Genomic DNA, 113,053 nt, shown 5'->3' on the forward strand with positions numbered 1-113,053 from the left:
ACTGAATTGAGCGCCGATTCGCTTCGTCATCCAGAAAATTTGAAGCCATCTCGCCTGCAACTTCGGAAGTTGGTCCATTGATCAGCGTTTCCCTAACTCCGTCTCGCCGCCAAGAGCAGTCTCAAAGAGACCTATCGTGCTGTAAGACACGAGATCGGGGTCAGGCGAGTCCGCGACTGAGAGTACGTCGACCGCCATGGGCAAGTCATCGTGCAGATATTCCTGCACCTTGGGCATGCCGTCGAACACCGACAAGGCGTGCCGCCCCACAGCTTTTCGGCCAGCAGAAATTGGGCCTTTTGTCATGTCATGATTCGAGATGAGCGCTCACGGTTGAAGCACGATGCGTAAACGAGATAGACTAAATCTCTTCAATCACAACATCCGCTTTATTCTTCAGCGCATCATCAAAAGCTTCAATCAACAGATCAAACAAATCGCGCCCCGTACTAGATACAAAGTAATTGCCCATCGAAGTAATATCTGAACTAATATCCGCCCCCCAAGGAGGTTGCTTGGTTCGATCTTCATAATCCCATATTACCGAAGAGGGCGGAAAATTATTCAACTCTTCACGAATTTTCTTCAACTCCTCTAGCGCCTGCCCAACGTGCTCCGCTGGCACACGCCCCTCATAAAACTCTTTCGATATAACGGGAAACTTGGTTCCCGGACCGTTGGACTCCAAGAGCCCCCAGATTGTGGAAAAGAACGAGTTAAAAAAGCTCGATGCTCCGACCTCGTCAACTATCGATCCGACTCGTACGCCAACTGACATGTGCTACCTCAATATGGTAATGTTACTTGGCTGAATTATACCGTTACTGCGCGTGGAAATTGACTGAATAACGTTTTGCAGCTCACCACGACTGACTACTTGACCACGAATGTCTACAAAAAGCGATTGGACGGTATCCGGAGGCAATTGTTGCGCACGATAGATCGCCTGATTCGATACGTTATCGATCAATCGTTCCTGGCCTGCCGGCGTCTCAATATTGTAGTTCTTCACTTCAACGCTCGAACCATCTTTATACCAGTCAGGACGTGTGCTTCCTTTGGTGCCATAGGGAACCTCTTTCCCGTCCTTGAAGGACCTTTGTTCTTTGTATCCTTGCCCGAGCTTTTTCCCTACATCCTTCTCACTCTGCCTCCAAGACGGCCTCTTAGGCTTGGCTTGGACTTTCAGTCCATCTCCCGCAGGTTTTGCGTTGGCCTCCCCTGCGGCTTTCGCTGCATCAGCGGTCGCCTCGGTTGTCTCGCCTCCCTTCGCCGCCGCACCTCCAATGTCAGAGGCCTTGCCTGCTTGGCCAGCCGCCTCGGCAACCTCGCCAGTCTTCCCAGCCGCGTTCGCAACCTCTCCCGTTTTTCCCGCGACATTTGCAACGTCAGCAAGCTCGCCTGCCTTTCCGGCAACATTCACCGCCTCGCCAACCTTGCCTGCCACATTCCCCGCTTCGCCGACCTTGCCGGCAGCACCAACACCACCAACAAACAATCCGCCGATGTCGACCGCGCCGCGCCCCAGCGCCTCACCATAGTTGCCCTGGCTCCACGCCTCCATATACGGCTTGGTGATGCCATCGACGATCGCGCCAGGATGATCGTAGATCGCCTGCGCCGTCTTTCCGGCTGAGTCCAACGTCTGCGAGTACCCGTGGTAGTCGTATAACCCTGTCAGATCAGACAGACCCTCAGCAGCCTGCGACACTGGCGATAGCTTGGCCGCTCCGACCGCCAGCCCGCCCAAGCCCTTCGCCATGTCCCACACCGCGCCGCCGGCCCCCTTGAAGAACCCGCCAACTTGATGCATGACGCCCTTCTCGGGTGGCGGATTAGCATCCCCCACGACGTTCCCGCTCACATCCACCGAGCTACCCGGCGCGGGCGCAGTTACGTAAGTGCCCGTACAGTTGCCGGAGTTCATCGTGCACGGGTCACCGTCACGAATAACGGGATGGCCACCCGCGCGAACCGTCGTGCTTCCCTTCGTCGGCTTGGTCTCGCCTCCCACCGTGCCGGAACGTACCCCATCGGCTGAGCCCGCTTCGTCGCCCGTACATGTCGGGACCACGCTCTGATCGAGCACGTACGCCGGCTTGCCGTTGAATCGCACGCTCGGCACGACGCCCGACGACCCGCTCAGATCCGACACGACCTGATAGGGTACCGGTGGTGTCGAGCTGCCCATCGGAGTCTTGCACACATCGGGCGTGCTACTCACGGCCTTGAAGCTGCCGTCCTGCCTCGACGCAATCCGATTGCCCTTGGAGAAGTGATCGGACGGCTGCGCCTGATCCTGCGGCTTATAGACGCCCGTTTCAAAGCGCCTCTGGACTGACTTCCCCGCTTCATCGAATATATCGCGCAGGTCCGGGCGATCGCTCCACGGATTCGGCGTATTCCACAAAGAGTCGAGATTTTTTACTGCGTCACGAGCCTGCTCCACACTCTGGATGTTGAAATGCTCCCGAAAAACGTCACCCGCATCTCCGGTGATGGTGACCGTTAGTGGTTCAGCCATGCCGCACCTCCGCCGGATCGACCGCGTTACCCGACGATGTCGCGGCAAGCCGCTCCAGCCCCGCCCGGTCGACAAACCTTGCCTCGAAGCGCTGCGCACGCACGGATTTCATCAGCGTTGCGCGCCACGCCAACGTCACCACGGGGTTCGCTGCGTCCGACACATCAACTGACAACGTATCGAGCAGCAGCGGCGCGAACTTGAGCGACTGGTCGGTGTAGACCCATCCCATCGGTAGATGGCCTGGCAAGGCGATGCGCAGGATCGTATTGCCCCGCTCGCCGACGGTCGATCCGGGCGTGCCAACTGGAACAAGATTCGTCAGCACGATCGTCTCGTCACCCTTCAGGTGCGGCACCTGCATCTGTGGGTGCGCGCCATTCCAGTACCTGAACTGAAAATCGTCCGGCAAGCCCGGATGGCGCTCAGCGAGCCACTGGTCATCGTACGTGCCAGCAAGCTCACGCCTCGATTTCCACGCCTTCCCGACGATACCGACGCCAGCCGGATGCAGCGACGGAGGCGCCTGCCCATTCACAGCTGCGAGCCACGCTTGTATCGAGATGGGTTCGCTGCTGGCTTCGATCTGCGGAGCAGCGACCCGCTGCAGCTTCGTCGCATCAAGGAACCAACGTTCAGCAAATCCCAGACCGATGGGATTGTTTTCGCAGGCCGTATGCGCCACCGGGACGTTATCTTGATCGGGATGCGCAGCCTGCTGCTTGTCATCGAGCCGAGATGCCTTCGGCACACGTTTCGCGGCCGGATCCTGCGCGTCGATCCGACACTGCCCGCCCCATGCATATTCGTAACGCATAGGCAGCGCTGCGATTGGCTCAGGCGGCGTCAACCACCAGTCGATGGGACGCACGATGCCGAGCGAGGCGATCTTCACGAGTCGGTTCATGCTTCGACCAAACGTCGATCGTCGAGCAAAGTACCTTGGGCCGGTCACGAACAACCTACGATCTAGCAGGACTTTCGTCGTCGGCACACCCGTGTCGTTGTTGGATCGCATGGGTGCCGACACAATTCGAATGCCCGCTGCGAATCGCGGCAACGATCGCCCCTGCGGCGCATAGGCCGTCCCGTTTATGAGTACATCGCAAAGCGGTTTATATGGCGCGAGATCGCTTTCCTCTGCCACGCTGGACTGATTCGGCTCGCCGTGGAAACGATCTGATGTCGCGAGCGGTCTCTGCTCCTGCGCAAGCATCAACACGCCGTCTCGCAGCTCGAAAGTCTGGCGCAAGACAACGGTATGGAACGATGCGCCGTCCGGCGCAAACGACTCGAACGCCAATGCCGGGAAAGGCGTGTGATTGGAGAACTCCATCGCCGCTCCCGTCAATTGACGTCAACATCCTTGCCGTTGATCTGCACCGGCCCTGAGCCCTCGATTAGCAGTTGCGTGCCGCGCAGCGTGATGTGTCCGTTGCTCTCCATAATGAGCACCGAGCTACCGGTCTTGAGCTCGATACGGTCGCCAGCCGTGATCGTGTACGTCTTGCCGACCATCGTGGTCTTCGACAGGCCGACTTCTTCAGCGCTAGCCAGCCCCGCCGATGTGTTGACTGCGCCGGCCACTGTCACCTGATAGCCGCCGCCCACGGTCAGGGCTTTCGCCAGCCCCACCGTCTCCGTCGACGTCAGCGCAATCAGGAGATTCTCCATCCCTTGGATGGTCTCGTTCCGGTTGCCACCGACCGTCAGCGTCTCGTTGTTACCAACGGTCTCGGTGCGATCCACCCCAACGTGAATCGTCTCGTTGTTGTCGACCGTTTCCGTACGATCGTGACCGACGTGCACCGTCTCATCGTGATCGATATTCTTGGTGCGGTCGTTACCTACCCAATGCGACTCATCGTGCTCGACCTCGATGCGCTGATCCTTCTCGGCGTGTAGCCACACCTCTTCCTCGCCCTTCTTGTCCTCGAAGCGGATCGCATTGGCCGTATTGACGTTACCGGTCTTGGTCGAGCGCGTCAGAATCCCGCTCTGTGTCGCGTTGGCTGGCAACGCCCACGGCGGCATGTTCTGCGAGTTGTAAACGCGCGACGTCACGAGGGGACGGTCCGGATTTCCATCAAGGAAACTCACGACCACCTCATCCCCGATTCGCGGGATCTGAATCATCCCGAAACCGCTACCCGCCCACGGCTGGCTCACGCGCACCCAGCAGGAACTCCCTTGGTCACGTTTGCCGAGACGATCCCAGTGGAACTGCACCTTCACCCGGCCGAGACTATCCGTATAAATCTCCTCGCCTTTCGGACCTACGACGATCGCCGTCTGCGGCCCGACGATCGTCGGACGCTCGCCCTCGAATGCCGGACGGTACGGAATTTTCTTGCGAATGCAGGTGAAGCTGCACGAATACGCCGAACTCCCCTCACCGGGCTCATAGTTGTTCGTGCCGGTGTGTGACACAGTCAGCAACAGGAATTGCCGGTCTTCCTGTTTGGTACTGGCGTGATCGTAGTGGTCGTCCAGCTCGAAGTATCGGCACGGCATCATCCGCCGGCCCGTCGTCACCCCAACGAACGTTTTGCTGTGTGCAGCCAGCGCTTCCGTCCGGAAGCGCGCGAGCTCTTCGCCCCGATCACTGTCAGCGAAACCATGCTCGCCGAGGTAGTCGTAGATCTCGTAGGACGGTACGTCGCCTTGATTGACTTCCGTGCCGCCCGACACGAATCGTCGGGCATGGGGAATCTTGTAGTCGAACGTTTTCAGTCCAACCGTGTCCGGTGCAAGCTGACGCTGCGCTTGAAATGACGTGATGACGGCAAGATTGTCCATCGCCTCGCCCTGGTTGTATTGCAGCGATGGACTGCGCCCGTCGATCGGCTTCGCGGTCACCGAGTTATCGGCAATGATCAGCTTGTGCCCATCCTTCGCATGCTCGAAGTAATAGAACAAGCCATCCTCTCGCATCAGCCGTTCGACGAAAGCAAGATCCGTCTCACGGTACTGCGTGCAATAGCTGCGATTCTGCGTTCCTTTCGACAGACGGAACTCAAACGATGCCAGCTTGCCGTACTCGCGAAACACGCGGGAAAGAATCGCCTCCGTATTCTCTTCCTGAAAGATCCGAATGTCCTGTCGGCGAGAAAGCATCCAGAGCCACGGCAGGATCGTTGCGCTGTACATCGCAAAACCGCCATCGGTATCCAGATGCGAAAACGCCGCGACGTATCCGTGGAAGTAACGCTCTTCCGAGCTGGCGAGCGCATCGGTCAACTGCAACGTGATTGTCACAGGTTGGCCGATCAACTTCTTCAGCTCGATATTCTTGTCTTGCGACGCGAGCCGGACATGCATCTCGAAATTCTGAGATAACCCCTCGGTACAATGGAAATCGACAAGCACGAGATCCGATCGACCTTTCAATGGCGTTTCAATCGTAAACAGGCGATTGCTCTGGAGCTGGAAGAAGCTCGCAATTTCGGACATTTGCATATATAGCCTCGGAATCTCTCAGCGGAGGGGCAATTTTTTGTCGGCGCGGCCATTTTAATATGCCTGCGCGCCATTTTGACTAGATGTCGGCTCCGGAAAACGGGGACCGATTATCGCGGATTATTGAATATTGCAGCGAATGGACCATCTGCTGTCACATTACGAACGTGAAGTCGGACTGCTTGCACGCAGTCTGGCGGACTTTGCTCGACGCTTTCCGAAGATTGCAGCACGCCTCGGCATGTCTGGTGGCCACGTCGAAGACCTGCACGTCGACCGAATGGTACAGACGTTCGCGCTGCTAGCGGCTCGTGTCGATGCGAAGCTTGATGACGATTACCCGCAATTCACCGAGGCACTTCTCGAAATTGCCTATCCGCAGTATCTGCGCACGGTCCCGTCATGCGCGGTTGTCTCGTTCGACCCATCGGTTCTGTTCGGTCAGCTTACCGAACCGCTGACGATAGCGCGCGGCACGATGCTGGACGCCAATGCCGCACCGTGCCGCTTCCGTACACTCTACGACGTCACGTTATCGCCGTTGCGTATCTACTCGGCACGCTATTCATCAGCGACGCTCGCGCCAGCAGCGGCGCGCATCCCGACAGAAGTGACGGGGATCATTTCGATTACCTTTACAAGCGAATCCGCGTCGCAAGCATTCGATGACGCCATCCCGTCCGCCCCAGTGCGGGTACATCTGTCCGGAGAGCGGCCGCTCGTCGCCGCGCTTTCCGATACGCTGTTGCTTCGTGCATCGGCCGCCTACGTGGAGGTGGACGAAAGCGGACGCTGGACCCGCTTGTCGAAAGCCCCCATTGAGGCGGCCGGCTTTGCCGATGACGAGCGATTGTTGCCGAACCAAGACGATACAAGCGCACAATCGTTCAGGCATCTGATCGAGTATTTTGCCTTCCCCGAGAAGTTTGATTTCGTCGACATCGACCTGGGTCGAATGCGTCGCGCCGCGCGCGCCGAAGCAGCTCGACGACTGACGCTTCACGTCGCCGTGCAAGGCACCGCCCATGATTCCGGCACCGCTCAGATCCTGGCAACGCTGAACACCAGCACGTTCCGATTGTTTTGCACACCGGTCGTCAACCTGTTCGAACGCGCGGCAACGCCTATCCAGCTAACCAGTCACGATGCCACCTATCCGATCACGCCGACCCCGTTGGCAACCGGCATTCCGCTGAGCGTCTACTCGGTTGAGGCCGTGTATCTGGGCGAGCGTACGAAGTCGGGCGAAGACAAGGCCGCCATCGCTTCACATGCGGCACCGCGCACGCAGGTGTGGCCGTATCGTGCATTCAGTCACGCGCGGCCCATGGATTCGTCCGCCATCTATTGGCTGGCCTACCGAGATCCGGAGGCCATGCCGGACGGCGCGCTGGCGGAATCGCAACTGGCGTTGGTCGACTTAAAGGGCCAAACCGCTCATCCGCGACACCCTCAGGTCGATGTCGATGTCCTGGCAACCAACGGAGCAATGCCGTCCCGGTTGCCGATCGGGGCCCCCGATAGCGATCTTCTGTACGAGGGTTCGGCATTGGCGTGCCCGATCATGCTGCTCTCCCGCCCCACCTTGCCGGCTGCCTTGCCGCGGGGCGGTGCACTTTGGCGCGTCCTGTCGGCACTGGCGCCGCATCCGCTCGACCTGACGCGGACCGGACTACCCGCGCTGAAGGAGTTTCTCCGTTTCCATGCTCCGCGTTCCAGCGTGGTTGCCCAACGCTGCATCGACGCGATCGCATCTCTCGACTGCAAACCAGCGATCAGGTGGATGTCTCTCGACAATCACTTCCCGTCATTTGTTCGCGGTGTGGAGATCCTGCTTTCGTTCTCCGAGGCGGCGACACGAGATGTCAGCCTGCATCGGTTCTCGGCTGTCATGGACCGATTCTTCGGCCCGTACGCTCAGTCAAACAGCTACGTTCAACTCGTCGTGTTGTCGGCCGAGAGCGGCAAGGAGCTGTTGCGATGCGCTCCACGCCCTGGGACACAACCGCTGGTATAGGTCAGTGGAGATAGCCAGCCAGAATCCCCCCACCCACACCAGCTTGAAAGCCGGCCGTTCGACCGTGCATATATAGCAGCGCCGGAGCATTCGCAACGGCGTCCGCCAAAATCATCGACATGGCCGGGCTTGTCAAGCCCAACGCAAGCATTGCCGGATTGATGCCCAACAGCATCACAGTCGCTCCCTGTGCGACAACCACCCCACCGTAACCGTCGAGATAAACGGTTCCGCCTTGCAAATCCGACCGCGTAAGTTCACTGCCCTTGAATGCACTGGTCATGTAAACGGTCCCATGACTCGGGAAATCATACGTCGAGCCAGCAGCACTTGCATCATGGCTACCGAAGTTCGGCAATTTCAATTCTGGGATTGTGAACCTCGGCAATTTGATTTTCGGAATCCTAGCGCCCCAGCCGTAACCAATACCCACACCACCGTAGTAGAAGCTTTGCGAATGTTTCTGTGGATCAGTGAGAATGATATTCCCCCCCGTCGCAACTACGATGTCAACGCTCACCCCACCGCCCGCGCCAGTGTCATATTTCCACTTGCTCTTTCGAAGATACGACATACGCCATCTCTCTTCTGCTTCTCGTTATGTTCGTGACGGCAGATTCATAATCCCGCACACGATTGCAACTGCACCCATGAAGGCAAAAACAATCGTCGAATCCCAGATCGCAGCGAAGACATTCATCGTTGCGCTGCCATCAGGATCGTCGGCCTGGTACCGCACCTCGACTCGCTGACCGAGCTCCACTTTCGTGACAATCCCGCCTTGCGGATACGAAATCTGCTGTCCTGTCTTGGTGGTGAATTGAATCTCGGGATGGTATCCGCCAGCATTGAGCTTAACGACGAGGCCCGGTACCACAATCGATGTTCGAAGAAATTCTCTAGTCGACTGTGCGCTGATTGCAGCAGCGACAAGAAGGCCCACCCCAATCACAATGGCACTGATGCCCTTAAACATGACGCCCTCGTTTACATTCATTACAATTATTCGGGTGCTCCATGCTGATCGTATCAGCCTGCCAAATTCTAAAACATCCTCACCTGGACGCCAGACTGTCCGCCTGGTGCGCTATCAGGCCTTGGTCGGCAAGTGGCGCGCTTGCGAATGGTCTCCGAGATCGAGGATGGGTTGTGTTCATTTCGGGAGCCGTAAGTTGGTTTGGAATTGGGCAAGCAGCGCTCCACTACAAATCGTGGCAAGTGGCGCCCTTCGCCTGCCTAGCCGGTATCGGCCTTGCGATGTGCATAGCCGTATTTAGGCCAGACCCAAGACGGGACACTGTGTTTTATGGCATCCGACGTGACGCCCGGAAATCGTTCTGGCAGCGAAAGCGCAATGACATCCTCGCTAAATTGATAGCGGCCGTCATGGGCGCAGTACAGGGCGTTGGAGGAACACTGCTAACCCAAGCGCTCAACAGATGATGACGCGGCCTCCGGCAAAGTATCGGGCGGTCATCGGGTGGAATTCATTCACACTCCATTCACACCGAACGGCGAAGGGAGCCAACTTGACAGCAGTCGCTCGCGTGACTAAGTGACTGAATAAGCGAAGAATCCTGGCCCGCCCTACACGATTCGAACGTGTGACCTACGGCTTAGAAGGCCGTTGCTCTATCCAACTGAGCTAAGGGCGGTCAAAGAGAAAAGACACGGTCTGACACGGGCCGCATTCGGCATCGGGTTTGAGTCACGAAGCAGCAGCGACGCCGCCCCAAACAACTCGAAACCCCGAAACAAAACGGGCCCGGCACGAAGCCGAGCCCGAAATTATACCCGATCATCGCGCCAGATCACGGAGACCGGCGCTCGCAGCATCAAACCGGCTGCGGATGCAGCATGAACCAGCCGAGGCAGAACACGCCGGCGATCACGCAATACACGCCGAACGACGCGAGCCGGCCGCGCCCTTCGAAATAGCGCATCAGGAATCGCACGCTCAGGTACGCGGCGATCGCCGTCAGCACGCCACCGAGCAGCGCATCGGCGAGCTGGTCGCGCGCATGGAACAGCTTCGGCAATTCGAGCACGCCCGCGGCAAAGATGATCGGCGTGCCGAGCAGGAACGAGAATTCCGCCGCCTTCTCCGCCGTCAGCCCGGCCGCGTTGCCGGCGATCATCGTCAGCCCGCTGCGCGAGAAGCCCGGAATCAGCGCGCCGATCTGCGCGAGGCCCACGAAGAACGCCTGCTTGAACGTCATCTTCTCGGGCGGTTGATGGGCGCGGCTGCGCTGGATGCGATCGCCGAGCCACAGCAACACGCCGTTGACGATCAATGCGATCGCGACGATCCGCAGATCATGAAACACGCGCTCGATGCGCTTTTCCAGCAGCAGGCCGACGATGCCGGTCGGGATCGTACCGATGATCAGCGCCCACATCAGGTGCCCGTCGTCGTTCTTGCGGCCGCCGAGCTGCGCGAAGAAACCGCCGATCAGTGCGATCCAGCGCGCGCGGAAGTACCACAGCAGCGCCAGCGCGGTGCCGAGGTGGAGCGCGACGAGGAAGGGCAGCAGCTGCGGCGCGTGCTTGTCGATGTGCATGCCGAACAGCGCCGGCACGAGCAGCGTATGGCCGAGGCTGCTCACGGGGAAGAGTTCGGTGACGCCCTGCAGGACGCTCAGGAATACCAGAAACCAGAGGCTCACGCGTCGGTCCTTTTAGTGAAGATTAAGCGGGAAGGAAGGCGGACGACGCGATGCGCGTCCTGAAAAACGCGCCCCGATTATGCCGAGCCAGGATTACTGCGCCAAGGCATTTGGCAGGATATTGCGGCAATGCACACAAACACTTGCAATTTGTAAGCGCGCAGAAAGCAAAAAGCCCGCCATTTGCATGGCGGGCTTGTCCACTTCGGCAGGAATTGCCGTCAGCGGCCGAGCTGATAGAAAAATAATACCGTGCTGCCGGTAAACATGCCGAACAGTGCGATACCCATTGCCATTGCCAGATCCATGGCCCCCTCCACGAAGTGTCATGACCCGGCAACATCACCGGTTTAGAGGCATTATCCAGACCGTCGACAGTGTTAAAAACTCGCAATTTCCCGAGAAGGGTTTTCCCCGAGCGGTCGCGGCCCGATAATGGAACGCACGTTGCTCCCCTCACCCGCCCAACCCGATTCGCCATGCCGATCTTCCAGCAACACGACATTCACGAACTTCACGCCGGCCCGTCGCTCGTCCGGGTCGCCCCGCAATTCGGTGGCCGCCTGCTGTCCTGGCACGTCGATGGCGAACCGGTGATCTTCTGGCCGGAAACCGCCGACTGGAGCAACCTCGCCCGCGTGCGCGGCGGCAATCCGCTGCTGTTCCCGTTCCTCGGCCGCCACCGCGTCGACGGCGAACTCGGCCGCTGGCGCGACGCCGCCGGCGTGGTTCGCGACCTGCCGATGCACGGTTTCGCGCGCGATCTGCCGTTCGACGCGCAGCCGTCGGCCGACGGCGCCGCGTTGTCGATGACGCTCGACGCGAACGACACGCTGCGCGCGAGCTATCCGTTCGATTTCCGGTTCGAAACGACCTACCGGCTGGCGGACGCCCATACGCTGGAAGTCGCGCTGACGACGACCAATCGCGGGGACACGCCGCTGCCCTACTACGCCGGCCACCATTTCTATTTCGCGCTGCCGCACGGCGAGCGGGCCGACACCCGCCTCGAGTTGCCACCGACCCGCCGTTGCCACCAGCGCGCGGACGGCTCGATCAGCCCGCTCGAACCGGGCGAGGTCCGTTACCGCCTCGACGATCCGGAGATCCTCGACCGCTTCCACTGCCTCGACGGCGAGCCGTCCGCACCGGTGCGCATCGTGATGCCGGGCCGCCACCGCACGATCGAGATCGCACTCGACGTGCCGGGCTCGATCCCGTGGTACGCGGTCACGACGTGGACCGAAAAGCCGGATTCGGACTTCTATTGCGTCGAGCCGTGGCTCGGCCTGCCCGATGCGATCCACAACGGCCGCGGCCTGCGCATGCTCGCGCCGGGCGCGACTGAAACGGCCACGCTGCGGATCCGTGTCGCCCCGCTCGCCGGCTGATTCGACACGCACCGAACCGGGGCACGGCGGCCCCGGTAGCGACCGAAACTGCGGTGCGCGGGTCGAACCCGTTAAAATCGGACGTTTTGTGTTGCCTGCCGCGTCACGCGCGGCAGGGTTTTGCGAGGTTCAATGTTCGGAACAACAACGAAGCGACTCTTCGCAGCCGCCTGCGCCGCCCTGCTCGTCGCGTGCGGCTCCGCGCCCGTCGGCCCCGGGTTCTATCGCGTCGAGCGTGGCGACACGCTCTACAAGATCGCGCGCGACAACCGCACGTCGGTACAGAGCATCGTGCGCTGGAACCAGATGACGAACCCCGATGCGATCGAAGTCGGCCAGGTGCTGCGCGTCGCGCCGCCGCCCGGCACGACCACCGCATCGACCACCGGCACCGGCAGCGCGGGCCGCGCACGCCCGGCCCCTTCCGCGCCGGTCGAATCAGCCGTGAAGCCGGCCACGAGCATTGCGCTGATCTGGCCGGCGGCCGGCAACGTGGTACGCACGTTCGACGGCTCGAAATCGAAGGGCATCGACATCGCGAATTCGCCGGGCACGCCGGTCGTCGCGGCCGCGCCGGGTGTCGTCGTCTATGCCGGTAACGGGCTGCGCGGCTACGGCAATCTGATCATCCTGAAGCACAACGCCGATTACCTGACGGCCTACGCGCACAACCGCGCGCTGCTGGTGAAGGAAGGCCAATCGGTCACGCAAGGGCAATCGATCGCCGAGATGGGCAACAGCGACAGCGATCGTGTCGCGCTGCATTTCGAGCTGCGCTATGGCGGCCGCTCGATCGATCCGTCACGCTACCTGCCGGCGCGTTGAGCGCACGACAGACGGCACGCGATGCCGGCACGCATCGCGTGCCGTCGCGGCGAAAACGGAAAAAAGTCGCGTCAGCGCTTGCGCAGACGTCCGGTGACACGGCCGGACAACGGATCGACATGACGAGCAAACGCCACCAGCACACCGATTCCGATCAGGCTGAACCCCGCAGCTATCAGAAGCAAATCCATGGTCACACCACTGTTTTGTCTTGATCTTATGCGTCATTGTGAAATCGTGCACTGAGGCTCGCCTACTGGACGAGTCCGAACATTCCCTATCAGCAAACACCATTGTGGATTCGTCTGCGTGAAATCCTGATGTAAGCCGCTCACCGGACGCCCCGCTCGACATCAGGAGACCACGCGATGCTGCCCGCCGCCGACCGCTACGATCACCTCCTCGCCCGCTTCCGGTGGGACCTTCCGGCGCGCTACAACATCGGCGTGGACGTGTGCGACAAATGGGCCGACGGCAGCGGACGCCTCGCGCTGATCCACGAAACGGCGCAAGGCGACGTTTCGCGCCTCACGTTCGACGACCTGAGGAATGCTTCTAACCGGCTCGCCAACAGCTTCGCGCGTGCCGGCCTGCGGCGCGGCGACCGGATCGGCATCTTTCTCGCGCAAGGGCCCGAAACGGCCATCGCGCACCTCGCCGCGTACAAGTTCGGCGCGATCGCGGTGCCGCTCTTCACGCTGTTCGGCGTCGACGCGCTCGAGTACCGGCTCGCGAACAGCGAGGCGGCCGCGCTCGTCACCGACGCGGCCGGCTACGCGAAGATCGCGCCGCTGCGCGCGCAACTGCCGGCGCTGCATACCGTCTACTGCATCGGCGACGATGCGCCCGACGTGCCCGGCGTGTTGCGCTACGACGCGGCGCTCGCCGCCGAAGCGCCGGATTTCGTGCCGGTGGATACGGCCGCCGACGATCCGGCCGTGATCATCTACACGTCCGGCACGACCGGCAAGCCGAAGGGCGCGCTGCATGCGCATCGCGTGCTGCTCGGCCACCTGCCCGGCGTCGAGATGTCGCAGCAGTGCTTCCCGCGCGACGCGCGCCTGTTCTGGACGCCCGCCGACTGGGCATGGATCGGCGGGCTGCTCGACGTGCTGCTGCCGTCATGGCATCACGGCGTGCCGGTGCTCGCGCGCCGCTTCGAGAAATTCGACGGCGACGCGGCATTCGCGCTGATGGCGCGGCACGGCGTCACCCACGCGTTCCTGCCGCCCACCGCGCTGAAGCTGATGCGCGCGGTCACGGCGCCACGCGAACGTTACGCGCTGTCGCTGAAATCGGTCGCGAGCGGCGGCGAATCGCTGGGCACCGAACTGACGGCGTGGGGCCGCGACGCGCTCGGCGTGACGATCAACGAGTTCTACGGGCAAACCGAGTGCAACATGGTGCTGTCGTCATGCGCGGCGCTGTTCGATGCGCAGCCCGGCGCGATCGGCAAGGCGGTGCCCGGTCATGCGGTCGCGATCGTCGATGCGGACGGCACGCCGCTGCCGCCCGGCGTCGAAGGCCGCATCGCGGTGCACCGCCCCGACCCGGTGATGTTTCTCGAATACTGGCGCAACCCCGACGCGACGCGCGACAAGTTCGCGGGCGACTACCTGCTCACCGGCGATACGGGCACGATCGACGCCGACGGCTTCGTGCGCTTCGTCGGCCGCGACGACGACGTGATCACGAGCGCCGGTTACCGGATCGGCCCCGGCCCGATCGAGGACTGCCTGCTCACGCATCCGGCGGTGCGGATGGCGGCCGTCGTCGGCGTGCCCGACGCGACGCGTACCGAGATCGTCAAGGCATTCGTCGTGCTGAACCCCGGCCACGTCGGCGACGCAGCGCTCGTCAGCACACTGCAGGCCCACGTGCGCACGCGGCTCGCCGCGCACGAGTATCCGCGCGCGATCGCGTTCGTCGACAGCCTGCCGATGACCGCGACCGGCAAGATCGTGCGGCGCGCGCTGCGCGACGCGTGAGCGCACTGTCCCCGCTCGGCCCGCCCGGCCGGATGGTTTATAGTGGCGCCACGCAGTCTTTCCAAGAAACCGATGTCCTCTGATCAACACGCCGCCGCGGGCGCGTCGCACAGCCCGCTCTACGCCAAACTCCTCGGCGAAACCGCCAAGATCGACTGGTGCGATCTCGAGCGCTTCTTCGCGCAGGGCAAGCTGCTGTCCGTTGCGCGCGACCTCGATCTCGTCAGCGTCGCGGAAGCGGTCGCCAGCGACGACACCGAACAGGTCACGCGCTGGCTGTCGTCCGGCCTCGTCGCGCGCATGCCGGCCGAGACCGCCGCCGACTACGCGGCGCGCAATCCGGAGCTGTGGGCGGTCGTCGTCTCGCCGTGGGTCTGCGTGCAGGAACGCGCCTGACGCGTCCACCATGTCCGAATCCGCCTTACCGCACGGGGCCGGCAGCGCGTCGGCCGCCGTCACGCATCGGCGCGTTCTCGCGCTCGCGTTCCCGATCGTCCTCGCGAACCTGACGCAACCGATCCTCGGCGCCGTCGACACGGCCGTCGCCGGCCACCTCGACGGCGCGCAATATCTCGGCGGCGTCGCGCTCGGCGGGCTGTTCTTCAATTTCGTGTTCTGGGGCTTCGGCTTCCTGCGGATGGGGACGACCGGCCTCGTCGCGCAGGCGCATGGCGCCGGCGACGCGGCCGGGATCCGCCTGAACCTGCTGCGCGCGCTGATCGTCGCGTTCGCGCTCGGCGCCGCGGTGCTTGCGCTGCAGGTGCCGCTGCTGTCGTTCGCGCTGTCCGCGCTCGGCGGCAGCGAGGCCGTCCGCGCGACGGCGCTCGGGTACAGCCACGCACGGATCTGGAGCGCCCCGTTCGCGCTCGCGAACTACGTGGTGCTCGGCTACCTGCTCGGCATGCAGCGCGTCCGACTCGCGCTCGTCGCGCAGGTGTTCATCAATGCGGTGAACATCGGTGCCGTGCTGCTCTATGTGTATGGTTTCGGCTGGGGGATCGCCGGCATCGGCGCCGCGACCGCCACCGCGGACGCGTGCGGCTTCGCGCTCGGTGCATGGATGCTGTGGCGGCTGCGGCCGCGCGGCCTTGCACCGCTCGCGGTACGCGCGCTTGCCGACCGTGCGGCGCTCAAGCGGCTGATCGCGCTCAATCGCGACATCTTCCTGCGCACGCTGTGCCTGCTCGGCGCCTTCGGATGGTTCGCGCATCTCGGCGCGCAACAAGGCGACGCGACGCTCGCCGCGAATGCGCTCTTGCTGAATTTCCAGACCTTCATGGCGTACGGCCTCGACGGCTTCGCGCATGCGGCCGAGGCGCTCGTCGGCGCGGCGGCCGGCGCGCGCGATCGCCGCGCATTCCGGCAAGCCGTGCGCGTCACGCTGTTCTGGTCGGCACTCGGCGCGCTGCTGTTCGCGCTCGTTTATTGGGCCGCAGGCGGCTGGATCGTCGCGCGCCTGACCGATCAGGCCGAGATCCGCGCCGTCGCACTGCGCTACCTGCCGTGGGCCGCGATCTCGCCGATCGTGTCGGTCTGGGGTTTCCTGCTCGACGGCGTGTTCATCGGCGCCACGCAGACGCAATCGCTGATGCGCGCGATGGTCGCGTCGTTGTCGATCTTCGTCGCGGCCACGCTCGCCGCCGTCGGCACGTTCGGCAATCACGGCCTGTGGTTCGCGCTGCTGCTGTTCATGGCGGCGCGCGGCGCGACGCTCGCGCGCTATCTGCCGGCGCTGTTGCGGCGGGTCGGCGCCGACCCGCAGGCCGCATCGGCAGCCCGCGCGTGACAGCGGGCCCGGCCGACCGTTACTGCGACTGCACGGGTTTCGGCGACGGCGCGTCGAGCATCGACGGCGGCGTCATGTCGGTCGGCACGCCGTGATAGTCGGCCGGATCTTCCGGCGGGTGGCCACGGCGCGCTTGACGGGGATCGCTGCTGCAAGCGGCAAGGAGGGATGCGGCCAGCACGGCCAGCACGAAACGGGTCATCAGGTAGGGCTCCGGAAAACGGCGCGCCGAACGCACGCCGAGACCGCGCCGAGTCTAGCGGAAATCGGGTTTCGGGGTTGCGCCGCGCATGTCCTACTATGTACGCATGGCGCTGTGCCGTTGAAAGGAGGCTGCCATGTCGTCTGAAGAAATTGCGGGCCTGATCGGCCTGTTCATCGGTCTGATGGTGCTCGTCGCGCTGTCGTACTTCGAGTCGCGCGAATACAAGCGCAGCCATGAAGGCGAAGGGATGATCCACCACTGGATGGCGGAACACCACCTGCTCGACTGGCGGCGCAAGCACTGAGCGCGTCGCTGCCGTCCGGCCCGTCCCGGGGGCCGGTGCGAACGTGCCGCTCGGCGGCACGGTGATCGCCGCATGTCGCCGAAATTATCGGGGCCCGATACACACACATCGACCGGATACACGAACGCCGTCGCGTGACGTCTGCCACGCGACGGCGTTCGCTTGCGCGCAGCGCGCCCTCAGAGGGCGCGATGCGATTCGGACCGCTCAGCCCAGGAAGTGGCGGGCGTAGCGCGCGTTGATGTCCGACAGGCGGAACAGCGTCAGGAAATCCGCGCAGTTGAAGTCGGGATCCCAGGCCGGTGCGCCGCAAATCTTCGCGCCAAGACGCAGATAACCCTTGATCAGCGGCGGCGGCGCGACGACGGTGCCCGTCTGCAGTTCGTCGACCGGCAGGGCCGTGTGCGGGAACGCGCGATACTCGGGCGCCGTCAGCGAGCCGGCCGACAGCGACTGGTACAGGTTCGCCGCGTAGTGGCCGCCGTCGGCCATCGACACGCTCGCGCAGCCGAGCATCGTCTCGTAGCCGTTCTGCATCATGTACGCGCCCAGCCCGCCCCACAGCGCCATGATGACGGCGCCGCTGCGATAGTCGCTGTGCACGCACGAGCGGCCGACCTCGACCATCTTGCCGCGCAGGTGCGTGAGGCGCGACAGGTCGAATTCGCCTTCGGCGTACAGGCGGCCGACCCGCGCCGCCTGGTGCGGCGGCAGCACGCGGTACGTGCCGACGACTTTCAGCGTGTCGAGATCGCGGACCAGCAGGTGGTCGCAATACGCGTCGAACGGATCGACGTCGAGACCGGACGGGCCGCTGACCTGCGCACCCATCTCTTCGGCGAACACGCTGAAGCGCAGGCGCTGGGCTTCGCGCAATTCGTCTTCCGTGCGCGCCCATGCGGCGCGCAGGCGATACTCGGATGTGACGGTTTCACTGGCGCGCGGCAGGTGGCGCCGCGACGTGTCGAGGGGCAGCGAGGCAAAGGGGAGCGTAGGCGTCGGCAGTTCTCGCATTAGGCTTTCCTGGTCGTAAGGAATAGGACGACATGCCCGCCAATGTAGTAATCGGCCGTGACCGTTATGTGGCACGACCGTGTCCTTTCAATGACGTGTCGCCGAATTGACTTTAGCAGAAAGCTTGCGAAACCGTATGATCAATCCCTTCAAACCTATTCAGACGGGGCTTTACACCAGTTCGGGCGTCAGTACCGCCCGCAGCACGGCCTGCCGGTTGCCGTCGCGCGTGCGGCTCGCCAGCCACACGATTCCGCCCTTCTTGACGCTCCAGCTGTCGTCGCCGCCGGCGACCAGCTGCGCGGCGACGCTGCCGAGCGTCGGCTGGTGGCCGACGATCACGACCGTCGGCGCGATGCCTTCCGGCCAGCCGGCCGCCGTCAGCACGTCGTCGACGCCGCCGCCCGGCGCGAGCGCGTCGACGGTCCGGTACTGGTCGGTCAGCGCCTCCACGGTCTGCACGGTGCGCGCCGCCGGGCTCGCGAGAATCACGGTATTCGTCTCGAGCCGCCCGCGCAGCCATTTGGCCATCGCCTGCGCGTCCTTGCGGCCGCGCACGGTCAACTGGCGCGCGAGATCGCTCGTTGCGTAATCTTCGGCTTCGGCGTGACGCCACAGGATCAGGTTGATCATGATGTTCTCCTTGCTTCGGCGAGCGCCCGCGCGCGCATGCGTACGGGCCGGCCGATCGTCCCGTGAATTGTCGCAAATCGCGGACCGCTCGCCGCCGCGGCATTTACCCGCATATCGTGATTGACCGAATCGGCCATTCGACGTTATTATCTTTGGCTCGTCGGAGCGTAGCGCAGCCTGGTAGCGCATCTGATTTGGGATCAGAGGGTCGAAGGTTCGAATCCTTTCGCTCCGACCACAGGAATCAAGGGGTTACGGTTGAACACCGTAGCCCCTTTTCCGTTTACGGGCGCTTTTTACCGGCCCTGGAATCGCCTACCCATTTCCCGCAGCGCGCGGCGGCCCGGGTACGGGCCCGCCACCACGTCGATGCGCCCGCGCATCCGCCGTCAAGCCCGCGCACGAAACTTGCTGGAACACGCGATAATACGTGTGAAACAACCCGGCAACCGCGCATGAAAAACAACGTTCTCAAGCCAGCCCTCTGCGCGTCGCTGCTCATGCTCGCGACCACCGCCGCCGGCACCGCGTCGGCGAAAGCGCTCGACGACGCGCTCGACTGCCATTCGACCGGCCACAAGTTCGTCGCACCGTTGCTCGCCGCCGGCGACATCCAGTCGGAGCCGATGCACGTCGAATCGAACTCGGTCAATGCGTTCCGCACGAACCACCCGCTGACGGCCTACGGCTTCGGCGTCTATGTCGTGCTCGGCTACCAGGCGAACGACCCGATCTTCCGTCCGGGCGACGGCACGCCGATCGGCGACTGGGCCTACGGCGTCGTCGTACGCGGCACGAAGGGCTCGGTCGAGGAAGCCGTGCGCAAGGCCGGCAGCGACGCCACCGTCAAGCAGGCATTCCCGTTCCTGACCGCGATCGTCTGCTCGTCGGACTGAGCGGGCCGCCAGCACGAGCGTGCGGCCGCGCCGAACGGATGGCGCAGCATACCGCCCACCCGGCTCGTGGCATCCCGAAACACCTTCCGGGCCCGCTATCGCCCCGTCACGCGCCGGTATACACCACGCGATACGGGATACCGACCTTCTCCCACTCCGCCGCCTCCTGGCTGAGGCTGTAGTCGGTCAACGGGTTCTGCTCGACCCACGCGTTCGGCAGGCGCACCTCATAACCGCCCTTCTTCATCTGCGAGACGGAAATATCGGGGAGCCCCGCATCGGTCCGGCGCCGGCACAGCAGCGCCGCGAGCCGCAGGCAGAACAGCAGCGGCCACTCGACCTCACGCGACTGCGACAGCTTGCCGAGCTTGCCCGCATGGCCGAGCACGAGCGCGGCGAGCCGGGCCTGGTCGGTGCGCGAAAAACCCGGCATGTCCGCATTGCTCGCGATATAGGCCGAATGCTTGTGATACGCGCTGTGCGAGATCGACAGGCCGATCTCGTGCAACGCAGCCGCCCAGCCGAGGAACATCCGCCCTTCCTCGCGCGCTTCCTCGTCGTCTTCCTCGAGCTCGTCGTAGAAACGCGCCGCGAGCGCCCCGATCCGCTCGGCCTGCGCGCGATCGACGCCGTAGCGGCGCGTGAAACCCTCGACGGTCACCGCACGCATGTCCTCGTGCTGCGTCCGGCCGAGCAGGTCGTACAGCACGCCGAGGCGCAGCGCGCCGTCGGTCGTGTCGACGTAGTCGACGCCGAGTTCCTCGAACACCGCCAGCATGATCGCCAGGCCACCCGCGAGCACCGGCACGCGGTCGGGCTTCAGCGCGATCAGCTTCAGCCGGTTGACGTTCTCCGACTTGATCAGCGCGCGCTTCAGCCGCTCGAGCCCGCCGCGCGAAATGCCGTGCGTGATGCCCGGATCGTTGAAGCCGTTCGCCTCGACGAGTTCCGCGAGCGCGCGCGCGGTGCCGGACGAGCCGATCGCCTGGTCCCAGCCGGCCTTCTTGTACTCGCTCGAAATAATCTGGATCTCGCGCTTGGCCGCGAGTTCGGCCTGCCGCATCGTGTACTCGTCGACGTTGCCGGCCGGGAAGAACGTGCGGCTATGGCTCACGCAGCCGATATAGAGGCTCTCCATCACGATCGGCGTGTAGTGCGAGCCGATGATGAATTCGGTCGAGCCGCCGCCGATGTCGACGACGAGCCGCTTGCCGGCGCTCGCCGGCACCGAGTGCGCGGCGCCCGCATAGATGAGGCGCGCCTCTTCGCGGCCCGCGATCACTTCGATCGGGAACCCGAGCGCCGCCTCGGCCTCGCCGAGAAATTCCGCGGCGTTCTTCGCGACACGCAGCGTGTTGGTCGCCACCGCGCGCACATGATCGGGATGAAAATCGCGCAGGCGCTCGCCGAACCGCTTGAGCGCCTCCCAGCCACGCTCCTGCGACGCGCGGTCGAGCATCTTGTCGCTCGACAGGCCCGCGGCCAGCCGGACCGGCTCGCGCAGCGCGTCGACCGGATAGATCTGGCTGCCTGCCGGCGTTTCCTCGACGCGCCCGACGATCAGCCGGAAGCTGTTCGAGCCGAGATCCACGGCAGCCAGCAAGTGGGGAGTTGTAACCATCAGAAGGGGGCTCCGTGCGCGTTCTTCCGCGGCAGCCGTTCCGGCAACCGAGGGCGATCAATCAAAGGCGACATTTTAAGCGTGGAACGCTTGCCGTTGCCACGCTTCACGGGCATGCACACTGCTCGATTCCATATAGCCGAAACATTTATGCGACGAAAGGGTTACGGCGTAGAATTTCCCGATATAAAACCATTATTGTCATCAGCACGTCATCGTACCGTGAGAGTTTCCGAGCGTCCTTTCGAATCATCGCCTGAATTACCCCCTACTCTGCCGATGTCCGTCCGTTACCCGCTTCTCAATCGTGAACTCGGCATCCTCGGTTTCAACGAGCGCGTGCTGGCCCAGGCGGCCGATCCGCAAGTCCCGTTGCTCGAGCGCCTGCGCTTCATCTGCATCACCAGCAGCAACCTCGACGAATTCTTCGAAGTCCGGATGGCCGGCCTGCAGGAGCAGATCCGCGACAACCCCGGCGCGCTGACGCCCGACGGCATGTCGTTACAGCACGCTTACGATCTCGTCGTCGAACGCGCGCAGCGGCTCGTCCATCGACAGTACACGATGCTGCACGAAACCGTGCTGCCCGCGCTCGAACAGGAAGGCATCTACTTCCACGCGAGCGACACGTGGAACGACGAGCAGCTCGAATGGGCGCGACACTACTTCCTCGACGAGCTGCTGCCCGTGCTGACGCCGATCGGCCTCGATCCGGCGCACCCGTTCCCGCGCGTGCTGAACAAGAGCCTGAACTTCGTCGTCGAGCTCGAAGGCCGCGACGCGTTCGGCCGCCAGGCCGTGATGGGCATCGTGCAGGCGCCGCGCGCGCTGCCGCGCGTGGTGCGCATGCCGCACGCGCTGTCGGGTTTCAAGCACGGCTTCGTGCTGCTGAGCTCGTTCATGCAGCGCTTCGTCGGCGAACTGTTCCCGCAACTCGTCGTGAAGAGCTGCAACCAGTTTCGCATCACGCGCAACAGCGAGCTGTTCGTCGACGAAGACGAAATCACCAACCTGCGTGTCGCGCTGCAGGGCGAGCTGCCCGCGCGCCACCTCGGCAACGCGGTACGCCTCGAAGTGTCGGCGGACACGCCGCTGCACATCGTGCGACGCCTGCTCGAGGAAAGCGAACTCGGCGACAAGGACTGCTATCGCGTGGCCGGGTCCGTGAACCTCGTGCGCCTGATGCAGATTCCCGATCTCGTCGATCGACCCGACCTGAAGTTCACGCCGTTCACCGCGTCGACTCCCGCGGCAATCGCCAACGCGCCGACGATGTTCGATGCGATCGACGCCGGCGACCTCCTGCTGCACCACCCGTACGAGAGCTTCCAGCCGGTGCTCGAGCTGCTGCAGCAGGCCGCGAAGGATCCGAGCGTCGTCGCGATCAAGCAGACGATCTACCGCACCGGCACCGACTCGCCGCTGATGGACGCGCTGATGGAAGCCGCGCGCAACGGCAAGGAAGTGACCGTCGTCGTCGAGCTGCTCGCGCGCTTCGACGAGGAAACCAACATCAACTGGGCGTCGCAGCTCGAAGCCGTCGGCGCGCATGTCGTGTACGGCGTGGTCGGCCACAAGTGCCACGCGAAGATGATGCTGATCGTGCGGCGCGTCGTGCAGGCCGGCAAGGCATCGCTGCGCCGCTACGTGCACCTCGGCACCGGCAACTACCATCCGCGCACCGCGCGCCTCTACACCGACTTCGGGCTGATGACGGCTGACCAGAAGATCTGCGAGGACGTTCATCACGTGTTCCAGCAACTGACCGGCATCGGCGGCGAACTGACGCTGCACGAGCTGTGGCAGTCGCCGTTCACGCTGCATCCGCGCATCATCGATTCGATTCGCGCGGAGATCGACAACGCGCAGGCCGGCAAGCGCGCGCGCATCGTCGCGAAAATGAACGCGCTGCTCGAGCCATCGGTGATCGCTGCGTTGTACGAAGCGTCGCAGGCCGGCGTCAAGGTCGACCTGATCGTGCGCGGCGTCTGCGCGCTGAAGCCCGGCGTGCCGGGGCTGTCGGAAAACATCACGGTGCGCTCGATCGTCGGCCGCTTCCTCGAACACCACCGGATCTACTATTTCCACGCAGGCGGCGCCGAGGACGTCTACCTGTCGAGTGCCGACTGGATGGACCGCAACCTGTTCCGCCGCGTCGAAGTCGCGTTCCCGATCCGCGATCGCAAACTCAAGCGGCGCGTGATCGCCGAGGGGCTGTCGGTGTGCCTCGGCGACAACCAGTCGGCATGGCAGATGCACAGCGACGGCCACTATCGCCGGCGCCGCGCGGGCAAGACGATTCGCAACGCGCAACTCGGGCTGCTCGCGAAGTTCTGTTCGTGAGCCGTCGGTGCGATGCGGGCGACGTACTGCATCGCCATGAAAAAAGCAGCCCGCGGGCTGCTTTTTTAACGCCGGAACGCGACGCGATCATGCTTCGTAGGCGGCCGGCCGGATCGCGATGATGCGCGAGCCCGGGAACCGCGCGGTGAACGTACTGCCGCGCCCTTCCTCGCTCTGCACGTACAGATGCGCATCGTGCCGCTGCAGCACGTGCTTGACGATCGCGAGGCCGAGGCCCGTGCCGCCCGTGTCGCGCGAACGGCTGCGATCGACGCGGTAGAAGCGTTCGGTGAGCCGCGGCAGGTCGGCGGCCGGAATCCCGAAGCCGCTGTCCGTGACGGAAAACACGCCCTGCGCGCCCTCGCGCCGCCACGACACGACGATCTTGCCGCCGTCCGGCGTATAGCGGATCGCGTTCGTGACGAGATTCGCGAACGCGCTGAACAATTCCGTCTGCGCACCGGTGACACCGAGCGTCTCGTCGATCGAGAACGCGATGTCGTGATGCCCGCTCGACAGCGTCTGCGCATCCTCCTTCAGATGGTCGAACACCGCACGCATGTCGATCGCGTGATCGACCGGCGGCTTGCTCTCGCCTTCCAGCTTCGCGAGCACCAGCAGGTCGGTCACGATGTGCCGCATCCGCGACGCCTGCTGCTCCATCATGTCGAGATAGCGCGCGCGGTCCTCCTCGTTCAGCGGCAGCTCGCGCATCGTCTCCAGGAAGCCCGACAACACGGTGAGCGGCGTCTTCAGCTCGTGCGACACGTTCGCGACGAAGTCACGCCGCATCGCGTCGGTACGCTCGAGCTCGGTGATGTCCTGCGTGAGCAGCAGCTTGCGGTTCTCGCCGTACGGAAACACCTGCACGGCCAGCACGTTCTGCCGCGAGTCGCCCATGCCGCGCATCAACAGCGTCTCGTCGTAATGCTGCGCGTTCAGGTAGCGGACGAAATCGGGATGGCGCACCAGGTTCGTGATGTGCTGGCGCAGGTCGCGCTTCGCATCGAGGCCGAAATGCACCTCGGCGATCGCGTTGCACCACTCGATCTGGTCGTGGTCGTCGAGCATCGCGACGCCGTTCGGCGACGCCTGGATCGCCTGGATGAAGCGCGAATGCTGCTGTTCGACCTGCCGCACCTGCGCATGCCACTGTTTCGCGAGCTTGTGCAGCCGATAGTAGATCTCGCCCCAGATGCCCGGCGCGCTCGGCACTTCGCCGTAGACGGGCGCATCGAGCAGGCGCCACAGACGCTGCGTATGGAAGGTGCTGAAAAAGCCCTGCGCGACCAGCATCACGACCACGAACACGAGGCCCGCGGTCGGGCCGGCGAAGACGCCGACCAATACGCCGATCAGCACGAGCAGCACGAGCGACACCAGGAAGCGCGCCCAGATGATGTTCATGATTCAGCGTCCGAAAGAAGGAACGGCATGCCGCGGCACACGGCATGCCCGGATACGTTACGCGTGCTTGGCGAGGCGGTAGCCGCTGCCGCGCACGGTTTCGATCATCGCATCGCAGCCGGCCGGTTTCAAGGCCGCGCGCAATCGTTTGATGTGCACGTCGACGGTACGCTCCTCGACGAACACGTGGTCGCCCCACACCTGGTCGAGCAGTTGCGTGCGGCTGTGCACGCGCTCCGGATGCGTCATGAAGAAATGCAGCAGGCGGAACTCGGTCGGGCCGAGATCGAGCTTGATCTCGCTGCCGTCGCCGTGCGCGGCGACGCGATGCGTGGCCGGGTCGAGGCGCAGCCCGTTGATCGACACGACGTCCTCGGTCAGCTGCGGCGCGCGGCGGCGCAGCACGGCCTTGATCCGCGCCATCAGTTCCTTCGGCGAGAACGGCTTCGTCACGTAGTCGTCCGCACCGATTTCGAGGCCGAGCACCTTGTCCTGCTCGTCGCCGCGGGCGGTGAGCATGATGATCGGGATGTGTTTGGTCCGTTCGTTGTTGCGCAGGTCGCGCGCGAACGCGATGCCGGACTTGCCCGGCAGCATCCAGTCGAGCAGCACGAGATCGGGCAGCACGTCGCTGATCAGGTTCTGCGCCTGTTCGGCGTTGTACGCACGGATCGGGCAGTGACCGGCGTGCTGGAGATTCACCGAGATCAGTTCGGAAATCGCGGGCTCATCTTCAACGACGAGAATGTTGCTGGGCATCGGCACCTCTGTTCTTCCTGTACGGAGTCGATTAACTGTTGGCTTCGCGATCGAGCGTGTCGCGCGGCTGGTGCCGCACGTCGGTGCCCTTCACGATGTAGATGATGAATTCGGCGATGTTCTTCGCGTGGTCGCCGATCCGTTCGATCGCCTTCGCGATGAACAGGTATTCGAGGCCGACCGAGATCGTGCGCGGGTCTTCCTGCATGTACGACACGAGCTTGCGCACGAACGCGCGGAATTCCTGGTCGATTTCCTTGTCGTCCTTGACGATCTGCGCGGCGGCCACCGTATCGAGGCGCGCGAACGCATCGAGCGCGCGGCGCAGGATCGTCACGGCCATCTCGCCTGACACCTTGATCTCGGCGATGTTGACCGCGCGCGCGGCCGGCTCGTCGATCAGGCGGCGCACGCGCTTCGCGATCTTCTCCGCTTCGTCGCCGGCACGCTCGAGGTTCGTAATCGTTTTCGAGATCGACATCAAAAGACGCAGGTCACGCGCGGCAGGCTGTCTCCGCGCGATGATGTTGCCGCATTCCTGGTCGATGTCCACTTCCATCGCGTTCAGCGTTTCCTCGGCCGCGATCACCTTCTCGGCGCGCTCGCGATCGAATTCGTTCAGCGCGTGCATCGCGCCGACGATCTGCGACTCCACGAGTCCGCCCATTTCCAGTACTTTCGACGACACGGCATTCAGGTCCGCGTCGAACTGGCTCGACAGATGTTTATCCGACATGACTGTTGTTCTCCGTCATCAGCCGAAGCGGCCGGTGATGTAGTCTTCCGTTTCCTTGCGCACCGGCTTGATGAAGATCTTTTCGGTTTCGCCGAACTCGATCAGCTCGCCCAGGTACATGTAGGCCGTGTAATCCGAGCAGCGTGCGGCCTGCTGCATGTTGTGCGTGACGATCACGACCGTGTAGTCGCTCTTCAGCTCCGCGATCAGCTCCTCGATGCGGCCGGTCGAGATCGGGTCGAGCGCCGAGCACGGCTCGTCGAGCAGCAGCACTTCCGGACGGATCGCGATGCCGCGCGCGATGCACAGACGCTGCTGCTGGCCGCCCGACAGCCCGTAGCCGCTCTGGCCCAGCTTGTCCTTCACTTCGTTCCACAGCGCGGCCTTCGTGAGCGCCCACTCGACGCGGTCGTCCATTTCCGAGCGCGTGAGCTTTTCGAACATCTTCACGCCGAACGCGATGTTGTCGTAGATCGACATCGGGAACGGGGTCGGCTTCTGGAACACCATGCCGATCCGCGCGCGCAGCAGCGAGATGTCGCGCTTCGTCGTCAGCAGGTTCTCGCCGTCCATCAGGATTTCGCCTTCGGCGCGCTGCTCCGGATAGAGCGCGAACATCTTGTTGAACGTGCGCAGCAGCGTCGACTTGCCGCAGCCCGACGGGCCGATGAACGCCGTCACCTTCCCTTCGGGAATGCGCAGGTTGATGTTCTTCAGCGCGTGGAACTTGTTGTAGAAGAAGTTGAGGTTGTTGACCTCGATCTTCGCGTTCAGCGGCGCGAGCGGACGGCCGTGCGCCGCGTCTTGCGTGCCGGCGGGCGCAGCGGTGCGCTCGACGGGATTCAGGTGGCTTTCTGCCATATTCATCGGATTGCTCCGCCGTTACTTTTTCGAGAAGATCGAGCGCGCCAGGACGTTCAGTCCGAGCACCCCGAGCGTAATCAGGAACACGCCCGCCCATGCGAGCGACTGCCATTCCGCGAACGGGCTCATCGCGAACTTGTAGATCGTGACCGGCAGGTTCGCCATCGGCTGGCTCATGTCGACCGAGAAGAACTGGTTCGACAGCGCGGTGAACAGCAGCGGCGCCGTTTCGCCGGCGATCCGCGCGACCGCGAGCAGCACGCCCGTCACGATCCCGCCGACCGACGCGCGCAGCGTGATCTTCAGCACCATGCGCCACTTCGGCGTGCCGAGCGCGACGGCCGCTTCGCGCAGCGCGTTCGGCACGAGCTTGAGCATGTTCTCGGTCGTGCGGATCACGATCGGAATCTGCAGCAGCGCGAGCGCGATCACGCCGGCCCAGCCCGAGAAACGCCCCGACTTCGCGACGACGATCGCGTACACGAACAGGCCGATGACGATCGACGGCGCCGACAGCAGGATGTCGTTGATGAAGCGGATCGTGCTGGCGAGCAGGTTCTTCTGGCCGTATTCGGCGAGATAGACGCCCGCGAGGATGCCGATCGGCGTGCCGACCAGCGTGCCGAAGCCGCACAGCAGCAGGCTGCCGACGATCGCGTTCGCGAGACCGCCGCCTTCCGTGTTCGGGGCCGGCGTCGACTCGGTGAACAGTTGCAGCGACAGGCCGCCGACGCCGAGGTGCACGGTCGTGTAGAGAATCCACACGAGCCACAGCAGGCCGAAAGCCATCGCGCCGAGCGACGCGGTGAGCGCGATCGCGTTGACGACCTTGCGCTGGCGCTGCAGACGATTGCGCATCGCGTCGAGCACGGCGCCGTCCGGCCCCGGGAAATTCATGATGGGCTCGCTCATTTCTTGCCCTCTCCCTTCTCGAGACGAAGCAGCAGCAGTTTGGAGATGGACAGCACGATGAACGTGATCACGAACAGGATCAGGCCAAGCTCCATCAGCGCCGACGTATGCAGGCCCGGCTGCGCTTCCGCGAATTCGTTCGCGAGCGCCGACGTGATGCTGTTGCCCGGCGCGAACAGCGACACGCTGTCGAGCAGGTTCGTGTTGCCGATCACGAACGTCACGGCCATCGTTTCGCCGAGCGCGCGGCCGAGGCCGAGCATCACGCCGCCGATCACGCCGGTCTTCGTGTAGGGCAGCACGACCTTCCACATCACTTCCCAGGTCGTGCAGCCGATCCCGTATGCCGATTCCTTCAGCAGCACCGGCGTGACTTCGAACACGTCGCGCATCACCGATGCGATGTACGGGATGATCATGATCGCGAGGATCACGCCGGCCGCGAGGATGCCGATGCCGATCGGCGGGCCGGACGTCAGCGGGCCGAGCACCCACACGTCCTTGAACAGACGGCCGAGCGGCTTCTGGAAGTATTCGGCGAAGATCGGCGCGAACACGAGCAGGCCCCACATGCCGTACACGATCGACGGGATCGCGGCGAGCAGCTCGATCGCGATGCCGAGCGGACGGCGCAGCCACACGGGCGCCAGCTCGGTGAGGAACAGTGCGATGCCGAAACTGACCGGCACCGCGATGACGAGTGCAATGATCGACGTCACGATGGTGCCGTAGATCGGCACGAGTGCGCCGTACACATCCGAGTTCGGATCCCACTCGGATTGCCACAGGAAGCCGATGCCGAACTTCTGGATGGTCGGCATCGACGCAATGATCAGGGAAACGATGATCCCGCCCAGCAGCAGCAGGGTCACGATCGCGGCGAGCCGTGCGAGGCCGCCGAACAGGACATCCCCGAGACGGCTCGGCGCGCGCTGCTGCGCACTGTCGGGCGATCGGGAGGACGTGTATGAAATATCAGACATGGGTGCCTGCTTTTGATCGCCGGGCGCCGTGACGCCCGGCTTTACCGCACACACTGCCCGACCGGCACGGCCGGGCAGCGAACCGCTGGATGGCTTACTCGGCGGCGACCGGCTTGCCCGAAGCGTCCGTCACCTTCGTCTTCCACTGCTTGCGGATTTCCGTCTCGACCGTCGCCGGCAGCGAGATGTAGTCGAGGCTGTCGGCAGCCTTCTCGCCGTTCTTGAACGCCCAGCTGAAGAACTTCAGCGTTTCCGCGCCCTGCTCCGGCTTGTCCTGTTTCGCGTGCAGCAGCACGAACGTCGCACCGACGACCGGCCATGCTTCCTTGCCCGGCTGGTTCGTCAGGATCTGGTAGAACGACTTCGACCAGTTCGCGCCGGCTGCCGCGGCCTTGAACGTTTCCGTCTTCGGCTCGACCACCGTGCCCGTCGAATTCTTCAGGGCCGTGTAGGTCATGTTGTTCTTCTTCGCGTACGCCCACTCGACGTAGCCGATCGCGCCCGGCAGACGCTGCACGAAGGCCGCGACGCCGTCGTTGCCCTTGCCGCCCGTGCCCGTCGGCCAGTTGACCGTCGTGCCTTCGCCGATCTTCGACTTCCACTCGTCGTTGACCTTCGACAGGTAGTTCGTCCAGATGAAGCTCGTGCCCGAACCGTCAGCGCGGCGGACCACGGCGATGTCCGTATCCGGCAGCTTGACCTTCGGGTTCAGCGCGGCGATCGCCGGGTCGTTCCACTTCTTGATCTTGCCGAGGTAGATGTCGCCGAGCACCGGGCCCGACAGCGTCAGTTCGCCGGCCTTCACGCCCGGCACGTTGACGACCGGCACCACGCCGCCGACCACCGTCGGGAACTGGAACAGGCCTTCCTTCGCGAGCTCTTCATCCTTCAGCGGTGCGTCCGAACCGGCAAAATCGACCGTCTTCGCGACGATCTGCTTCAGGCCGCCCGACGAGCCGATGCCCTGGTAGTTGACCTTCGAACCGCCGGACTGCTGGTAGTCCGCGGCCCATTTCGTATAGATCGGCATCGCGAACGTGCTGCCTGCGCCCGTGATGTCGGCAGCGTGGGCGGCGACGGCGAAAAGCGCGCCAGCCAGGCCGGCAATCGCGGTTTGCATCAATTTCATGAGACCTCCAGTGTGTGAGCGGATGACTACGGCACCGCGAAGGTTAGGGGCTGCTCATGACGGTAATGTGACAATCGATGAAACTGGCGTGACAGTAACATGACTGGTTGAAAGGGAGTATCGGGTGGCGCGTCGGGGCGCCGGAGCGGCGCTGGCGGCAAGAATTGCCTGCCTCGGAGGGACGGGGTGAACGCCCGTTTTCAAGGGCGTGCGCGCGCATCGTAGCGCAGGGTCGGCCGGAGGGGGAGCCCGGTCCGGCGGCAGGCGTGATTCCGGGGTCGGATGCCTGAATTGATCGGAAGAATGCGTTTGGCGAAGGACCCTTCTATTAGGTGTCGCAAACCTTTGCGTCCGACAAAACCGCGGCGCCCGAGGGCGCCGCATGCACATTCACCGAAAACGGGCGCGCAAGCGGCCGGGCCGCCGCGCGCCCTGTCCCGGTCAGGTCGTCGCCGCCCGCACCGCGTCGGCGATCGTCTCCGCATGGCGCACCGCGTCGGCCGCCTGCTGCGCCTCGACCATCACGCGCAGCACGGGCTCCGTGCCCGATGCGCGGATCAGCACGCGGCCGCTGCCGGCAAGCGCGGCTTCGGCTGCGTCGATCGCCGCGCGAATCGACGCGCTGCCCTTCCAGTCGGCGCCCGGCTTCATCCGCACGTTGATCAGCTTCTGCGGGAACAGCGTGACGCCGTCGAGCATCTGCGCGAGCGTACGGCCGCTGCGCTTGAGCGCGGCCAGCACCAGCAGCGCCGACACGATGCCGTCGCCGGTCGAATGCCGGTCGAGCGACAGGATGTGGCCCGACCCTTCCGCGCCGAGCTGCCAGCCATGCTCGCGCAACTGCTCGAGCACGTAGCGGTCGCCAACCGCCGCACGGACGAACTTCACGCCCTCGCGCTGCAGCGCGACTTCGACGGCGAGGTTGGTCATCAGCGTGCCGACCGCGCCTTCGACCTTGCCGTCGGTGACGATGCGGTCCTTCACCAGCACGTAGAGCAGCTCGTCGCCGTTGTACAGGCGGCCGGCCGCGTCGACGACCTGCAGGCGATCGGCGTCGCCGTCGAGCGCGATGCCGAGATCGGCGTGGTTCGCCCGCACCGCGCGCACCAGCGCGTCCGGCGCGGTCGCGCCGACGCCGTCGTTGATGTTGAAGCCGTTCGGCGCGACGCCGATCGGAATGACGTCAGCGCCGAGTTCGTGAAACACGTGCGGCGCGATCTGGTACGCGGCGCCGTGTGCGCAATCGATCACGAGCTTCAGTCCGCGCAGGTTGAACGCGGCCGGGAACGTGCTCTTGCAGAATTCGATGTAGCGGCCGGCTGCGTCGTCGAGGCGGCGCGCCTTGCCGAGCCCGTCGGACGCCGCGCATTCGAGCGGCTTGTCGAGCCACGCTTCGATCGCGGCTTCGGTGTCGTCCGGCAGCTTGTTGCCGTCAGCCGAGAAAAACTTGATCCCGTTGTCGTGATACGGGTTGTGCGACGCGCTGATCACGACACCGGCCGACAGGCGCAGCGCACGCGTCAGGTACGCGACGCCGGGCGTCGGCATCGGGCCGGCCAGCATCACGTCGACGCCGGCTGCCGAGAAGCCGGCCTCGAGCGCGGCTTCGAGCATGTAGCCCGACACGCGCGTGTCCTTGCCGATCAGCACGGTCGGACGCGAGCCTGCCGCGACGTCGGCCGAGCCGGCCAGTACCTTGCCGGCCGCATAACCGAGACGCAATACGAAATCCGGCGTGATGGGCGCGTCGCCCACCGTGCCGCGAATACCGTCCGTGCCGAAATATCGACGTCCCATGGGGTCCTTCCTCCTTCGTTTTCTGACTTATCGTTGCCGCGCGGCTGCGCGCACGGCGTTCCAGACGCTGAGTGCATCGACCGTCGCCGCGACATCGTGCACGCGCACGATCGCGGCGCCACGCTCGACAGCGCACAACGCGGCCGCCACGCTCGCCGCGACGCGCTCGAGCGGCGGCTTGCCGCCGATCACCGCGCCGAGCATCGACTTGCGCGACATGCCCGCGAGAATCGGGTAGGCGCGCCCGTCGGGCCGCGCGGGCGCCGTGTCCGGCAACGCGGCCAGCAGCGCATAGTTGTCGTCGACGACCGCCTTGCCGAACCCGAAGCCGGGATCGACGCAGATGCGCTCCGCCGCCACGCCGGCGTCGCGCAACGCCTGCGCGCGCGCGGCGAGAAAATCGCGCACGTCGGTCACGACGTCGCCGTAGTCGGGCTCGCCGACCTGCATCGTCTGCGGCTCGCCGAGCATGTGCATCGCGCACAGGCCGCTGTTGCCGTCGCGCACCGCGTCGATCGCGCCCGGTTGGCGGAACCCCCAGATGTCGTTGATCAGGTCCGCGCCGGCGGCCAGCGCCGCGCGCATCACGGCCGGCTTGTAGGTATCGATCGACAGCGGCACGTTCAGCGGCCGCAGCGCCTCCACGAGCGGGATCACGCGCGCGAGCTCTTCGTCGAGCGGCACGGGCGGCGCACCGGGGCGCGTCGATTCGCCGCCGATATCGAGCAGGTCGGCGCCTTCGGCAATCATCCGCTCGGCCCGGCGCAGCGCATCGTCGCGCGCGAGGAAGCGGCCGCCGTCGGAGAACGAATCGGGCGTGGCGTTGAGGATGCCCATCACGAGCGGGCGTTCGAACGTCAGTTCGAAGCGGCCGCACTGGAGCGGCGCGGGAAGGAACGGGGACACTGCGGAGTCGGACACGAGCAACGGATGTGGATGAATGCAAAACGGGCCGGTGTGAAGCCACACCAGCCCGTGAACGGCGTTAAAGCGGAGATTATGCCGCCGGCGTGGCCGGCGCCGGCGCGTTGCCGGGTTTCACCTCGGCGCTGCTGCCGCCGCCCGACGAATCGCCGCCGACAGCCGGCGAACTCTTCGGCGAGCGCGGCGGACGGCCTTCCATGATGTCGTTGATCTGATCGGCGTCGATCGTCTCCCACTCCATCAGTGCGGCCGTCATCGCTTCGACCTTGTCGCGGTTCTCTTCGAGCAGGCGGCGCGCGAGGCCGTACTGTTCGTCGAGCACGCGGCGGATTTCCGAGTCGACCTTCTGCTGCGTCGCTTCCGAGATCGTGCGCGTGAAGCCCCGGCCAAACGGCGACGCATCGTTCTCGTCGTCGACATAGACCATCGGCCCGAGCGCGTCGGTCATGCCGAACCGGGCGACCATTGCACGCGCCGTCTGCGTGGCCTTGTTGAAATCGTCCGATGCGCCGGTGCTGACCAGGTTCATGAACAGCTCTTCGGCCACCCGGCCACCGAACAGGATCGCGAGGCGGTCCAGCAGGTAATCCTTCGAATACGTCTCGTTGTCATGCTCCGGCAACTGCCACGTCACGCCCAGCGCGCGACCGCGCGGGATGATCGTGACCTTGTGCACCGGGTCGGCCTTCGGCAGCAGCTTCGCGATCACCGCGTGGCCCGACTCGTGATAGGCGGTTGCGCGCTTCGCTTCCTCGCGGATCACGGCCGACTTGCGCTCCGGACCCATGAAGATCTTGTCCTTCGCGTCCTCGAAGTCCTGCATCTCGACGATGCGCTTGCCACGACGTGCGGCGAACAGCGCGGCCTCGTTCACGAGGTTCGCGAGATCGGCGCCCGAGAAGCCCGGCGTGCCGCGTGCGATGACTGCCGCGTCGACGTCGTTCGCGATCGGCACCTTGCGCAGGTGCACGCGCATGATCTGCTCGCGGCCGCGGATATCCGGCAGGCCGACATAGACCTGGCGGTCGAAACGACCCGGACGCAGCAGCGCCTTATCGAGCACGTCGGAACGGTTGGTGGCGGCAATCACGATCACGCCGGAATTCGCCTCGAAGCCGTCCATCTCGACGAGCATCTGGTTCAGCGTCTGCTCGCGCTCGTCGTTGCCGCCGCCCATGCCGGCGCCGCGATGACGGCCGACCGCGTCGATTTCGTCGATGAACACGATGCACGGCGCATGCTTCTTCGCCTGCTCGAACATGTCGCGCACACGGGCCGCGCCGACGCCGACGAACATTTCGACGAAGTCCGAACCCGAGATGCTGAAGAACGGCACCTTCGCTTCACCCGCGATCGCGCGGGCGAGCAGCGTCTTGCCGGTACCCGGAGGGCCGACCAGCAGCACGCCGCGCGGAATGCGACCGCCCAGTTTCTGGAATTTCTGCGGATCGCGCAGGAAGTCGACGAGCTCGGACACTTCTTCCTTCGCTTCGTCGCAGCCCGCGACGTCGGAGAAGTTCACCGCGTTGTTGTTTTCGTCGATCAGCCGCGCACGCGATTTCCCGAACGAGAATGCGCCGCCTTTGCCGCCCCCCTGCATCTGCCTCATCATGTAGAACCAGAACACGATGATCAGGATCGTCGGCCCGAGGTAGTACAGCGCGGACATCAGCGCGTTCGGCTCGTCGTCAGCCTTGCCGCTGACCTGCACGCCGTACTTCATCAGATCGCCGACCATCCAGATGTCGCCGGGCGACACGATCTGGTATTTCTGGCCATCAGCCGGAGTGACGGTGAGGTTGCGCCCCTGAACGATGACGTTCTTGACCTTGCCGTTCTTGGCGTCGTCCATGAACTGCGAATAGGACACGCCTTCCTGGACGCGGGGCTTGTCGAACTGCTTGAACACCGTAAACAGCACCAGTGCGATCACCAGCCACACCGCTGCCTTCGAAAACATATTGTTGTTCAAAGCACCACTCCTTCACTCGTAGACGAGCGCCTACATTTTCCTTGCGGCGCCCCTCGGTCATTCTAATCCAGTCCGACCACCCCCGCCATAAGCATTGACAACCGGGGCGATAGCGCTTCGCTTGTCTGGCAAGGGCCGGAGCCCGTTTGCGGCACCGCACTCCGCATCAGCGCGGATGCTTCAGCTGCCGACCCAAAATGAACGTTTCGGACGATTTGTCGCGGGATGCCTTGGGCTTGCGCGGCGCGACAACCTTAAACTGCTGTTTGAATTTCTCGACGATCTGGCTGTAGCCGCTGCCGTGAAAGCACTTCACGAGCAGCGCACCGTCCGGCTTCAGATGGTTCTGCGCGAATTCGAGCGCCAGATCGCAGAGATGCTCGATGCGCGCCGCGTCCGCCGAGGCCACGCCAGAGAGGTTGGGGGCCATGTCGGAAATAACAAGGTCCACCGCGCGGCCTTCGAGCACTTCTTCGAGCTGGTGAAGGACGTCGTCCTCGCGGAAATCGCCCTGCAGGAAGTGGACGTCGGCGATCGGCTCCATCGGCAGGATGTCGAGCGCAACGATCGTGCCGTCGATGCCGCCTTCGCGCTCCGCGTCGCGCTTCTTGCCCTGCGCGAGCTTGTTGCGGGCATACTGGCTCCAGCTGCCCGGCGTGGCGCCGAGATCGACGATCACCTGGCCCGGACGGATCAGCTTGTCCTGCTCGTCGATTTCCTTCAGCTTGTACGCGGCGCGCGCGCGATAGCCCTCCCGCTGCGCCATTTTGACGTACGGGTCGTTGATGTGGTCGTGCAGCCAGTGCTGGTTGAAGCGGTTTTTTGCCATTCGAGAGAGAGATTGCTGCCAATTGCTTCGTGAAGCCGCGCTTTTAGCGGATAATACGCGTCTTCTTCGCGCGGCTGCGGCCCCTTTTCAGGCCCAAGCCGCGATTTTACGTGGTTTCGGCGCACGGCTGACGCGGCAACGTCCCGCGATCGCTTTTCAGCCAGCGCGCCCTTATTTAGATTTCGACATTTCCATGCCCGCCCTTTCGCTTTCTCCCGCCGAGCGCTCCGCGCTGCGCTCCCAGGCCCATGCGCTCAAGCCCGTCGTGCTGATCGGCGCCGAAGGGCTGACCGACGCCGTGCTGAAGGAAATCAAGGTGCACCTCGATGCGCACCAGCTGATCAAGATCCGCGTGTTCGGCGACGAGCGCGACACGCGCATCGCGATCTACGACGAGATCTGCGACCGCCTGAACGCGGCGCCGATTCAACACATCGGCAAGCTGCTGGTGATCTGGAAGCCCGAGGCCGCGGTTGCGGCGCCGGCCCGCGGCCGTCGTGCCGGTGCGCTGCCGAGCGCGGCAGAAGCCGCGGACGACAAGAAAGGCCGTGCACCGCGCACCGTCAAGGTCGTCAAGGTGTCGCCGAACGCGAGCCCCGTGCGCCGTCCGCGGCCGGTCAAGGTCACGGTGCGCGGCAACGAACGCGTGACGGCAGGCGGTACCGTGAAGCGCGCGAAAAAGCGCCAGGCCAGCACCAAGCGGCCGTTCCAGGACAAGTAACGCGCCGGTGCGGCACGGATTGCCGTGCCGCCCTGCCCCGTCGTTGCGCAACGCGCAGCGACGGGCGTTCAGGCGTCGCGCGCCGGCAGACGCCAGATCAGCATCAGCCCCAGCACGCTTTCGACGAGATAGAACACGCTCGAGACGCCGTGCAGCATCCCGAAGCGGCTCGCATACGGCGAATTCGCGATATCGGTGCCCGCATCCATCGCGGCCACGCGCAGCGCGTTCATGAACGGCTGCAGCGCAAAATACCCGACCAGCACGCATACGACCATCGCGGCGACGATCCAGCGCACGCGGCGATACTCGCTGCTGCCGCGCCGCACCTGCTGATTCGACAACGCGAGCAGCAGTACGCCGCACACGACGCCGAGGATCGCCTCGATGCGGAACAGCTGGGCGGCGACCGAACCGGCCGTCATCCGCTCCAGCGTCTTGAACAATACGGGCGCGACCGCATACCCGATCGTCAGCAGGCTGCCGACCCACACGGCCGACAGCAGACGGAACACGCGATGCGGCATCACGTCGCCCCGCTTCAGATGTAGCTGACCGAGATGATTTCGTACTCGCGCACGCCGCTCGGCGCCTGCACGGCCGCGACGTCGCCTTCGGACTTGCCGATCAGCGCACGCGCGATCGGCGAGCTGACCGAGATCAGGCCGTGATCGATATCGGCTTCGTCGTCGCCGACGATCTGGTACTTGACGGTGTCGCCCGACTCGAGATCCTCGAGTTCGACCGTCGCGGCGAACACCACGCGGCCATCGGCGTCGAGCACCGTGGGATCGATGATTTGCGCGGCGGACAGCTTGGATTCGAGTTCCGCGATGCGGCCCTCGATAAAGCCCTGCTTTTCCTTCGCTGCGTCGTATTCGGCGTTTTCGGACAGATCGCCCTGTGCGCGGGCCTCCGCGATCGCGTTGATCACGGCCGGCCGCTCGACGGACTTGAGGCGCTGCAATTCATCGCGCAGTTGCTCTGCGCCACGCTTTGTCAACGGAATGGTGCTCATAAACGGCTCAATCGCTAAAAACGGCTATAAAAAAAATCACCGCGATTAAGCGCGCTTCCGATGCACTGGAAACACCGCCTAATCGCGGCACGTGTTGCTTCGACAGGTAACTGACCGCTTAGTTTAGGCGAGCGTGAAGACCTTGTAAATCATAGACTTCCAGATCCTTCAGGTAGCGCAGGCCTTCGACCGCCGCGCGCGCGCCCGACATCGTCGTGTAGTACGTGACCTTGTGCGCCTGCGCGCTCATGCGGATCGAGCGCGAATCGGCGATCGCCTGGCGCGTCTCGTCGACCGTCGTGAACACGAGGGCGATCTCGCCGTTCTTGATCATGTCGACGATGTGCGGACGGCCGTCCTTCACCTTGTTCACGACCTTCACCGGCACGCCGGCCGCTTCGATCGCGGCTGCCGTCCCCTTGGTCGCGACGATCGGGTAGCCGAGGTCGTGCAGCATGCGCGCGACTTCGACGGCCTTCGGCTTGTCCGCGTCCATCACGGTCAGCAGCACCGTGCCCGACTCCGGCAGGCGCGAACCGGCCGCGAGCTGCGACTTGAACAGCGCTTCGCCGAACGTCTGGCCGACGCCCATCACCTCGCCGGTCGAGCGCATTTCGGGCCCGAGGACCGGATCGACGGTCGGGAACTTGACGAACGGGAACACAGCTTCCTTCACGCTGAAGTACGGCGGCTCGACTTCCTTCGTCACGCCCTGCTGCGCGAGCTTCTGGCCGACCATCGCGCGCGCCGCGATCTTCGCGAGCGGCAGGCTGGTCGCCTTCGACACGTACGGCACCGTGCGCGACGCGCGCGGGTTCACTTCCAGCACGTAGATGATGTCCTGCTTCGAGCCGTCCGCCTGCGGCACCTGCTGGATCGCGAACTGCACGTTCATCAGGCCGACCACGTTCAGCGCCTTCGCCATCGCGCCCGTCTGGCGCTTCAGCTCGGCCACGGTTTCCTTCGACAGCGAGTACGGCGGCAGCGAGCATGCCGAGTCGCCCGAGTGGACGCCCGCCTGCTCGATGTGCTCCATCACGCCGCCGATGAACACCGCTTCGCCGTCGCAGATGCAGTCGACGTCGCACTCGATCGCATCGTTCAGGAAGCGGTCGAGCAGCACCGGCGAATCGTTCGACACCTTCACGGCCTCGCGCATGTAGCGCTCGAGGTCGCGCGGCTCGTGGACGATTTCCATCGCGCGGCCGCCGAGCACGTACGACGGGCGCACGACCAGCGGATAGCCGATTTCGTCGGCCAGCGCGAGCGCTTCGTCTTCGGCGCGGGCGGTACGGTTCGGCGGCTGGCGCAGGCCGAGGTCCTGCAGCAGCTTCTGGAAGCGTTCGCGGTCTTCGGCCGCGTCGATCATGTCCGGCGACGTGCCGACGATCGGCACGCCGTGCGCCTCGAGGTCGAGCGCGAGCTTCAGCGGCGTCTGGCCGCCGTACTGGACGATCACGCCGACCGGCTTTTCCTTGTCGACGATCTCGAGCACGTCCTCGAGCGTCAGCGGCTCGAAGTACAGGCGGTCGGACGTGTCGTAGTCGGTCGACACCGTTTCCGGGTTGCAGTTGACCATGATCGTTTCGTAGCCGTCCTCGCGCATCGCGAGCGCCGCGTGCACGCAGCAGTAGTCGAACTCGATGCCCTGGCCGATCCGGTTCGGGCCGCCGCCCAGCACCATGATCTTCTTGTTCGTGGTCGGCTGCGCCTCGCACTCTTCCTCGTAGGTCGAGTACATGTAGGCGGTTTTCGTCGCGAACTCGGCCGCGCACGTGTCGACACGCTTGTAGACCGGGCGCACGTTCAGTTCGACGCGACGGCGGCGGACGTCTTCCGGCGTCGCGCCGAGCAGCTTCGCGAGGCGGCGGTCGGAGAAGCCGCTCTGCTTCAGGTAGCGCAGCTCGTCGAACGTCAGCGACGCGAGCGTGCGGCCCGACAGCGCCTTTTCCTTCAGGATGATCTGCTCGATCTGCTCGAGGAACCACGGGTCGATCGCGGTTTCCGCGAAGATTTCCTCGGCCGTCATGCCGATGCGGAACGCATCGCCGACGTACCAGATGCGGTCCGGGCCCGGCTCGTGGATCTCGATCGCGATCTCGTCGCGGTTGGTCGACTTCTCGTCGAGGCCGTCGACCCCGACCTCGAGGCCGCGCAGCGCCTTCTGGAACGATTCCTGGAACGTGCGGCCGATCGCCATCACTTCGCCGACCGACTTCATCTGCGTGGTCAGGCGCGAATCGGCTTCGCGGAACTTCTCGAACGCGAAACGCGGGATCTTCGTGACGACGTAGTCGATCGTCGGTTCGAACGACGCCGGCGTCTGGCCGCCGGTGATTTCGTTCTTCAGCTCGTCGAGCGTGTAGCCGACCGCCAGCTTCGCGGCGACCTTCGCGATCGGGAAGCCGGTGGCCTTCGACGCGAGCGCCGACGAACGCGACACGCGCGGATTCATCTCGATGACGACCATGCGGCCGTCCTTCGGGTTGATCGAGAACTGCACGTTCGAGCCGCCCGTGTCGACGCCGATCTCGCGCAGCACCGCGAGCGATGCGTTACGCAGGATCTGGTATTCCTTGTCGGTGAGCGTCTGCGCCGGCGCGACCGTGATCGAGTCGCCGGTGTGCACGCCCATCGGGTCGAGGTTTTCGATCGAGCAGACGATGATGCAGTTGTCGGCGCGGTCGCGCACGACTTCCATCTCGTATTCCTTCCAGCCGAGCAGCGACTCTTCGATCAGCAGCTCGCGCGTGGGCGACAGGTCGAGACCGCGCTTGCAGATCTCCTCGAACTCTTCGCGGTTGTACGCGATGCCGCCGCCCGAGCCGCCGAGCGTGAACGACGGACGGATCACGACCGGGTAGCCGCTGCCGCCGGTGGCCGCCATGATCTCGGCGTGCACCTTGGTCGCTTCTTCCATCGAGTGCGCGATGCCCGACTTCGCGGAGCCGAGACCGATCTTGGTCATCGCGTCCTTGAACTTCTGGCGGTCTTCAGCCTTGTCGATCGCTTCCGGCGACGCGCCGATCAGTTCGACGCCGAACTTCTCGAGCACGCCGTGGTGGTGCAGGTCGAGCGCGCAGTTCAGCGCGGTCTGGCCGCCCATCGTCGGCAGGATCGCATCCGGGCGCTCCTTCTCGATGATGCGTGCGACGACTTCCCACGTGATCGGCTCGATGTAGGTCACGTCGGCCGTGTTCGGGTCGGTCATGATCGTCGCCGGGTTGCTGTTGACGAGAACGACCTTGTAGCCCTCCTCACGCAACGCCTTGCAAGCCTGCGCGCCCGAATAGTCGAACTCGCACGCCTGGCCGATGATGATCGGGCCGGCGCCGATGATGAGGATGCTCTTGATGTCTGTGCGTTTTGGCATGGCTTGTGAATTCAATAAGTAATCGTTGTCGTGGGTCGGCCGGCGGCGCTCAGCTCATGGTCGCGAGCGCCAGCTTCACCGAGAAACCGATGAACAGGCCGCCCACGCTGCTCGCCGCGCCTGCCGCGAGCTTGCGGCGGCGGCGGAAATGCTCGGCGAGCCGCGCGCCCGCGAAGATCAGCGTGCTCAGGTACAGGAAGCTCGCGCATTGCGCGATTGCCCCGAGCACGACGAACGACAGCGCGGGATGCGGAAATGCCGGGTCGACGAACTGGATGAAGAACGAGATGAAGAACAGGATCGCCTTCGGATTCAGCAGGCTCACGATCAGCGCCTTGCGGAACGGACGTTCGCCGTCCACCGCCTGCGGCGCATCGACCGGTGCATCGCCGCGCGCGCGCAGCTTGCTCCACGCGCTGCGCAGCATCCCGGTGCCGATGTACAGCAGGTACGCGGCGCCGCCGTACTTGACGACGGAGAACAGCAGCGGGTTCGCCTTCAGCAGCGACGCGACGCCCGCGGCGGACAGCACCATCAGCACCGTATCGCCGACGAACACGCCGCAGGCCGCGCGGTAGCCGGCCTTCACGCCGCGCTGCGCGGCGAGCGACAGCACGTACATCGAGTTCGGCCCCGGCAGCAGGATGATGAAGATCACGCCGAACACGTAGGTCCAGATATCCGTGATGCCGAGTGCGTGGCCGAACATGATGTGAATCTCCCGTCCTTCGGTTGCGTCAGTGACTTAGGCGTTGCGCTGCTTCGCCGCATCCATCAGCGCGGTGAAACGGTCGAACAGGTAGCCGATGTCGTGCGGGCCGGGCGACGCTTCCGGGTGGCCCTGGAAGCAGAACGCCGGCTTGTCGGTCAGCTCGAAACCCTGCAGCGTGCCGTCGAACAGCGACACGTGGGTCACGCGCGCATTGGCCGGCAGCGAATCGGCGTCCACCGCGAAGCCGTGGTTCTGCGACGTGATCACGACCCGGCCGTCGCCGAGGTCCTTCACCGGATGGTTCGCGCCGTGGTGGCCCGTCTTCATCTTGAGCGTCTTCGCGCCGACCGCGAGGCCCATGATCTGGTGGCCGAGGCAGATGCCGAAGGTCGGCACGCCGCGCTCGATGAATGCCTTCGTGGCCGCGATCGCGTAATCGCACGGCTCCGGATCGCCGGGGCCGTTCGACAGGAACACGCCGTCCGGATTCAGCGCGAGCGCATCTTCCGCGCTCGCCTGCGCCGGCAGCACCGTCACATGGCAGCCGCGCTCGGCCAGCATGCGCAGGATGTTGTACTTGACGCCGAAGTCGTACGCGACGACGCGGTACTTCGGCGCTTCCTGCATGCCGTAGCCGCCTTCGAGACGCCATTCCGTCTGCTTCCACTCGAACGGCTTGGTGGTCGACACGACCTTCGCGAGATCCATGCCGGCGAGGCCCGGGAACGAGCGCGCCAGCTCGATCGCCTTCGCTTCGTCGTCGGAGCCCGTCAGGATGCAGCCGTTCTGCGCGCCCTTGTCGCGCAGGATGCGGGTCAGCTTGCGGGTATCGATGCCGGCGATCGCGACGACGCCTTCGTCGCGCAGGTAGTCGCCGAGCGTGCGGTCCATGCGGAAGTTCGATGCGAGCGTCGGCAGATCGCGGATGATCAGGCCGGCGGCATGGACTTTCGTGGCTTCGACGTCCTCGGCGTTGACGCCGACGTTGCCGATATGCGGATAGGTGAGCGTGACGATCTGGCGCGAGTAGCTCGGATCAGTCAGGATTTCCTGATAGCCGGTGATCGCGGTATTGAACACGACTTCGCCGATCGTATGGCCTTCGGCCCCGATCGAATAACCACGAAAGACCGTGCCGTCGGCGAGTGCAAGCAAGGCGGGAGAAAAAGACGGCAACACGGGAGGCTCCTTGGGGAACACCCTGCTGCCGACCTGTTTACCCTGCCGCGCGAGCGCCGCGCTGCGTGGGCGCGCGTGGTCGCTAGCTGGACGCGGCCTGCGTTGTCGAGACGCGAACCCGGCGCGTGGCGCACGAGGCTTCGCGGCATCGCCCGGCAGGCGGCGTGCGGCGGATGAACGGGATGAATGAGGTAGGCGCTAGGGTGCGAGGTTGATCAGCACAAACTTTCAAATTATAGCCTGAAAATGGGCCTATCTTCAATCGATATGGCCGTCCGATCGTGCGCGCGCCGCGCCCTGCCGCCCGGCGCGACGTGCTGCGGCCCTGTTTTCGCGGCCGCCCTGCCCGTCAGCGTACCGCCGGATCAGTGCGCTTGGCCAGCGCCGCGCGCGGGCCACACATACCAGACCGCGCTCGCGAGCTGCAGCGCGAGCAGCACGCCCCAGGCGGTGAAGTGCGCGGCGGCCGGATAACGGCCGTCGACCGCCGGCCAGTGCGACAGCACGGCGCCGACGCCGATCTGGAACGCGAAGATCAGCAGGAAGATCACGAGCGTGAGCGTCGTGTTCGCGCGGCCGATCAGATGAGCGGGAAAGTGGCCGGCCATCACCGCGTAGGTCAGGATGCCCACGCCGCCGAACACTCCGTAGGCGGCCCACAGCACGGCCGGCGGCAACGGCACGCGCGCGACGATCGCGAATTGCGTCGCGACGAACAGCGCCATGCCGATGCCGCAGGTTGCGTAGACCGACACGCCGCGCCGCTCGAGCACGCGCGCCGTCGCGCCGAAGCCGACGCAGCCGGCCATCATCGCGAAGCCGAGCACCGACACGAGGCGCGCGGCATGCGGCGCATCGAACCCGCCGACATCGCGCAGATACGGGCCGACCCACAGCGACTGCATCGCATAGAACACGCCCTGCGTGACGACGGAGAACGACGCGATCTTCCAGAACGCGCGGCTGCTCAGGATGTGCCACGTGCCCTTGAACTGGCTGACGAGCCCGCCCTGATGGCGCGCCTGCTGCGCGTCGGGCGCGCCGAAGCCGATCGATGCCGCGACGACCACCGTCAGCACCGCGAGGCCGAGACAGATCGCGCGCCAGCTCGCCCAGCCGAGCAGCCAGGTCAGCGGCGAACCGACCATCACGCCGCCGAGGCCGCCCACGGCCATCACGAGGCCGTTGACGAGCGGCAGCCGGCCGACGGGGAAATGCTGCGCGAGCGCCTTGAACGCCGCGCCGAGACACACCGATACGCCAACGCCGATCAGCAGTCGGCCGACCATCATCGTGCCGATGCCGTGCGCCGCGCCGAACACGGCCGCGCCGGCCGCCGCAAACAGCAGCATGCCGGCCGTCACGCGACGCGGGCCGAAGTGGTCGAGCATCACGCCGGCCGGAATCTGCGCCCCCGCGAAACCGAGGAAATAGAGGCTGGTGAGGAGACCGAGATCGGCGGCCGACAGGCCGAGCTCGTGCGTGACGAACGGCGCGAAGCCCAGATTGACGCCGCGGAACACATACGATACGAAATACCCTGAGAGACGTTGAGATATTTCAGAGGGGGACGAAAGATAAGTGGGAACAACCGGGATGATACGGGAAGAGTCCGGAAGGCCCCACTGAAAGAAACTTGCAGAGGATGAAAAGACAAACGGGCCGCGATTGGCCCGTTTTTTATTCGGTGAATAAGGCGCCCTGCCGCCGCGCCATCTCCTCCTGGCGCACCGTCTTCACGATCTTGTAAATCCACTGGAGGGAGACGCCGTACTTCCGGGCCAGCTCGCTGTGGTTGGCGCCGGTGAAGTCGTCGTAAATCTGGCGATCGCGCTGCGAGAGCTTGTAGGACAGGCCCATCGGGAAATAGATGTTCTGGCCGCCCCAGTGCGCGGCCATGCGGTCGGCAATCTCGCGCCCCACCTGGTCGGCCTTGTCCTTGTCGAGGCCGGCGCTCTCTTTTAGCGCCACGGCGCACTGCTCGGCCAGATCGACCAGCAGCTCCGGCCCCTTGCTCTTGAAATCGCCCTTCTGGCGATCGTCTTGGAATGCAGCTTCGGCCATGTCTATCTCCCTCTCTTCAAAACGTCGTTCAAGCTCTCCCAGGCAGAGTGCATTGGGTCAAAGGTCTGGCGCGCGAACGCCTTGTTCAGTACGGCATTGAGCTGGCCCCGTTCGAGGTCGGACAGCTGCAGGGCGCCGACCTGAGGCACCAGCGCCTTCACGGCCTGCGGCAGGAAGCGCATGGCCCACTTCTTCATGGTCTCGATCAGGCGCTCGGCCTGCTCGCCGCTGATCCACTGCAGAGCATCCACCCCGGCGATGCGTTTGACGTAGGCGGCCAGCGCTTCCTCGGAGGGGTTCTTGACGGCGCCCAGCTCATGCAGGAACAACCAAAGGGCGCGGATTTTCTTGCTCTCTCCATCCTGGGCGAGCGGCCGCGAGGGCTTTGCCTGGGCCGGCTTGGCCTTGGGACGCACCTTGAAGCCACTGCGCTTCAGGTGTTCCAAAACCTTCTCCAGTTCTGGAATGGTCAGATCGGCCGACGATGCCTTCTTTCCAATCCGCTGCAGGATGGCGCGATAGGTGTCGTCGTCCATCGACAGGTCGCGCTTGGCCACGTGGATCAAGCGGATCAGGCGCTGGCGGTTAGGCGTTGGCATCGTTCTCTCCTGAAAAACCATCTCCCGAAGCCGCCCGCGTGGGCGAGCGGCTTGAGGCGAGGGTTTAGGCTGCGGCCGCGTCCTTGAGGGCTTTGGCCGGCGAGAACTTCGGCGCACGCTTGGCGGCGATCTGGATGGTCGCCGACAAGTCGCCGCTCAAGGTGATCGAGAAGAGCCGCCGGACGGGCCTGACCTGGGGCGAGGCCGCCGACGACGTGCTGACCGCCGCCTCCAACCGGTCGGCCGGCGGGCAGAACGTCTACTACATCGCGTACAACCAGGACATGACCATCGAGTACATCCAGGCGTGCGCAATGTGGGCTCGGGCCTTCAACCATGCCGCCTCGGAGATCGAGGAGGGCTTCTGGGAAGACGACGACGCCGACAAGAACATCAAGACTTTCACGATCCGCTTCCCGGCCTCGGGCTTTCGCATCGTCGCGCTCACCAGCCGGCCGTCCAACCTGCGCGGCCGCCAGGGCACGATCGTGATCGACGAGGCGGCCTTCCACGACCAGCTCGACGAGTTGCTCAAGGCGGCGCTGGCCATGCTCATCTGGGGCGGCCGGGTGCGCGTCATCTCCACCCACAACGGCGTGGAGAACCCGTTCAACGAGCTGGTCGAAGACATCCGGGCCGGCAAGCGCAAGGGCACCGTGCATCGGGTGACCTTCCAGGAAGCCGTGGCCGATGGCCTGTACCGCCGCGTCTGCCTGCGCCTGGGCAAGGAATGGACGGCGGCCGAAGAGGCGGCCTGGATGGCCGACGTCTACGCCTTCTACGGCGACGGCGCCGAGGAGGAGCTGGACTGTGTGCCGGCCAACTCGGGTGGTGCCTGGCTGTCCCGCGCGCTGATCGAGTCGCGCATGTCGGCCGACACGCCGGTGCTGCGCTGGGAATGCAAGGCTGGCTTCGAGCTGCTGCCCGACCACATCCGCGCCGCCGAGTGCCGCGACTGGCTGGAGGCCCACCTGGCACCGCTGCTGGCCGCCCTGCCGGCGGACGCCATCTCCTTCAACGGCGAGGACTTCGGCCGCAGCGGCGACCTGACCGTGCATGTGCCACTGATCCAGACGCAGAACCTGGTGCGCCGGGTGCCCTTCCTGGTCGAGCTGCGCAACGTGCCCTTCCGCCAGCAGGAGCAGATCGCCTTCTACCTGATCGACCGCCTGCCGCGCTTCACCGGCGGCGCGTTCGATGCGCGGGGCAATGGCCAGTTTCTGGCCGAGGTGGCCATGCAGCGCTACGGGGCATCGCGCATCCAGCAGGTGATGCTGTCCGAGTCCTGGTACCGGGAGCACATGCCTCCGGTCAAGGCCGCCCTCGAGGACGGCACCCTGGACGGCCTGCCGCGCGACGGGGACGTGCTGGCCGACCTGCGGGCGGTGCAGGTCATCAAGGGCGTGCCGCGCATCCCCGATACCCGCACGACCGGCGAGGACAAGGGCAAGCGCCACGGTGATGCTGCCGTGGCGGTGGCGCTGGCCTACTTCGCCAGCCGCGAGATCAACAAAGGCCCGGTGACGGTGAAATCCCGCCGCCGTCGCACCGGCGCCAGAATCACCCAGGGGTACCAATGAGAGCCAAAGGCATGTGGGTCAGCCCCACCGAGTTCGTCCAGTTCGGGGACCAGCAAGCACACCGACAAGGCCGGCACGCTGATCGCGCTGGAAGCCAGCATCACCCTCCGCGAGTTTGTTGGCGACAAGAAGAACCCGCTGCCGCCGCCCGCCGTCCAGCCCAAGCTGCCGCCGGCCGCGGCCAAGGCGCTGCCAGCCAGCCAGACCGCTGGCGTCACCACGCTGGCCAGCGGCGCAGCCGCCGTGCGCGACAACATCCGCCAGGCGGTGACCTACGCCAACCAGGCACAGTCGGCCCTACGGGTCGCGGTGGATGCCGCCCGCCTGGCGCAGAAGCTGCGTGACAACCCGCTGGCAGCGCTGGGCCGGGTGCCCAGCCTCCTAACCGGCATGAACCAGGTGGCCGGCCCACTGGAGAACTTGTCACCGACCCTGGCCAGCCTGACCAGCCAGCTTCCCGAGGCGTCCAGCATCCTGCGCGCCAGCGATAACGCCCTGGGCGCCGTGCGTAACGCCCAGGGCGCCCTGTCGGCCGTCAGCGCCGGCACCGTGACCGGCCGCATCGACTACCTGGCCGGCCAGCTCTCGGCCGCGACCGGCGCCCTGGAGTCGGCAGCGCCGAGCATCAGCAAGCTGGCCGGCAAGGTCGTGACGAGGACGATCTGATGTACCTGACCCACATCACCACCGAAGGCGAGCGCTGGGATCAGCTCGCCACCCGTTACTATGGCGACCCGCTGCAGTACGAGCGCATCGTCGCCGCCAACCCGCACGTGCCGCTGGCCACCACCTTGCCCGGCGGCCTGAGGCTGTCGGTGCCGGTGATCGAGCAGCAAGACCTGTCCGAGGAGCTGCCGCCGTGGCTGCGCTGACCGACCTGCTGCCCACCGCCGTGGCCAAGGTGCCGCACCCGGTGTTCGTGCTCTCCTACGAGCAGAAGAACATCACCAGCGACATCACGCCCTACGTGCGCTCGGTGACCTACACCGACTACCTGTCCGGGCAATCCGACGAACTGGAGGTCGAGCTGGAGGATGCGGACGGCCGCTGGGTGCGCCACTGGTACCCCGGCAAGGGCGACACGCTGTCGCTCAAGATCGGCTACGAGGCGGCGCCGCTGCTGCCCTGCGGGGCCTTCGAGATCGACGAGATCGAGTTCGCCCAGCCGCCCGCGACGGTGTCGATCCGTGGCCTGGCCACCGGCATCAAGAAGTCGGTGCGCACCCGCGTCGGCCGCGCCTACGAGAACACCACGCTGGCCGCGATCGCCCAGCGCATCGCCAAGCGCAACAAGCTGACCCTGACCGGCAAAATCCGCGACATCCGCATCGACCGAGTGACGCAATACCAGGAGCGCGATGTCGAGTTCCTCACGCGCCTGGCGCGCGAGTACGGCTACGCCTTCAAGATCGTCGGCAACAAGCTGGTTTTCACCGAGCTGGCCGATCTACGCGACGGCGGCACGGTGGCCACCTTCAAGGCGACCGACCTAATCGCCATCCGCCTGCGCGACAAGATCAAGGACATCTACCAGGAAGCCAAGGTCAAGTACCACGACCCGAAGACCAAGAAGCTGGTGGTCTATGGCGTGAAGAGCGACCAGGTGACCGAGGTCGGCCAAACCACCACCAGCACGAAGAAGCAATCCGGCCAATCGGCCAGCGGCGACACGCTGAAGCTCTCGACCCGCTCCGGCTCGAAGGCGGCCGCGCAGGCCAAGGCGCAGGCCGCGCTGGACGATGCCAACCTGCAGCAGACCGCCGGCAGCCTGACCGTGCCGGGCAACCCCAAGCTGGTCGCCGGCACCACCTTCGAACTGGCCGACTGCGGCAAGCTCTCCGGCAAGTACCTGGTGGAGTCGGCCCGCCACCGGCTCGATCGCGGCGGCGGCTACGTCACCGAGCTGGAAGTGAAGCGCGTCGCCCTGCCGGTCACCTCGGGCACCGGCAGCACCTCGGCCCAGAAGAAGTCGGGCAAGACCCTCAACGTGTACGGCGTCCAGAGCAGCGGCCAGGTAGGCGTGGTCGGCACCACCCAAGCGAGCACGAAGAAATGAGCGAGACCCTGCAAGAGTTCGGTGCCAGCTTCAAATTCGGCACGGTCTCGGCCGTCGATGCCAAGACCTGCCGCGTGCGCGTGCGCCTGCCCGACTACGACAACCTGCGCACGGCCTGGCTGCCGGTGCTGCAAGCCAAGACCCTGCGCGACAAGCACTACCACCTGCCCGACCTCGGCGAGCACGTGGTGGTGCTCCTGGACGGGCGCGGCGAGGACGGCGTTGTGCTGGGCGCCGTCTATTCCAGCTCCGACCCGGCGCCGGTGGCCAGCGGCGACAAGCACCACGTGCGCTTCGACGATGGCGCCGAGATGGAATACGATCGCGCCAGCCACCAGCTCACGGTCAAGGGCGGCATCCAGAAGGTGGTAGTCGAGGTCGGCGCAGACATCCTGCTCAAGGCCGGCGCCAAGGTCACCGTCGACGTGCCGGAGACCGAGGTCACCGGCAACCTGCTGGTGAAGGGCAAGCTGACCTACCAGGGCGGCATGGCTGGGTCGGGTGGTGGCGGCGCGGCGGCGGCCATCACCGGCAATGTCCAGGTCACCGGCAACATCGACGCCACCGGCACGATCATGGATGCCGGCGGCAACTCGAATCACCACAGCCACTAGCGGCTGGCCAAGCCTTAAAGCCCTTTAATATCCCCCGGCCGGGCATGGCGGCACGATAGCCGCATGACCCGGCTATCTGACATTTCCTCCGTTCACTGGCAGCCCGCCCTCAAGAGTCTCGACGTGGTCGAGGCCGAAGCGGACATCGACCAGGCCATCCGCGTGATCCTGGGCACGCCCAAGGGCAGTGACCCGCATCGCCCGGACTTCGGCTCCAACATCCACCTCTATCTGGACTACCCGATCGACCAGGCCGTGCCGCACCTGGTGCGCGAGACGGTCGAGGCAATCCGCTTGTGGGAGCCTCGCTGCGAGCTGGTCAAGGTCACGCCCTCGATCGAGGAGGCCCAGATCACCCTGCGCGTGCAGTGGAAGCTGGCAGATGGCGTTAAACGCGAGACGGAGGTGCGCCTGTGAGCCTGCCCGAGCCGAGTTTCATCGACCGCGACCCGCAGGCCATCACGGCCGAGATCGTCGCGCAGTATGAGCAACTGACCGGCAAGACCCTTTACCCGGCGCAGGTCGAGCGCCTGCTGATCGACGTGATCGCCTACCGCGAGACCCTGGTGCGCATCGGCATCCAGGAGGCGGCCAAGCAGAACCTAGTCGCCTACGCCCGCGCGCCGATGCTGGACTACCTGGGCGAACTGGTGGGCGTCACCCGCCTGCCGGCGCAGCCGGCGAAGACCACCCTGCGCTTCACCTTCGCGGCGGCGCTGGCCACCAACCTGCTGATCCCGACCGGCACTCGCGTCGAGGGCGGCGACGGCACGGCCACCTTCGCCACCGACGCCGACGTGACCCTGCTGGCTGGCCAGCTGTCGATCGACGCGGCCGCAACCTGCGAGGAACCCGGCGCTGCCGGCAACGCCTGGCAGCCGGGGCAGATCAACAACCTGGTCGATGATCTGGGCGACGTCGAAGTGACGGCCGCCAACACCACGGTCACCTCCGGCGGCATCGTGGAGGAGGAAGACGACCGCCTGCGCGAGCGCATCAAGCTGGCGCCGGAAGCCTTCAGCACCGCAGGCAGCCGCCTGGCCTATGTGTTCCACGCCAAGAGCGCGCACCAGAGCATTGTCGACGTGGCGGTGCTGTCGCCCACGCCAGGCGTGGTCAAGCTCTACCCGCTGCTGACCACCGGGCTGCCGGACGCGAACATGCTCTCGCTGGTCGAGGCCACCTGCTCGGCCGACCGCGTGCGGCCGCTGACCGACAACGTGCAGGCGCTGGCGCCGACGCCGATCGACTACGCCATCGACGCTCAGCTGGTGCTCTACAAGAACACCGACGTCGCCAGCGTGCTGGCCCAAGCGCAAGCGGCGGCCGAAGCCTACAAGGCCGACCGTGCCGCTGGCCTTGGCCGCGACATCGTGCCGGTACAGGTCGAGGCCGCGCTCAAGGTCGCCGGGGTGTACGACATCGTGCGCGCCGCCCCAGCGAAGATCGTGCTGGCCGAGAACGAGTGGGCGCGCTGCACCGGCATCAACCTGGTCGTGACGGGGACGGTCGATGGCTGACGCGCTTCTGCTCCCGCCGCCGCTGGCCGGCGACGAACGCTTCCAGGCGCTGGGCCAGCTGGCCGCCCGGATCAGCGACATGGACCTGTCGCCGCTGCTGGTCTATCTGGTCGATACGGTCAATGCCTCGGCGCTGCCGAACCTGGCCGAGCAGTTGCACATCCTGGGCGAAGGCTGGCAGTTCGCCCGCGATGACGACGAACGCAGGCGCCTGCTGAAGCGCGCCATCGAGCTGCACCGCTACAAGGGAACCCGCTGGGCGATCCAGCAGGTGCTGGAGACGCTGGCCCTGTCCGGCCAGATCAGCGAGTGGTTCCAGTACGGCGGCCAGCCCTACTACTTCAAGATCAACGTCGACCTCTCCACGCGCGGTATCGACGAGGCCACCTTCGACGCCCTGGTCGCCCTGATCACCGAGTACAAGAACGTCCGCTCGCACCTGGAGCTGCTGACCCTTTCGCTGGCCAACGTCAGCCAGATGCCGGCGATCGCGGCCGCCACCCTGTGCGGCGAGCTGGCCACCGTCTATCCCTACGAGCTGACCGAACTCAACCAGGTGAGCCAGGTGCCGCGCTTCGGCATTGGCCACTGGAGCGTCGAGACCGTCTGGGTCTATCCGCAGACCGCTTAATCCGAAGGAGCCCCTATGGCCAATGAGTTTTTCACGATCCTGACCGCCACCGGCCGCAACAAGCTGGCCAACGCCACGGCGACCGCCACGCCGCTGACCCTGACCCAGATGGCAGTGGGCGACGGCGACAACGGCGCCTACTACAACCCGACCGAAGCGCAGAACACGCTGAAGCACGAGGTCTGGCGCGGCGCTATCAACCACCTGGCGGTTGATGCCAACAATCCCAACTGGATCGTCGCCGAGCTGGTGATCCCTGACGACGTCGGCGGCTTCTACATCCGCGAGGTCGGCCTGTTCGACAGTGCCGGTGCGATGATCGCCGTGGGCAAGTTCCCCGAGAGCTACAAGCCGACCCTGGCGGCCGGCTCCAACAAGCAGCTCTACGTGCGGATGATCCTGGAGGTGGCCAACACCTCGGCGGTGACTCTGCTGGTCGATCCGAGTGTGGTCCTGGCCACCAGGCAATACTGCGACGACAAGGTCGCCGAGGAACTCAACAAGCGGGACAGCAAGCAATCGGTGCGCGTGGCCACTACGGCCGCGATCGCACTTGCCGGCCTGCAGACGATCGACGGCGTGGTGCTGGTGGCGGGTGACCGCGTGCTGGTGAAGGATCAGGCAGCAGGCGCGGAAAACGGCATCTACGTGGCGGCGGCGGGCGCATGGGCGCGGGCAACGGACGCCGACATCGGAACCAAGCTCAACGCCGGGGCGCTGGTGCCGGTCGAGGCCGGGACGGTCAACGCGGACACCATTTGGATGCTCAAGACGGACGGCGCCATCATCATCGGCGCCACGCCCATCGCCTTCCAGTGGGCCGGCGGCCTCAATGCCCCGACCCAGGCGGCCGGGGACAACAGCGCCAAGATCGCCAACACCGCCTTCGTCCAGGCAGCGATCGCCGTCCTGGTCGCCTCGTCGCCGGCAGCGCTGGACACCCTCAACGAGCTGGCCGCCGCCCTGGGCAACGATGCGAACTTCGCGGCGACCGTCACCAACGCCCTTGCACTCAAGGCGCCGCTGGCGAGCCCGGCTTTCACGGGTTCTCCTGCTGGACCGACCCCTACGCAGTTCGACAACAGCACGAAGCTGGCGACGACAGCCTTTGCTTGGCAACAAGGTCTGCACTTCCAGAATGGTGCCGGGATCGCCTTGACGGCTAACACCACTCTCACTGCATCTCAGGCAGGACATTGGTTCGAGTCACAAGCGTCAAACCTGACGATCACCTTGCCCCCTCTCGCGTCGTTCCCTTCCGGAATGGCCACCTACACATTCCGCGCGCCTTTAGCGCTCACCCTCAAAGCCAACGGCAGTGAGCCTATTCAGAGTGCTTCAGGCGTAGCAGCGAACACCCTGTCCGTTGCAAGCGGCGAATGCGTGACCGTAGTCGGCAACGGGTCCGGGGGGCAGTGGTATGTGATTCTTGGCGGCTTCGGCTCGGCAAGTTTCTCGAAGTCGTTCGGCACGTCCGGCTATCAGAAGTTACCTTCCGGGCTAATCATCCAGTGGGGTTCGGGTTCGACGGCGGCAGACGGCTCGATTGCAGTGACCTTCCCAATCGCATTCCCGACAGCCTGCGTCGGAATCCATGGAACGCACGCTGGCAGCGGTATGGCGGCAATGATCGAGGTGTTTGGTACCCGCTCCACGACGGGCGTAACTACTAAGACATTCAACGATTCAGGCCAGGTGTCTTCCGGATGGTCTGTTTTCTGGCTCGCAATTGGATACTGAGAGGCCCCCATGAAATTCAGCAAATCGACCGGATGTTTCTACCCTGATGACATCGAATACACCGCCATACCGAGTGACTTGATCGATATCCCGCAAGAGGATTTCGACGCAGCGATGGCGCGCTCGCCCGGCGACGCGCTTGATGTCGTCAACGGGCGAGTCGTCGTAGTGCCAAAACCAGCGCCGACTGCCGCAGCAGTCAAAGCAGGCAAGTGGGAGGCCATCAAGGCCGAGCGCGATCGACGCAAGGGCGGGGGATTCAAGGTTGGCACGCTGTGGTTCCACAGCGATGCCGATAGCCGCATCCAGCACCTTGGCCTGAAAGACAAAGCCCGCGACCTGATCGCCGCTGGTGGAGCAATGACCGATAACCTCTCCATCCTCGGCCAGCCGGTGAAGTGGAAAACGATGGACGGCTCCTTCGCCACGATCACGGCCCAACTTGCTTTCGACATCGTGGCCGCTGCAGGCGATCTCGATGCGCGACTGTTCGCGGTGGCGGAGACCCATCGGGCTGCGATGGAAGCTGCAGCCGACCCGGCTACCTATGACTTTTCGGTCGGCTGGCCTGAAACCTTCGGAGGCTAAGACTATGTCGACCGTTCAGCTGCTCTTCACCCGGCGCCGGCATCCCGGCAGTGCCTTGATCCGCCTCACGGCCTGGTCAGCCTGGTCGCATGTCGACCTGATCGACGGCCAGTCAGTGCTCGGCGCGGTGGCCTTCCACGGCGTCGAGCGCGAGTTGCTGGCAACCCGCCTAGCCAATGCCAGCCGGGCGGCCGTCATGACGATTCCCTGCGCCGACGCCCAAGCCGTGATCGCGGCCGCCGAGTCGCAGATCGGCAAGCCCTACGACTGGCTGGGTGTGCTCGGAATCGGTCTGCATCGGGATTGGCAGGAGCCGGATCGGTGGTTCTGTAGCGAGATGGCGGCCTGGGCGTTCCAGCAGGCTGGGCGGCCGTTGTTCCGGCCGGATGCGCTGTACCGGATCACGCCGCAGCATCTTTGGATCCTGCCCTACGAGGCGCGCTTTATCGAGACGCCGGACGCTTTGCAACCGGCTTGAAGAAGAGGGCGGCGGCCGTGGTGCGGGAACACCTCGGCCGTCACCGTAACCCACAGACAGAACCTGTGAGCCTTGGCCAAGGCCCCCTTACCGTGCACACGGCGGGTCTAAGCCTAACACAATTGCAACTAACAAAAAGGGCTTACACAGAATGGAAATACAATCCGCTTCCCCCATCGTTCCTTGGATCGGGGGCAAACGCCGCCTGGCGAAACACATTCTCCCGCTCTTCCCTGAGCACACCTGCTACGTCGAGCCGTTCTGCGGCGCGGCCGCGCTCTACTTCCTGAAGGCGCCGACTAAGGTCGAGGTACTCAATGATGTGAATGGGGAGCTGGTCAATCTGTACAGGGTGGTCCGCCACCACCTGGAGGAGTTCGTCCGGCAATTCAAATGGGCGCTGACCTCGCGGCAAATCTTCAAGTGGCTGCAGATCACACCCGAGGAGACGCTGACGGACATCCAGCGGGCCGCCCGCTTCTTCTACCTCCAGAAGATGGCCTTCGGTGGCAAGGTCGAAGGCCAGACGTTCGGCACCTCAACCACCTCGGGGCCGAAGCTCAACCTGCTGCGCCTGGAGGAAGACCTATCGGCCGCCCACCTTCGCCTGAGCCGGACCTATATCGAGAACCTGGACTGGGCCGACTGCATCCGCAAGTACGACCGCGAGCACACCCTGATCTACTGCGACCCGCCGTATTGGGGAACCGAAGGCTATGGCGTCGATTTCGGCCTGCATCAGTACCAGCGCATGGGCGACCTGGCCAAGACCGTCCAGGGCCGGATGATCATCTCTGTGAACGATATCCCGGAGATGCACCAGGCGTTCGCCGGGCTGAACATCGAGCGGGTGGACATCAACTACACCGTGGGCGGTGCCGGCCGGTCGAAGGCCAAGTCGGGTGAGCTGATCATTCGGAACTGGTAGACGTGACAAAGGGGCCTCTCGGCCCCTTCTCTCTGCAATTCGCTTTCAATGCGTGCAACAATTACTCAGTGCAACTTATCTCGCAACCCGAGCCGCTTTTATCGCGGCGCGCTTCAATACCCGACCGAAAACAGCGCGAGTACCCTCACCTGTACCGACGACATCGCTCCCCCTTGCCCCATGAAGATGAAGACGCGCGACGTAGCGCCGCCCGCCGCGCACAAACGAAAACGCCGTCACCTCGGTGACGGCGTTTCGTCGAATTCGTCGGATGATAGCGCAATCGTGCCGGCCTTACCGGCCGCCACGCTAGCCGCGCTTACTTCTTCTTGCCCTTGTGCGCGGCGGTCTTGGCCGGCGCGGTTTTCGCGGGAGCGGCCTTCGCCGACTTCGCCGCCGGCCGGGCCGACGACTTGGCGGCGCCGCGCTTGCTGCCGTGCGACTTGCCGCCGACCGCCAGGCTCGCGCGCTCGATGTGCGCACCGCCCGTCGACGTCGCGATCCGCTCCGGACCGGGCTCCGCCGGCACCGAACGGCCGACCGGCACGTGCAGCACGAGCGCCTGCCCCGGCATCACGATATCGCGGTGCGTCCGGTTCCACGCCTTCAACTGGCCGACCGACACGCCGTAGCGGCCGGCGAGCGCCGCCATCGACTGCTTGCGTCGCACGCGGATCAGCATCTTGCGCGTATCGGGAACGTCGGGCTCCATCGCGAGCGCGCCGTTTTCGGCGACGTCGGCGCTGATGTCCTCGTCGTCGTCATCGCCGCGCGGCACGACGATCGTCGAGCCCGGCTTCAGGCGCATGCCGGCCGGAATCTTGTTGACCGACATCAGCGTATCGGCGTCGACGCCGATCTTCTCGGCGATCGCAGCCGGACGCGCACGCTCGCTGACCGTATAGGTGGTCCACGACGACAACTGGCCGCTATAGGCTTTCAGGTTCTTCTCGAACGCGGACGCGTTGTCGAACGGCAGCAGGATCTGCGGCTCGGTCGCGCCGAGGATCACGGGCTTCGAGAACGACGGGTTCAGCGAGCGGAACTCGTCGAGCGGCAGGTTCGCGAGCTTCGCGGCCACCGCCACGTCGATGTCGCGCGACGTCGTGACCGTCACGAAATACGGGTGGTTCGGGATATCCGGCAGCGTCAGGCCGTACTGCTGCGGGCTCGCGATGATGTTCTTCACCGCCTGCAGCTTCGGCACGTAGTTGCGCGTCTCGTTCGGCATCCGCAGGCTCTGGTAGTCGGTCGGCAGGCCGGCCGCCTGGTTGCGCGCGATCGCACGCTGCACGTTGCCCTCGCCCCAGTTGTACGCGGCCAGCGCCAGATACCAGTCGCCGAACATGTCGTGCAGACGGGACAGGTAGTCGAGCGCGGCGCTCGTCGACGCGAGCACGTCGCGCCGCTCGTCCTGCCACATGTTGCGCTTCAGGTTGTACGTGCGGCCGGTGCCGGGCATGAACTGCCACATGCCGGCCGCCTTCGCGACCGACAGCGCCTGCGGGTTGTATGCGGACTCGATGAACGGCAGCAGCGCGAGCTCGGTCGGCATGTGACGCGCCTCGAGTTCCTCGACGATGTGATACAGGTACTTCTGCGAGCGCTCGGTCATGCGCTGCACGTAATCGGGACGCTGCGTATACCAGGTCGTCTGCATGTCGACGAGATCGCTCTGCAGATCGGGCATCTGGAAGCCGCGGCGGATGCGCGCCCAGAGATCGGAGTCTGCACTGGTCAGGTCGCCGACGGATTGCTTGTCGACGTCGACAGTTTCTTTGGCGGTGGCTGATTTACGGAGGTAGTTGGACGTCGCCTGCGAATCGGCGGCGTTGTTGGCGACAGGAGGCTGGCTCGCACAAGCGGCGAGTAGCAGCACCACCATCGCACTCAATATAAGTCGCATGAAAATCTCGGCTTCCGACGGCTGGAAATTGCAGGCGATACTACGGAAGTGCGTGCTTCACGTCAATAAAAACACCGAAAACTCAGCGAAATCCTACATTTGGAGCAATTTTTACAGACACCGCTTGAGCTTTGGAGTCCTCCGGAAAACGTCATCGGAACCGGTTTTTCCATTCGCGCATCAGCGTGAATGCCGCCAGACGATCCGTCACCGTTTCGTGTAGCTCGGCCTCGAGCGTCGCGTGGATCGCCGCGCTGTCGGCCCGCATGAACGGGTTAACGGCACGTTCGTGGGCGATCGTAGTGGGCAGCGTCGGCACGCCACGCGCACGCAGCGCCTGCGCGTCGTCGCGCCACGCGGCGAGCGCCGCATTGCCCGGCTCGCACGCGAGTGCGAAGCGGATGTTCGACAGCGTGTATTCGTGTGCGCAATGCACGCGGGTATCATCCGGCAGCGCCGCGAGCGCGTCGAGCGACGCGAGCATCTGCGCGGGCGTGCCTTCGAACAGGCGGCCGCAGCCACACGAGAACAGCGTGTCGCCGCAGAACACGTGCGGCACCGCGTTGCCGTGGCCGGCCGCGCCTTGGCCGGCCGCGCCTTGGCCGGCCGCCTGAAAATACGCAATGTGGCCGCGCGTATGGCCCGGCACGTCGAGCACGTCGAATGCGACGGCCGGCGCGTCGAGCGTCACGCGATCGCCGCCCGACAGCGGCCGCGTGACCACGTCGATCGCTTCGGCCGCGGGGCCGTAAACGGTGAGCGGCGTATCGGCCGGTTGGCTATGCAGCAGCGCATCGACACCGTCGACGTGGTCGGCGTGGTGGTGCGTGAGTAAAATAGCGGTCAACCGCCAGCCTCGTTCGGCAAGAACCCGGCGTACGGGCGCGGCTTCACCCGGGTCGACGGCGATCGCATCGCGGCCGTCCGAGACGAGCCAGATATAGTTGTCTTCGAATGCCGGAACCGGCACGTATTCCAGCTCGTTCATAGGCGCGCAATCATCGTTATGTCTGACCGTCAAATTATAGACTGGCCCGCCTGGACCGACTCGCCGCCCGGCCGTTACGTGCTGGGCTGGGAGCAGGCGCAGCTCGACCGGATCGTATCCGACGTCTTCGGCTTCCACGCGCTGCAGCTCGGCCTGCCGCAACTCGACGCGCTGCGCGAGAACCGCATGCCGTATCGCGGCCTCGTGCTCGACCCGGCGAGCGGCGCGAGCGCGCCGTACCAGTATCCGTGGGCGCGCGAAGCACACACGGCGGTCCACGCGCCCGCCGATCGCAGCACGACCTGGTGCGACCTGCTCGACCTGCCGTTCGAGTCGCAGAGCGTCGACCTGATCGTGATGCCGCACACGCTCGAATTCACGTCCGACCCGCACCGTCTGCTGCGCGAGGCCGAGCGCGTGCTGATGCCGGAAGGCCAGCTCGTGATCACCGGCTTCAATTCGCTGAGCCTGTGGGGCATGCGGCAGTCGTTCGGGCGCATGGCGAACCGCCCGTTCGTGCCGGCCACGCGCGACCAGATCGCGTTCATCCGGCTCAAGGACTGGATCAAGCTGCTCGGCTTCGACCTCGAACGCGGCCGCTTCGGCTGCTACCGGCCGCCGCTCGCCACCGACAAGTGGCTGGCCCGCTACGGCTTCATGGAGGCCGCCGGCGACCGCTGGTGGCCGATCTTCGGCGCCGTCTACATGGTGACGGCCGTCAAGCGCGTGCGCGGCATGCGCCTCGTCGGCCCGATCAAGATGAAGAAGCCCGTGCTCGCACCGGGCCTGACGCCGGCGGCCTCCCCGACCACCCACCAAGAACGTTCATGACAACCGACACCATCGACATCTATACCGACGGCGCCTGCAAGGGCAACCCCGGCCCCGGCGGCTGGGGCGCCCTGCTGCGCTACGGCAGCCAGGAAAAGGAACTGTTCGGCGGCGAGCCGAACACGACCAACAACCGCATGGAGCTGATGGGCGTGATCGCCGCGCTCGAAGCGCTGAAGCGGCCGTGCCGGGTGATCGTGCATACCGACTCGCAATACGTGCAGAAAGGCATCAGCGAGTGGATCCACGGGTGGAAGAAGAAAGGCTGGGTCACCGCGGCGAAGACGCCCGTGAAGAATGCCGACCTGTGGAAGCGGCTCGACGCGCTCGTCGCGCAGCACGAGATCGAGTGGCGCTGGGTCAGGGGTCACGCGGGCCATCCCGAAAACGAGCGCGCGGACGCGCTCGCGAATCGCGGCGTCGAATCGCTGGCCGCCTGAACCGCGGCCGCCCTCTCCTGTTTTTGTTGCTTTTCCCGATATGCGCCAGATCATTCTCGATACCGAAACCACCGGCCTGAACGCCCGCACGGGCGACCGCCTCATCGAAATCGGCTGCGTCGAGCTGCTGAACCGGCGGCTCACCGGCAACAACCTGCACTTCTACGTGAACCCCGAGCGCGACAGCGATCCGGGCGCGCTGGCGGTGCACGGCCTCACGACCGAATTCTTGAGCGACAAGCCGAAATTCGCGGAAGTCGCCCACCAGATCCTCGACTTCGTGAAGGACGCCGAGCTGATCATCCACAACGCGCCGTTCGACCTGGGCTTCCTCGACGCCGAATTCGCGCGGCTCGGCCTGCCGCCGTTCACCGAGCATTGCGGCGGCGTGATCGACACGCTGGTGCAGGCCAAGCAGATGTTCCCCGGCAAGCGCAACTCGCTCGACGCGCTGTGCGACCGCTTCGGCATCAGCAACGCGCACCGCACGCTGCACGGCGCGCTGCTCGACTCGGAGCTGCTCGCCGAGGTGTATCTCGCGATGACGCGCGGCCAGGACAGCCTCGTGATCGACATGCTCGACGACGCGAGCGCCGACGGCGGCGCCGCGAACGGCAAGCGCGTGTCGCTCGCCGCGCTCGACCTGCCTATAGTGGTCGCAAGCGACGACGAGTTGGCCGCACACCAGGCTCAGCTCGACGAGCTCGACAAGTCGGTCAAGGGCACCTGCGTGTGGCGCCAGCCCGCCGACACGGATACCGCCGAAGCGGCCTGACGCACGCGGCCCGCGCCGCGGCCGCGCTCACGCGCGCGGCTGCAGCGCGATGACGGCCATCCCGCCGAGCGCGAGCACCGCGCCGGCCACGTCCCAGCGGGTCAGCGCGACGCCGTCGACCACCCGCAGCCAGACCAGCGCCACCGCGATGTACACGCCGCCGTACGCGGCATACGTGCGCCCCGCCGCACTGGGGTGCAGCGTCAGCAGCCACGCGAACAGCGCGAGCGACAGCGCGGCCGGCACCAGCAGCCAGGCCGGACGCCCGGCCTTCAGCACGAGCCACGGCAGGTAACAGCCGACGATTTCGGCCAGCGCGGTAGCGGCGAACAGCGCCGCGATCCTGATCAGTTCGGTCATCCGGTTCCTCGCGAATTCAGCCCCGTCGCGACGGGCGGCACGGCCGCGCCGCGCGCCGCCGATCATACCCGAGCGGGCCGCGCCGGAGGCCCCGCCAGACGGGCGACTCCCGGCAATTTGCACGATCATCCGTCATCGTGCTATCATGTCGCCTGTTTCAACATTCAATCTCTGTCTTTTCGATTTTGAGAGAAGTCCGTCCGCACGCTGCGGGCCGGTGCCTCGATCGAAATTGCATCCACAGGAAAGCCCGCCCGACAGGCCCGCTTTTCTCGTTTCGCTGCCCCTCCGGGGCGTTGCCGGCACGCCGGACACCTCGTCCGCACCGGCATCCGCCGCCTGCATCACGCGGCCCATTCTTCATGAGCGCACTGTCGCGACGGCCCACCGGGCCCGCGTCGAAGCAGCCCCTTGCAGCCTGTTACTGCCCCCTGTGCAGTAAGTGCTTAATGGTTTGCCCCGACGCGCAGCACACGACGCCGCGCTCGCCGGCAAACCGTGTCGGACGGCCCGCCCGTTCCGGCGCTGTCAAAGGAGTGCATGACCTTGACCGCAACACACGTCAGCCCGACCGCTGTCTCTTCCCCCGCTTCGTCGTCCGGCGAGGCCCCGCTCGCCGCGGACGACATCACCGTCGTCGACCAGAGCCTGCTCAAGCGCGCCGTCAGCGCGATGGCCATCGGTAACGCGATGGAATGGTTCGACTTCGGCGTCTACAGCTATATCGCCGTCACGCTCGGCAAGGTGTTCTTCCCGTCCAGCAGCCCGTCCGCGCAGCTGCTCGCGACCTTCGGCACGTTCGCGGCCGCGTTCCTCGTGCGCCCGCTCGGCGGCATGGTGTTCGGCCCGCTCGGCGACCGCATCGGCCGCCAGCGCGTGCTCGCCGCGACGATGATCATGATGGCCGTCGGCACCTTCGCGATCGGCCTGATTCCGAGCTATGCGTCGATCGGCATCATGGCCCCGGTCCTGTTGCTCGTCGCCCGCCTCGTGCAGGGCTTCTCGACCGGCGGCGAATACGGCGGCGCGGCGACCTTCATCGCCGAGTTCTCGACCGACAAGCGCCGTGGCTTCATGGGCAGCTTCCTCGAATTCGGCACGCTGATCGGCTATGTGCTGGGCGCGGGCGTCGTCGCGCTGCTCACCGCGTCGCTGTCGCAGGAAGCGCTGCTGTCGTGGGGCTGGCGCGTGCCGTTCCTGATCGCCGGCCCGCTCGGCCTGATCGGTCTCTACATCCGGATGAAGCTCGAGGAAACGCCGGCGTTCAAGCGCCAGGCCGAAGAGCGCGAAGCGCAGGACAAGGCCGTGCCGAAGGCGCGCTTCCGCGAAACGCTGCTGCGCAACTGGCGGGCACTGCTGCTGTGCGTGGGCCTCGTGCTGATCTTCAACGTGACCGACTACATGGTGCTGTCGTACCTGCCGAGCTTCATGTCGTCGACGCTGCACTTCGACGAATCGCACAGCCTCGTGCTGGTGCTGCTCGTGATGGTGCTGATGATGCCGATGACGCTGTACGCCGGCCGCCTGTCGGACAAGGTCGGCCGCAAGCCGGTGATGCTCGCCGGCTGCGTGGGCCTGCTGGCGCTGTCGATCCCGTCGCTGATGCTGATCCATGCGGGCACCACCGCGTCGGTGTTCGGCGGTCTGCTGATCCTCGGCGTGCTGCTGTCGTGCTTCACCGGCGTGATGCCGTCGGCGCTGCCCGCGCTGTTCCCGACCGAGATCCGCTACGGCGCGCTCGCGATCGGTTTCAACGTGTCGGTGTCGCTGTTCGGCGGCACGACGCCGCTGGTCACCGCGTGGCTCGTCGACGTGACGCACAACCTGATGATGCCCGCGTACTACATGATGGGCGCCGCGTTGATCGGCATCGTGTCGGTCGTCGCACTCGCCGAAACCGCGCGCCAGCCGCTGAAGGGCTCGCCGCCCGCCGTCGCGACGCGCCGCGAAGCACACCAGCTCGCGCGCCAGTTGCGCGAGGAGGACGACGAACAGGAAATCTACGGCGTCGCGACTCCCGCCCGCGCGTGAGCGTCACCCCATGAAAAAGCCCCGGCCGAAGCCGGGGCTCGATCGAAACCGATCCGCCCGACCGGCTTGCGCCGGCCGGGCTTTTTTTCATCCTTCCGATGCGGATGCCTTCACGCGCGCGCTTCGCAATGGCGGCAGAAGATCAGCGCACGCGAGCGCGACACCGCCGCCTGGGCACCGCGCGTGGCCATGATCAACCCGACCTGGCCGAGATTGAAATCGCGCTCGACCATCAGTTGCGTCAGCGCGGCAAGCGGCAACACGACGGACGGGTGGTACAGGCTCGATTCGATCAGGGCTTTCATCATCGGCTCCATCTGGCAATGCGTGATTTGATGGAGTGGATTCTAGGGATCGGTCGGGTCCGGATAAACAGCGCGAATGTGAAGTCACTTGTCAGCCGTTGAGAACAATCGGCCGCGGCTTGCCGGACAAGGCCGCGCGGCCGCCGACAGCGGCGTGCGACAGCCCTGCGCCCCGCTTCGAAGCCTAGACGAGCGGCGTGTCGACGAAGGCCGGCAGCGCTTCCGCCCGCGCGGAATGCGCGGCGAGCGCCGGATAACGGGCCGGATCGATCCGCGCGAGCACCGGATAGTCGGTCGCCATGAACTGCGTGAAGCGCCACGCCACCGCGACGGTCACGTCCGACTGCAGCAATCGCGCGCCGCCGAACCAGCCGCGGGTGGCCGCGACCAGTGGTTCCAGCGCGCCGTATGCCCCTTCGAGCTGGCTCAGCACGCGGTCGACCCACGGTTCGTGCTGCTTGTCCGACGGGCGCAGCGCCTGCTCGTAGACGACCTGCACGGTTTTCTCGGCCGCGGCCAGCGCGAACCCGATCGGCACCAGCACGCGCAGCCGGGCCTCGACGGCGTCGGGCAGCAGGCGCCGCTCCGGCGCGGCCAGGTGGTCGAGATAGTCGACGATCAGCGACGAATCGAGCAGCGTCGCGCCGCCGTCGGTCACGAGCGTCGGCGCCTTGACGGCCGGGTTGAGCGTCCTGAACCGCTCGAGATGACGGAACACCGAGATCGACTCGTGTTCGAACGGCAGGTCGAGCAGCTTCGCCGAAATGGCGACGCGGCGCACGAACGGGGAATCCAGCATGCCGATCAGCTTCATCGCGAACGCTCCGCTTCGAGGGAATGGGACTGACGACTGTAGCAGCGGCGCGCGGCAATGCCTAGCGTGCCCGTGCGCTTGATGTGCATCAGCCGGCCGCGCACCGGGCTCCCGCTGCCCGGCCACTGTGACCATAATGGAGATTCACGCCTCTTCCGCCCCAGGGTCCGCCATGTGGTATGCCGTCGTCGAGCAGCAGCGGGAATGGATGCGCGCATGGCGCGCGGCGACGCGCTACGCGTTCGACGCATGGCCCGCGGCGTCGCTGCCGCACGCCGCGTCATCGTGCTACGACGACCTGTTCGAACCGCTGCTCGGGCCGCAGGCCGCGCCGCCGGGCTTCGACCTCGCGTGGCCTGCCGTCAGCGAGCAGATCGTCGCGCACACCCCGTTTTGCGACCTGCGGCGCTTCGCGCACGCCGATGCGCACCGCACGGTGCTGCTGTGCGCGCCGCTCGTCGGGCACGCGGCCGTGATGATGCGCGAAACCGCCGAAACGCTGCTCGCCGATGGCGACGTCTGCGTGACCGACTGGCGCAATGCGCGCGACGTGCCGCCCGCGGCAGGCCGTTTCGGGCTCGACGAATACGTCGCGATGCTCGACGGCTTCGTCAGCACCCTCCAGCACGACGATCGGCCGCTACACGTCGTCGCCGTATGCCAGGCGACCGTACCGGCGCTCGGCGCACTCGCGCTGCGCGCCGCGCGCGGCCTTGCGCCGCCCGCAAGTATCACGCTGATCGGCGGTCCGATCGATGCCCGCCTGAACCCGAGCGCGCTCGGCGCCGCGGCCGCCGCCCATTCGCTCGACTGGTGCCGGCGCCACCTGATCGACATCGTGCCGCCCGGCTTCGCGGGGCACGGCCGCCACGTGTTTCCAACCTATCTGCAACAGGGCGAGATCGCGCTCCTGTATCCGCAACGCTTCCTGACGCTGATCGAGACCTACGCGCTGGCGGCTTCCCGCTTCGACATGACCGGGCTTGCCGACGCGCGGCGTGCGCTGCGCGAATACACGGCGCTGCTCGACATGCCGGCCGACTATTTTCTCGACACGGTCGACGTCGTGTTCCAGCGCATGTTGCTCGCGACCGGTGCGTGGCGCGTGCACGGCAGGCGCGTCGACCCGGCGGCGCTGCGCGACGTCGCGCTGCTGACCGTCGAAGGCGCCCGCGACGCGGTTACCGGCGCCGGCCAGACGCATGCGGCGCTCGAGCTGTGCAGCGGCCTGTCGACCGACGAGCGCCATCGCGTCGACATCGACGATTGCGATCACTACGGGTTGTTTACGGGGCCGCGCTGGCACGGCAACGTCCATCCGGCGCTGCAGCGCGTGTTCGCGGCGGCGGAAGCCTCCCGACCGAGCCCGCGCCGGACCGGGCGAAACTGATGGCGCGTCAGGGACGGGCCGCGTCGAGCAGCGCGCGCACCTCGTCGTCGCTCGTCTGCTCGAAGCGCGCGTAGAACTGGCTGATCCCGAAGAACCGCAGCGGCTGCGACACCGTGACGAACGCGTCGGCCAGCCCGTCGAACGCATGCGCCGCGCCCGCCGGCGCGACCGGCACCGCCGCGACGATGCGCGCCGGGTGGCGCTCGCGCAGCGCCTGCAGCGCGACGCGCATCGATGCGCCGGTCGCGATGCCGTCGTCGACGACGATCGCGATGCGTCCGTCCACCGCCAGCGGCGGCACCGCGCCGCGGTACAGCGCTTCGCGGCGTTGCAGTTCGGCCGTCTCGCGCGCGATCACGTCGGCGAGTTGCGCATCGGATACGCCCATCGCGCGGATCACCGACCGTTGCAGATGCGTCGCGCCGCCCGTCGCGATCGCGCCCATCGCGAGCTCGGGATCGAACGGCACGCCGAGCTTGCGCACGACCAGCACGTCGAGCGGCGCGCGCAGCGCGCATGCGACCGGATACGCGACGGGCACGCCGCCGCGCGGCAACGCGAGCACGACGACATCGCTTCGCCCCGCGTATTCGCGCAACGCATCGGCCAGTTGGCGGCCGGCATCGGCGCGATCGGCAAAACTGCTTTCGGTCACGATCGGCTCCCTGCCGTTGCACCGGACGAGCGAAAGCCGCGTCGGCGCCTGTCAACGAGGATGGTTCATCGGTCGCGCCGATGCAAGCAGGGTCATACCGGCGCACGGGGCGCCGCAGGAAAGGGTCAGAGGCCGCCGGCCTGCCGGTACAGCCGCCAGAACGACTGCGCGTAGGACTGCGCGAGTTCGGGCGCGCGCCGGAACACGTTCACCGTGTCGGCCTGCGCGGCCGCGCCGTCGGACAGCGTCGTCAGCGCGACGCTGTCGTCGACGATCAAGAAGCGCGACGCGGGGCCGCCATGCCGCGAATCGATCGCGACGTCGATACCGGCGGATTTGAGATAACCGGCGCCGCTGTACTTCCCCGCGCGCGGCGGGCGCACCAGCACGACGCGCACTTCGATCCCCCGCGCGCGGGCCGCGCGCAGCGCGCTCGCGACAGCCGGCGGCACCTGCGCATAGCCGGCCAGCAGCACGCGGCGCTGGGCCTGTTCGATCAGATCGACGGTCGCGTCGGCCGCCGCGTTGTCATACGAAAAGTACGTGCCGACCGATGCGGCGTCGGACGGAATCTGGCTGGCGTGGACGCTCGTCGCGCAGCAAAGCGCGGCGAGAAAGAAGGCGGCTGGTCTCATGGCGGGCGCCATTGTAGCGGCGCCAATTCGCGTGACAAGGGGCGACTGCGACGCTGCTGCGCCGGCGCAACACACCGGGCAAAACAAGGGCGCGGCGACCGGGTTTCACGCCGGTTTCACCCCCTCGATCAGCCGGCTGCGACGCGCGCGAGCCAACTCGTCACGCCGTCGACCGAACGGAAATCCGCGAGGCTGCGCGCCGGCAACGCGGGATACGCGCCGCCCGCCATCTCGGCCAGCGCGCGCCCCGGGCCGAGTTCGAGAAACGCGGTGGCGCCGGCCTCCACGCACGCGGCGAGGCAGGCTGCCCACTCGACCGGCTCCGCGATCTGCCGCGCGAGCTTGTCGAGGCCCGTATCGACATCGAGCACCGACGCGCCGTCGATTCCCGAGAACAGCCGCGTGCCGGGCGGCGGCCGGCGCACGCGCGTCGCGGCCAGCGTCGCGCGGAATGCCGGCACGGCGGCGGCCAGCCGGCGCGTGTGCGACGCGATCCGCACGCAGACGGGCGCGACGCGCAGCGCGCCGGCGCGCGTCGCGTCGTCGGCCACGGCATCGACATCGGCATGCCGCCCGGCGACCACGAACGCATCGCCGGGGTTCGCGATCGCGATGGCCGCGTCGCGACCGTCGCACAACTGCGCCAGTTGCACGCGCGTCAGGCCGCGCACGAACACCATCCGCTCGTCGCCGCCGCTCGCGGCATCCATCGCGCGCGCCCGCGCATCGGCCAGGTCGAGCGCGTCGTGCGGCCCGATCATCCCCGCGACGCTCCACGAGCCGACCTCGCCGACGCTGTAGCCGGCGACACAGCGTCGGCGCGGCCACACCGCGTCGAGCAGCGCGGCCGCCGCGAGTGCCTGGACCGTGCAGAGGATCTGCGCGGCACGGTTTTCCCGCAGCGCATCGGGCCCGGCCTGCCGGACCCACGTGCGCGGATCGTCGCCGAGCAGCCGGCCCGCATGCGCGAACAGTGCATCGGCCTGCGGCGCCGACCCGGTGAGGTCGAACATGTCGGCGCGCTGCGCGCCTTGGCCCGAGCACAGGATGGCCAGCGTCATCGCGCGTCCCGTTCGGCTTCGAGCGCATCGACGAACACGCTCATCGCGAGCAGGTCGGCCGCCCCGCCCGGGCTCAGCCGGCGCGCCACGAACGCACGATGCGCGGCCGTCGCGCGCAGCCGCCAGTCGCGCGCCCGCACGCCGCCGCGCGCGACGAACGCACGGGCAGTCGCGCGGGCGAAATCGAGGCCGTCCTGCCCGCCCCGGTGCAGCAGATTCGTGTCGTCGAGCGCGGCGATCAGCGCGAAACACGCGGCGACCCGCGCGGCTTCCGGATCGTCCGGCAGGTCGCGCCGGGCGCGGCGCAGCGCCGGCAATCCGACCGCGTACACGGTCGGAAAGCCGTCGGCCGCCTCACGACGCGCACCGCCGACACCGTAGCGCCGGCTCGCGCGCTCGCCGTGGCTGTCCGGCAAACGCGGGCCGCCGAGGATCTCGACGCCCCACCGGCGCGACACGAACGCGCCAAGCGTCGTCCCGGCCGGCACCGCGCTCGGCATCGCGCGCCGGCCGGCGGCCGCGCACAGCAGCCCGAGCCCGAAGATCGCGCCGCGATGCGTATTGACGCCGCCGGTCGCGGCGAGCATCGCGTGCTCGGCGCGCAGGCCGATCTTCCGCAGCACGGCCATGTCGGCGTCGCGCGCGCCCGCGTCGGCGAGTTCCGCGAAGTACGGCTGCAGCACGGCGGCGCTGCGCGCGAACGTCGCGGCATCCATGTCCGTGTGACTGCCGGTGTCGACGTGGCTGACGAGGCCCGGCTTCGGATAGGTGTCGATCTCGAGCACGAGGCTGCGCTCGGCCAGCGCCGCGATGCGTTCGGCATCGGACGGCGCCGCTACGCGGCAGGCAGCCCGTGCGGTCATCGCGGGCCTCCGGTGAAGGCGTCGGCGCGCATCAATTCGACCGCAATCGCGGTCTTCACCGCGACTTCGGGCAACCGCGCGTGCAGTTCGCGCCAGTTGACGCCCGCGCCGTCGGCGCGCAGCAGTTCGCCGTCGATGCGCATCGGTGCGCGCGCGTCGATCGCCGCGAGGCCGTCGAGCAACGGGGCGAGCGATGCGGGATCCGGCAGCGGAAACACGATATCGAGATCGGACGAGGCGCCGAGGTAAGGCTCGCCCGTCAGCGCCTGCCAGGCGAGGCTGCCGAACACGCGACCCTGCACGCCGCAGCGTGCGCCGAGCGCCGCGAGCTCGTGCAGCGGCGCATGCCATGCCGCGGGCGCGGCGGCGAGTACGTCCGTCAAGGTCGGCAGCGGGCCGATCATCGCGAGCGCGTCGGCGGCCACGTTCAGCGCGATGCGCCGCTTGCCCGCCGACGGCGGCAACGGCAGGCCGAGCGGCACGCGGCCGGCATCGGCTTCATCCGGCGACGCGCGACGCACGATCAGCGGCCAGCCGCGTTCGGCCCATGCACGCACGAGCGGATCACCGGCGAGCGCGGGGTCGCGGGCGAATGCCGCGCCCCACCCGGCCGCCGTCAGCGTGACGAGCGTGTGGCGGCGCAGCGGCAGCTCAGCGTGCGGCACGCGCGAGTGCCTCGACGCGGGCGGCGACGTCGGTCGCGACCGGCCGGCCGCGCGCCGCGCGCCGGTCGATGCGCTCGGCCGGCTTGCCGAGCCATTCGCCGACCTGCGCGTCGAGCGCGCGGGACGGATCGAGCACGGCGTCGACGGCGCCCATCTTCACGAGGTTGTCGAGCCCCGGCGCGAATACCGGTGTCGAACGCGCCATCTCCTTCAGCACGTCGATCGGCAGCTTGGTCACGCGCGACATCGACGGCAGGTCCATCACCTCCGGCTCGGCGCCCGGCACCGCGAGCAGCGTGCGCGTCGCGAGCGCGGTCGCGATGAACGCGCCGGCGGCCGTGTGGCCGTACAGCACGCCGATCGTCCGGTGCCCGGCGAGATCCGCATGCATCAGGCACTTCGCGAGATGCGACAGCCCTTCGTTCAGGCCGAGCAGTTCGTCACGCTTGCTCATCCGCTGGCTGTCGCTGTCGACCAGCACGAGGATCGGCGTGTCGCCGCCACGCGCGATCGTGTCGAGCACGCACGACGCGAGCGTCAGCGCCTCGTCGATGCCGAACGGCAGGCGGTCGGCCACGCCGATCACGTCGACGCGCGTGCCGGCCAATGCCGCGTGGCCCGTCAGCAAGCCGCCCTTGCGCGCAATCGAATGGCCGGCGGGAAACAGCGAGTTCAGTACTTCATCGAGCGTCATGCTGGGGCTCCTGCAGTTGATCGGCCAGCTTCGCGAATTCATCGTCGGACATTCCGGGAATCGCTTCCGGCCGATCGGCCCCGAGCGCACGCCACACGTCGAGCGCATCGTTGCAGCCGCCGAACCGTTCGACCCGCGCTTCGAGACGCGCCTGTTCCGCGCGCAGCATCGCCGCATCGAACGTCGGCGCGCGGCCGATCAGATCGAGCGCGGCCGCGCGAAACGCGTCCGGCGTATCGGCCGCGTAGCGATCGGCGCCGCCGATCAAGCGCCGATGCTTGCCGCCCATCGTGCGCCAGATCAGCGCGCGATCCTTCGAATCGAATTCCTCGACGCCGCGATTGGTCTCGATCACTTCGGGACCCGACACGCTGATGCGCCCCTGCTCCGACACCGCGAGCGCCGAACAGCACGCGGCGAGCAATCCGCCGCCGCCGTAGCAGCCCGCGCGCCCGCCGATCAGCCCGATCACCGGCACGCCGGCGGCCCGCGCGTCGACGAGCGCGCGCATGATCTCGGCGATCGCGAGCTCGCCCGCATTCGCTTCCTGCAACCGCACGCCGCCCGTATCGAACAGGATCAGCACCGGCTTGCCGACTTCGCGCGCGGCGCGCAGCAACCCGGTGAGTTTCGCGCCGTGCACTTCGCCGAACGCGCCGCCCATGAAACGGCCCTCCTGCGCGGCGACGAACACGGGCCGGCCGTCGAGCCGGCCGTGCCCGACCACCATCCCGTCGTCGAACTGCTGCGGCAGCGCGAACAGCGGCAGGTGCGGGCTCGTCACGCGTTCGGCCGGCCCGAGGAATTCCGTGAAACTGCCTGCGTCGAGCAGCCCGTCGATGCGCTGTCGCGCCGACGCTTCGTACCAGCTCGCCGCGTTCGCGACGAACGCCGGTGCGTCGTGGATCACGTCGTTCGTCATGCGTCCCCCTCGATCGCGCGCACGGCCTGCGCGAGCCGCAGCGACACCATGTCGGGCCGCGCGCCGCCGTCGTTGATCGACAGCTTCAGGCCGCCCGGCGTACGCCGTTCGACGAAATCCGATACGACCGCCTGCCAGACCGCGCCGAAACCGACGGCCGCGGTGCGGATGTCGATCTCGCATTCGTTGCCCGGCAGCACGCGCTCGACGAGCACCTCGAGATTGCCGGACGCGACCACGCCGACGAGCGCCGCGGCCTGCTCGCCCTTCGCGCGTTCGCGCGCGGTGAAGCGATAGTTCAACTGTTCCATGCCCTCTTCCTCACCAGTTGCGGAACCGGGCCGGCGGCGCATAGAGCCCGCCCGACCAGTGCACCAGATCCTTGATCGACCGCGCGGCGAGCCAGCGGCGGTCGGCGTCGAGCGGATCGATGCCGAGATCCTCCGGGCGGCGGATCACGCCGCGCTCGCGCAGCCGCTCGACCATCTTCCGGTCGCGGCCGCGGCCGACGTCGGTATAGCCGGCGACGCCGCGGATCGCGTGCTCGCGTTCGTCCTTGTCGCGGCACATCAGCAGGTTCGCGATCCCTTCCTCGGTGACGATGTGCGTGACGTCGTCGCCATAGACCATGATCGGCGCGAGGTCGAGCTGCAGCTTGTCCGCGAGCTTCAGCGCGTCGAGCTTCTCGACGAACATCGGCACGTTCTTGTCGCCGAACGTCTCGCCGATCTGCACGACCAGCTTGCGGCCGCGCCGCAGCGCCGCCGGCGTGTCGGGGTCGGCTTCCGCGCCGGCCTTCAGCCACGGCTCGCTCGGATGGCGCCGGCCGCGCGCGTCGCTGCCCATGTTCGGCGCGCCGCCGAAGCCGGCGATCCGCTCGGCCGTGACCGTCGACGAGTGGCCGGACAGGTCGATCTGCAGCGTCGAGCCGATGAACATGTCGCACGCATAGAGGCCGGCCGTCTGGCAGAACGCGCGGTTCGAGCGCAGCGACCCGTCGGGGCCCGTGAACCACACGTCGGAGCGCGCGCGGATGTAGTCGTCCATCCCGACCTCGGAACCGAAGCAGTGGATCTGCTCGACCCAGCCCGATTCGATTGCGGGAATCAGCGTCGGATGCGGGTTGAGCGCCCAGTGCGTGCAGACCTTGCCCTTCAGCCCGAGCTTTTCGCCGTAGGTCGGCAGCAGCAGCTCGATCGCGGCCGTGTTGAAGCCGATCCCATGGTTCAGGCGCTTGATGCCATAGGGCTCGTAGATGCCCTTGATCGCGAGCATCGCGGTGAGGATCTGCGTTTCGGTGATCGCGGCCGGATCGCGCGTGAACAGCGGCTCGACGTAGAACGGCCGGCCGGCCTCGACGACGAAATGCACGCGGTCGCCGGGGATGTCGACGCGCGGCACCTTGTCGACGATGCGGTCGACCTGCGCGATCACGATGCCGTCCTTGAAGGCGGTGGCCTCGACGACGGTCGGCGTGTCCTCGGTGTTCGGGCCGGTGTACAGGTTGCCGTCGCGATCGGCGCTCACGGCGGCGATCAACGCGACCTGCGGCGTGAGGTCGATGAAGTAGCGGGCGAACAGTTCGAGATAGGTATGCACCGCGCCGAGCGCGATCTTGCCGCCGAACAGCAGCTTCGCGATGCGTTGCGACTGCGGGCCCGAATACGCGAAGTCGAGCCGCTTCGCGATGCCGCGCTCGAACACGTCGAGATGCTCGGGCAGCACGACACCCGACTGCACCATGTGCAGGTCGTGGATCTTCGCGCTGTCGACGTCGGCGAGCGCCGTCGCGAGCAGGTCGGCCTGCTTCTGGTTGTCGCCTTCGAGGCACACGCGGTCGCCGGGCCGCAGCACCGCTTCGAGCAGCGCGACGGTGTCGCGCGCATCGACCCGCTTGCCTTGCGCGTAAGCCGCGCCGGCCGCGAGGCGTGCATCGCGCGCCTGCCGCGCGTGATTCCATCCCGTCATGAACAGTTCTCCGCTTCGAGGGTTCAGCGGCATTCTAAGCCTGGCGCCGCTGTCGATTGATGAAGTTGCAGAATGCGACTCAGAGGACGCCGCGATGGATGGGCGGCCCGCACGCGGGCCGCGTCGCATCGCCCTACCCGCCGACCAGCGCGCGCGTCGTGAAGAACAGCAGCGACGGCCCGAGCAGGCAGCCGATGCCGGTATGGAACGTGGCGACCAGCGCGCCGTACGGGACGAGCCGGCGATCCGTCGCGGCAAGGCCCGCGCTCACGCCGCTGACGGTGCCGGCCAGCCCGCCGAAGATCATCGCGGAGCGCGGCGTCTTCAGGCCCATGAAGTTGGCCGCGACCGGCGTGCCGACCATCACGATGATCGCCTTCACGAGCCCGGTCGCGATGCTGAGCGCGATCACGTCGGAACTCGCGCCGATCGCCGCGCCGGTGACGGGCCCCACGATGTAGGTGACGGCGCCCGCGCCGATCGTCGTCATGCTGACCGCGTCGGTGTAGCCGAATGCGCGCGCGATGCAGGCGCCGACGATGAACGGCAGCACGGTGCCGAGCAGCAGCGACACGACGCCGACGAGCCCGGCCTTGCGCGCCTCGGTCGGCTGCACTTCGAACGCGGTCGCGACGATCGCGAAATCGCGCAGCATCGCGCCGCCCATCAGGCCGATGCCGGCGAACAGCTTGACGTCGGCCAGCCCCTTCTCACCGCCGGTAAATGCGCCGCCGACGTACGCGAGCACGAGACCGATCACGATCGCGATCGCGGACCCGTGCACGCGGCCGAACGTGAGCTTGCGCGACGCGATCGACGACAGCCACATGATCAGGCCGACCAGCGCGAACGACGCGACGAGCCCGTTGTGGGCGACGGTTTTTTCGAGCATCTGCAGCATGGCGGCCTCCGTTATTGTTCTTCGAATTGCGGCACGCCCGCGAAGGCCGTGTCGTCGCGCCCCGTGCGCGCGAGTACCGCGATGCAGCAGGCGCAGATCGCGACCGCGCCGACGGCGGCCAGCAGCGCGACCGGGCCGCCCTTCAGCGCGGCGACGACGTTCTGGTTCGCGGCCATCGCGACGACGACCGGGATGTACATCGCGCCCCAGAAACCGACGCCGGCCTCGGTCTCCTTCGGCAGCCAGCCGCGCCGGTGCAGCCACAAGCGCAGGCAGATCAGCAGCAGCATCGCGATGCCGACGCCGCCGACGTTGGTCTTCACGCCGATCGCGCTGCCGAGCAGGTCGCCGAGGAACAGTCCGGCCAGGTGGCAGAACGCCAGCAGCGCGGTTCCGTAGATGATCATGAGTCGTCTCCAGTCTCTTCGTGACGGGCGCCTGACGCGTGCGGGAGTCAGGCCCGCACGCCGATCCCGGGCGGACTGTCTGTCTCCTGCGGCGCGGCGCCGCGGCCCGGCGGCTCGTCGTGCGAGCACGTTCTCGGGGTCGATGGGATGATGCGGTTTCGGGCCGGACGCCGGATGGCTTAGACTGACCGAAGCAGCCGGCGGCGCGACACGGGCTACGCGCCCGGCGCCCTCGTTCGCGGAGGCCGCACTGGCGCGTGATCCGATACTAGCGCCGCAAAATCCGGCCATTTATGAAGTTGTCGAAACCGATTCAGTGGATTTAGCAATGCGTCCGTTACCGCCCGAGCTGCTGCGCAGTTTCGTCGCCGTCGCCCAGTCCGGCAGCTTCACCGCCGCGTCCGAGCGCGTGAACCTGTCGCAATCGACCGTCAGCCAGCATATCCGCCGCCTCGAGGAGCTGCTCGACCGGCCGCTGTTCGAGCGCGACACGCGCAACGTGCACCTGTCGCAGCACGGCGACGCGCTGTTCCGCTACGCGGTGCGCATCCTCGAACTGATGGACGAGGCCGTCACGTCGGTATGCGGGCCGCCGCTGTCGGGCAAGGTGCGGCTCGCGATGTCGGAGGATTTCGCGTCGGCGCACCTGACGGCCGCGCTCGCGAGCTTCGTGCAGCGCAACCCGGACGTCGAGCTCGCGATCTCGACCGGGCTGTCGGGCGACCTGTTCGACGCGCTCGACGAAGGCCGGCACGATCTCGTGTTCGCGAAACGCATCGCCGGCAGCCGGCGCGGCCGCGTGATCCGCAGCGAACCGCTGTACTGGTGCACCGGCCCCGATTCGCGGATCACCGGCCACGAGGCCGTGCTGCCGCTCGCGATGCATCCGGAGCCGAGCGTGTCGCGCCGCCGCGTGCTCGAATCGCTCGAGGCCGTCGGGCGACCGTACCGGATCGCCGTCGTGAGCAGCAGCATCGCGGTATTGCGGGCGGCCGCGAGCGCGGGGCTCGGCGTCAGCGCGTTCGCCGGCTACGTGATCCCGGCCGGGCTCGCACGGCTCGAGGCGGGGCTGCCGGAACTCGGCGAACTCGAATACGTGATCGACCGCCCGGCGGCCGCGTCGCGTTCGACGCTCGCGCTCGAAGCCACGCTGATCACCGCGGCGGCCGAGTTGTAGCGGCGCCGCGCGCACCGCACGGGTGCGCCCGCCGCACCTGACAGCTTTGCCCGGAACGCGTCATCGTCCGCGCAGCACCCGCTCGCGACAATGGGCCCCATCGGAACGCACGGTATCGCGCCGCGCGCCACCGGTACCCGTCCCCTTGATCGGAGCCCGCCATGAAGAACGTCCTGCGATTCGCCGTCGCGACCGCTGCAGCCGCGCTGCTGTCCCCCGCCTTTGCCCAGACCGATGCGGCGGCCCCCGCACCGGGCCTGACGCGCGCGGAAGTCATCGACCAGCTCAAGCAGGCCTATCTCGACGGCGAACTGCCGACGAACGACGGCAACTACCCGCCGAACGCCGCGACCCGCGCGCGCAACCGCGAACTCGTGCAGGCCACGAACCCCGGCTGGCTCGCGCAGACGCCGCCCGCTCCGCAATCGACGTCGCAGCAATAGCCGGCGCGCCGGATCAGGGCAGGAAGCTGCGGCGCCGCGCGTCGATCAGTTCGACGAGCAACCGGTCACGCTCCGCCGCCAGTTCCTGCATCGAGCGCTCGCCCTGGATCGCGCGCAGCTCGTCGTTCAGCTTGCGATCGACGTCCGGATCGAACGACGGCGCGCCGAGGTCGTCCCACCAGCTCGTGATCGGCCCCGACAGGTGTTCGAGGAAGTGCGCGATCCCGCCCGCGCCGCCGCCGAGGTGATAGGTCAGGCACTGCCCCATCAGCCCCCAGCGCAGGCCGGGGCCCCACGCGACGGCCTTGTCCGCATCGGCGACGCTCACGACGCCTTCGCCGACGAGGTGATACACCTCGCGGAACAGCGCGGCCGCGAGCCGGTTCGCGACGTGGCCCGTCATTTCCTTGTTGAGGACGATGGTCTGCTTGCCGAGCGCATCGTAGAACTGCTTCACGCGCGCGATCACGTCCTGGCCGGTCGCATCGCCGCCGACCAGCTCGACGAGCGGGATCAGATGCGGGGGATTGAACGGATGCGCGATCAGGCAGCGTTCCGGATGCTTCGCGCACGCGGTCTGGATGTCGGACATCTTCAGGCCCGACGAGCTCGACGCGATCGGCACGTGCGCGGGCAGCACGTCGTCCATCTGGCGATAGAGCGCACGCTTCAGGTCGAGTCGCTCGGGGCCGTTCTCCTGCACGAAGTCGACGCCGTCGAGCGCCCGCAGGAGATCGGCGTCGAACGACAGCCGCGCGGCAAGTTCGGCGGCCCGCTCGCCGAGGAACGCGGCCAGCGCGTCGCGCAGCCGCGCGTCGGCTTGCGGCGCCGGGTCGGTCACGACGACGTCGAAACCCTGCGTCAGGTAGAAAGCGGTCCAGCTCGCGCCGATCACGCCGGCGCCGACGATCGCGATACGTCGAATGTCCATGGTTGTCCCGTGTCGTTGGTCTGCAGATATGCCGCAGCGATTGTCGCATCGAATCCCGCTCACCTGCGTCGACGCCGATTGCGGATGCCCTCTTGAAATGCGCGACGGCGGCCACTAATTAAGCGTCGTCGGGCAGTGCCGATTACCACGCACCGCCCCCGTATCGACCCAGTGGAGCCACCCGTCGCGCCCGCCGCAGGCGTCGCGCCGTCACGTCTCCCGCGTTCCCTGTTCAGGAGGACCAACATGAGCGGTATCCATTTCGGCCACGATCTGTTCGACGAATTCGCCCGCGTGCAGCGGCAGATGGCGAGCCTGCTCGGCGAACGCCCGTCCGGCATCCGCGCGGTGCGTCCCGGCGCGTTTCCCGCGCTCAACGTCGGCGCCACCGACGACGCGATCGAGATCGTCGCGTTCGCGCCCGGCATGGCCGCGGCCGACTTCGACGTGTCGATCGACAAGGATCTGCTGACGATCAGCGGCGAACGCAAGCCGGCGCCGCGCGAAGGCGACGACGTGCGCACGTATGCGCAGGAGCGCTTTCACGGCGCGTTCCGCCGTGTGGTCGAACTGCCGCGCGACGCGGACCCCGACCAGGTCAGCGCCCGCTATGAAAACGGCTGCCTGCTGATTCGCGTCGGCCGGCGCGAAGCGGCGAAGCCGCGCGCGATCACCATTCAGTAATCTTCAGGATATCGACATGAACACGAACCCGACCCTGGCCGAACGCCAAACCGACACCGTTCACCCCGCGGCTGCCGAAGCCGCGCGCCGGCCCGCGATCATCCCGTCCGTCGACATCGTCGAGGATCAACGCGGCGTCACGCTGCGCGCCGACCTGCCGGGCGTGCCGCGCGAGAATCTCGACGTGAAGGTGCACGACACGACGCTGACGATCGAAGCCACGACGCACATCGACACACCGGCCGACCTGCGCGTGCGACATGCGGAAGTGCGCGCGACGCGCTATGCGCGATCCTTCGTGCTGAGCGCCGACCTCGACACGTCGCGGATCGACGCGAACCTGCGCGACGGCGTGCTGACGCTGACGATCCCGCGCCGCGAGCAAACGCGTCCGCGTCGCATCGACGTGACGGCCGGCAACGCGTAAGTGCCGATGCGTGTCCTGACGCGACGCGCATGAAAAAGCCCCGTCCGGCGCGCTGCCGGCGGGGCTTTCTTGCATCGGGCCGCGCGCGTTCACGCGCGCGGACGCCCGCTTCAATCGAAATCGAACAGGTCGAACACCGACTTCTTCCGACGCCGGCCGTCATGCCGGTCACGCTCGTCGTACGAACGACCATCGCGCCCCCAGCCATCGTCACGGCCGCGCTGCGCATGCGTATCGTGTTGTGCGGGCGCGGCGTCGCGACGTACCGGCGCGTCGCCGGTTTCCCGGGCGATCAGCTTGTCGAGTTCGCCGCGATCGAGCCACACGCCGCGGCAGGTCGGACAGTAGTCGATCTCGATCGACTGGCGCTCGGCCATCAGCAGGTCGGGCGTCTTGCAGACAGGACATTTCATCGCGCTTCTCCTTTCCGTGCGAATTTCATCCGGATTCCGTATGAGGCGCGCGAACCGGCCGCCGCAGCGGCCGGCATCACGCGCGCCGGCTCAGTCGCGTGCCGCGTGCGCCGCCCGCTTCGCCTTCGCGCGCCGCGCCAGCATGTTCATGCCCTCGACGAACGCCGAGAACGCCATCGCCGCATAGATGTAGCCCTTCGGCACGTGCGACCCGAACCCTTCGGCGATCAGCGTCATGCCGATCACGACCAGGAACGACAGCGCGAGCATCACGATCGTCGGGTTGCGGTCGATGAAGCGCGCGAGCGGCTGCGCGGCGAACAGCATCACGGTCACGGCGACGATCACGGCGACGAACATGATCGGAACGTGCTCGGTCATGCCGATCGCGGTCACGATGCTGTCGATCGAGAACACGATGTCGAGCATCACGATCTGGCCGATCGCGGCCCACACCGTCAGGCCGGCCGCGCCGGCCGCCCCGCCCGCGGCGTCGCCGTCGTGCGACACGTGGTGATGGATTTCGGTGGTCGCCTTCCACACGAGGAACAGGCCGCCCGACAGCAGGATCATGTCGCGCCACGAGAACGCATGGTCGAACAGCGTGAACACGGGTTCGGTCAGGCTCGCGATCCACGCGACGCTGCCCAGCAGCGCCAGGCGCATCACCAGCGCGAGCCCGATGCCGAGGCGCTGCGTGCGTGCGCGCTGCGCTTCGGGCAGCTTGTTGCTGAGGATCGAGATGAAGATCAGGTTGTCGATGCCGAGCACGACTTCCATCACGACGAGCGTCAGGAGCGCGGCCCAGACGGCGGGGTCGGTGGCAAGCGTCAGCAGGTAGTCCATGGGAGGGCCGATACGAAAGTGGAAAGCCTGATGATATGCCGCCCCACACTTCGAAAAAATCAGAGAGAATCTGATTTCAGGTTCGGTTTTTCCGATATATCCCGCTGCGATGCTGAATTTTCGACATCTGTACTATTTCTGGGTCGTCGTGAAGGAAGGCGGCTTCGCACGCGCCGCCGCCCGGCTGGACATGGCCGTGCAGACGATCAGCGCGCAGGTGCGCGAGCTGGAGAAATCGCTCGGGCACCAGTTGTTGCGCCCGGCCGGGCGCGGCGTGGCGATGACCGACGCCGGGCAGGCCGCGTTCGCGCGCGCGGAAGTCATCTTCGAGATGGGCCGGCTGATTCCCGACGACGTGCGCGCGGCGGCCAGCCAGCCGACCGTGCGGCTCGCGGTCGGCCTCGCGGACGGCATCTCCAAGCTCGCCGCGCACGCGCTCCTGGCCCCGGTGCTCGATACGCCGACGCTGCGGCTGCTGTGCCACGAAGGCGAGCACGACGCGCTGCTCGCGGAGCTCGCGCTGCATCATCTGGATCTCGTGCTGGCCGGCCAGGGCGCGCCGTCCGGGTCGAACCTGCGCGTGACGAGCGAGCGGCTCGTGGCGTCGCCAGTCGACTGGTACGGGCCCGCGGCACTCGTCACGCCGGCCGCGCGGCAGCGCTTTCCGCAGTGCCTGGCCGAGCTGCCCGTGCTGCTGCCGACCGCGCATTCCGCGTTGCGCGCGCGCCTCGACGGGTGGCTGGAAAGCGAGCGGATCGTGCCGCGCGTGGCCGGCGAGTTCGAGGACAGCGCGCTGATGGCCGTGTTCGCGGCGCGCGGCCTCGGCGTGTTTGCGCTGAGCGAACTCGGTGCGAACGATGCGTCGCTGCTGCGCGGGCTCAGGCGGCTCGGGCGCGCGGGCGACGTGACCGAGGAGATCCACGCGATCCGCTCCCGGCGCGGCGAACACCATCCGCTGACGGCGCAATTGCTGGCCGCGGCACGCGGCGCGCCGGCCGGCTGAAGCGAGCGCGACATCAAACGAAACTATAATGTCGCCCCGGCCATACGAGATGTGCACGCGCGCGCCATCCAGGCACCGCCCTTGCGCCGCCTCTCGCCGAGCCTTCTGAAAGACGCCATGCACAACCGATTTCGCCTGTTTTCCGTTTCGTGCGCGCTCGCGGCCGCGACCGTGCTGGCGGCATGCTCGTCGCCGCCCAAGCCGATCTACCAGCAGGAACAGTTCGACGCGACGAGCAGCCCGTATGCGCATACGTTCCACTCGAAATCCGACGCGGCCTGCGAGGCCGCGCGGCGCGCGCTGCTGAGCCAGGGCTACGTGGTGTCGTCGTCGCGCAACGACGCGGTCGACGGCAGCAAGAATTTCCAGCCGAGCAACGACATGCACGTCGTGATCGAGTTTCACGTCGTGTGCGCGGACGCGAACGCGGACGGCTCGTCGAGCATCGCGTACGTGAACGCGGTGCAGGACCGCTACACGCTGAAGAAGTCGAATACGTCGGCCAGCGTCGGCCTCAGCGTGTTCGGCTCGCTGTCGCTGCCGATCGGCTCGAGCGACGATGCGCTCGTCAAGACCGCCAGCGAGACGATTCCCGCCGGCGTGTTCTACGAGCGGTTCTTCAATCTCGTCGAGCATTTCCTGAAGATCGACCCGGCGCGGCGCGACCGCGCGACCGTGAAGGCCGCCGAGAAGGAGCCCGTCGCGCCGCTGCCCGAACCCGCGCCGACGCCGCAAGGCGAACCGATGAAAATGACGACGCCGGTCGTGCCGACGCCGCCCGCGGCGCCGGTGCCGCTTTCGGTGCCGGGTGTCACGCCCGGGTCGGGCGCGAATGCCGTGCCGGCCGCGGCATCGGCCGTCGCGGTGCCGGCGGCGATGCGCGCTGCCGCGCCGGCGGCGTCCGGGCCGGTGCCGGCCTCGGGTGTGGCGCCTGCGGCGGCTTCCGCACCTGCGCCGGCTTCGGCTACGGGCTCGGCACCTGTATCGGCTCCGGCTCCGGCTCCCGCGTCGGCTGCGGCACCGGCTTCGGCGCCCGTGCCGCCTTCGGGTCCGGCAACCGCGCCGGCACCCTCGTCGACCTCCGGCTCGACGGCCGCGCCGGTTTCCGCGCCCGCGTCTGCCGCGGGTCCGGCCGCACGGCCAGCCACCGCCACTCCGTCATCCACTGCGTCCGCGCCTTCGTCGGCGGCATCGGCACCCGCCTCCGCGTCCGCACCGGCGCCGGCACCATCGAGCGCATCGCCTGCGCCGGCTGCCGCCAACCCGGTCGCATCGTCCACACCGTCCGGCGCGAGCGCACCCGCCGCGAACTGACTACGCGCCCCAACCGTCGCGCCTGCCCATAGGCGGCGGAGCGCGCCGGTACGTCCCCGCCGCATCCTTCCCGGAAGCCGTTCCCGCCTATCCAGCCGTGCGCGGGCCGACACGTGGCCGCGCGAGATTGACGGGCACGCAACGTCGACGCGTCGCGGTTGACCACGCGCGCCCAAACCCGCAGCCACCAAACGCGAAATCTCGGGCGACCCGCCGTCTCGCGACTGCATTGCTTGCCGGCGCCCTCACCTACCGCAACGTCGCGCGCAGCGTCTGCAGATGCTCGACGGTCGCGGTCACGCCGCCGCAGACGATCACGGCGAGGTCGGACGCCGACGCAAGCACCGGCACCGGCCGCTCCAGCGCGGCCAACGCCGCGCCGCACGCGGGCTCGACGACGATCCGGTGTTCATCGACAAACCGCAGCGACGCGGCCACCGCGTCGGCATCGGACACGACGACCGGATGGATCGCGTGACGCGTCGCCCATTCGACCGCCGCGTCGCACGGCCGCTTCGCGCCCAACGACGTCGCGATGCTCGCGATGGCCGGCAATTCGACTGGACGCCCCTGCGCGACCGAGCGCGCATAGCAGTCGGCGCCTGCCGTTTCAGCCGCGACGACGGGCACGTCGTGCCAGCCGTTGCGCACCAGCCCTTCCAGCACGCCGCACAGCAGACCGCCGCCGCCGACCGCGAGCACGATCGCGTCGGGCTTCGGGCCGACGGCCGCCATCTCGTCGATCATCGTCGCGTGCCCCTGCCACAGCACGCGGTCGTCGAACGGATGCACGAACGCGTCGTGCTCGTCGAGCGTCGACTGCGCGAACGCATTCGCCTCGGCCCAGCTTGCCCCGTGCACGACGAGTTCCGCGCCTTCGACGCGGATCAGTTCGCGCGCCCGGGCCGACGCGCTTTCCGGTACGACGACGCGCACCGGCACGCCGAGCTCGCGGCCGCAATACGCGACCGCGATGCCCGCGTTCCCGCCCGACGACGACACGAACCGCCGGGCGCCGTCTGCATGACGCGCCTCGCAGACGGCGCCGATGCCGCGCAGCTTGAACGAGCCCGACGGCTGCAACGCATCGAGCTTCAGCCGGATGGTTTTGCCGAGCCGGCGGGACGCGATGTGCGAACGGATATAGGGGGTCGGGATATGAAGCGGCATGGGACGGAACGCAGTGGGAAAGAAGGAAACGCATGCGGCGCGCGACGAAGCGCGGGAGCAACGAAGGTCATCGTACGGCAGGCCGGTCATGCTTTCCAATACCATCGAATGGTGTCTGCTATGCTTCACAGGCATATCTACCCGACCGCATCGACACCACATGCGCCAGATCGAACTGCGTCACCTGCGCTACTTCGTCGCCGTCGCCCAGGCCGGCAGCGTGATGGCCGGCGCCCGCGCGGCCGGCATCGTGCAGCCCGCGCTGTCGCGGCAGATCCGCGAGCTCGAGGATGCGATCGGCACGCCGCTGCTGATCCGTCGCGCGACCGGCGTCACGCTCACGGCTGCCGGCACGAGCTTCCTGCAGGATGCGACCGGCCTGCTCGCCATGCTGCAGGACAGCCGCGAACGCGCGTTGCGCAGCGCGGCCGGCCAGCTCGGCGAACTGCGGCTCGGCGCGCTGCCGAACTGCCTGCCGTTGCCGATCGTCGCGAACGTCCTCAAGACGTTTCGCGATGCGTGCCCGGACGTGAAACTGTCGATCGCGCCGATGCTGTCGGCCGAACAGGCGAGCGCGCTGATGCGCGGTCAGCTCGACGCCGGGATCATGGCGTGGCGTCGCGAGGAAGCGCCGCACCTGACGGGTGTGCGGCTGCTGAGCGACCGCTTCGTGCTCGCGATGCCCGCGCCGCCGGGCGGCCGCTTCGTCGCGCCGCGCACGCTGGCCGATGTCGCCGACGCCCCGTTCGTGTGGTTCGATGCGCAGCGCTCCGCCGCGCACCACCGGTTCCTGATGACGCAGTGCCAGCAGGCCGGTTTCACGCCGCGCATCGCGCAGGTCGGCAGCGACATCCCGACGCTGATCGGCCTCGTCGCGGCCGGCATGGGCTGCGCGTTCGTGCCGGAAAGCGCGTCGCCGACCTGCCCGCGCACGGTCCGGCTCGTCGCGCTCGACGAGCTTGCGAGCCGCTTCGACATCGAGTTCGTGTTCGACGGCGCGGCGGCGGCGCCGTCGCCCGTCGTCGCGCGGTTTCTCGCGGCGGTCCGCGATGCGGCCGGCGAACCGGGCTGAACGCGGGCCGGACGCAGCGGCGCAGAATCGGTCGATGCGACTGGCGCCGCCAAACGCGACGTACGGAAAATCCGCTCCGCGATCTCGTCGGTTTCGATGCTTTTGCACACGGAATGACACCGCCGTGTCATCGAAGAATCTTTCAGAACACCGACAGCCGACGCGACGACATCGCAATCTTCAAATTGACACCAAAAACGGCCGTTTAACACCGGTTCGAATCGTCATGGCCCGAAATATACTGCGCGCGCATCCAACCCTCGTGCCAAAGAGAGGATGCGTTTCCGCCCCGGCCATGGTCCCCCTGTGGTCGGGGCTTTTTTGTCGATGCGCGTTGTAGCGAAGCGTTTCCGGCCATTTCGCGACGCGGGCTGCACGCCATCCTCTATCTCGAAGCCATGCGTGCCGACCACGCAGCCGCATGTCGCCGCCCCAGCCGCCGGACGCCTTCCCGAGCGTCGCGCAGGCCAACTCGCCCGGCGACGACGAAGCGCCCGAGCCACCGCTGCCTGTCCGGAAATCGCGGTCTCATGCTTGACGAAGATCTTTCGAAAAATCCCCGCCGTTCGCCTGTCCCGCCGAAGCCCCGCTCACGCGTCACGCCACGCGCATCGCGCCGCCGCTGCATTGTTGACATGAAATCAAGATAATTTCGTCCGGATGCGGCTTTTTCCGCAAAAGTAATGCAGGCACACTTCGCGCTGTCCTCAATGGCTTCGTGCCGTTGTTCCCCGCTTACAAGGAGCCCACTGCGTGAACACCACGACTTCCTCTCCGTCCCGCCCCGGCGGCAGCGCCACGCTGCCGCTGCTGGCGCTCGCCGCCGGCGCGTTCGGCATCGGCACGACCGAGTTCTCGCCGATGGGCCTGCTGCCCGTGATCGCCGACGGCGTGCACGTATCGATTCCGCAAGCCGGCATGCTGATCAGCGCGTATGCGATCGGCGTGATGGTCGGCGCGCCGCTGATGACGCTGCTGCTCGCGCGCTGGTCGCGCCGCTCCGCGCTGATCGCGCTGATGTCGATCTTCACGATCGGCAACCTGCTGTCGGCCGTCGCACCGGACTACACGACGCTGCTGCTCGCCCGCCTCGTGACGAGCCTCAACCACGGCGCGTTCTTCGGGCTCGGCTCGGTGGTCGCGGCAAGCCTCGTGCCGCGCGAAAAGCAGGCCAGCGCGGTCGCGACGATGTTCATGGGCCTGACGATCGCGAACGTCGGCGGCGTGCCGGCCGCGACCTGGCTCGGCCAGATCATCGGCTGGCGCATGTCGTTCGCGGCGACTGCCGGCCTTGGCCTGATCGCGATCGCCGGCCTGTTCGCCGCGCTGCCGAAGGGTGAAGCCGGCAAGATGCCCGACCTGCGTGCCGAGCTGTCCGTGCTGACGCGCCCGGTCGTGCTCGGCGCGCTCGGGACGACGGTGCTCGGCGCCGGCGCGATGTTCACGCTCTATACGTACGTCGCACCGACGCTCGAACACTTGACGGGCGCGACGCCCGGCTTCGTGACCGCGATGCTGGTGCTGATCGGCGTCGGCTTCTCGATCGGCAACATCGCGGGCGGCCGTCTGGCCGACCGCTCGCTCGACGGCACGCTGATCGGCTTCCTGTTGCTGCTGATCGCGACGATGGCCGCGTTCCCGCTGCTCGCCACCACCCATGCGGGCGCCGGCGTCACGCTGCTGGTCTGGGGGATCGCGACGTTCGCGGTCGTGCCGCCGCTGCAGATGCGCGTGATGCGTGCGGCCCACGAAGCGCCGGGCCTCGCGTCGGCCGTCAACATCGGCGCGTTCAACCTCGGCAACGCGGTCGGCGCCGCCGCCGGCGGGGCGGCGATCTCGGCCGGGTTCGGCTACGCGGCGGTGCCGCTCGTCGGCGCGCTGATCGCCGCCGCCGGGCTCGCACTCGTGATGCTGCAGGTCACGCAGCGCCGCCGCTCGCCGGCCGCCGCGAATTCATAAGGGCACGCAACGCCCGGACTGCCCAGGCTCGTTCCGCATGCATTTTTACGGCCGCGCAATGCGGCCGTTGTCATTTTCAGCGTGCAATCCGGTTCCGACGGTTCAGTCAGCGCCCCGCGGCAAACCCGCCGAAAAACGCGCGCGCGTTCGCGTCGAGACTCGCGAGGTGATAACCGCCCTCCTGCACGATCACCGTCGGCAACCCGAGCGCGCCGATCGCACCGCCGAGCCGTCCGAACCCGTCGGTCGTGACCGCTACCTGCGACTGCGGGTCGTCCTTGTAGATGTCGAAGCCGAGCGCGAGCACGAGCGCATCGGGCTGGAACCGGTCGAGCGCGCGCAGCGCGTCGTCGAGCCGCTCGAAGAACGCCGACTCGGGCGCGCCGTGCGGCATCGGCAGGTTGAGGTTGAAGCCGTCGCCGGCGCCCGCCCCCGTCTCTTCCTCGTAACCGGCGACGACCGGGTAGAAGTTGGTCGGGTCGCCGTGGATCGACACGTACAGCACATCGTCGCGGCCGTAGAAAATCTCCTGCACGCCCTGCCCGTGATGCATGTCGGTATCGAGGATCGCGACGCGGCGATGGCGGCCGAGCAGCGCCTGCGCGGCAATCGCCGCGTTGTTCAGGTAGCAGAAGCCGCCCGCCGCGTCGCGGCGCGCATGATGGCCGGGCGGCCGGCACAGCGCATAGGCTTCGCGGGCGCCGTCGTTGACGTCGGCCGCGGCCGCCAGCGCGCCCTGCGCGGACCAGTACGCCGCGCGCCACGTGTTCGCGCCCACCGGGCAACTGCCGTCGGCGAGATAACGCGCGGCTTTCGCGAGCACGCCGCGCAGCGGGTTCGGATCGCGCACGAACACGTTCGACATCACTTCGTCGCCCCAGTCGTCGGGCATCTGCTTCCAGTCGCGGTGCGCGTCCTCGAGAAAGCGCAGGTAGTTCATGTCGTGCACGGCCGCGATCGGCGCGGTGCCGCGGTCGGCCGGCTCGCGCACGTCGAAGTCGAGCGACCGGACGGCCGCGACGAGCCGCGCCGCGCGCTCGGGCACTTCCTGCGGTTCGCGCATCTGGCCGCGCGACAGGTAGCTGCGCGGATGGTGCAGCAGTTGTTCGGGATGGAAATAGGTTTTCATGGGGTCCTCGTCGATTCGCCGGATCAGGCGCCGTGCGCGGCAGCCGCCGCGTCGACGCGCGCCGCGATGCCGGCCCGCGCCAGCACCGCATGGAGCAGCACGTTCGTGCCGCGCGTCACGTCGTCGGGCAACGCATCCTCGGCTTCGTTGTGCGACAGGCCGTCGACGCACGGAATGAACACCATCGCGGTCGGGAAGCGGCGTGCGAGCAGGATCGCGTCGTGGCCGGCGCCGCTCACGATCCGTTCGTGCGTGTAGCCGAATGCGGCCGCCGCCTGCGCGACCAGCCCGACGCAAGCGCGGTCGAACGGCGTCGCCGGGCTGCGCCAGCAGGTTTCGACCGCCACCTGCACGCCGCGCGCGGCGGCGACGCGTGCGCAGGCGTCGCGCAGGTCGCGCTCCATCGCATCGACTTCCGCATCGTCGTGATGACGCAGGTCGACCGTGAACGTCAGGTCGCCGGCAATCGTGTTGCGCGACGCATTGCGGATGCCGACCTGGCCGATCGTCGCGAGCCCGCGCGGCGCATAAGCGGCGACGATCCGTTCGAGTTCGAGCGCGATCTGCGCGCTCGCGAAATACGCGTCCTTGCGATACGGCATCGGCGTCGTGCCCGCGTGCGCGGCCACGCCCGTCACCGTCACGTCGAGCCAGCGGATCGCCTGGCCGCCCGTGACGATGCCGATCGTCGTGCCGTTCGCCTCGAGCACGGGGCCCTGTTCGATATGCGCCTCGAAATACGCGTCGACCGCACCGCCCGTCGCACGCGTGCCGCGATAGCCGCACGCGTCGAGCGCCGCGCCGAGCGTGACGCCGTCGGCGTCCTGCTTCGCGAGCGCGTCGTCGAGCGGCAACGCGCCCGTGAACACCGCCGAACCGAGCATCGCGGGCGCGAAGCGCGCCCCTTCCTCGTTGGTCCACGACACGATCTCGAGCGGCTTGTCGGTCGCGATGCCGGCGTCGTTCAGCGTGCGCACGAGTTCGAGTGCGGCGAGCACGCCATAGACGCCGTCGAAGCGGCCGCCTTCGGGCTGCGTGTCGAGGTGGCTGCCGATCAGCACCGGCGCGGCGTGCGCATCGGCGCCGTCACGCCGGGCGAACAGGTTGCCGACCGTGTCGACGCTCACCGTCATCCCCGCGTCGCGGCACCATTGCGCGAACAGGTCGCGCCCGCGCCGGTCGTCATCGGTGAGGGCGAGACGCCGCACGCCGCCGCGCGGCGTCGCGCCGACGCGCGCCATGTCGGCCAGGCTCTGCCACAGGCGGGCGCCGTCGATTTCCAGCAGATCGTTCATATGCATTCCGGATCAATTCGTTCGTTGAGGGTCAATGCGAGCCGAGCGCTTCGGCGGCAGCCGGCTGCGCGGCGCGGCGCGCATCGAGCGCGACGATGCAGAGCAGCGAAATGCCGGCGAGACACGTGTAGAACACCGCGAGCGGCCACCACTGGCCCGCGAAGCGATGCGCGAGCCACGTGCCGACGAGCGGCGTCAGGCCACCCGCGATCGCGCCGCAGATCTGATAGGCGAGCGAGATCGCCGAATAACGCACGTGCGCGGGAAACACGTCGCTGACGAAGCCCGCGATCACCGAATAGAAGCCCGCCATGCACACCACGGCGAGCGCGATGCCGGCGATCAGCGACGAGGACGTGCCGCCCTGCACGAGCATGAACATCGGATACGGCGACAGCATCGCGAGCAGCGCCGCGAGCTTGAGGAAGCGCGCGCCGCCGATACGCTCGGCGATCCAGGCCGCGAGCGGCTGCGCGAAGAACTGGATGATCGCGACCGCGAACAGGCTGTCGAGGATCAGCGAACGCGAGACGCCGACGTACTGCGTCGTGTACGCGATCATGAACGTGTTCGTGAAATAGACGCCCGCGATGCCGATCGTGTTCGCGCCGATGCAGAGCAGCACGAGCCCCGACGCGGAACGGAACACTTCCGCGACCGGCAGCTTCACCGTGCGGTTGGCTTCCTTCACCCGCGCGAATTCCGGCGACTCGTTCACGCCGAGCCGGATCAGGATGCCGACCACGAGCAGCACCGAACTCGCGAGAAACGGCAGGCGCCAGCCCCATGCGAGGAAATCGGCCTTGTCCATCGACGTGACCGCGCGGAACGCGATCAACGACAGGATCAACCCGGCCGGACTGCCGAGCTGCGCGAACGACGCGAAAAACGTGCGGCGCCCCTGCGGCGCATGCTCGCCCGCCATCAGCACCGCGCCGCCCCATTCGCCGCCGACCGCGATCCCCTGCACGACGCGCAGCGCGACGAGCAACACCGGCGCGAGGATGCCGACCTTCGAATAATCGGGCAGCAGCCCGACGCACACGGTCGCGACGCCCATCATCATCAGCGTCGTCATCAGCGCCTTCTTGCGGCCGATGCGGTCGCCGAGATGGCCGAAGATCACGCCGCCGAGCGGACGCGCGAAGAAACCGACCGCGAACGTCGCGAACGACGCCATCGTGCTGACGAAGCGGTCATGCGACGGGAAATACAGTTCGCCGAACACGAGCGCGGCGGCGGTCGCGTAGATGTAGAAGTCGTACCACTCGATCATCGTGCCGATGAACGCGGCCGTCGCGGCGCGTCCCGGCTGGCGGGCGGAAGGAAGGGACTGGGTCATGCGGGCTCCTGACGCGCGCCGCGGCGGGGCGGCGCGCAATATCGTGATGACGGCCGTCTGTCGCGGCCTCGCGCCGCACGCTGCGGCGCCCCTCCTTTATCGGTGACCGCAAATCATTAGTCAAATTTCAAGTTATTATTCGCCGTATAAATTCAACTAATGCCCTACCCGCCGCCCGTCCGGAGACCCGATGCGCCCCGACCTCGTCCCGTTCCTGAACGACCGTCTCGACTGGAACCTGCTGCGCACTTACCTGGTGATCATGCAGGAGCGCAGCGTGAGCCGCGCGGCCGCCCGCCTGCACGTCACGCAGCCGGCCGTGAGCCAGGCGTTGCGGCGGCTCGAGGAGACGCTCGAGCGCCGGCTGATCGAGCGGCGCGGCGCGCACTTCGCGCCGACGCCGGCGGGCGAGGCCGTGTACCGGATCGCGAGCGACATCTACGGCGGCATCTCGCGCCTCGAAACCGAAATCGACGACAGCACGGCCGATCTGACCGGTTCGATCCGGCTGCTGACGGTGAGCCGCATCGAATCGCCCGTCTACGACGAGTTCCTCGCGGATTTCCATCGCGCGTATCCGCGTATCGACCTGCAGATCGAGGTGATGCGTTCGTCGGACATCCTGTCGTCGCTGCTGCAGAAGACGGCCACGGCCGGGCTCGGCCTGTGCCGCACGCCGCACGACAAGCTGGAAATGCGCTGCTTCCTGCGCCAGCGCTATGCGATCTACTGCGGCCGCCATCACCGGTTGTTCGGGCAGACGCAGTTACGGATGGACGACCTGCTCGCGGAGAATTTCGTGTCGTTCACGAGCGACCAGATCGGCGACAGCCTGTCGCCACTCACCGTGTTCCGCGACCAGAAGGGTTTCACGGGGCGCATCGTCGCGTCGTCGCCGAGCCTGGAGGAAGTGCGGCGGCTGATCTTCGCGGGCTACGGGATCGGCTGCCTGCCCGAGCACATCGTGCGCGACGACATCGCGCAGCAACGGCTGTGGCGGCTGCCGCCCGACGACGGGCTCGTCGACGTCGACGTGTTCCTGCTGTGGCATCGCGACCGCAAGATGAATGCGGCCGAGCACGCGTTTCTCGACGCGATGGAGCGCTGCATGCAGCGCTACTCGCTCGCGGAGCGGCTCGGCAAATGACGGCGCGGGCGCGCCCGGTGCACGCGCCGGGCACACGCGGCCCGGCGCGTTGCGTGCGTCAGAAGCGATGCACGATGCCGAGTTGCACGCCGCGCGCATTCGCGCCCGGGTACGCGAGCGGCAGGCCGGGGTTCGCCGCACCGGCGAGCGTGTAGCCGGCCTGGTTGCGGTTGCGCAGGTACGACAGCGCGCCGTAGAAGCTCGTGCGCTTCGACAGGTCGTATTCGTACATCAGCCCGAGCTGGTCCGCATGATTGCCTTGCGACGACTGGTCGTGCAGGTACGCATAACCGAGCGCGATGATGTTGGCAGGATTGAACTGATACTTGACCGACACTCCGTATACGCGCGAATCGATCCCGAGGTCGGCCCACTTCACCGCGGAAAAACCGCCATACACGGTGGCCTTGCCGATCGCGTACGACGCGCCGGCCATGATCGTGCGATCGGTCGTGGTGGCCGCGGCGTTCTTCAACCACTGCCCCGCGACGAATGCGCCGAACGGGCCGTGTTCGTAGGTCAGGTCGAACTGCCGGCTGGAGCCGGCCGAGCGCACGCCGCCCGCCTCGCCGAACCCGACGTACAGCCCGCCCTGGAAACCGGCGATCTCCGGGCTCTGGTACGACAGCGTATTGCTCGTGCGGAAGGCGAACACGGTCAGGTTGTCCATGCCGGACGCCTGCGTGACGCCGCCGAACGCATCCTGCCCGCCCTGGTCGTTGAACAGCGGCGAGTTCTGCCGGCCCGCGCGCACCTTACCCCACTGCCCCGCGATGCCGACCCACGCCTGCCGGTTGAACATCGTGCCGGCACTCGCGAGCGAGCCGTCGTTCGGGTTGAAGCCGTTTTCCAGCGCGAACTCGATCTTCTGCCCGCCGCCGATATCCTCGCCGCCCTTCAAGCCGAACCGGCTGCCCCACTGCCCGCCCGAGTCGATCGCCGCCGTATAGCCGTTGCCCGTATTCACGACCTGCGCGAATTCGTCGATCACGCCATACAGCGTGACGCCATCCTGCGCGAGCGCAGCGCCCGAACCGGCGAGGCAGGCGACCGCCACCGTGAAGCGAAGACCGGCGTGCGCCGGCCGCGCGCGGCAACCGCTGCCGTGCGCTTCGTTTTTCTTAGTCATACTATTCAATAGATCGAGATTGAAACGATGCCGGACGCGGCGTGCAGGCCGCTCCGGTATCGCGGGATACGGAATCGTGTTGACGGAGCCGACGCAGGCCGCGCCCGGCTCGGCGCTCAGGCCGGCGGCTTGCCGGCCCGATGCGCGAGACGTGTGGTCAGTGGTGAACTTCGCCGCGTTCGAGCGGCAGGATCAGGCGTTCCGGAATGCTGCGTCGCGACGCGCGGGCACCGACGTAATACAGCACGGCCGGCACGACGAGGCCGAGAATCCACGAGATGTCGGTGCCGCCGAGCGCGTCGACGAGCGGCCCGGTGTAGATGTGCGTCGACATGAACGGCAGTTGCACCAGGATGCCGACCACGTAGATCGTGATGGCCATCACGTTCCAGCGGCCATAGCGGCCGTCCGGATCGGACAGCGCCGGCACGTCGTAGCGCGAACGCGTGAAGCAGTAGTAATCGACCAGGTTGATCGCGCTCCACGGCGTGAAGAACGCGAGCAGGAACAGGATGAACGCGGTGAATTCCTTCAGGAACGAATGACGGCCCGCGAGCGCGATCAGCGTCGACACGCAGATCATCCCGAAGATGTACACGAGGCGGCTCTTCGACGATACCGCGCCCTTGCCGCGAAAGCCGCTAACGATCGTCGCCATCGACATGAAGCTGCCGTACGCGTTGAGCGCCGTCACCGTCACCTTGCCGAACGCGATGCTGAAATACAGGAGCGCGGCCACGGCGCCCGTCGAACCCAGGCCGACGATGTACGACACCTCATGGTGCGCGAACTGGCTGCCGGCCAACGCGGCCGCGAACACGCCGAACACCATCGCCGCCTGTGCGCCGATCACCGAACCGAGGCCGACCGCGACAAACGTCGCGACCGACGACGTCGAGCGCGGCAGGTAGCGCGAATAGTCGGCCACGTACGGGCCGAACGCGATCTGCCACGACGCGGACAGCGACATCGCGAGCAGGAAGCTCGCCAGCGAGAAATGCCGGTTCGCGAGCAGCGCGCCGATGTCGTGGTTCGCGAACAACTGCGCGAACATGTAGACGAACGCGACGATGCCGATCACGCTCGCGATCCGGCCGACGAAATGGATCGCGCGATAGCCGAACACGGTCAGCACGACGATCACGGCAGCGAACAGCAGGATGCCGGCCGCGTCGTCGACGTGCAGCAGTTGCGCGACGGCCTGCCCGGCCAGCACCGAGCCGCTGGCGGAAAAGCCGATGTACATCAGGCACACCAGCACGATCGGGATCATCGCGCCGTACACGCCGAACTGCACGCGGCTCGAGATCATCTGCGGCAACCCGAGCTGCGGCCCCTGCGCGCCGTGCAGCGCCATCACCGCGCCGCCGACGAACTGGCCGAGCAGCAGCGCGACCAGCGACCAGAACACGTCGCCGCCGAGCACGACCGCGAGCGCGCCCGTGACGATGGCCGTGATCTGCATGTTGGCCGACAGCCACAGCGTGAACTGGCTCAGCAGGCCGCCGTGGCGCTCGGCGTCGGGAATGAAGTCGATCGAGCGTACCTCGATCAGTCCGCCGGCTTTTCCACTGGAATTCGTTGACACGGGTCAATCTCCAAAATACTCAGGACCACACATGGTTTGAACGGGACAGGAAGCTGCGAGCCGCCCTTTCGGCTCTGCGGGTGCGGGGCGCCGTGGATCGCCGGCATGCGCCACGCACGCACGGTCTGCACGCTGGCGCGCAACCGGCACGACGCGTGCCGACATTGCCAGCGGATGATCTTGTATATACAACTTGCGAGATATCGGTGATTACCCGGTATCGATCGACTTTCGAAATTGTCCGAGCAATCGCGGTACACCCGCGCAGTATTGCCGCAAGCCGGATGTCGGAAAAATGAAAGCCCGATCGGCGAAAGTCGCCGATCGGGCGTAGACGTCATGCGTCGGCGGAGGGAGCCCGGCCGGTATGCGCGGCCTCGATGTCGACACGCAGCGTCGCGTCGTCGGCGCGTATGCTGCAGTGCCCGCGTGCCTGGTCTGGCCAGGCAGTCGTCCGGACCGGCAGACGCCGAGATCCGAACCACACATGCGATCAACCGCGCTGCCCGACCTGAAACGTGAGAATCTCGTCCCCCGCGTCGTCCAGTTCCCCGGTCGGTATCCAGCCGAGATGGCGATAAAACCCGTACGAACGCGATGCGGGATCGGTCGAGCAGCCGAGAAACAGCGACGTGAAGCCGTTCGCCGCGAAATCGTCGATCACGCGCCGCAGCAGCCGCTTGCCGATCCCCGCTCCTTCATACTCGGGCAGCATCGCGAGCACGACGATCTCGCCGGAACCGGTGTCGCCGAAGCAGTAGCCGACCATGCGTCCGCGCACGCAGCAGACATGGCCCGAGAACAGGCCGTCGCGGATACCGTCGTCCCAGCTTTCGACGGTGATGCCGAGCGCGCGCAACTGCGCTTCGGTGAACGCGTTCTCGCGCGTGCGCGCCCGCAGCGCGATGCATTCGGCCGCGTCGCCGGGAACGGCCTTGCGCCAGGTGAGGTCATTCATCGATCGACGCTTCCTTTTTCTGCCGCCGGCGCGACGCATACAGGCAGATCAGTTCCAGCGCGATCGTCGCACCGGCCAGCGACGTGATTTCCGCATGATCGTACGGCGGCGACACTTCGACCACGTCCATGCCGACCAGGTTGATGCCGTCGAGGTGGCGCAGGATCTCGAACGCCTGATGGCTCGACAGGCCGCCCGAGACCGGCGTCCCGGTGCCCGGCGCGAACGCCGGATCGAGACAGTCGATATCGAACGTCAGGTACACCGGGTGATCGCCGACGCGCTCGCGAATGCGCGCGGCGACCGCGGCGGGCGTCGACCCATGCACGTGGCGCGCATCCTGGATGTCGAAGCCCATCGGATCGTCGTTGGTCGTGCGAATGCCGATCTGGGCGGATCGTTCGGGCACGACCCACCCTTCCCGCGCCGCGTGATAGAACATCGTCCCGTGATCGATGCGCTTCACGTCGCGGTCGGGCCACGTATCGGTGTGCGCGTCGAAATGCACGAGCGACAGCGGCCCGTGCACCTTCGCATGCGCCTTGAGCAGCGGATACGTGATGAAGTGATCGCCGCCGAGCGTCAGCATCGCGCAGCCGCGCGCGAGGATCGCATCGGCATGCCGCTCGATCGCGCCCGGCACTGCTTCGGGCTGCCCGAGATCGAACGCGCAATCGCCGTAGTCGACCGCGGCCAGCACGTCGAACGGATCGAACGACCACGGCCACGGGCGCTCCCACGCGATGCCCGTCGACGCGATTCGCAACCCGCGCGGGCCGAACCGCGTGCCGGGCCGGTGCGAGGCGGCCGAATCGAACGGCACGCCGGTGATCGCGAGGTCGACGCCGTCGAGATCACGGCTGAAACGCCGGCGCATGAAGCTCGTCGCGCCCGCGAAACTGGGTTCGGCCTGGGTGCCGTAGAGGCTGTCGCGTGTGAACGCGAAATCGTTCTGGCTCATCGTCGGATTCCTGTCTGAAGAGGACACGGTCGCACGGCCGGCGACCTCGTGCCCGATTCTGCCGCCGCCGTACGCAACGAAAAATATGAACTAACATAAGCCAACTTCACAAACTGCGATGTATCGCCATGCTGACCCGACTCAGAGACATGGATGTGCAGTTGCTGCGGCTCTTTCTGACGATCGTCGAAAGCGGCGGCTTCAGCGCCGCGCAGGGCACGCTCGGCATGGCGCCGTCGACGATCAGCACGCACATGGCCAAGCTCGAGACGCGGCTCGGATTCCGGCTGTGCGATCGCGGCAAAAGCGGCTTCCGGTTGACGCCGAAGGGGGAACGCGTGCTGCAGTCGACGCGCCGCCTCCTGCACGCGATGGACGTGTTCACGCGCGACACGCAGCACGTATCGGGCACGTTGCTCGGCGAATTGCGCATCGGCCTGTCCGAGCGGCTCTCGCCGGACGTCGTCGAATCGATCGCGGCGGCCGTCGGCCGCTTTCGCGAGCGCGCGCCGGACGTGCTGATCGAAATGATCGCGGTGCCGCCCGACGAGCTGGAGCGCCGGCTGCTGAAAGGCGAACTGCAACTCGCGATCGGCTATTTCTCCGGCCATCAGGCCGGCCTGCACTACGCGCCGCTGTTCGTCGAGCACCAGTCGCTGCATTGCGGCGCCCGCCATCCGTTGTTCGCGAAGAAAACCGTGTCGGTCAACGACATCGCACGCGCGAGCAACGTCGCGCGGCTCTACAAGACGAATACGTCGGGGGCGGCGCTGCGCAATGCGCAGCCGACCGCGTTTTCGGAAAACGTCGATGCCGACGTGATCTTCATCCTGTCGGGCGCGCATGTCGGCTTCCTGCCCGACCACGTCGCGGCGCCGTGGGTCGCTGCCGGGAAGATGCGCCGGCTGCTGGCGAGCAAGCTGAGCCACACGGTCGAGTTCCAGCTCGCGACGCCGCGGAATTCCGACGGCAGCGAAGCGCTGGAGGCGTTCACGGCGGCGCTCGCCGAGCAGTTCGGCGTGCTCGACGCGAACGCGGACGAATAGCCTGGCGGGCGCGCCGCCCGCGCGGCGTCAGACGAGCTGGTCGGACGCGACGACCTGCACACCCGGCCGTGCGTCGATCGCCGCGTCGAGCATCGCGCGCGCAATCCGCGACGCGGGATTCACGCGCCATTTCGCCGGCAGCACCGGCCCGACGGCGCTCAGCGCGAACACGAACAGCCGCTCGCCGAACCGGAACTCGTCGCGGCTGCCGCCGATCAGGCCCGGTCGCACATACGTGAGCGAATCGAAGCCGACACCGGCGAGCGCCTGTTCGACCTCGCCCTTCACACGGTTGTAGAAGATGCGCGACGCAGCGTCCGCGCCGAGGGCGGAATTCAGCACGTAGGTCGGCGTGCCGTGCCGGTGCGCGCGCCGCGCGACCGCGAGCGGATAGTCGTGATCGACGCGCCGAAAGGCCGCCTGCGAGCCGGCCGCCCGCATCGTGGTGCCGAGCGTGCAGATCACGGCGTCCGCGCGCCACCAGTCGGCCGCATCGGGCAACTGGTCGAAATCGACTTCCAGCGCACGCATCTTCGGATGCGGCGACAACGGCCGGCGCGCGAGGACGATCACCTGATCGACCCGCGCATCGGCCAGCGCGACGTCGAGGACGTGGCGCCCGACGAGCCCGGTCGCGCCGACGAGCAGCAGTTTCATGTCCGGTTCTTCCGTATGGAGCCTGCGTTGGCGGGCCCGAGGCGGCCCGGTTTCCGGCTATCGACATGATCGCCGGCCAACGCGGCGCCGACAACCCTCCGCTCGTCTCGAAAAATTACGGCCTTGTCAGGTGGGTTCCGGGCGATTCGATGCACGGCCCGGCCGCGCCATGCCGTCGCGCCCGTTCCGCACGAGCATGCGGAACGTCGGCATTGCATCATTCCGGATCGAATGAAACGACATGACGTACCTCCGCCGCCGCAAGCGCCGCCGATGCGCGCATCCCGCACCGGCGGCGCCCTGTCGGGCTCGCACGTCAGACATGCAGCGCGTGTCCGAGCGCGCGCAACGCCGCTTCCTGAAGCGCTTCGCCGAGCGTCGGATGCGCATGGATCGTGCCGCCGATGTCTTCCAGCCGCGCGCCCATCTCCAGCGACTGCGAGAACGCCGCGGCCAGCTCCGACACGCCGCGCCCGACCGCCTGCCAGCCGACGATCAGGTGATTGTCGCGCCGCGCGACGACGCGCACGAATCCGTCGGTCGCCTGCAACGTCATCGCGCGACCGTTCGCCGCGAACGGGAACGATGCGCTCAGACAATCGACGCCGGCCGCATGTGCATCGTCCGGCGACCAGCCGGCCGTCACGATCTCGGGATCGGTGAAGCACACGGCCGGAATCGCCGCGGGCATGAACTGGCGGCGCCGGCCGGCGATCAGCTCGGCCACCATCTCGCCCTGCGCCATCGCGCGATGCGCGAGCATCGGCTCGCCCGCGACGTCGCCGATCGCCCAGACGTTGCGCATCGAGGTCCGGCATGTGTCGTCGATCCGCAGCGCGCGGCCGTTGCGATCGAGCATCAGCGTCTCGAGCCCGAAGCCGTCGACGCGCGGCCGGCGGCCGACGGCAACCAGCACGCGATCGGCCGGCAGCGTCTGCTCGGCGCCGTCGGCCGCCTGCACGCGCACCGCGCCATGCTTGTCGAGCCCGAGCACCTTGTGGCCGAGCCACAGCCGCACGCCGAGCCGCGCCAGCGAATCGGCAACCGGCCGCACGAGTTCGGCATCGTACGCAGGCAACACGCGCTCGGCCGCTTCGACGACGCTGACGTCGACGCCGAGCTTGCGATAGACGATCCCGAGTTCGAGCCCGATATACCCGGCCCCGACGACGACCAGCCGCTTCGGCAGCGTCGCGGGCGACAGCGCGTCGGTGGACGACACGACGTGCCCGCCGAACGGCATCGACGGCAATTCGACCGGTTCGGAACCGGTCGCGAGCAACAGGTGTTCGCAACCGATCCGCACCGCGTGGCCGGCGCTGACGACTTCGACGGTCTTGCCGTCGATCACGCGCGCTTCGCCGTGCAGCACGCGCACGCCGCTCTTCTTGAGCAGTGCGCCGACGCCGCGCGTCAGCCGGTCGACGATGCCGTCCTTCCACGCGACGCTTTTCGCGATGTCGATCTCGGGCGCGCGCACGCGGATCCCGAGCGCGCCTTCGCCGGCATGGCCGCACGCCTGTTCGAATGCGTCGGCCACATGGATCAACGCCTTCGAAGGAATGCAGCCGATGTTCAGGCAGGTGCCGCCGAGCCGGTCGCGTTCGACGAGCACGGTCGGAATGCCGAGCTGGCCGGCGCGGATCGCGGCGACGTAGCCGCCCGGGCCGCCGCCGATGACGAGCAGTGTGGTGTGTTCGTTCTTCATCGGCTCACTCCACGAACAGCAGTGCCGGGCGTTCGAGCACCGCGCGCACGGCCTGGATGAATTCGGCCGCATCCGCGCCGTCGACGACGCGATGATCGAACGACGACGACAGGTTCATCATCTTGCGCGCGACGATCGCGCCGTCGCGAATCATCGGCCGCTCGACGATCCGGTTGACGCCGACGATGCCCACCTCCGGATGATTGATCACCGGCGTCGACACGATGCCGCCGAGCGCGCCGAGGCTCGAGATCGTGATCGTCGACCCGCTCAGCTCGTCGCGCTGCGCCCGGTTCGCGCGCACCGCGTCGGCAAGCCGCGCGATTTCCGCCGAGATCGACCACACGTCACGCGCTTCCGCATGACGCAGCACGGGCACCGTGAGGCCGCCGTCCGTCTGCGTCGCGACGCCCATGTGCACCGCGCCGTAGCGCGTGACGACGCCCGCTTCGTCGTCGAACCGCGCGTTGATCTGCGGGAAGTCGCGCAGCGCGATCACCATCGCGCGGATCAGCAGCGGCAGCGGCGTGAGCTTGCCGCGCGTGTCGCCGTGGCGGCGGTTCAGCTCCGTGCGCAACGATTCGAGCTCGGTGACGTCGATTTCCTCGACGTAGCTGAAGTGCGGGATGCGGCGCTTCGCTTCCTGCATCTTGCGCGCGATCGCGCGCCGCAAGCCGATCACCGGCACTTCGGTTTCGTCGTGGCGTTCGTCGTAGCCGCGCGGTTGTGCCCCGTGCGCCGAGCCGCCGCCGGTGCGCGCATATGCATCGAGATCCGCATGCAGGATCCGCCCGGCTTCACCGGTGCCGCGCACGTAGCGCAGCTCGATACCCATGTCCCACGCACGCTGACGCACGGCCGGCGACGCGAGCGGCCGTTCGCCCGGTGCCAGCGCCACGCGCGGCTGCGCGACCGGTTCCTCGCGGCGCGGTTTCGCCGGTGCACGAGGCGCCGCCGGCTGCGCAGACGACTCGGCCGATGCGTCGGCTACCGGTTTCGACGGTGCCGCCACCGCGACCGGTGCGGTTTCTACCTTTGTTTCCCGCACCGGTGCCCCGGCCTTCAGGTTGCCGTCGCCTTCGACTTCCAGCCGAATCAGCTCGCTGCCGACCGCCATCATCTCGCCGATCCGGCCGCCCAGCTCGATCACCTTGCCCGTCACCGGCGACGGAATCTCGACCGCCGCCTTGTCGGTCATCACGTCGGCGAGCGGCTGGTCTTCCTTGATCGTCTGCCCGACTTCCACATGCCAGGCCACCAGCTCGACCTCGGCGATCCCTTCGCCGATATCCGGCATCTTGATGACATGAATCCCCATCTCACGCCTCCATCACGCGTCGCAACGCTTCACCGACCCGGGTCGGCCCCGGAAAATACGCCCATTCCTGCGCATGCGGATACGGCGTGTCCCAGCCCGTCGTGCGCTCGACCGGCGCCTCGAGGTGGTAGAAGCAGTGTTCCTGGACCAGCGACACGAGCTCCGCGCCATAGCCGCAGGTGCGCGTCGCCTCGTGCACCACGACGCAGCGCCCGGTCTTGCGCACCGACGCGACAATCGTGTCGAGGTCGAGCGGCCACAGCGTGCGCAGGTCGATCACTTCCGCGTCGATGCCGGTCTCCTCGGCGGCGGCGAGCGATACGTGCACCGTCGTGCCGTACGTGAGCACCGTCACGTCGTTGCCGGGCCGCACGACGGCGGCCGTATCGAGCGGCACCGTGTAGTAGCCTTCGGGCACCGCGCTCGCCGGATGCTTGAGCCACGACGTGACGGGCCGTTCGTGATGGCCGTCGAACGGGCCGTTGTACAGCCGTTTCGGTTCGAGGAAGATCACCGGATCGTCGTTCTCGATCGACGCGATCAGCAGCCCTTTCGCGTCGTACGGATTCGACGGCATCACGGTGCGCAGCCCGCACACCTGCGTGAACATCGCCTCCGGGCTCTGGCTGTGCGTCTGCCCGCCGTAGATCCCGCCGCCGCACGGCATCCGGATCGTCATCGGCGCGGTGAACTGGCCGGCCGAGCGGTAGCGCAGCCGCGCGCCTTCCGACACGATCTGGTCGGATGCCGGATAGAAATAGTCGGCGAACTGGATTTCGCAGACGGGGCGCAAGCCGTACGCGCCCATCCCGACCGCCGCGCCGACGATCCCGCCTTCCGAGATCGGCGCATCGAACACGCGCGACTTGCCGTACTTGTTCTGCAGTCCTTCGGTACAGCGGAACACGCCGCCGAAATAGCCGACGTCCTGCCCGAACACGACCACGTCGCTGTCGCGCCCGAGCATCACGTCCATCGCGGAGCGCAGCGCCTGGATCATCGTCATCGGCTGCGTCGCCGTCCCTGTCTCGTGTTGCGCCATGATCACGCTCCCAGTTCCTGGCGCTGACGGCGCAGGTGCGCGGGCAGCTCCTTGTACACGTCGTCGAACATCGAGGCCGGCGACGGAATCCGGTCGTCGGCGAGCGTCCCGTACTTCTCCGCTTCCTTCTGCGCGGCGATCACCTCGGCCTCGAGCTCGGCCGTCAACGCGTCGTGCGCGCTGTCCGACCAGATGCCCTTCACGATCAGGTGGCGCTTGAAGCGCTCGATCGGATCGCCGAGCGGGAAATGGGACCAGTCATCGCTCGGCCGGTACTTGGTCGGATCGTCCGACGTCGAATGCGCGCCCGCGCGGTAGGTCACCCACTCGATCAGCGTCGGGCCGAGATTGCGGCGTGCGCGTTCGGCCGCCCAGCTCGACGCCGCGTAGATCGCGAGGAAGTCGTTGCCGTCGACGCGCAGCGATGCGATCCCGCAGCCGACGCCGCGCCCGGCGAAGGTCGTGCCCTCGCCGCCCGCGATCGCCTGGAACGTCGAGATCGCCCACTGGTTGTTGACGACGTTCAGCACGACCGGCGCGCGGTACACGTGCGCGAACGTGAGCGCGGTGTGGAAATCGGCTTCGGCCGTCGCGCCGTCGCCGATCCACGCGGACGCGATCTTCGTGTCGCCCTTGATCGCCGACGCCATCGCCCAGCCGACCGCCTGGATGAACTGCGTCGCGAGGTTGCCGGAAATCGAGAAGAAGCCGGCTTCGCGGTCCGAGTACATCACCGGGAGCTGGCGGCCCTTCAGCGGATCGCCTTCGTTCGACATCAGCTGGCAGATCATCCGCTCGAGCGGCACGTCGCGCGCGATCAGGATGCTCTGCTGCCGGTAGGTCGGAAAGCACATGTCGCCGTCGCGCAGCGCCATCGCGTGCGCGGTGCCGATCGCCTCTTCGCCGAGGCTCAACATGTAGAAGGAGATTTTCTTCTGGCGCTGCGCGATCATCATGCGCGCGTCGAAAATGCGGGTCTTGAGCATCGCGCGCAGCCCGGCGATCAGTCGCGCATCGTCGAGATCGGGCGCCCACGGGCCAACGGCCTTGCCGTTGTCGTCGAGCACGCGCACGAGGCTGCGGGCGAGATCGGCGGTGTCCGCCGCGGCAACGTCGATCGGCGGGCGGCGAACGGCGCCGGCCGGCGATAGATGCAGATAGGAAAAGTCCGTCTTGCAGCCCGGGCGCCCGGTGGGCTCCGGCACATGCAGACGCAATGGCTCTGACAGGCTCATCGTGTCGTCTCCACGCTCGATTGTGTCTCACGCTGTTTGGGAACGCGCGGGCCGGTTGCCGGCCTGCGCGCGAGCTGACGCGCGGATAAGCACGTCAACCTCGGAAATTTATGCCTGGCAGCGGCGGGCGTCGATGCCCAAGCCGCTCGTTCGTGGTGAGCAGATTTGCCATGGCGGAGGGAGGCGGCGTGTGAGTGCGGCGCACGGTGGCGGCGCGGGAGAGGTCTGCTGCGGTGCGGGGTCGCCGAGCCAGCGGCGATCGGGCATCGGGGGACGGACGAACGGCGCGCCCGCTTCCTCTGAGGGTACGAAGCAAAAGACCCCGCGAAATCCTCGATCTCCGCGGGGTCTTTTCGGATTCGGGCGCTTCCGCGCCGATTGCCGGCCTACTGCGGCGCGCGATCGATCATGCGTCGGGCCGGAAGATGTCGAAGCGGCTGTCGGGCGTCACGTGCGCATAGGCCGACGGGCCACCCGCACGAAGAATGATGCCCGCGCCGAACGTGTCGAACACGCCGTCCTTCAGCAGGTCATGGCGGATATGGACCGCGACGACCTCGCCCAGCACCAGCGTGGCCGGCGTCTCGACGCCGCGATGATCGCGCAGCCGGATCACGTCGGTCACCTTGCATTCGAAGTTGACGCCGCTTTCCGCGACGCGCGGCACGTCGACGAGGCGCGACGGCACGGCGGTCAAGCCGCCGAGTTCGAATTCGTTCACGTCGTACGGCACGGCGGCGCAGGTCTGGTTCATCCGCTCGGCAAGATCGCGCGTCGCGAGGTTCCACACGAACTCGCCGGTTTCCTGCACGTTGCGCAGGCTGTCCTTCGCGGCGGTGCTCGAAAAGCCGATGATCGGCGGGCGATAGTTGAACGCGTTGAAGAAGCTGTACGGCGCGAGATTCAGCGTGCCGTCGCTGCCGCGGGATGAAATCCAGCCGATCGGGCGCGGGCCGATGATCGCGTTCAACGGATCGTGCGGCAGGCCGTGGCCTTGCGACGGTTCGTAATAGTGGTGGGTCGAGTCGGTCATGACGGATGGTCTTGCGAGAGGCGAACGATGACGGAAGCGGTCGGCGGCACGCGTTTGCCGGGGGCGACGAAGGTGTCCGCTGCGACGTGCGTGCCAGTATCACATGGCGCCGTTTTCGGCGCAGTGAAGCGCAGAGACGGTGCAGCGCTTCAGGCCTCCAGTTCGCCCGGACGCGTCAGATGGTCGATCAGCCACTGCGTCGCGGGCCCACTCGCGCGATCGGCCCGCCGGATCAACGACATGCCGTATCGAAACACATCGCGATCCGACAAGCGCACGACGGCCAGTCGGCCTTGCCGCAGATCGTCCTCGATCAAATGCATCGGCATCGATCCCCAGCCGAGCCCTTCGAGCAACAGTCGATGCTTCGCGCCGAGGTCCGCGGTCCTCCATGTGCGCGTCGCATACACGCCGAACGACTGCCCTTCGGTCAGTTTGCTTCGGTCGGTCAGCACGAGCTGCGTATATTCGCGCGCGTCGGACAGCGGCACACGCCCGCGGCGCTGCGCGAGCGGATGTGTGGGCGCGGCGACGGTGACCAGTTCGATCGCGCCCATGGACGTCGCATCGATCACGTCCGGCCAGTTTTGCACGGGCCCGCTGATGCCGAGCGCGCAGCCGCCATCGACCACCAGCTTCATCACCCCGCCGAGCGCTTCGATGGTCAGGTTGAGCGCGACCGTGGGAAATTCGTCGGCGAACGCACGCAGCCCCTCGACGAGTCTGGCCAGCGGAAACATCACGTCCACCGCCAGCGACAGCTCGGCTTCCACCCCGCCGCGCAGCCCGGCGGTTTTCGCCAGCAACTGGCCCGTCAGCATGTCGAGCCGCCGTGCGTCGGCCAGGACGATTTCGCCGGCCGCCGTCAGCGTCGGCCGCCGTTTGCCCCGTTCGAAAAGCGGCACGCCCAGCAACGACTCCAGATTGGCGATCGCGTAGCTGACGACGGATTGCGCGCGCTCGAGCCGCCGTGCCGCGCCGGAAAAGCTGCCGGCTTCGACCACCGCGATGAACGCGCGCAGTTGCTCCAGATTGGGGCTTCGCTCCATGATCCATCAAGAAAATCGATTTTAACGATCCATTTTAGACGATTGTTTCGATCACGGCATTCTCCTAAATTCGTGCTCAGCAGCGTTCGACGCGTGCACGCCGGGCATCCCGGCTCGCGCGTCGACGACCCATGAACACGACAGGAAAATGGAATCATGACGATCGACCACGCTTCACCCGACCGGGCGGCATCGACCCGCGCCACGTTGTTCGACCCGCTCGAATTCGGCGGGATCACACTCGGCAACCGCATCGTGATGGCGCCGATGACGCGCAGCCGGGCCGGCGCCGGCGATGCACCGGGCGCGATCAACGCCACCTACTACGCCCAACGCGCGTCGGCTGGCCTGATCGTCACGGAGGGCACGCAGATCTCGCCGCTCGGCAAGGGCTATCCGTTCACGCCGGGGATCTACAGCGATGCGCAAATCGACGGCTGGAAACGCGTGACCGATGCCGTGCATCGCGCAGGCGGCCGGATTTTCGTCCAACTCGCGCACGTCGGCCGCATCGGCCATCCCGATCTGCAGCCCGACGGCGCGCTGCCCGTCGCGCCGTCGGCCATTCAGCCTGACGGGCAGGCATTCACGCCGGACGGGCCGAAGCCGCACCCCGTGCCGCGCGCACTCGACACCGATGAAATCCCCGGCATCGTCGAGCAATACGCACATGCGGCGCAGGCCGCGTTGCAGGCCGGTTTCGACGGTGTCGAGATTCACGCGGGGAACGGCTATCTGCTCGATCAGTTCCTGCGCGACGGTACCAACCGGCGCACCGACCCGTACGGCGGGGAGATCGACAACCGGATCCGGCTGCCGCTCGACGTCGTGCGGGCGGTCGGACGCGTCGTGAGTCCCGCGCGCGTGGGCGTCCGCATTTCGCCGGTCACGCCGCATTTCGGCGGCATCGCGGACAGCCAGCCGCAGGCGCTGTTCGAGCGGTTCGCCGACCGGCTGACCGGGCTCGCCACCTATCTTCACGTCGTCGAAGGCATTCCGCAGGTCGCGGCCGATCAGGCGCCGCCGTTCGACTACCGCGCATTGCGCCGTGCCTTCGGCGGGTTCTACATCGCGAACGGCGGCTACACGAAAGCACGCGCGCAACAGGCACTCGCCGACGGCCATGCCGACCTCGTGTCGTTTGGCTACCCGTTCATCGCGAACCCCGATTTCGTCACGCGCATTCGACACGATCGCCCGCTCGCGCACGCGGACATGTCCACCGCTTACGGCGGCGGTGAAGCCGGCTACACCGACTACCCGACGCTCGACGCGTAAGCAGACCGTCACCCGGCCGGCTCGACCGCCCGCCCACTCATTCATTATGGATTCCCAATGATCAATTCGATCAACCGCGCACTGTACAAAACGACCGTGCAGACGCCCGTCGTCAACCTCGTGCTGTCCGTCCTCGTGCGCCTCCTCATCGCCGGCGTGTATCTCGGCGCCGGGATCAGCAAGATCTTCAACTATGCGGGCACCCGGCAGTACATGGAACACATGGGCGTATCGGGCGCGCTGCTTCCGCTCGTGATCGTCGTCGAGATCGCCGGCGGCCTGGCGTTGATCACCGGTTTCATGACGCGGCTCGCGGCGCTCGGGCTCGCGATCTTCTCGATCATCGCCGCGGTGATCTTCCACGGCGGCGGCGACCAGACGCAGCAGACGTTCTTCATGATGAACCTGTCGATGGCAGGCGGCCTGCTCGCGCTGTTCCTGCATGGCGCCGGCCGTCTCGCGCTCGACCGCGCGCAACCGGACTGATCCGTCACGTCTGCGGCAACACCCCACTTGCGCGGCCGCATCGCGTCCGCGCTTCATTCATCCCCCGGGGCGAACGCCCCCTTTTCAAGCGAGATGTTTCCATGAGCAGCATGCATGCCATCCAGATCGAGCGGGTCGGCGATCCTTCCGTCCTGCGTCCCGTCGTGATCGAGCGTCCGACGCCTGCCGCGGACGAGGTCCTCGTCCGCGTCACGCGCGTCGGGCTGAATTTCGCGGAAACGCTGCAACGCGCCGGCACCTATCCGGGCCCGGCGCTGACGCTGCCCGCGGTGCCCGGCTCGGAAGTCGTCGGCACCGTCGCCGCGGTGGGCGCGAACGTCCGCGACATCCGGATCGGCGCACGCGTCGCGGCGCCGCTGTTCGGCGCGATGCGCGCGACCGGCGGCTACGCCGAATACGTGACGCTCGGCGCCGCGCTGATTACCGCGATTCCCGACGAAGTCTCCGACGACGATGCGGTCGCCGTGATGCTGCAGGGGCTGGTGGCCCGCGTGCTGCTGCGCGAGACGCCGGTGGCCGCACGCACGGTCGCGATCACCGCCGCGGCCGGCGGCGTCGGCTCGATGCTGATCCAGCTGGCGAGACTCGACGGAGCGCGCTCGATCACGGGCCTCGCAGGCGCGCCGGCCAAACTGCATGCGGTGCGAACGCTGGGCGCCGATCGGGCCATCAGCTATCGCGACGCGCACTGGGCCGAGCAATTGAGCGACGCCACCGGCCGGGAGGGCCCGGACGTCGTGTTCGATTCGATCGGCGGGACGGTCGCGCGCACATTGGTATCGGGCCTTGCGATATACGGCCGGTTCGTCAGCTACGGTGCCGCGAGCGGTCAACTCCTGACGGTCGACGACGCGCTGATGAATGCGTTGATCTTCGGCTGCCGATCGGTGTCCGGCTTCGCGCTGCACGCGTTCCTCAACGACGACGTCGTGCGCCGGACACTCGGCGAACTGTTCGGACTGCTCGCGACCGGCAAGCTGAAGCCGCTGATCGGCGGCAGCTACGGATTCGACGCGATTGCCGACGCGCATCACGCGCTCGAAACCGGCCAGACGACCGGCAAGCTGATCCTGCGCGTCGAATGAACGCGATGTACCGGCGCGTGACGGCACCGTCGTCGCGCGCCGACGATTTCGCCGGCCGTACGGCGATCATCCACTTTCGCGCGGACGGCACGGAACGCGACGCGCGATTTCGCTCACGGAGCATCTGTTGAAAGACGACGATAACGAAGCAGGCATGCGCGTGTCGCGCCGACAGGTCATCGGCAATCTTGGCGCACTGGCCGCGATGTCCGCACTCGGCCCGTCCACCGCGCATGCCGTCGACGCGCCGCCCGCCGCGCAGGGCCTGACGAATCCGGTCGATCTGTACCCGAAGCCGCCGTTCCCGCATCAGGTCCAGGCGCCGCCGGGACTCGCGAGCCGGATGCAGCCGCGCCCCGACCACGGCGAGCAAAGCTATCGCGGCCGTGGCCGGCTCGTCGGCCGCAAGGCGCTCGTCACCGGCGGCGACTCCGGCATCGGCCGGGCAGCGGCCATCGCGTTCGCACGCGAAGGGGCGGATGTCGCGATCGGCTACCTGCCTGTGGAGGAATCCGACGCGCGGGAAGTCGTTGCGCTGATCCGGGCAGCGGGACGCCAAGCCGTCGCGCTGCCGGGCGACATCCGCGACGAAACGTTCTGCCAGCGACTGGTCGCACGCGCGGCGGAAGCACTCGGCGGCCTCGACATTCTCGTCAACAACGCCGCCCGACAACAGGCGCTCGATTCGATCGGCGAGATGACGACCGAGCACTTCGATGCGACGGTCAAGACCAATCTTTACGGGATGTTCTGGATCACGAAGGCGGCGATCCCGCATCTTCCGCCCGGCGCGTCGATCATCAACACCACGTCGGTCCAGGCGGTCAGGGCGAGCGCCAACCTGCTCGACTATGCGACGACGAAAGCCGGCATCATCGCGTTCACGCGATCGCTCGCGAAACAGCTCGGGCCGCGCGGCATTCGCGTCAATGCGGTCGCGCCCGGCCCTTACTGGACGCCGCTGCAATCGAGCGGCGGTCAGCCACCGGAGACGGTCGTCAACTATGCGGCGGGCTCGCCGTACGGCAGGCCCGGGCAACCGGCGGAAATCGCCCCGCTGTATGTCGCGCTCGCGGCGTCGGAAACGAGCTATGCGAACGGGCAGGTCTGGGGCGCGGACGGCGGGCTGGGGATTTTCTGACACGCGACAAGCGGCGACATTCTTCACGTCCCGGCCAGCGGCGCAGCCCTGCGTCGATGGCGACGCCGGACCAATAAAAAACCCGCGAGCGCTGTATTTCTCGCGGGTTTTTCACACCTTCATCGAATCGAATCGCATCGCATCAACGCAATCGATGGTGCCGGGGACCGGACTCGAACCGGCAAGCCAGTTAAGGCGGCGGATTTTCGTCACACTGCTTCTTTCAAAGCCGGCGTCGCGTGCGCGAACCGTTCGTGCGCTGGACTATGCCTTCACCGTCGCGCGCGGGCGTGACCGCTGCCCGTGCGCCTTAGGCGCCCCCCGTCTAGTCTCTACACCTTCCTCGCGGATGCCGCGAGGCTTGGCTCGGCGTTGCCTCGATGCGCACATCAGGGGTTTCGCCGAATTTGAAGGGTTCTGCACCGACCGTTTCCGACCGGGCACTCAATCGTTTAAGTCCGCTATGTTTACCAATTTCATCACCCCGGCAAGAGGGCGGACGCGATTCTACCATTGCTTGCGCATGCGTTCCCTCATTCCGCCGCGCCGCATCGCGACACCCTCATCGTCGCATTGCGTCTACCCGCGCATTCGACACCGATACGACACGGCCGACGATTTCGTCCCGCGCCGCAACATCCCCCGATACAATCGACCGCGCGTCGTCCGACGGCCCCAACCGTCTGACGTTTGTGTCGTGCTTGTCGCGAAACAAGCGTCGCGTGCGTCATCGCGAAGTCACAAACGTTTTCGATAATTCCCCGGCCGAAAACGTTTACATCGCGTTATTTCATGACCTCGACCATCAAGGACGTCGCTGCCCTCGCGGGCTTCTCGATCGCCACCGTCTCGCGTGCGATCAACGCGCCGCATACCGTCAGCCCCGCCACGCTGCAGACGATCCGCACCGCGATCGATACGCTGCAGTTCCGCCCGAGCCCACTCGGCCGGCAACTGCGCGGCGAGCGCACGCGGCTCGTCGGCGTCGTCGTGCCGACGCTGTCGAACCCGGTGTTCGCCGACTGCCTGCAAGGCATCGACGCGCTCGCGACCGCGGCCGGTTTCAAGCTGATCCTGATGACGACCGAATACGACGCGGCGCGTGAGCGTCATGCGATCGAGACGCTGCGCGAGCAGCGCGTCGAAGGGCTGATCCTCACCGTCGCCGATGCGGACACACACCCGCTGCTCGACATGCTCGACCGCGACGGCTCGCACTACGTGCTGATGCACAACGACACGCAGCGCCGTCCGTCGGTGTCGGTCGACAACCGCCGCGCCGCGTACGACGGCGTGCAGCTGCTGACCGCGCGCGGCCATCGCCGCGTGCTGATGCTGGCCGGTTCGCTCGCCGCGTCGGATCGCGCCCGCCAGCGCCATCTCGGTTATGCGCAGGCACTCGAGGAAAGCGGCGTGGCCACGCTGCCGCCCGTCGAAGTCGACTTCAACGCGCCCGAGTTGCCCGATGCGGTGCTCGCGCATCTCACCGCGCACGCCACGCGGCCGACCGCCCTGTTCTGCAGCAACGACCTGCTCGCGATGGTCGTGATGCGCGGCCTGCGCCGCGCGGGCTTCTCGATCCCCGACGACCTGTCGGTGCTCGGCTTCGACGGCATCGCGATCGGCGAGTTGCTCGCGCCGCCGCTCGCGAGCGTCGCGACGCCGAACCGCGACATCGGCCGCCACGCATGGCAGCGTCTCGTCGAATCCATCGGCGGCGCGGCGATCGAGCGCACGTCGATGATCCTGCCGCACGCGGTGCGCGACGGTGCGACGATCGCACCGCCGGCCACCGAGCTGCAACTGCGCAAGGCGTGATCGCAGAACGCACGCGTCACGCCCGCCGATCCCCCCGCTACCCCAGCGCTACCCCACTCGTCCGGAGACCCACCGTGTCCTTTCGCCTGACCTCGCTGCTGCGCGCGCTCGCCGCGCCGCTCGCCGTTGCCGCGCTCGTCGCCGGCGCCCCCGCGGCCCACGCCGACGAAACGGCGATCTGCTACAACTGCCCGCCCGAATGGGCCGACTGGGCCGCGCAGATCGCGGCGATCAGGCAGAAGACCGGCATCCGCGTGCCGTTCGACAACAAGAACTCCGGCCAGTCGATCGCGCAGCTGATCGCCGAGCAGAAAAGCCCGGTGGCCGACGTCGTCTACCTCGGCGTGTCGTCGGCGTTCCAGGCGAAGGACAAGGGCGTGATCGCGCCGTACAAGCCCGCGCACTGGAACGACATTCCCGCGAACTTGAAGGACCCGCAAGGCTACTGGTTCGCGATCCACTCGGGCACGCTCGGCTTCTTCGTGAACAAGGACGCACTCGACGGCAAGCCCGTGCCGCGCTCGTGGGCCGATCTGCTGAAGCCCGAATACAAGGGCATGGTCGGCTATCTCGATCCGTCGAGCGCGTTCGTCGGCTACGCGGGCGCGGTCGCCGTCAACCAGGCGCTCGGCGGCAGTCTCGACAACTTCAAGCCGGCGCTCGACTGGTTCCGCAAGCTGAAGGCGAACGCGCCGATCGTGCCGAAGCAGACGGCCTATGCGCGCGTGCTGTCCGGCGAGATTCCGATCCTGCTCGACTACGACTTCGACGCGTATCGCGCGAAATACAAGGACAACGCGAACGTCGAGTTCGTGATTCCGAAGGAAGGCACGATCGCGGTGCCGTACGTGATGAGCCTCGTGAAGGGTGCGCCGCACGATGCGAACGGCAAGAAGGTGCTCGATTTCGTGCTGTCGGACGAAGGCCAGAAGCTGTGGGCCAACGCATACCTGCGCCCGGTGCGCGCGCAGGCGCTCGGCGCCGACGTCGCCGCGAAGTTCCTGCCGGCGAGCGAATACGCGCGGGCGAAGTCGGTCGACTTCGGCAAGATGGCGGCCGGGCAGCAGGCGTTCGGCCAGCAATACCTGCAGGTGATGCAGTAAGCGGCCGGCCCCACGTCATGCTCGACCTGACTTTTCCGCTGCGCTGGCGCGTCGCGCTCGTCGCGCCGGCGCTGGCGGTATTCGCCGCGTTCTGGCTGCTGCCGATGGCGTCGCTCGTGCAGGTGTCCGCCGATGGCGCCTTCTTCTCGCACTACGCGGCGCTGCTCGGCAATGCCCGCTACATGAAGAGCCTCGGCGAGACGGTCGCGCTGTCCGCGGGCGTCACGCTCGCGACGCTCGCGCTGTCGACGATCTCGGGCCTGCTGCTCGCGCGCCGCGAATTCGCCGGCAAGCGCGTGCTGCTCGCGCTGCTGACGTTTCCGCTCGCGTTCCCGGGTGTCGTCGTCGGCTTCATGGTGATCATGCTCGCCGGACGTCAGGGGCTGATCGGCATGCTGTCGGCGAAGCTCACCGGCGACAAGTGGGTCTTCGCGTATTCGGTGGCGGGCCTGTTCATCGGCTACCTGTACTTCTCGATCCCGCGCGTGATCGTCACCGTGATCGCGGCCGCGTCGAAGCTCGACGCGTCGCTCGAGGAAGCCGCGCGTTCGCTCGGCGCGTCGCCGTGGCGCATCTTCGTCGACATCGTGCTGCCGGCGCTCGCGCCGGGCCTGATCGCGGCCGGCGCGATCTGCTTCGCGACCGCGATGGGCGCGTTCGGCACGGCGTTTACGCTCGCCACCGACCTGAACGTGTTGCCGATGACGATCTATACCGAATTCACGCTGAACGCGAACATCGCGACGGCGGCCGGGCTGTCGATCGTGCTCGGCATCGTCACCTGGGCCGTGCTCGCGCTCGCGCGGCGCTTCACCGGCCATACCGCCGCCGCCGCGGCCTGAGGATTTCCGCATGCCATCGCTTTCCGGCTCGTCCGCGCCCGCCCCGGCCCCTGTTCCGGCTTCCTTGCCCGCGAAGCCTGCCGCCCGGCACGCACCGCGCGTCGCGGGAGCACGCGCGATCGCCGCGCTGCAATGGGGCGTCACGCTGCTGCTGTGCGCGTTCCTGATCGTGCCCGTCGTGATGTCGGTGCTCGCGGGGCTGACCGTCAACTATTTCCGCGGCCTGTCGAGCGGCCTCACGCTGCGCTGGCTCGATCAGGTGTGGCAGCAGTATCACGGCTCGGTCGCGCTGTCGCTCTACGTCGCGTTCGCGACGCTCGCGATCGTGCTCGCGGTCGGCGTGCCGGCCGGCTATGCGCTCGCGCGCAGCAAGCACCGCATCGCGCGTGCGATCGAGGAAGCGCTGGTGCTGCCGGTCGCGCTGCCGGGGCTGGCTTCGGCGCTCGCGCTGCTGGTCGTGTACGGCGGCTTCACCGCGTTCCGGATGAGCCTGTGGTTCATCGTCGTCGGCCACGTCGTGTTCACGCTGCCGTTCATGGTGCGCGCGGTCGCGGCCGTCGCGGCCGGCGCCGACCTGCGCACGCTCGAGGAAGGCGCGGCGAGCCTCGGCGCGTCGTTCGTCACGCGCTTCGTCACGATCGTGCTGCCGAACCTGCGGCCCGGCATCGTCGCGGGCGCGCTCGCGGTGCTCACGCTGTCGATCGGCGAATTCAACCTCACGTGGATGCTGCACACGCCCGACACCAAGACGCTGCCGGTCGGGCTCGCCGATACGTATGCGTCGCTGCGGCTCGAAGTCGGCAGCGC

At 66.8% G+C, this 113,053-nt stretch carries 110 protein-coding genes and 2 tRNA genes (1 of these 112 cut by a window edge); 46 read left to right on the forward strand and 66 right to left on the reverse strand.

Features of this window, described 5'->3' with window-relative positions; all coding sequences use genetic code 11:
• Window positions 1–81: 81 nt before the first annotated feature.
• The 5 genes from DFS13_RS27860 to DFS13_RS27880 are packed head-to-tail and all read right to left on the reverse strand — an operon-like array spanning window position 82 to window position 5,983.
• The gene (locus tag DFS13_RS27860; protein WP_134163170.1) at window positions 82–306 is read right to left on the reverse strand and encodes a hypothetical protein; all 225 of its coding nucleotides are present in this window, start codon (window positions 304–306) and stop codon (window positions 82–84) included.
• Window positions 307–361: 55 nt separating this feature from the next.
• On the reverse strand, window positions 362–778 hold the full coding sequence (locus DFS13_RS27865; RefSeq protein WP_077056230.1) for an Imm70 family immunity protein: 417 nt from the start codon (window positions 776–778) through the stop codon (window positions 362–364).
• 3 nt (window positions 779–781) lie between these two features.
• Window positions 782–2,524 carry a DUF4150 domain-containing protein gene (locus DFS13_RS41185; protein ID WP_277627005.1) on the reverse strand — a complete coding sequence of 581 codons (1,743 nt, stop codon included), beginning with the start codon at window positions 2,522–2,524 and terminating at the stop codon, window positions 782–784.
• The gene (locus DFS13_RS27875; RefSeq protein ID WP_060263189.1) at window positions 2,517–3,860 is read right to left on the reverse strand and encodes a DUF2169 domain-containing protein; all 1,344 of its coding nucleotides are present in this window, start codon (window positions 3,858–3,860) and stop codon (window positions 2,517–2,519) included. Before DFS13_RS27875 ends, DFS13_RS41185 begins: the two co-directional genes overlap by 8 nt.
• A gap of 11 nt (window positions 3,861–3,871) precedes the next feature.
• On the reverse strand, window positions 3,872–5,983 hold the full coding sequence (locus DFS13_RS27880; protein ID WP_111442358.1) for a type VI secretion system Vgr family protein: 2,112 nt from the start codon (window positions 5,981–5,983) through the stop codon (window positions 3,872–3,874).
• Window positions 5,984–6,122: 139 nt separating this feature from the next.
• On the opposite strand from DFS13_RS27880, the gene tssF reads away from it, so the two are divergent.
• Window positions 6,123–8,000 (forward strand): type VI secretion system baseplate subunit TssF, encoded by a 1,878-nt coding sequence (gene tssF / locus DFS13_RS27885; RefSeq protein ID WP_111442359.1) that lies wholly within the window; start codon window positions 6,123–6,125, stop codon window positions 7,998–8,000.
• 1 nt (window position 8,001) lies between these two features.
• Here the strand turns inward: tssF and DFS13_RS27890 are convergent, their stop codons facing one another.
• The 4 genes from DFS13_RS27890 to DFS13_RS27905 form a co-directional block, all read right to left on the reverse strand.
• On the reverse strand, window positions 8,002–8,574 hold the full coding sequence (locus DFS13_RS27890) for a hypothetical protein (RefSeq protein ID WP_043205777.1): 573 nt from the start codon (window positions 8,572–8,574) through the stop codon (window positions 8,002–8,004).
• Window positions 8,575–8,598: 24 nt separating this feature from the next.
• Window positions 8,599–8,976, reverse strand: a complete 378-nt coding sequence (locus tag DFS13_RS27895) for a DUF3592 domain-containing protein (protein WP_012492498.1) — start codon at window positions 8,974–8,976, stop codon at window positions 8,599–8,601.
• A gap of 602 nt (window positions 8,977–9,578) precedes the next feature.
• Window positions 9,579–9,655 (reverse strand) — tRNA-Arg (locus tag DFS13_RS27900).
• A 180-nt stretch (window positions 9,656–9,835) separates the two neighbouring features.
• Window positions 9,836–10,666, reverse strand: a complete 831-nt coding sequence (locus DFS13_RS27905) for an undecaprenyl-diphosphate phosphatase (protein WP_006490581.1) — start codon at window positions 10,664–10,666, stop codon at window positions 9,836–9,838.
• 479 nt (window positions 10,667–11,145) lie between these two features.
• Here DFS13_RS27905 and DFS13_RS27910 point away from each other — a divergent pair, with 479 nt between their 5' ends.
• From DFS13_RS27910 to DFS13_RS27930, 5 genes are all read left to right on the forward strand, one after another.
• A complete protein-coding gene (locus DFS13_RS27910) occupies window positions 11,146–12,057 on the forward strand; it encodes an aldose 1-epimerase (protein ID WP_006490569.1) in 912 nt (303 codons plus the stop codon).
• A gap of 132 nt (window positions 12,058–12,189) precedes the next feature.
• Window positions 12,190–12,882, forward strand: a complete 693-nt coding sequence (locus DFS13_RS27915) for a peptidoglycan DD-metalloendopeptidase family protein (protein ID WP_006490610.1) — start codon at window positions 12,190–12,192, stop codon at window positions 12,880–12,882.
• Between the two features lie 368 nt (window positions 12,883–13,250).
• Window positions 13,251–14,870, forward strand: coding sequence for an acyl-CoA synthetase (locus DFS13_RS27920; RefSeq protein ID WP_111442360.1), 1,620 nt, complete (start codon window positions 13,251–13,253; stop codon window positions 14,868–14,870).
• Between the two features lie 72 nt (window positions 14,871–14,942).
• Complete coding sequence (locus DFS13_RS27925; RefSeq protein ID WP_006493122.1) at window positions 14,943–15,266, forward strand: DUF2288 domain-containing protein; 324 nt, start codon at window positions 14,943–14,945, stop codon at window positions 15,264–15,266.
• Window positions 15,267–15,276: 10 nt separating this feature from the next.
• On the forward strand, window positions 15,277–16,656 hold the full coding sequence (locus DFS13_RS27930) for an MATE family efflux transporter (protein WP_006490551.1): 1,380 nt from the start codon (window positions 15,277–15,279) through the stop codon (window positions 16,654–16,656).
• 19 nt (window positions 16,657–16,675) lie between these two features.
• Here the strand turns inward: DFS13_RS27930 and DFS13_RS27935 are convergent, their stop codons facing one another.
• Window positions 16,676–16,858, reverse strand: a complete 183-nt coding sequence (locus DFS13_RS27935) for a hypothetical protein (protein ID WP_006490588.1) — start codon at window positions 16,856–16,858, stop codon at window positions 16,676–16,678.
• Window positions 16,859–16,994: 136 nt separating this feature from the next.
• Between DFS13_RS27935 and DFS13_RS40405 the strand changes: the two genes are divergently transcribed.
• A complete protein-coding gene (locus DFS13_RS40405) occupies window positions 16,995–17,165 on the forward strand; it encodes a hypothetical protein (RefSeq protein ID WP_006476323.1) in 171 nt (56 codons plus the stop codon).
• A gap of 207 nt (window positions 17,166–17,372) precedes the next feature.
• Here DFS13_RS40405 and DFS13_RS27940 read toward each other — a convergent pair whose 3' ends face one another.
• Together DFS13_RS27940 and DFS13_RS27945 are read right to left on the reverse strand one after the other, a co-directional pair.
• On the reverse strand, window positions 17,373–18,179 hold the full coding sequence (locus tag DFS13_RS27940; protein WP_006490555.1) for a GNAT family N-acetyltransferase: 807 nt from the start codon (window positions 18,177–18,179) through the stop codon (window positions 17,373–17,375).
• A 171-nt stretch (window positions 18,180–18,350) separates the two neighbouring features.
• Window positions 18,351–18,812, reverse strand: a complete 462-nt coding sequence (locus DFS13_RS27945) for a histidine phosphatase family protein (protein ID WP_166677933.1) — start codon at window positions 18,810–18,812, stop codon at window positions 18,351–18,353.
• Window positions 18,813–18,973: 161 nt separating this feature from the next.
• Between DFS13_RS27945 and DFS13_RS27950 the strand changes: the two genes are divergently transcribed.
• Both DFS13_RS27950 and DFS13_RS27955 read left to right on the forward strand, forming a co-directional pair.
• Window positions 18,974–19,050 (forward strand) — tRNA-Pro (locus DFS13_RS27950).
• Between the two features lie 217 nt (window positions 19,051–19,267).
• Complete coding sequence (locus DFS13_RS27955) at window positions 19,268–19,708, forward strand: hypothetical protein (RefSeq protein ID WP_034200760.1); 441 nt, start codon at window positions 19,268–19,270, stop codon at window positions 19,706–19,708.
• A 106-nt stretch (window positions 19,709–19,814) separates the two neighbouring features.
• Here DFS13_RS27955 and ppx read toward each other — a convergent pair whose 3' ends face one another.
• Window positions 19,815–21,329: an exopolyphosphatase gene (gene ppx, locus DFS13_RS27960; RefSeq protein WP_006490522.1), complete on the reverse strand. Its 1,515-nt coding sequence runs from the start codon at window positions 21,327–21,329 to the stop codon at window positions 19,815–19,817.
• 279 nt (window positions 21,330–21,608) lie between these two features.
• Here ppx and ppk1 point away from each other — a divergent pair, with 279 nt between their 5' ends.
• A complete protein-coding gene (gene ppk1, locus DFS13_RS27965) occupies window positions 21,609–23,672 on the forward strand; it encodes a polyphosphate kinase 1 (protein ID WP_111442362.1) in 2,064 nt (687 codons plus the stop codon).
• 87 nt (window positions 23,673–23,759) lie between these two features.
• Here ppk1 and phoR read toward each other — a convergent pair whose 3' ends face one another.
• From phoR to DFS13_RS28025, 11 genes are all read right to left on the reverse strand, one after another.
• Window positions 23,760–25,079 (reverse strand): phosphate regulon sensor histidine kinase PhoR, encoded by a 1,320-nt coding sequence (gene phoR / locus DFS13_RS27970; protein WP_006490622.1) that lies wholly within the window; start codon window positions 25,077–25,079, stop codon window positions 23,760–23,762.
• A gap of 57 nt (window positions 25,080–25,136) precedes the next feature.
• Entirely contained in the window at window positions 25,137–25,838 is a 702-nt protein-coding gene (gene phoB / locus DFS13_RS27975; RefSeq protein ID WP_006750313.1) for a phosphate regulon transcriptional regulator PhoB, read from the reverse strand.
• Between the two features lie 31 nt (window positions 25,839–25,869).
• Window positions 25,870–26,574, reverse strand: a complete 705-nt coding sequence (phoU, locus tag DFS13_RS27980; protein ID WP_006490618.1) for a phosphate signaling complex protein PhoU — start codon at window positions 26,572–26,574, stop codon at window positions 25,870–25,872.
• Between the two features lie 18 nt (window positions 26,575–26,592).
• Window positions 26,593–27,441: a phosphate ABC transporter ATP-binding protein PstB gene (gene pstB, locus DFS13_RS27985; protein ID WP_006490515.1), complete on the reverse strand. Its 849-nt coding sequence runs from the start codon at window positions 27,439–27,441 to the stop codon at window positions 26,593–26,595.
• 15 nt (window positions 27,442–27,456) lie between these two features.
• Window positions 27,457–28,350, reverse strand: coding sequence for a phosphate ABC transporter permease PstA (pstA, locus tag DFS13_RS27990; protein WP_034178403.1), 894 nt, complete (start codon window positions 28,348–28,350; stop codon window positions 27,457–27,459).
• Window positions 28,347–29,333: a phosphate ABC transporter permease PstC gene (pstC, locus tag DFS13_RS27995; protein ID WP_006490596.1), complete on the reverse strand. Its 987-nt coding sequence runs from the start codon at window positions 29,331–29,333 to the stop codon at window positions 28,347–28,349. Before pstC ends, pstA begins: the two co-directional genes overlap by 4 nt.
• 94 nt (window positions 29,334–29,427) lie before the next feature.
• Complete coding sequence (gene pstS, locus DFS13_RS28000) at window positions 29,428–30,462, reverse strand: phosphate ABC transporter substrate-binding protein PstS (protein WP_006490565.1); 1,035 nt, start codon at window positions 30,460–30,462, stop codon at window positions 29,428–29,430.
• Window positions 30,463–30,903: 441 nt separating this feature from the next.
• The gene (gene glmM, locus DFS13_RS28010; RefSeq protein ID WP_006497611.1) at window positions 30,904–32,259 is read right to left on the reverse strand and encodes a phosphoglucosamine mutase; all 1,356 of its coding nucleotides are present in this window, start codon (window positions 32,257–32,259) and stop codon (window positions 30,904–30,906) included.
• Between the two features lie 27 nt (window positions 32,260–32,286).
• The gene (gene folP / locus DFS13_RS28015; RefSeq protein ID WP_006493125.1) at window positions 32,287–33,228 is read right to left on the reverse strand and encodes a dihydropteroate synthase; all 942 of its coding nucleotides are present in this window, start codon (window positions 33,226–33,228) and stop codon (window positions 32,287–32,289) included.
• 28 nt (window positions 33,229–33,256) lie between these two features.
• Window positions 33,257–35,155, reverse strand: a complete 1,899-nt coding sequence (gene ftsH / locus DFS13_RS28020; protein WP_006490511.1) for an ATP-dependent zinc metalloprotease FtsH — start codon at window positions 35,153–35,155, stop codon at window positions 33,257–33,259.
• 166 nt (window positions 35,156–35,321) lie between these two features.
• Window positions 35,322–35,984 (reverse strand): RlmE family RNA methyltransferase, encoded by a 663-nt coding sequence (locus DFS13_RS28025; RefSeq protein WP_006476343.1) that lies wholly within the window; start codon window positions 35,982–35,984, stop codon window positions 35,322–35,324.
• 193 nt (window positions 35,985–36,177) lie between these two features.
• On the opposite strand from DFS13_RS28025, the gene DFS13_RS28030 reads away from it, so the two are divergent.
• Entirely contained in the window at window positions 36,178–36,705 is a 528-nt protein-coding gene (locus DFS13_RS28030; RefSeq protein WP_006490572.1) for a YhbY family RNA-binding protein, read from the forward strand.
• A 68-nt stretch (window positions 36,706–36,773) separates the two neighbouring features.
• Here the strand turns inward: DFS13_RS28030 and DFS13_RS28035 are convergent, their stop codons facing one another.
• The 8 genes from DFS13_RS28035 to DFS13_RS28075 form a co-directional block, all read right to left on the reverse strand.
• On the reverse strand, window positions 36,774–37,232 hold the full coding sequence (locus DFS13_RS28035) for a DUF4149 domain-containing protein (protein ID WP_006497614.1): 459 nt from the start codon (window positions 37,230–37,232) through the stop codon (window positions 36,774–36,776).
• A 14-nt stretch (window positions 37,233–37,246) separates the two neighbouring features.
• A complete protein-coding gene (greA, locus tag DFS13_RS28040; RefSeq protein WP_006476345.1) occupies window positions 37,247–37,723 on the reverse strand; it encodes a transcription elongation factor GreA in 477 nt (158 codons plus the stop codon).
• Window positions 37,724–37,841: 118 nt separating this feature from the next.
• Window positions 37,842–41,096, reverse strand: a complete 3,255-nt coding sequence (carB, locus tag DFS13_RS28045; RefSeq protein WP_048989187.1) for a carbamoyl-phosphate synthase large subunit — start codon at window positions 41,094–41,096, stop codon at window positions 37,842–37,844.
• A gap of 49 nt (window positions 41,097–41,145) precedes the next feature.
• A complete protein-coding gene (gene leuE, locus DFS13_RS28050; RefSeq protein WP_006490589.1) occupies window positions 41,146–41,805 on the reverse strand; it encodes a leucine efflux protein LeuE in 660 nt (219 codons plus the stop codon).
• Between the two features lie 36 nt (window positions 41,806–41,841).
• Window positions 41,842–42,987, reverse strand: coding sequence for a glutamine-hydrolyzing carbamoyl-phosphate synthase small subunit (carA, locus tag DFS13_RS28055; RefSeq protein WP_006490550.1), 1,146 nt, complete (start codon window positions 42,985–42,987; stop codon window positions 41,842–41,844).
• 365 nt (window positions 42,988–43,352) lie between these two features.
• Entirely contained in the window at window positions 43,353–44,588 is a 1,236-nt protein-coding gene (locus DFS13_RS28065) for a nitrate/nitrite transporter (RefSeq protein ID WP_241308591.1), read from the reverse strand.
• 79 nt (window positions 44,589–44,667) lie between these two features.
• The gene (locus DFS13_RS28070; protein WP_111442364.1) at window positions 44,668–45,051 is read right to left on the reverse strand and encodes a Mor transcription activator family protein; all 384 of its coding nucleotides are present in this window, start codon (window positions 45,049–45,051) and stop codon (window positions 44,668–44,670) included.
• 2 nt (window positions 45,052–45,053) lie between these two features.
• Window positions 45,054–45,650, reverse strand: coding sequence for a gp16 family protein (locus DFS13_RS28075; protein ID WP_111442365.1), 597 nt, complete (start codon window positions 45,648–45,650; stop codon window positions 45,054–45,056).
• Window positions 45,651–45,784: 134 nt separating this feature from the next.
• Between DFS13_RS28075 and DFS13_RS28085 the strand changes: the two genes are divergently transcribed.
• The 12 genes from DFS13_RS28085 (at window position 45,785) to DFS13_RS28140 (ending at window position 55,785) form a co-directional block, all read left to right on the forward strand.
• On the forward strand, window positions 45,785–47,230 hold the full coding sequence (locus tag DFS13_RS28085) for a hypothetical protein (RefSeq protein WP_111442366.1): 1,446 nt from the start codon (window positions 45,785–45,787) through the stop codon (window positions 47,228–47,230).
• A 243-nt stretch (window positions 47,231–47,473) separates the two neighbouring features.
• On the forward strand, window positions 47,474–47,896 hold the full coding sequence (locus DFS13_RS28090) for a hypothetical protein (protein WP_181461630.1): 423 nt from the start codon (window positions 47,474–47,476) through the stop codon (window positions 47,894–47,896).
• Entirely contained in the window at window positions 47,896–48,102 is a 207-nt protein-coding gene (locus DFS13_RS28095) for a tail protein X (RefSeq protein WP_111442367.1), read from the forward strand. The genes DFS13_RS28090 and DFS13_RS28095 overlap by 1 nt, the downstream gene beginning before the upstream one ends.
• A complete protein-coding gene (locus DFS13_RS28100; RefSeq protein ID WP_111442368.1) occupies window positions 48,090–49,286 on the forward strand; it encodes a phage late control D family protein in 1,197 nt (398 codons plus the stop codon). Before DFS13_RS28095 ends, DFS13_RS28100 begins: the two co-directional genes overlap by 13 nt.
• Window positions 49,283–49,900 carry a phage baseplate assembly protein V gene (locus DFS13_RS28105; RefSeq protein ID WP_111442369.1) on the forward strand — a complete coding sequence of 206 codons (618 nt, stop codon included), beginning with the start codon at window positions 49,283–49,285 and terminating at the stop codon, window positions 49,898–49,900. Before DFS13_RS28100 ends, DFS13_RS28105 begins: the two co-directional genes overlap by 4 nt.
• 63 nt (window positions 49,901–49,963) lie before the next feature.
• Window positions 49,964–50,317 carry a GPW/gp25 family protein gene (locus DFS13_RS28110; RefSeq protein ID WP_111442370.1) on the forward strand — a complete coding sequence of 118 codons (354 nt, stop codon included), beginning with the start codon at window positions 49,964–49,966 and terminating at the stop codon, window positions 50,315–50,317.
• Window positions 50,314–51,420 carry a baseplate J/gp47 family protein gene (locus DFS13_RS28115; RefSeq protein WP_111442371.1) on the forward strand — a complete coding sequence of 369 codons (1,107 nt, stop codon included), beginning with the start codon at window positions 50,314–50,316 and terminating at the stop codon, window positions 51,418–51,420. The genes DFS13_RS28110 and DFS13_RS28115 overlap by 4 nt, the downstream gene beginning before the upstream one ends.
• Window positions 51,413–52,051 carry a phage tail protein I gene (locus tag DFS13_RS28120; RefSeq protein WP_111442372.1) on the forward strand — a complete coding sequence of 213 codons (639 nt, stop codon included), beginning with the start codon at window positions 51,413–51,415 and terminating at the stop codon, window positions 52,049–52,051. Before DFS13_RS28115 ends, DFS13_RS28120 begins: the two co-directional genes overlap by 8 nt.
• Before the next feature lie 15 nt (window positions 52,052–52,066).
• The gene (locus DFS13_RS40930) at window positions 52,067–53,791 is read left to right on the forward strand and encodes a phage tail protein (RefSeq protein ID WP_111442373.1); all 1,725 of its coding nucleotides are present in this window, start codon (window positions 52,067–52,069) and stop codon (window positions 53,789–53,791) included.
• 9 nt (window positions 53,792–53,800) lie between these two features.
• A complete protein-coding gene (locus tag DFS13_RS28130) occupies window positions 53,801–54,379 on the forward strand; it encodes a DUF4376 domain-containing protein (protein ID WP_111442374.1) in 579 nt (192 codons plus the stop codon).
• 4 nt (window positions 54,380–54,383) lie between these two features.
• The gene (locus DFS13_RS28135; protein WP_111442375.1) at window positions 54,384–54,857 is read left to right on the forward strand and encodes a hypothetical protein; all 474 of its coding nucleotides are present in this window, start codon (window positions 54,384–54,386) and stop codon (window positions 54,855–54,857) included.
• 151 nt (window positions 54,858–55,008) lie between these two features.
• Entirely contained in the window at window positions 55,009–55,785 is a 777-nt protein-coding gene (locus DFS13_RS28140) for a DNA adenine methylase (RefSeq protein WP_111442376.1), read from the forward strand.
• A 319-nt stretch (window positions 55,786–56,104) separates the two neighbouring features.
• Here the strand turns inward: DFS13_RS28140 and DFS13_RS28145 are convergent, their stop codons facing one another.
• A complete protein-coding gene (locus DFS13_RS28145) occupies window positions 56,105–57,691 on the reverse strand; it encodes a transglycosylase SLT domain-containing protein (RefSeq protein WP_058901317.1) in 1,587 nt (528 codons plus the stop codon).
• A 151-nt stretch (window positions 57,692–57,842) separates the two neighbouring features.
• On the reverse strand, window positions 57,843–58,679 hold the full coding sequence (gene gloB, locus DFS13_RS28155; protein ID WP_111442378.1) for a hydroxyacylglutathione hydrolase: 837 nt from the start codon (window positions 58,677–58,679) through the stop codon (window positions 57,843–57,845).
• Between the two features lie 18 nt (window positions 58,680–58,697).
• Here gloB and DFS13_RS28160 point away from each other — a divergent pair, with 18 nt between their 5' ends.
• Genes DFS13_RS28160 through dnaQ form a run of 3 tightly spaced genes read left to right on the forward strand, consistent with a single transcriptional unit; the run spans window position 58,698 to window position 60,725 of the window.
• Complete coding sequence (locus tag DFS13_RS28160; protein ID WP_006490597.1) at window positions 58,698–59,510, forward strand: class I SAM-dependent methyltransferase; 813 nt, start codon at window positions 58,698–58,700, stop codon at window positions 59,508–59,510.
• Window positions 59,507–59,950 carry a ribonuclease HI gene (gene rnhA / locus DFS13_RS28165; protein WP_006490549.1) on the forward strand — a complete coding sequence of 148 codons (444 nt, stop codon included), beginning with the start codon at window positions 59,507–59,509 and terminating at the stop codon, window positions 59,948–59,950. Before DFS13_RS28160 ends, rnhA begins: the two co-directional genes overlap by 4 nt.
• A 40-nt stretch (window positions 59,951–59,990) precedes the next feature.
• Complete coding sequence (gene dnaQ, locus DFS13_RS28170; RefSeq protein ID WP_111442379.1) at window positions 59,991–60,725, forward strand: DNA polymerase III subunit epsilon; 735 nt, start codon at window positions 59,991–59,993, stop codon at window positions 60,723–60,725.
• 27 nt (window positions 60,726–60,752) lie between these two features.
• Here the strand turns inward: dnaQ and DFS13_RS28175 are convergent, their stop codons facing one another.
• Complete coding sequence (locus tag DFS13_RS28175) at window positions 60,753–61,085, reverse strand: YnfA family protein (protein WP_034200763.1); 333 nt, start codon at window positions 61,083–61,085, stop codon at window positions 60,753–60,755.
• Window positions 61,086–61,625: 540 nt separating this feature from the next.
• On the opposite strand from DFS13_RS28175, the gene proP reads away from it, so the two are divergent.
• Window positions 61,626–63,116, forward strand: coding sequence for a glycine betaine/L-proline transporter ProP (gene proP / locus DFS13_RS28185; protein ID WP_111442380.1), 1,491 nt, complete (start codon window positions 61,626–61,628; stop codon window positions 63,114–63,116).
• Window positions 63,117–63,226: 110 nt separating this feature from the next.
• Here proP and DFS13_RS28190 read toward each other — a convergent pair whose 3' ends face one another.
• Both DFS13_RS28190 and DFS13_RS28195 read right to left on the reverse strand, forming a co-directional pair.
• The gene (locus DFS13_RS28190; RefSeq protein ID WP_006491323.1) at window positions 63,227–63,433 is read right to left on the reverse strand and encodes a hypothetical protein; all 207 of its coding nucleotides are present in this window, start codon (window positions 63,431–63,433) and stop codon (window positions 63,227–63,229) included.
• Between the two features lie 172 nt (window positions 63,434–63,605).
• A complete protein-coding gene (locus tag DFS13_RS28195; RefSeq protein WP_111442381.1) occupies window positions 63,606–64,235 on the reverse strand; it encodes a glutathione S-transferase family protein in 630 nt (209 codons plus the stop codon).
• A 172-nt stretch (window positions 64,236–64,407) separates the two neighbouring features.
• Between DFS13_RS28195 and DFS13_RS28200 the strand changes: the two genes are divergently transcribed.
• On the forward strand, window positions 64,408–65,625 hold the full coding sequence (locus DFS13_RS28200; RefSeq protein ID WP_111442382.1) for a polyhydroxyalkanoate depolymerase: 1,218 nt from the start codon (window positions 64,408–64,410) through the stop codon (window positions 65,623–65,625).
• A gap of 7 nt (window positions 65,626–65,632) precedes the next feature.
• Here DFS13_RS28200 and DFS13_RS28205 read toward each other — a convergent pair whose 3' ends face one another.
• From DFS13_RS28205 to madL, 11 genes are all read right to left on the reverse strand, one after another.
• Window positions 65,633–66,280: a phosphoribosyltransferase gene (locus tag DFS13_RS28205; protein ID WP_111442383.1), complete on the reverse strand. Its 648-nt coding sequence runs from the start codon at window positions 66,278–66,280 to the stop codon at window positions 65,633–65,635.
• Between the two features lie 125 nt (window positions 66,281–66,405).
• Entirely contained in the window at window positions 66,406–66,927 is a 522-nt protein-coding gene (locus tag DFS13_RS28210; RefSeq protein WP_034178402.1) for a phospholipase D-like domain-containing protein, read from the reverse strand.
• A gap of 116 nt (window positions 66,928–67,043) precedes the next feature.
• Window positions 67,044–67,976 carry an acyltransferase domain-containing protein gene (locus tag DFS13_RS28215; RefSeq protein WP_111442384.1) on the reverse strand — a complete coding sequence of 311 codons (933 nt, stop codon included), beginning with the start codon at window positions 67,974–67,976 and terminating at the stop codon, window positions 67,044–67,046.
• Window positions 67,973–68,839, reverse strand: a complete 867-nt coding sequence (gene mdcB / locus DFS13_RS28220) for a triphosphoribosyl-dephospho-CoA synthase MdcB (RefSeq protein ID WP_111442385.1) — start codon at window positions 68,837–68,839, stop codon at window positions 67,973–67,975. Before mdcB ends, DFS13_RS28215 begins: the two co-directional genes overlap by 4 nt.
• Complete coding sequence (gene mdcG, locus DFS13_RS28225; protein ID WP_111442386.1) at window positions 68,836–69,504, reverse strand: malonate decarboxylase holo-[acyl-carrier-protein] synthase; 669 nt, start codon at window positions 69,502–69,504, stop codon at window positions 68,836–68,838. The genes mdcB and mdcG overlap by 4 nt, the downstream gene beginning before the upstream one ends.
• Entirely contained in the window at window positions 69,491–70,198 is a 708-nt protein-coding gene (gene mdcE / locus DFS13_RS28230; protein WP_006497630.1) for a biotin-independent malonate decarboxylase subunit gamma, read from the reverse strand. The genes mdcG and mdcE overlap by 14 nt, the downstream gene beginning before the upstream one ends.
• Entirely contained in the window at window positions 70,185–71,120 is a 936-nt protein-coding gene (locus DFS13_RS28235) for a biotin-independent malonate decarboxylase subunit beta (RefSeq protein ID WP_111442387.1), read from the reverse strand. The genes mdcE and DFS13_RS28235 overlap by 14 nt, the downstream gene beginning before the upstream one ends.
• On the reverse strand, window positions 71,117–71,431 hold the full coding sequence (gene mdcC / locus DFS13_RS28240) for a malonate decarboxylase acyl carrier protein (protein WP_006485317.1): 315 nt from the start codon (window positions 71,429–71,431) through the stop codon (window positions 71,117–71,119). Before mdcC ends, DFS13_RS28235 begins: the two co-directional genes overlap by 4 nt.
• A gap of 10 nt (window positions 71,432–71,441) precedes the next feature.
• On the reverse strand, window positions 71,442–73,088 hold the full coding sequence (mdcA, locus tag DFS13_RS28245; RefSeq protein ID WP_012492488.1) for a malonate decarboxylase subunit alpha: 1,647 nt from the start codon (window positions 73,086–73,088) through the stop codon (window positions 71,442–71,444).
• A 133-nt stretch (window positions 73,089–73,221) separates the two neighbouring features.
• The gene (madM, locus tag DFS13_RS28250) at window positions 73,222–73,989 is read right to left on the reverse strand and encodes a malonate transporter subunit MadM (RefSeq protein ID WP_048989198.1); all 768 of its coding nucleotides are present in this window, start codon (window positions 73,987–73,989) and stop codon (window positions 73,222–73,224) included.
• An 11-nt stretch (window positions 73,990–74,000) separates the two neighbouring features.
• Complete coding sequence (madL, locus tag DFS13_RS28255) at window positions 74,001–74,396, reverse strand: malonate transporter subunit MadL (protein ID WP_006485307.1); 396 nt, start codon at window positions 74,394–74,396, stop codon at window positions 74,001–74,003.
• Window positions 74,397–74,724: 328 nt separating this feature from the next.
• Between madL and DFS13_RS28260 the strand changes: the two genes are divergently transcribed.
• Both DFS13_RS28260 and DFS13_RS28265 read left to right on the forward strand, forming a co-directional pair.
• Entirely contained in the window at window positions 74,725–75,573 is an 849-nt protein-coding gene (locus tag DFS13_RS28260) for a LysR substrate-binding domain-containing protein (protein WP_006497633.1), read from the forward strand.
• 161 nt (window positions 75,574–75,734) lie between these two features.
• Window positions 75,735–76,016 (forward strand): DUF4148 domain-containing protein, encoded by a 282-nt coding sequence (locus DFS13_RS28265; RefSeq protein ID WP_006485314.1) that lies wholly within the window; start codon window positions 75,735–75,737, stop codon window positions 76,014–76,016.
• 13 nt (window positions 76,017–76,029) lie between these two features.
• Here the strand turns inward: DFS13_RS28265 and DFS13_RS28270 are convergent, their stop codons facing one another.
• Window positions 76,030–76,947, reverse strand: coding sequence for a 3-hydroxyacyl-CoA dehydrogenase NAD-binding domain-containing protein (locus DFS13_RS28270; protein ID WP_006497634.1), 918 nt, complete (start codon window positions 76,945–76,947; stop codon window positions 76,030–76,032).
• Between the two features lie 246 nt (window positions 76,948–77,193).
• Between DFS13_RS28270 and DFS13_RS28275 the strand changes: the two genes are divergently transcribed.
• Together DFS13_RS28275 and DFS13_RS28280 are read left to right on the forward strand one after the other, a co-directional pair.
• On the forward strand, window positions 77,194–77,631 hold the full coding sequence (locus tag DFS13_RS28275; RefSeq protein WP_006485305.1) for an Hsp20/alpha crystallin family protein: 438 nt from the start codon (window positions 77,194–77,196) through the stop codon (window positions 77,629–77,631).
• Between the two features lie 16 nt (window positions 77,632–77,647).
• The gene (locus DFS13_RS28280; protein WP_006485316.1) at window positions 77,648–78,058 is read left to right on the forward strand and encodes an Hsp20/alpha crystallin family protein; all 411 of its coding nucleotides are present in this window, start codon (window positions 77,648–77,650) and stop codon (window positions 78,056–78,058) included.
• 110 nt (window positions 78,059–78,168) lie between these two features.
• Here DFS13_RS28280 and DFS13_RS28285 read toward each other — a convergent pair whose 3' ends face one another.
• Window positions 78,169–78,471 carry a zf-TFIIB domain-containing protein gene (locus DFS13_RS28285; protein ID WP_006485320.1) on the reverse strand — a complete coding sequence of 101 codons (303 nt, stop codon included), beginning with the start codon at window positions 78,469–78,471 and terminating at the stop codon, window positions 78,169–78,171.
• 90 nt (window positions 78,472–78,561) lie between these two features.
• Entirely contained in the window at window positions 78,562–79,317 is a 756-nt protein-coding gene (locus DFS13_RS28290; RefSeq protein WP_006485308.1) for a TerC family protein, read from the reverse strand.
• Window positions 79,318–79,426: 109 nt separating this feature from the next.
• On the opposite strand from DFS13_RS28290, the gene DFS13_RS28295 reads away from it, so the two are divergent.
• Together DFS13_RS28295 and DFS13_RS28300 are read left to right on the forward strand one after the other, a co-directional pair.
• A complete protein-coding gene (locus DFS13_RS28295; protein WP_006497636.1) occupies window positions 79,427–80,320 on the forward strand; it encodes a LysR family transcriptional regulator in 894 nt (297 codons plus the stop codon).
• A 117-nt stretch (window positions 80,321–80,437) separates the two neighbouring features.
• A complete protein-coding gene (locus DFS13_RS28300; protein ID WP_048989199.1) occupies window positions 80,438–81,634 on the forward strand; it encodes a DUF2242 domain-containing protein in 1,197 nt (398 codons plus the stop codon).
• Window positions 81,635–81,883: 249 nt separating this feature from the next.
• On the opposite strand, the gene DFS13_RS28305 is transcribed toward DFS13_RS28300, so the two are convergent.
• On the reverse strand, window positions 81,884–82,804 hold the full coding sequence (locus tag DFS13_RS28305) for a pyridoxal-phosphate dependent enzyme (protein ID WP_048989200.1): 921 nt from the start codon (window positions 82,802–82,804) through the stop codon (window positions 81,884–81,886).
• 160 nt (window positions 82,805–82,964) lie between these two features.
• Between DFS13_RS28305 and DFS13_RS28310 the strand changes: the two genes are divergently transcribed.
• Together DFS13_RS28310 and DFS13_RS28315 are read left to right on the forward strand one after the other, a co-directional pair.
• A complete protein-coding gene (locus DFS13_RS28310) occupies window positions 82,965–83,876 on the forward strand; it encodes a LysR family transcriptional regulator (protein ID WP_006481804.1) in 912 nt (303 codons plus the stop codon).
• Window positions 83,877–84,629: 753 nt separating this feature from the next.
• Window positions 84,630–85,835 carry an MFS transporter gene (locus DFS13_RS28315; RefSeq protein ID WP_006497639.1) on the forward strand — a complete coding sequence of 402 codons (1,206 nt, stop codon included), beginning with the start codon at window positions 84,630–84,632 and terminating at the stop codon, window positions 85,833–85,835.
• A 106-nt stretch (window positions 85,836–85,941) separates the two neighbouring features.
• Here DFS13_RS28315 and DFS13_RS28320 read toward each other — a convergent pair whose 3' ends face one another.
• Genes DFS13_RS28320 through DFS13_RS28330 form a run of 3 tightly spaced genes read right to left on the reverse strand, consistent with a single transcriptional unit; the run spans window position 85,942 to window position 89,601 of the window.
• On the reverse strand, window positions 85,942–86,964 hold the full coding sequence (locus DFS13_RS28320) for a histone deacetylase family protein (protein WP_006481821.1): 1,023 nt from the start codon (window positions 86,962–86,964) through the stop codon (window positions 85,942–85,944).
• A 23-nt stretch (window positions 86,965–86,987) separates the two neighbouring features.
• Complete coding sequence (locus DFS13_RS28325) at window positions 86,988–88,259, reverse strand: Zn-dependent hydrolase (RefSeq protein WP_043205807.1); 1,272 nt, start codon at window positions 88,257–88,259, stop codon at window positions 86,988–86,990.
• Window positions 88,260–88,290: 31 nt separating this feature from the next.
• Window positions 88,291–89,601, reverse strand: coding sequence for an MFS transporter (locus DFS13_RS28330; RefSeq protein ID WP_111442388.1), 1,311 nt, complete (start codon window positions 89,599–89,601; stop codon window positions 88,291–88,293).
• 190 nt (window positions 89,602–89,791) lie between these two features.
• Here DFS13_RS28330 and DFS13_RS28335 point away from each other — a divergent pair, with 190 nt between their 5' ends.
• On the forward strand, window positions 89,792–90,748 hold the full coding sequence (locus DFS13_RS28335; RefSeq protein ID WP_111442389.1) for a LysR family transcriptional regulator: 957 nt from the start codon (window positions 89,792–89,794) through the stop codon (window positions 90,746–90,748).
• 58 nt (window positions 90,749–90,806) lie between these two features.
• Here DFS13_RS28335 and DFS13_RS28340 read toward each other — a convergent pair whose 3' ends face one another.
• From DFS13_RS28340 to speB, 4 genes are all read right to left on the reverse strand, one after another.
• Window positions 90,807–91,877: a porin gene (locus DFS13_RS28340; protein WP_034200779.1), complete on the reverse strand. Its 1,071-nt coding sequence runs from the start codon at window positions 91,875–91,877 to the stop codon at window positions 90,807–90,809.
• 157 nt (window positions 91,878–92,034) lie between these two features.
• Complete coding sequence (locus tag DFS13_RS28345; RefSeq protein WP_006497643.1) at window positions 92,035–93,465, reverse strand: cytosine permease; 1,431 nt, start codon at window positions 93,463–93,465, stop codon at window positions 92,035–92,037.
• A gap of 493 nt (window positions 93,466–93,958) precedes the next feature.
• Entirely contained in the window at window positions 93,959–94,423 is a 465-nt protein-coding gene (locus DFS13_RS28355) for a GNAT family N-acetyltransferase (protein ID WP_111442390.1), read from the reverse strand.
• Window positions 94,416–95,384, reverse strand: coding sequence for an agmatinase (gene speB, locus DFS13_RS28360; RefSeq protein ID WP_059721241.1), 969 nt, complete (start codon window positions 95,382–95,384; stop codon window positions 94,416–94,418). The genes DFS13_RS28355 and speB overlap by 8 nt, the downstream gene beginning before the upstream one ends.
• 128 nt (window positions 95,385–95,512) lie before the next feature.
• Between speB and DFS13_RS28365 the strand changes: the two genes are divergently transcribed.
• Window positions 95,513–96,430: a LysR family transcriptional regulator gene (locus DFS13_RS28365; protein WP_059721240.1), complete on the forward strand. Its 918-nt coding sequence runs from the start codon at window positions 95,513–95,515 to the stop codon at window positions 96,428–96,430.
• Window positions 96,431–96,457: 27 nt separating this feature from the next.
• Here the strand turns inward: DFS13_RS28365 and DFS13_RS28370 are convergent, their stop codons facing one another.
• The 7 genes from DFS13_RS28370 to DFS13_RS28400 all read right to left on the reverse strand — a co-directional run bounded on the left by DFS13_RS28370 (window position 96,458) and on the right by DFS13_RS28400 (window position 104,472).
• Window positions 96,458–97,087, reverse strand: coding sequence for an NAD(P)H-binding protein (locus tag DFS13_RS28370; protein WP_034200781.1), 630 nt, complete (start codon window positions 97,085–97,087; stop codon window positions 96,458–96,460).
• 316 nt (window positions 97,088–97,403) lie between these two features.
• Complete coding sequence (gene lpdA, locus DFS13_RS28375; RefSeq protein WP_006481751.1) at window positions 97,404–98,795, reverse strand: dihydrolipoyl dehydrogenase; 1,392 nt, start codon at window positions 98,793–98,795, stop codon at window positions 97,404–97,406.
• A gap of 4 nt (window positions 98,796–98,799) precedes the next feature.
• Window positions 98,800–100,113 carry a dihydrolipoamide acetyltransferase family protein gene (locus DFS13_RS28380; protein ID WP_006497646.1) on the reverse strand — a complete coding sequence of 438 codons (1,314 nt, stop codon included), beginning with the start codon at window positions 100,111–100,113 and terminating at the stop codon, window positions 98,800–98,802.
• 1 nt (window position 100,114) lies between these two features.
• A complete protein-coding gene (locus DFS13_RS28385) occupies window positions 100,115–101,155 on the reverse strand; it encodes an alpha-ketoacid dehydrogenase subunit beta (protein ID WP_011545040.1) in 1,041 nt (346 codons plus the stop codon).
• Between the two features lie 2 nt (window positions 101,156–101,157).
• Complete coding sequence (locus DFS13_RS28390) at window positions 101,158–102,390, reverse strand: 3-methyl-2-oxobutanoate dehydrogenase (2-methylpropanoyl-transferring) subunit alpha (protein ID WP_006476388.1); 1,233 nt, start codon at window positions 102,388–102,390, stop codon at window positions 101,158–101,160.
• Window positions 102,391–102,796: 406 nt separating this feature from the next.
• Complete coding sequence (locus DFS13_RS28395) at window positions 102,797–103,423, reverse strand: flavin reductase family protein (RefSeq protein ID WP_006497648.1); 627 nt, start codon at window positions 103,421–103,423, stop codon at window positions 102,797–102,799.
• Between the two features lie 149 nt (window positions 103,424–103,572).
• Complete coding sequence (locus tag DFS13_RS28400) at window positions 103,573–104,472, reverse strand: LysR family transcriptional regulator (RefSeq protein WP_006481749.1); 900 nt, start codon at window positions 104,470–104,472, stop codon at window positions 103,573–103,575.
• Window positions 104,473–104,628: 156 nt separating this feature from the next.
• Here DFS13_RS28400 and DFS13_RS28405 point away from each other — a divergent pair, with 156 nt between their 5' ends.
• From DFS13_RS28405 to DFS13_RS28450, 8 genes are all read left to right on the forward strand, one after another.
• A complete protein-coding gene (locus tag DFS13_RS28405) occupies window positions 104,629–105,750 on the forward strand; it encodes an alkene reductase (protein ID WP_006481845.1) in 1,122 nt (373 codons plus the stop codon).
• A 57-nt stretch (window positions 105,751–105,807) separates the two neighbouring features.
• Entirely contained in the window at window positions 105,808–106,236 is a 429-nt protein-coding gene (locus DFS13_RS28410) for a DoxX family protein (RefSeq protein ID WP_048989206.1), read from the forward strand.
• A gap of 101 nt (window positions 106,237–106,337) precedes the next feature.
• Window positions 106,338–107,342 carry a zinc-binding dehydrogenase gene (locus tag DFS13_RS28415; RefSeq protein ID WP_077020037.1) on the forward strand — a complete coding sequence of 335 codons (1,005 nt, stop codon included), beginning with the start codon at window positions 106,338–106,340 and terminating at the stop codon, window positions 107,340–107,342.
• Window positions 107,343–107,496: 154 nt separating this feature from the next.
• A complete protein-coding gene (locus DFS13_RS28420; RefSeq protein WP_034200787.1) occupies window positions 107,497–108,483 on the forward strand; it encodes an SDR family oxidoreductase in 987 nt (328 codons plus the stop codon).
• A gap of 792 nt (window positions 108,484–109,275) precedes the next feature.
• Window positions 109,276–110,301 (forward strand): substrate-binding domain-containing protein, encoded by a 1,026-nt coding sequence (locus DFS13_RS28435; RefSeq protein WP_006497652.1) that lies wholly within the window; start codon window positions 109,276–109,278, stop codon window positions 110,299–110,301.
• Window positions 110,302–110,375: 74 nt separating this feature from the next.
• Window positions 110,376–111,404: an ABC transporter substrate-binding protein gene (locus DFS13_RS28440; RefSeq protein ID WP_111442392.1), complete on the forward strand. Its 1,029-nt coding sequence runs from the start codon at window positions 110,376–110,378 to the stop codon at window positions 111,402–111,404.
• A gap of 17 nt (window positions 111,405–111,421) precedes the next feature.
• On the forward strand, window positions 111,422–112,246 hold the full coding sequence (locus DFS13_RS28445) for an ABC transporter permease (RefSeq protein ID WP_006497654.1): 825 nt from the start codon (window positions 111,422–111,424) through the stop codon (window positions 112,244–112,246).
• 10 nt (window positions 112,247–112,256) lie between these two features.
• Window positions 112,257–113,053, forward strand: partial view of an ABC transporter permease gene (locus tag DFS13_RS28450; RefSeq protein ID WP_111442393.1) — the 5' portion only. The gene runs 106 nt beyond the window's last position; the window shows 797 of its 903 coding nt (coding positions 1–797); its start codon is at window positions 112,257–112,259; its stop codon lies off the right edge, out of view.

Origin of the sequence: Burkholderia sp. 28_3 (assembly GCF_003253915.1) — a bacterium.
GTDB lineage: Bacteria > Pseudomonadota > Gammaproteobacteria > Burkholderiales > Burkholderiaceae > Burkholderia > Burkholderia cenocepacia.

Excerpts from the sequence above, each read along its gene's own strand:
- DFS13_RS27860 (WP_134163170.1), bottom strand. The coding sequence starts at position 306 with ATGACAAAAGGCCCAATTTCTGCTGGCCGAAAAGCTGTGGGGCGGCAC.
- DFS13_RS27865 (WP_077056230.1), bottom strand. The coding sequence starts at position 778 with ATGTCAGTTGGCGTACGAGTCGGATCGATAGTTGACGAGGTCGGAGCA.
- DFS13_RS41185 (WP_277627005.1), bottom strand. The coding sequence starts at position 2,524 with ATGGCTGAACCACTAACGGTCACCATCACCGGAGATGCGGGTGACGTT.
- DFS13_RS27875 (WP_060263189.1), bottom strand. The coding sequence starts at position 3,860 with ATGGAGTTCTCCAATCACACGCCTTTCCCGGCATTGGCGTTCGAGTCG.
- DFS13_RS27880 (WP_111442358.1), bottom strand. The coding sequence starts at position 5,983 with ATGCAAATGTCCGAAATTGCGAGCTTCTTCCAGCTCCAGAGCAATCGC.
- tssF (WP_111442359.1), top strand. The coding sequence starts at position 6,123 with ATGGACCATCTGCTGTCACATTACGAACGTGAAGTCGGACTGCTTGCA.
- DFS13_RS27890 (WP_043205777.1), bottom strand. The coding sequence starts at position 8,574 with ATGTCGTATCTTCGAAAGAGCAAGTGGAAATATGACACTGGCGCGGGC.
- DFS13_RS27895 (WP_012492498.1), bottom strand. The coding sequence starts at position 8,976 with ATGTTTAAGGGCATCAGTGCCATTGTGATTGGGGTGGGCCTTCTTGTC.
- DFS13_RS27910 (WP_006490569.1), top strand. The coding sequence starts at position 11,146 with ATGCCGATCTTCCAGCAACACGACATTCACGAACTTCACGCCGGCCCG.
- DFS13_RS27915 (WP_006490610.1), top strand. The coding sequence starts at position 12,190 with ATGTTCGGAACAACAACGAAGCGACTCTTCGCAGCCGCCTGCGCCGCC.
- DFS13_RS27920 (WP_111442360.1), top strand. The coding sequence starts at position 13,251 with ATGCTGCCCGCCGCCGACCGCTACGATCACCTCCTCGCCCGCTTCCGG.
- DFS13_RS27925 (WP_006493122.1), top strand. The coding sequence starts at position 14,943 with ATGTCCTCTGATCAACACGCCGCCGCGGGCGCGTCGCACAGCCCGCTC.
- DFS13_RS27930 (WP_006490551.1), top strand. The coding sequence starts at position 15,277 with ATGTCCGAATCCGCCTTACCGCACGGGGCCGGCAGCGCGTCGGCCGCC.
- DFS13_RS27935 (WP_006490588.1), bottom strand. The coding sequence starts at position 16,858 with ATGACCCGTTTCGTGCTGGCCGTGCTGGCCGCATCCCTCCTTGCCGCT.
- DFS13_RS40405 (WP_006476323.1), top strand. The coding sequence starts at position 16,995 with ATGTCGTCTGAAGAAATTGCGGGCCTGATCGGCCTGTTCATCGGTCTG.
- DFS13_RS27940 (WP_006490555.1), bottom strand. The coding sequence starts at position 18,179 with ATGCGAGAACTGCCGACGCCTACGCTCCCCTTTGCCTCGCTGCCCCTC.
- DFS13_RS27945 (WP_166677933.1), bottom strand. The coding sequence starts at position 18,812 with ATGATCAACCTGATCCTGTGGCGTCACGCCGAAGCCGAAGATTACGCA.
- DFS13_RS27955 (WP_034200760.1), top strand. The coding sequence starts at position 19,268 with ATGAAAAACAACGTTCTCAAGCCAGCCCTCTGCGCGTCGCTGCTCATG.
- ppx (WP_006490522.1), bottom strand. The coding sequence starts at position 21,329 with ATGGTTACAACTCCCCACTTGCTGGCTGCCGTGGATCTCGGCTCGAAC.
- ppk1 (WP_111442362.1), top strand. The coding sequence starts at position 21,609 with ATGTCCGTCCGTTACCCGCTTCTCAATCGTGAACTCGGCATCCTCGGT.
- phoR (WP_006490622.1), bottom strand. The coding sequence starts at position 25,079 with ATGAACATCATCTGGGCGCGCTTCCTGGTGTCGCTCGTGCTGCTCGTG.
- phoB (WP_006750313.1), bottom strand. The coding sequence starts at position 25,838 with ATGCCCAGCAACATTCTCGTCGTTGAAGATGAGCCCGCGATTTCCGAA.
- phoU (WP_006490618.1), bottom strand. The coding sequence starts at position 26,574 with ATGTCGGATAAACATCTGTCGAGCCAGTTCGACGCGGACCTGAATGCC.
- pstB (WP_006490515.1), bottom strand. The coding sequence starts at position 27,441 with ATGAATATGGCAGAAAGCCACCTGAATCCCGTCGAGCGCACCGCTGCG.
- pstA (WP_034178403.1), bottom strand. The coding sequence starts at position 28,350 with ATGAGCGAGCCCATCATGAATTTCCCGGGGCCGGACGGCGCCGTGCTC.
- pstC (WP_006490596.1), bottom strand. The coding sequence starts at position 29,333 with ATGTCTGATATTTCATACACGTCCTCCCGATCGCCCGACAGTGCGCAG.
- pstS (WP_006490565.1), bottom strand. The coding sequence starts at position 30,462 with ATGAAATTGATGCAAACCGCGATTGCCGGCCTGGCTGGCGCGCTTTTC.
- glmM (WP_006497611.1), bottom strand. The coding sequence starts at position 32,259 with ATGGGACGTCGATATTTCGGCACGGACGGTATTCGCGGCACGGTGGGC.
- DFS13_RS28025 (WP_006476343.1), bottom strand. The coding sequence starts at position 35,984 with ATGGCAAAAAACCGCTTCAACCAGCACTGGCTGCACGACCACATCAAC.
- DFS13_RS28030 (WP_006490572.1), top strand. The coding sequence starts at position 36,178 with ATGCCCGCCCTTTCGCTTTCTCCCGCCGAGCGCTCCGCGCTGCGCTCC.
- DFS13_RS28035 (WP_006497614.1), bottom strand. The coding sequence starts at position 37,232 with ATGCCGCATCGCGTGTTCCGTCTGCTGTCGGCCGTGTGGGTCGGCAGC.
- greA (WP_006476345.1), bottom strand. The coding sequence starts at position 37,723 with ATGAGCACCATTCCGTTGACAAAGCGTGGCGCAGAGCAACTGCGCGAT.
- carB (WP_048989187.1), bottom strand. The coding sequence starts at position 41,096 with ATGCCAAAACGCACAGACATCAAGAGCATCCTCATCATCGGCGCCGGC.
- leuE (WP_006490589.1), bottom strand. The coding sequence starts at position 41,805 with ATGTTCGGCCACGCACTCGGCATCACGGATATCTGGACCTACGTGTTC.
- DFS13_RS28070 (WP_111442364.1), bottom strand. The coding sequence starts at position 45,051 with ATGGCCGAAGCTGCATTCCAAGACGATCGCCAGAAGGGCGATTTCAAG.
- DFS13_RS28075 (WP_111442365.1), bottom strand. The coding sequence starts at position 45,650 with ATGCCAACGCCTAACCGCCAGCGCCTGATCCGCTTGATCCACGTGGCC.
- DFS13_RS28085 (WP_111442366.1), top strand. The coding sequence starts at position 45,785 with ATGGTCGCCGACAAGTCGCCGCTCAAGGTGATCGAGAAGAGCCGCCGG.
- DFS13_RS28095 (WP_111442367.1), top strand. The coding sequence starts at position 47,896 with ATGTACCTGACCCACATCACCACCGAAGGCGAGCGCTGGGATCAGCTC.
- DFS13_RS28105 (WP_111442369.1), top strand. The coding sequence starts at position 49,283 with ATGAGCGAGACCCTGCAAGAGTTCGGTGCCAGCTTCAAATTCGGCACG.
- DFS13_RS28110 (WP_111442370.1), top strand. The coding sequence starts at position 49,964 with ATGACCCGGCTATCTGACATTTCCTCCGTTCACTGGCAGCCCGCCCTC.
- DFS13_RS28120 (WP_111442372.1), top strand. The coding sequence starts at position 51,413 with ATGGCTGACGCGCTTCTGCTCCCGCCGCCGCTGGCCGGCGACGAACGC.
- DFS13_RS40930 (WP_111442373.1), top strand. The coding sequence starts at position 52,067 with ATGGCCAATGAGTTTTTCACGATCCTGACCGCCACCGGCCGCAACAAG.
- DFS13_RS28130 (WP_111442374.1), top strand. The coding sequence starts at position 53,801 with ATGAAATTCAGCAAATCGACCGGATGTTTCTACCCTGATGACATCGAA.
- DFS13_RS28135 (WP_111442375.1), top strand. The coding sequence starts at position 54,384 with ATGTCGACCGTTCAGCTGCTCTTCACCCGGCGCCGGCATCCCGGCAGT.
- DFS13_RS28140 (WP_111442376.1), top strand. The coding sequence starts at position 55,009 with ATGGAAATACAATCCGCTTCCCCCATCGTTCCTTGGATCGGGGGCAAA.
- DFS13_RS28145 (WP_058901317.1), bottom strand. The coding sequence starts at position 57,691 with ATGCGACTTATATTGAGTGCGATGGTGGTGCTGCTACTCGCCGCTTGT.
- gloB (WP_111442378.1), bottom strand. The coding sequence starts at position 58,679 with ATGAACGAGCTGGAATACGTGCCGGTTCCGGCATTCGAAGACAACTAT.
- DFS13_RS28160 (WP_006490597.1), top strand. The coding sequence starts at position 58,698 with ATGTCTGACCGTCAAATTATAGACTGGCCCGCCTGGACCGACTCGCCG.
- rnhA (WP_006490549.1), top strand. The coding sequence starts at position 59,507 with ATGACAACCGACACCATCGACATCTATACCGACGGCGCCTGCAAGGGC.
- dnaQ (WP_111442379.1), top strand. The coding sequence starts at position 59,991 with ATGCGCCAGATCATTCTCGATACCGAAACCACCGGCCTGAACGCCCGC.
- DFS13_RS28175 (WP_034200763.1), bottom strand. The coding sequence starts at position 61,085 with ATGACCGAACTGATCAGGATCGCGGCGCTGTTCGCCGCTACCGCGCTG.
- proP (WP_111442380.1), top strand. The coding sequence starts at position 61,626 with ATGACCTTGACCGCAACACACGTCAGCCCGACCGCTGTCTCTTCCCCC.
- DFS13_RS28190 (WP_006491323.1), bottom strand. The coding sequence starts at position 63,433 with ATGGAGCCGATGATGAAAGCCCTGATCGAATCGAGCCTGTACCACCCG.
- DFS13_RS28195 (WP_111442381.1), bottom strand. The coding sequence starts at position 64,235 with ATGAAGCTGATCGGCATGCTGGATTCCCCGTTCGTGCGCCGCGTCGCC.
- DFS13_RS28200 (WP_111442382.1), top strand. The coding sequence starts at position 64,408 with ATGTGGTATGCCGTCGTCGAGCAGCAGCGGGAATGGATGCGCGCATGG.
- DFS13_RS28210 (WP_034178402.1), bottom strand. The coding sequence starts at position 66,927 with ATGGCGCCCGCCATGAGACCAGCCGCCTTCTTTCTCGCCGCGCTTTGC.
- DFS13_RS28215 (WP_111442384.1), bottom strand. The coding sequence starts at position 67,976 with ATGACGCTGGCCATCCTGTGCTCGGGCCAAGGCGCGCAGCGCGCCGAC.
- mdcB (WP_111442385.1), bottom strand. The coding sequence starts at position 68,839 with ATGACCGCACGGGCTGCCTGCCGCGTAGCGGCGCCGTCCGATGCCGAA.
- mdcE (WP_006497630.1), bottom strand. The coding sequence starts at position 70,198 with ATGACGCTCGATGAAGTACTGAACTCGCTGTTTCCCGCCGGCCATTCG.
- DFS13_RS28235 (WP_111442387.1), bottom strand. The coding sequence starts at position 71,120 with ATGACGAACGACGTGATCCACGACGCACCGGCGTTCGTCGCGAACGCG.
- mdcC (WP_006485317.1), bottom strand. The coding sequence starts at position 71,431 with ATGGAACAGTTGAACTATCGCTTCACCGCGCGCGAACGCGCGAAGGGC.
- mdcA (WP_012492488.1), bottom strand. The coding sequence starts at position 73,088 with ATGACGGGATGGAATCACGCGCGGCAGGCGCGCGATGCACGCCTCGCG.
- madM (WP_048989198.1), bottom strand. The coding sequence starts at position 73,989 with ATGCTGCAGATGCTCGAAAAAACCGTCGCCCACAACGGGCTCGTCGCG.
- madL (WP_006485307.1), bottom strand. The coding sequence starts at position 74,396 with ATGATCATCTACGGAACCGCGCTGCTGGCGTTCTGCCACCTGGCCGGA.
- DFS13_RS28260 (WP_006497633.1), top strand. The coding sequence starts at position 74,725 with ATGCGTCCGTTACCGCCCGAGCTGCTGCGCAGTTTCGTCGCCGTCGCC.
- DFS13_RS28265 (WP_006485314.1), top strand. The coding sequence starts at position 75,735 with ATGAAGAACGTCCTGCGATTCGCCGTCGCGACCGCTGCAGCCGCGCTG.
- DFS13_RS28270 (WP_006497634.1), bottom strand. The coding sequence starts at position 76,947 with ATGGACATTCGACGTATCGCGATCGTCGGCGCCGGCGTGATCGGCGCG.
- DFS13_RS28275 (WP_006485305.1), top strand. The coding sequence starts at position 77,194 with ATGAGCGGTATCCATTTCGGCCACGATCTGTTCGACGAATTCGCCCGC.
- DFS13_RS28280 (WP_006485316.1), top strand. The coding sequence starts at position 77,648 with ATGAACACGAACCCGACCCTGGCCGAACGCCAAACCGACACCGTTCAC.
- DFS13_RS28285 (WP_006485320.1), bottom strand. The coding sequence starts at position 78,471 with ATGAAATGTCCTGTCTGCAAGACGCCCGACCTGCTGATGGCCGAGCGC.
- DFS13_RS28290 (WP_006485308.1), bottom strand. The coding sequence starts at position 79,317 with ATGGACTACCTGCTGACGCTTGCCACCGACCCCGCCGTCTGGGCCGCG.
- DFS13_RS28295 (WP_006497636.1), top strand. The coding sequence starts at position 79,427 with ATGCTGAATTTTCGACATCTGTACTATTTCTGGGTCGTCGTGAAGGAA.
- DFS13_RS28300 (WP_048989199.1), top strand. The coding sequence starts at position 80,438 with ATGCACAACCGATTTCGCCTGTTTTCCGTTTCGTGCGCGCTCGCGGCC.
- DFS13_RS28305 (WP_048989200.1), bottom strand. The coding sequence starts at position 82,804 with ATGCCGCTTCATATCCCGACCCCCTATATCCGTTCGCACATCGCGTCC.
- DFS13_RS28310 (WP_006481804.1), top strand. The coding sequence starts at position 82,965 with ATGCGCCAGATCGAACTGCGTCACCTGCGCTACTTCGTCGCCGTCGCC.
- DFS13_RS28320 (WP_006481821.1), bottom strand. The coding sequence starts at position 86,964 with ATGAAAACCTATTTCCATCCCGAACAACTGCTGCACCATCCGCGCAGC.
- DFS13_RS28325 (WP_043205807.1), bottom strand. The coding sequence starts at position 88,259 with ATGAACGATCTGCTGGAAATCGACGGCGCCCGCCTGTGGCAGAGCCTG.
- DFS13_RS28330 (WP_111442388.1), bottom strand. The coding sequence starts at position 89,601 with ATGACCCAGTCCCTTCCTTCCGCCCGCCAGCCGGGACGCGCCGCGACG.
- DFS13_RS28335 (WP_111442389.1), top strand. The coding sequence starts at position 89,792 with ATGCGCCCCGACCTCGTCCCGTTCCTGAACGACCGTCTCGACTGGAAC.
- DFS13_RS28340 (WP_034200779.1), bottom strand. The coding sequence starts at position 91,877 with ATGACTAAGAAAAACGAAGCGCACGGCAGCGGTTGCCGCGCGCGGCCG.
- DFS13_RS28355 (WP_111442390.1), bottom strand. The coding sequence starts at position 94,423 with ATGAATGACCTCACCTGGCGCAAGGCCGTTCCCGGCGACGCGGCCGAA.
- speB (WP_059721241.1), bottom strand. The coding sequence starts at position 95,384 with ATGAGCCAGAACGATTTCGCGTTCACACGCGACAGCCTCTACGGCACC.
- DFS13_RS28365 (WP_059721240.1), top strand. The coding sequence starts at position 95,513 with ATGCTGACCCGACTCAGAGACATGGATGTGCAGTTGCTGCGGCTCTTT.
- DFS13_RS28370 (WP_034200781.1), bottom strand. The coding sequence starts at position 97,087 with ATGAAACTGCTGCTCGTCGGCGCGACCGGGCTCGTCGGGCGCCACGTC.
- lpdA (WP_006481751.1), bottom strand. The coding sequence starts at position 98,795 with ATGAAGAACGAACACACCACACTGCTCGTCATCGGCGGCGGCCCGGGC.
- DFS13_RS28380 (WP_006497646.1), bottom strand. The coding sequence starts at position 100,113 with ATGGGGATTCATGTCATCAAGATGCCGGATATCGGCGAAGGGATCGCC.
- DFS13_RS28385 (WP_011545040.1), bottom strand. The coding sequence starts at position 101,155 with ATGGCGCAACACGAGACAGGGACGGCGACGCAGCCGATGACGATGATC.
- DFS13_RS28390 (WP_006476388.1), bottom strand. The coding sequence starts at position 102,390 with ATGAGCCTGTCAGAGCCATTGCGTCTGCATGTGCCGGAGCCCACCGGG.
- DFS13_RS28395 (WP_006497648.1), bottom strand. The coding sequence starts at position 103,423 with ATGACCGACTCGACCCACCACTATTACGAACCGTCGCAAGGCCACGGC.
- DFS13_RS28400 (WP_006481749.1), bottom strand. The coding sequence starts at position 104,472 with ATGGAGCGAAGCCCCAATCTGGAGCAACTGCGCGCGTTCATCGCGGTG.
- DFS13_RS28405 (WP_006481845.1), top strand. The coding sequence starts at position 104,629 with ATGACGATCGACCACGCTTCACCCGACCGGGCGGCATCGACCCGCGCC.
- DFS13_RS28410 (WP_048989206.1), top strand. The coding sequence starts at position 105,808 with ATGATCAATTCGATCAACCGCGCACTGTACAAAACGACCGTGCAGACG.
- DFS13_RS28415 (WP_077020037.1), top strand. The coding sequence starts at position 106,338 with ATGAGCAGCATGCATGCCATCCAGATCGAGCGGGTCGGCGATCCTTCC.
- DFS13_RS28420 (WP_034200787.1), top strand. The coding sequence starts at position 107,497 with ATGCGCGTGTCGCGCCGACAGGTCATCGGCAATCTTGGCGCACTGGCC.
- DFS13_RS28435 (WP_006497652.1), top strand. The coding sequence starts at position 109,276 with ATGACCTCGACCATCAAGGACGTCGCTGCCCTCGCGGGCTTCTCGATC.
- DFS13_RS28445 (WP_006497654.1), top strand. The coding sequence starts at position 111,422 with ATGCTCGACCTGACTTTTCCGCTGCGCTGGCGCGTCGCGCTCGTCGCG.